At 67.5% G+C, this 115,343-nt stretch carries 103 protein-coding genes, 2 tRNA genes and 1 riboswitch (2 of these 106 running past the window's edge); of the genes, 54 read left to right on the forward strand and 51 right to left on the reverse strand.

What is annotated here, in order from left to right; all coding sequences use genetic code 11:
• Both RIE32_06685 and RIE32_06690 read right to left on the reverse strand, forming a co-directional pair.
• On the reverse strand, nt 1-66 hold the beginning of the coding sequence (locus RIE32_06685) for a hypothetical protein (GenBank protein ID MEQ9095934.1). It extends 450 nt beyond the left edge of the window; 66 of the gene's 516 nt are visible here — the first part of the coding sequence; the start codon lies at nt 64-66; the stop codon falls past the left edge of the window.
• Between the two features lie 18 nt (nt 67-84).
• Nucleotides 85-157 (reverse strand) — tRNA-Ala (locus tag RIE32_06690).
• A 253-nt stretch (nt 158-410) separates the two neighbouring features.
• Between RIE32_06690 and RIE32_06695 the strand changes: the two genes are divergently transcribed.
• Nucleotides 411-644 (forward strand): hypothetical protein, encoded by a 234-nt coding sequence (locus tag RIE32_06695; protein ID MEQ9095935.1) that lies wholly within the window; start codon nt 411-413, stop codon nt 642-644.
• A gap of 18 nt (nt 645-662) precedes the next feature.
• Here the strand turns inward: RIE32_06695 and RIE32_06700 are convergent, their stop codons facing one another.
• On the reverse strand, nt 663-1,895 hold the full coding sequence (locus tag RIE32_06700) for a hypothetical protein (GenBank protein ID MEQ9095936.1): 1,233 nt from the start codon (nt 1,893-1,895) through the stop codon (nt 663-665).
• A gap of 94 nt (nt 1,896-1,989) precedes the next feature.
• On the opposite strand from RIE32_06700, the gene RIE32_06705 reads away from it, so the two are divergent.
• Nucleotides 1,990-3,810: a gamma-glutamyltransferase family protein gene (locus RIE32_06705; protein ID MEQ9095937.1), complete on the forward strand. Its 1,821-nt coding sequence runs from the start codon at nt 1,990-1,992 to the stop codon at nt 3,808-3,810.
• On the opposite strand, the gene RIE32_06710 is transcribed toward RIE32_06705, so the two are convergent.
• Entirely contained in the window at nt 3,807-4,535 is a 729-nt protein-coding gene (locus tag RIE32_06710) for a hypothetical protein (GenBank protein ID MEQ9095938.1), read from the reverse strand. The two genes, RIE32_06705 and RIE32_06710, sit on opposite strands and share 4 nt — an antisense overlap.
• Nucleotides 4,536-4,574: 39 nt before the next feature.
• Nucleotides 4,575-6,053 carry a sulfotransferase gene (locus tag RIE32_06715; GenBank protein ID MEQ9095939.1) on the reverse strand — a complete coding sequence of 493 codons (1,479 nt, stop codon included), beginning with the start codon at nt 6,051-6,053 and terminating at the stop codon, nt 4,575-4,577.
• Between the two features lie 102 nt (nt 6,054-6,155).
• Here RIE32_06715 and RIE32_06720 point away from each other — a divergent pair, with 102 nt between their 5' ends.
• The 4 genes from RIE32_06720 to RIE32_06735 all read left to right on the forward strand — a co-directional run bounded on the left by RIE32_06720 (nt 6,156) and on the right by RIE32_06735 (nt 9,467).
• Nucleotides 6,156-7,187, forward strand: a complete 1,032-nt coding sequence (locus tag RIE32_06720; protein ID MEQ9095940.1) for a polyprenyl synthetase family protein — start codon at nt 6,156-6,158, stop codon at nt 7,185-7,187.
• 96 nt (nt 7,188-7,283) lie between these two features.
• Nucleotides 7,284-7,368, forward strand: a tRNA-Cys gene (locus RIE32_06725).
• A 62-nt stretch (nt 7,369-7,430) separates the two neighbouring features.
• Entirely contained in the window at nt 7,431-8,600 is a 1,170-nt protein-coding gene (locus RIE32_06730; protein MEQ9095941.1) for a citrate/2-methylcitrate synthase, read from the forward strand.
• Nucleotides 8,601-8,609: 9 nt separating this feature from the next.
• A complete protein-coding gene (locus RIE32_06735) occupies nt 8,610-9,467 on the forward strand; it encodes a tryptophan 2,3-dioxygenase family protein (GenBank protein ID MEQ9095942.1) in 858 nt (285 codons plus the stop codon).
• A gap of 6 nt (nt 9,468-9,473) precedes the next feature.
• Here the strand turns inward: RIE32_06735 and RIE32_06740 are convergent, their stop codons facing one another.
• The 6 genes from RIE32_06740 to RIE32_06765 all read right to left on the reverse strand — a co-directional run bounded on the left by RIE32_06740 (nt 9,474) and on the right by RIE32_06765 (nt 15,301).
• Nucleotides 9,474-10,325 (reverse strand): ATP-binding protein, encoded by an 852-nt coding sequence (locus RIE32_06740; protein ID MEQ9095943.1) that lies wholly within the window; start codon nt 10,323-10,325, stop codon nt 9,474-9,476.
• A 33-nt stretch (nt 10,326-10,358) separates the two neighbouring features.
• A complete protein-coding gene (locus RIE32_06745) occupies nt 10,359-10,643 on the reverse strand; it encodes a cold shock domain-containing protein (GenBank protein MEQ9095944.1) in 285 nt (94 codons plus the stop codon).
• Between the two features lie 301 nt (nt 10,644-10,944).
• Nucleotides 10,945-13,299, reverse strand: coding sequence for a polyribonucleotide nucleotidyltransferase (gene pnp / locus RIE32_06750; protein MEQ9095945.1), 2,355 nt, complete (start codon nt 13,297-13,299; stop codon nt 10,945-10,947).
• Nucleotides 13,300-13,665: 366 nt separating this feature from the next.
• The gene (gene rpsO / locus RIE32_06755; GenBank protein ID MEQ9095946.1) at nt 13,666-13,935 is read right to left on the reverse strand and encodes a 30S ribosomal protein S15; all 270 of its coding nucleotides are present in this window, start codon (nt 13,933-13,935) and stop codon (nt 13,666-13,668) included.
• Between the two features lie 117 nt (nt 13,936-14,052).
• Nucleotides 14,053-14,631: a hypothetical protein gene (locus RIE32_06760; protein MEQ9095947.1), complete on the reverse strand. Its 579-nt coding sequence runs from the start codon at nt 14,629-14,631 to the stop codon at nt 14,053-14,055.
• Nucleotides 14,624-15,301 (reverse strand): DinB family protein, encoded by a 678-nt coding sequence (locus tag RIE32_06765; GenBank protein MEQ9095948.1) that lies wholly within the window; start codon nt 15,299-15,301, stop codon nt 14,624-14,626. Before RIE32_06765 ends, RIE32_06760 begins: the two co-directional genes overlap by 8 nt.
• Nucleotides 15,302-15,429: 128 nt before the next feature.
• Here RIE32_06765 and RIE32_06770 point away from each other — a divergent pair, with 128 nt between their 5' ends.
• The 3 genes from RIE32_06770 to RIE32_06780 are packed head-to-tail and all read left to right on the forward strand — an operon-like array spanning nt 15,430 to nt 17,950.
• Entirely contained in the window at nt 15,430-15,810 is a 381-nt protein-coding gene (locus RIE32_06770; GenBank protein MEQ9095949.1) for a hotdog domain-containing protein, read from the forward strand.
• 35 nt (nt 15,811-15,845) lie between these two features.
• Complete coding sequence (locus RIE32_06775) at nt 15,846-16,445, forward strand: phosphoribosylglycinamide formyltransferase (GenBank protein ID MEQ9095950.1); 600 nt, start codon at nt 15,846-15,848, stop codon at nt 16,443-16,445.
• On the forward strand, nt 16,442-17,950 hold the full coding sequence (locus RIE32_06780) for a PDZ domain-containing protein (protein MEQ9095951.1): 1,509 nt from the start codon (nt 16,442-16,444) through the stop codon (nt 17,948-17,950). Before RIE32_06775 ends, RIE32_06780 begins: the two co-directional genes overlap by 4 nt.
• 3 nt (nt 17,951-17,953) lie before the next feature.
• On the opposite strand, the gene RIE32_06785 is transcribed toward RIE32_06780, so the two are convergent.
• Both RIE32_06785 and RIE32_06790 read right to left on the reverse strand, forming a co-directional pair.
• Nucleotides 17,954-18,430 carry a hypothetical protein gene (locus RIE32_06785; protein ID MEQ9095952.1) on the reverse strand — a complete coding sequence of 159 codons (477 nt, stop codon included), beginning with the start codon at nt 18,428-18,430 and terminating at the stop codon, nt 17,954-17,956.
• Between the two features lie 44 nt (nt 18,431-18,474).
• Complete coding sequence (locus RIE32_06790) at nt 18,475-18,780, reverse strand: DUF2007 domain-containing protein (protein MEQ9095953.1); 306 nt, start codon at nt 18,778-18,780, stop codon at nt 18,475-18,477.
• A 141-nt stretch (nt 18,781-18,921) separates the two neighbouring features.
• Between RIE32_06790 and RIE32_06795 the strand changes: the two genes are divergently transcribed.
• Nucleotides 18,922-19,494 carry a GAF domain-containing protein gene (locus tag RIE32_06795; protein MEQ9095954.1) on the forward strand — a complete coding sequence of 191 codons (573 nt, stop codon included), beginning with the start codon at nt 18,922-18,924 and terminating at the stop codon, nt 19,492-19,494.
• Between the two features lie 12 nt (nt 19,495-19,506).
• Here the strand turns inward: RIE32_06795 and RIE32_06800 are convergent, their stop codons facing one another.
• From RIE32_06800 to sucC, 3 genes are read right to left on the reverse strand one after another with little or no spacing between them, the layout of a single operon-like run.
• Nucleotides 19,507-20,178, reverse strand: coding sequence for an FUN14 domain-containing protein (locus tag RIE32_06800; GenBank protein MEQ9095955.1), 672 nt, complete (start codon nt 20,176-20,178; stop codon nt 19,507-19,509).
• A 27-nt stretch (nt 20,179-20,205) separates the two neighbouring features.
• Nucleotides 20,206-21,078, reverse strand: coding sequence for an inositol monophosphatase family protein (locus tag RIE32_06805; GenBank protein MEQ9095956.1), 873 nt, complete (start codon nt 21,076-21,078; stop codon nt 20,206-20,208).
• Nucleotides 21,079-22,293 carry an ADP-forming succinate--CoA ligase subunit beta gene (gene sucC, locus RIE32_06810; protein MEQ9095957.1) on the reverse strand — a complete coding sequence of 405 codons (1,215 nt, stop codon included), beginning with the start codon at nt 22,291-22,293 and terminating at the stop codon, nt 21,079-21,081.
• A 129-nt stretch (nt 22,294-22,422) separates the two neighbouring features.
• Between sucC and RIE32_06815 the strand changes: the two genes are divergently transcribed.
• The 4 genes from RIE32_06815 (at nt 22,423) to RIE32_06830 (ending at nt 25,329) form a co-directional block, all read left to right on the forward strand.
• A complete protein-coding gene (locus RIE32_06815; GenBank protein ID MEQ9095958.1) occupies nt 22,423-22,935 on the forward strand; it encodes a hypothetical protein in 513 nt (170 codons plus the stop codon).
• A 735-nt stretch (nt 22,936-23,670) separates the two neighbouring features.
• Nucleotides 23,671-24,342 carry a hypothetical protein gene (locus RIE32_06820; protein MEQ9095959.1) on the forward strand — a complete coding sequence of 224 codons (672 nt, stop codon included), beginning with the start codon at nt 23,671-23,673 and terminating at the stop codon, nt 24,340-24,342.
• A gap of 153 nt (nt 24,343-24,495) precedes the next feature.
• Entirely contained in the window at nt 24,496-24,984 is a 489-nt protein-coding gene (locus RIE32_06825; protein MEQ9095960.1) for a hypothetical protein, read from the forward strand.
• A 78-nt stretch (nt 24,985-25,062) separates the two neighbouring features.
• On the forward strand, nt 25,063-25,329 hold the full coding sequence (locus RIE32_06830) for a Rho termination factor N-terminal domain-containing protein (protein MEQ9095961.1): 267 nt from the start codon (nt 25,063-25,065) through the stop codon (nt 25,327-25,329).
• Nucleotides 25,330-25,335: 6 nt separating this feature from the next.
• On the opposite strand, the gene RIE32_06835 is transcribed toward RIE32_06830, so the two are convergent.
• Together RIE32_06835 and RIE32_06840 are read right to left on the reverse strand one after the other, a co-directional pair.
• Nucleotides 25,336-25,974 (reverse strand): flavin reductase family protein, encoded by a 639-nt coding sequence (locus RIE32_06835; GenBank protein ID MEQ9095962.1) that lies wholly within the window; start codon nt 25,972-25,974, stop codon nt 25,336-25,338.
• Between the two features lie 40 nt (nt 25,975-26,014).
• Nucleotides 26,015-27,313: a transglutaminase-like domain-containing protein gene (locus tag RIE32_06840; protein MEQ9095963.1), complete on the reverse strand. Its 1,299-nt coding sequence runs from the start codon at nt 27,311-27,313 to the stop codon at nt 26,015-26,017.
• Nucleotides 27,314-27,498: 185 nt separating this feature from the next.
• Between RIE32_06840 and RIE32_06845 the strand changes: the two genes are divergently transcribed.
• The 6 genes from RIE32_06845 to RIE32_06870 are packed head-to-tail and all read left to right on the forward strand — an operon-like array spanning nt 27,499 to nt 33,541.
• Nucleotides 27,499-28,965: a class II fumarate hydratase gene (locus tag RIE32_06845; GenBank protein ID MEQ9095964.1), complete on the forward strand. Its 1,467-nt coding sequence runs from the start codon at nt 27,499-27,501 to the stop codon at nt 28,963-28,965.
• Nucleotides 28,966-29,016: 51 nt separating this feature from the next.
• Nucleotides 29,017-29,814 (forward strand): hypothetical protein, encoded by a 798-nt coding sequence (locus RIE32_06850; GenBank protein MEQ9095965.1) that lies wholly within the window; start codon nt 29,017-29,019, stop codon nt 29,812-29,814.
• A 45-nt stretch (nt 29,815-29,859) separates the two neighbouring features.
• Nucleotides 29,860-31,305: a hypothetical protein gene (locus RIE32_06855; protein ID MEQ9095966.1), complete on the forward strand. Its 1,446-nt coding sequence runs from the start codon at nt 29,860-29,862 to the stop codon at nt 31,303-31,305.
• Between the two features lie 38 nt (nt 31,306-31,343).
• Nucleotides 31,344-31,772: a YcfL family protein gene (locus RIE32_06860; GenBank protein MEQ9095967.1), complete on the forward strand. Its 429-nt coding sequence runs from the start codon at nt 31,344-31,346 to the stop codon at nt 31,770-31,772.
• A gap of 29 nt (nt 31,773-31,801) precedes the next feature.
• A complete protein-coding gene (locus RIE32_06865; protein MEQ9095968.1) occupies nt 31,802-32,350 on the forward strand; it encodes a hypothetical protein in 549 nt (182 codons plus the stop codon).
• A gap of 30 nt (nt 32,351-32,380) precedes the next feature.
• Nucleotides 32,381-33,541 (forward strand): serine hydrolase domain-containing protein, encoded by a 1,161-nt coding sequence (locus RIE32_06870; GenBank protein ID MEQ9095969.1) that lies wholly within the window; start codon nt 32,381-32,383, stop codon nt 33,539-33,541.
• Here RIE32_06870 and RIE32_06875 read toward each other — a convergent pair.
• Nucleotides 33,514-36,147, reverse strand: coding sequence for a M14 family metallopeptidase (locus RIE32_06875; GenBank protein MEQ9095970.1), 2,634 nt, complete (start codon nt 36,145-36,147; stop codon nt 33,514-33,516). The genes RIE32_06870 and RIE32_06875 overlap by 28 nt on opposite strands.
• Nucleotides 36,148-36,177: 30 nt before the next feature.
• Complete coding sequence (locus RIE32_06880; GenBank protein ID MEQ9095971.1) at nt 36,178-37,056, reverse strand: queuosine precursor transporter; 879 nt, start codon at nt 37,054-37,056, stop codon at nt 36,178-36,180.
• Between the two features lie 86 nt (nt 37,057-37,142).
• On the opposite strand from RIE32_06880, the gene scpB reads away from it, so the two are divergent.
• The 8 genes from scpB to thiC all read left to right on the forward strand — a co-directional run bounded on the left by scpB (nt 37,143) and on the right by thiC (nt 46,980).
• The gene (scpB, locus tag RIE32_06885) at nt 37,143-37,763 is read left to right on the forward strand and encodes an SMC-Scp complex subunit ScpB (GenBank protein ID MEQ9095972.1); all 621 of its coding nucleotides are present in this window, start codon (nt 37,143-37,145) and stop codon (nt 37,761-37,763) included.
• A gap of 46 nt (nt 37,764-37,809) precedes the next feature.
• Nucleotides 37,810-38,253: a carboxypeptidase-like regulatory domain-containing protein gene (locus tag RIE32_06890; protein ID MEQ9095973.1), complete on the forward strand. Its 444-nt coding sequence runs from the start codon at nt 37,810-37,812 to the stop codon at nt 38,251-38,253.
• 59 nt (nt 38,254-38,312) lie between these two features.
• Complete coding sequence (locus RIE32_06895; GenBank protein MEQ9095974.1) at nt 38,313-39,389, forward strand: DUF58 domain-containing protein; 1,077 nt, start codon at nt 38,313-38,315, stop codon at nt 39,387-39,389.
• 9 nt (nt 39,390-39,398) lie between these two features.
• Entirely contained in the window at nt 39,399-41,594 is a 2,196-nt protein-coding gene (locus RIE32_06900) for a DUF3488 and transglutaminase-like domain-containing protein (protein ID MEQ9095975.1), read from the forward strand.
• Between the two features lie 67 nt (nt 41,595-41,661).
• Nucleotides 41,662-42,513: a flagellar brake protein gene (locus RIE32_06905; GenBank protein MEQ9095976.1), complete on the forward strand. Its 852-nt coding sequence runs from the start codon at nt 41,662-41,664 to the stop codon at nt 42,511-42,513.
• Between the two features lie 336 nt (nt 42,514-42,849).
• Complete coding sequence (gene rny, locus RIE32_06910) at nt 42,850-44,412, forward strand: ribonuclease Y (protein MEQ9095977.1); 1,563 nt, start codon at nt 42,850-42,852, stop codon at nt 44,410-44,412.
• Nucleotides 44,412-44,927, forward strand: coding sequence for a DinB family protein (locus tag RIE32_06915; GenBank protein ID MEQ9095978.1), 516 nt, complete (start codon nt 44,412-44,414; stop codon nt 44,925-44,927). The genes rny and RIE32_06915 overlap by 1 nt, the downstream gene beginning before the upstream one ends.
• A 34-nt stretch (nt 44,928-44,961) precedes the next feature.
• Nucleotides 44,962-45,077: riboswitch (TPP riboswitch) on the forward strand.
• A complete protein-coding gene (thiC, locus tag RIE32_06920) occupies nt 45,067-46,980 on the forward strand; it encodes a phosphomethylpyrimidine synthase ThiC (GenBank protein MEQ9095979.1) in 1,914 nt (637 codons plus the stop codon). It overlaps the preceding riboswitch by 11 nt.
• On the opposite strand, the gene RIE32_06925 is transcribed toward thiC, so the two are convergent.
• Nucleotides 46,977-48,497 (reverse strand): glycosyltransferase family 4 protein, encoded by a 1,521-nt coding sequence (locus tag RIE32_06925; protein MEQ9095980.1) that lies wholly within the window; start codon nt 48,495-48,497, stop codon nt 46,977-46,979. The genes thiC and RIE32_06925 overlap by 4 nt on opposite strands.
• 72 nt (nt 48,498-48,569) lie before the next feature.
• Between RIE32_06925 and RIE32_06930 the strand changes: the two genes are divergently transcribed.
• Together RIE32_06930 and rsmA are read left to right on the forward strand one after the other, a co-directional pair.
• Nucleotides 48,570-49,466 carry an HAD hydrolase family protein gene (locus RIE32_06930; protein MEQ9095981.1) on the forward strand — a complete coding sequence of 299 codons (897 nt, stop codon included), beginning with the start codon at nt 48,570-48,572 and terminating at the stop codon, nt 49,464-49,466.
• 4 nt (nt 49,467-49,470) lie between these two features.
• Nucleotides 49,471-50,331 carry a 16S rRNA (adenine(1518)-N(6)/adenine(1519)-N(6))-dimethyltransferase RsmA gene (gene rsmA, locus RIE32_06935; protein MEQ9095982.1) on the forward strand — a complete coding sequence of 287 codons (861 nt, stop codon included), beginning with the start codon at nt 49,471-49,473 and terminating at the stop codon, nt 50,329-50,331.
• Here rsmA and RIE32_06940 read toward each other — a convergent pair.
• The 5 genes from RIE32_06940 to RIE32_06960 form a co-directional block, all read right to left on the reverse strand.
• The gene (locus RIE32_06940; protein MEQ9095983.1) at nt 50,284-50,709 is read right to left on the reverse strand and encodes a hypothetical protein; all 426 of its coding nucleotides are present in this window, start codon (nt 50,707-50,709) and stop codon (nt 50,284-50,286) included. The two genes, rsmA and RIE32_06940, sit on opposite strands and share 48 nt — an antisense overlap.
• 26 nt (nt 50,710-50,735) lie before the next feature.
• Entirely contained in the window at nt 50,736-51,497 is a 762-nt protein-coding gene (locus RIE32_06945; protein MEQ9095984.1) for a GC-type dockerin domain-anchored protein, read from the reverse strand.
• A 120-nt stretch (nt 51,498-51,617) separates the two neighbouring features.
• Nucleotides 51,618-51,995 carry a hypothetical protein gene (locus tag RIE32_06950; protein ID MEQ9095985.1) on the reverse strand — a complete coding sequence of 126 codons (378 nt, stop codon included), beginning with the start codon at nt 51,993-51,995 and terminating at the stop codon, nt 51,618-51,620.
• Nucleotides 51,992-52,279 carry a hypothetical protein gene (locus RIE32_06955; protein MEQ9095986.1) on the reverse strand — a complete coding sequence of 96 codons (288 nt, stop codon included), beginning with the start codon at nt 52,277-52,279 and terminating at the stop codon, nt 51,992-51,994. The genes RIE32_06950 and RIE32_06955 overlap by 4 nt, the downstream gene beginning before the upstream one ends.
• Nucleotides 52,280-52,281: 2 nt before the next feature.
• On the reverse strand, nt 52,282-53,406 hold the full coding sequence (locus tag RIE32_06960; GenBank protein ID MEQ9095987.1) for an ATP-binding protein: 1,125 nt from the start codon (nt 53,404-53,406) through the stop codon (nt 52,282-52,284).
• Nucleotides 53,407-53,657: 251 nt separating this feature from the next.
• Between RIE32_06960 and RIE32_06965 the strand changes: the two genes are divergently transcribed.
• Nucleotides 53,658-54,017: an RNA-binding protein gene (locus RIE32_06965; protein ID MEQ9095988.1), complete on the forward strand. Its 360-nt coding sequence runs from the start codon at nt 53,658-53,660 to the stop codon at nt 54,015-54,017.
• Nucleotides 54,018-54,053: 36 nt separating this feature from the next.
• Entirely contained in the window at nt 54,054-55,034 is a 981-nt protein-coding gene (locus tag RIE32_06970; GenBank protein MEQ9095989.1) for a fatty acid desaturase, read from the forward strand.
• Between the two features lie 51 nt (nt 55,035-55,085).
• Here the strand turns inward: RIE32_06970 and RIE32_06975 are convergent, their stop codons facing one another.
• From RIE32_06975 to RIE32_07010, 8 genes are all read right to left on the reverse strand, one after another.
• Nucleotides 55,086-56,150, reverse strand: coding sequence for a hypothetical protein (locus RIE32_06975; GenBank protein MEQ9095990.1), 1,065 nt, complete (start codon nt 56,148-56,150; stop codon nt 55,086-55,088).
• Nucleotides 56,151-56,153: 3 nt separating this feature from the next.
• Nucleotides 56,154-57,443, reverse strand: a complete 1,290-nt coding sequence (locus tag RIE32_06980) for a hypothetical protein (GenBank protein MEQ9095991.1) — start codon at nt 57,441-57,443, stop codon at nt 56,154-56,156.
• Between the two features lie 789 nt (nt 57,444-58,232).
• The gene (locus RIE32_06985; GenBank protein MEQ9095992.1) at nt 58,233-58,928 is read right to left on the reverse strand and encodes a hypothetical protein; all 696 of its coding nucleotides are present in this window, start codon (nt 58,926-58,928) and stop codon (nt 58,233-58,235) included.
• 36 nt (nt 58,929-58,964) lie between these two features.
• Nucleotides 58,965-59,900, reverse strand: a complete 936-nt coding sequence (locus RIE32_06990; protein MEQ9095993.1) for a hypothetical protein — start codon at nt 59,898-59,900, stop codon at nt 58,965-58,967.
• Between the two features lie 9 nt (nt 59,901-59,909).
• Nucleotides 59,910-60,887: a hypothetical protein gene (locus tag RIE32_06995; GenBank protein ID MEQ9095994.1), complete on the reverse strand. Its 978-nt coding sequence runs from the start codon at nt 60,885-60,887 to the stop codon at nt 59,910-59,912.
• Nucleotides 60,888-60,920: 33 nt separating this feature from the next.
• On the reverse strand, nt 60,921-61,643 hold the full coding sequence (locus tag RIE32_07000; protein ID MEQ9095995.1) for a hypothetical protein: 723 nt from the start codon (nt 61,641-61,643) through the stop codon (nt 60,921-60,923).
• 39 nt (nt 61,644-61,682) lie between these two features.
• Nucleotides 61,683-62,840, reverse strand: coding sequence for an L-dopachrome tautomerase-related protein (locus RIE32_07005; protein ID MEQ9095996.1), 1,158 nt, complete (start codon nt 62,838-62,840; stop codon nt 61,683-61,685).
• Between the two features lie 30 nt (nt 62,841-62,870).
• Entirely contained in the window at nt 62,871-64,352 is a 1,482-nt protein-coding gene (locus RIE32_07010; GenBank protein MEQ9095997.1) for a radical SAM protein, read from the reverse strand.
• 174 nt (nt 64,353-64,526) lie between these two features.
• Between RIE32_07010 and sucD the strand changes: the two genes are divergently transcribed.
• The 3 genes from sucD to RIE32_07025 all read left to right on the forward strand — a co-directional run bounded on the left by sucD (nt 64,527) and on the right by RIE32_07025 (nt 68,060).
• Complete coding sequence (gene sucD, locus RIE32_07015; GenBank protein MEQ9095998.1) at nt 64,527-65,534, forward strand: succinate--CoA ligase subunit alpha; 1,008 nt, start codon at nt 64,527-64,529, stop codon at nt 65,532-65,534.
• 71 nt (nt 65,535-65,605) lie between these two features.
• A complete protein-coding gene (locus RIE32_07020; GenBank protein ID MEQ9095999.1) occupies nt 65,606-66,280 on the forward strand; it encodes a helix-turn-helix domain-containing protein in 675 nt (224 codons plus the stop codon).
• 169 nt (nt 66,281-66,449) lie between these two features.
• Entirely contained in the window at nt 66,450-68,060 is a 1,611-nt protein-coding gene (locus RIE32_07025) for an FG-GAP-like repeat-containing protein (protein MEQ9096000.1), read from the forward strand.
• Between the two features lie 103 nt (nt 68,061-68,163).
• Here the strand turns inward: RIE32_07025 and RIE32_07030 are convergent, their stop codons facing one another.
• Nucleotides 68,164-70,368 carry a GC-type dockerin domain-anchored protein gene (locus RIE32_07030; protein MEQ9096001.1) on the reverse strand — a complete coding sequence of 735 codons (2,205 nt, stop codon included), beginning with the start codon at nt 70,366-70,368 and terminating at the stop codon, nt 68,164-68,166.
• 209 nt (nt 70,369-70,577) lie between these two features.
• Here RIE32_07030 and RIE32_07035 point away from each other — a divergent pair, with 209 nt between their 5' ends.
• From RIE32_07035 to RIE32_07050, 4 genes are all read left to right on the forward strand, one after another.
• Nucleotides 70,578-71,069: a hypothetical protein gene (locus RIE32_07035; GenBank protein MEQ9096002.1), complete on the forward strand. Its 492-nt coding sequence runs from the start codon at nt 70,578-70,580 to the stop codon at nt 71,067-71,069.
• A gap of 199 nt (nt 71,070-71,268) precedes the next feature.
• A complete protein-coding gene (locus RIE32_07040) occupies nt 71,269-73,110 on the forward strand; it encodes an integrin alpha (GenBank protein MEQ9096003.1) in 1,842 nt (613 codons plus the stop codon).
• Nucleotides 73,111-73,254: 144 nt separating this feature from the next.
• Nucleotides 73,255-73,698, forward strand: coding sequence for an ester cyclase (locus RIE32_07045; protein MEQ9096004.1), 444 nt, complete (start codon nt 73,255-73,257; stop codon nt 73,696-73,698).
• Between the two features lie 126 nt (nt 73,699-73,824).
• Nucleotides 73,825-75,555: a GC-type dockerin domain-anchored protein gene (locus tag RIE32_07050; GenBank protein MEQ9096005.1), complete on the forward strand. Its 1,731-nt coding sequence runs from the start codon at nt 73,825-73,827 to the stop codon at nt 75,553-75,555.
• Between the two features lie 175 nt (nt 75,556-75,730).
• Here the strand turns inward: RIE32_07050 and RIE32_07055 are convergent, their stop codons facing one another.
• Together RIE32_07055 and RIE32_07060 are read right to left on the reverse strand one after the other, a co-directional pair.
• Nucleotides 75,731-76,762: a hypothetical protein gene (locus RIE32_07055; protein ID MEQ9096006.1), complete on the reverse strand. Its 1,032-nt coding sequence runs from the start codon at nt 76,760-76,762 to the stop codon at nt 75,731-75,733.
• A 646-nt stretch (nt 76,763-77,408) separates the two neighbouring features.
• Nucleotides 77,409-78,920, reverse strand: coding sequence for a hypothetical protein (locus RIE32_07060; protein MEQ9096007.1), 1,512 nt, complete (start codon nt 78,918-78,920; stop codon nt 77,409-77,411).
• Between the two features lie 258 nt (nt 78,921-79,178).
• On the opposite strand from RIE32_07060, the gene RIE32_07065 reads away from it, so the two are divergent.
• Nucleotides 79,179-79,862, forward strand: coding sequence for a hypothetical protein (locus RIE32_07065; protein ID MEQ9096008.1), 684 nt, complete (start codon nt 79,179-79,181; stop codon nt 79,860-79,862).
• Nucleotides 79,863-80,075: 213 nt separating this feature from the next.
• Here RIE32_07065 and RIE32_07070 read toward each other — a convergent pair whose 3' ends face one another.
• Nucleotides 80,076-80,768: a GC-type dockerin domain-anchored protein gene (locus RIE32_07070; GenBank protein MEQ9096009.1), complete on the reverse strand. Its 693-nt coding sequence runs from the start codon at nt 80,766-80,768 to the stop codon at nt 80,076-80,078.
• Nucleotides 80,769-80,950: 182 nt separating this feature from the next.
• Here RIE32_07070 and RIE32_07075 point away from each other — a divergent pair, with 182 nt between their 5' ends.
• Together RIE32_07075 and RIE32_07080 are read left to right on the forward strand one after the other, a co-directional pair.
• Nucleotides 80,951-84,151: a hypothetical protein gene (locus tag RIE32_07075; protein MEQ9096010.1), complete on the forward strand. Its 3,201-nt coding sequence runs from the start codon at nt 80,951-80,953 to the stop codon at nt 84,149-84,151.
• A 39-nt stretch (nt 84,152-84,190) separates the two neighbouring features.
• Nucleotides 84,191-84,784, forward strand: coding sequence for a hypothetical protein (locus RIE32_07080; protein MEQ9096011.1), 594 nt, complete (start codon nt 84,191-84,193; stop codon nt 84,782-84,784).
• On the opposite strand, the gene RIE32_07085 is transcribed toward RIE32_07080, so the two are convergent.
• The 6 genes from RIE32_07085 to RIE32_07110 all read right to left on the reverse strand — a co-directional run bounded on the left by RIE32_07085 (nt 84,779) and on the right by RIE32_07110 (nt 93,475).
• On the reverse strand, nt 84,779-85,468 hold the full coding sequence (locus tag RIE32_07085) for a DUF2071 domain-containing protein (protein MEQ9096012.1): 690 nt from the start codon (nt 85,466-85,468) through the stop codon (nt 84,779-84,781). The two genes, RIE32_07080 and RIE32_07085, sit on opposite strands and share 6 nt — an antisense overlap.
• 66 nt (nt 85,469-85,534) lie before the next feature.
• Complete coding sequence (locus RIE32_07090) at nt 85,535-86,329, reverse strand: hypothetical protein (protein MEQ9096013.1); 795 nt, start codon at nt 86,327-86,329, stop codon at nt 85,535-85,537.
• A 70-nt stretch (nt 86,330-86,399) separates the two neighbouring features.
• Nucleotides 86,400-87,365, reverse strand: coding sequence for a hypothetical protein (locus tag RIE32_07095; protein MEQ9096014.1), 966 nt, complete (start codon nt 87,363-87,365; stop codon nt 86,400-86,402).
• A 61-nt stretch (nt 87,366-87,426) separates the two neighbouring features.
• Nucleotides 87,427-89,763, reverse strand: a complete 2,337-nt coding sequence (locus RIE32_07100) for a protein kinase (protein MEQ9096015.1) — start codon at nt 89,761-89,763, stop codon at nt 87,427-87,429.
• A gap of 84 nt (nt 89,764-89,847) precedes the next feature.
• On the reverse strand, nt 89,848-91,572 hold the full coding sequence (locus RIE32_07105) for a vitamin B12 dependent-methionine synthase activation domain-containing protein (protein MEQ9096016.1): 1,725 nt from the start codon (nt 91,570-91,572) through the stop codon (nt 89,848-89,850).
• On the reverse strand, nt 91,565-93,475 hold the full coding sequence (locus RIE32_07110) for a homocysteine S-methyltransferase family protein (protein MEQ9096017.1): 1,911 nt from the start codon (nt 93,473-93,475) through the stop codon (nt 91,565-91,567). Before RIE32_07110 ends, RIE32_07105 begins: the two co-directional genes overlap by 8 nt.
• A 157-nt stretch (nt 93,476-93,632) precedes the next feature.
• On the opposite strand from RIE32_07110, the gene RIE32_07115 reads away from it, so the two are divergent.
• A complete protein-coding gene (locus RIE32_07115; protein ID MEQ9096018.1) occupies nt 93,633-93,860 on the forward strand; it encodes a DUF2945 domain-containing protein in 228 nt (75 codons plus the stop codon).
• 78 nt (nt 93,861-93,938) lie between these two features.
• Here RIE32_07115 and RIE32_07120 read toward each other — a convergent pair whose 3' ends face one another.
• Nucleotides 93,939-94,142 (reverse strand): CsbD family protein, encoded by a 204-nt coding sequence (locus RIE32_07120; GenBank protein MEQ9096019.1) that lies wholly within the window; start codon nt 94,140-94,142, stop codon nt 93,939-93,941.
• Nucleotides 94,143-94,205: 63 nt separating this feature from the next.
• Nucleotides 94,206-94,784, reverse strand: coding sequence for a type 1 glutamine amidotransferase domain-containing protein (locus tag RIE32_07125; GenBank protein ID MEQ9096020.1), 579 nt, complete (start codon nt 94,782-94,784; stop codon nt 94,206-94,208).
• Between the two features lie 186 nt (nt 94,785-94,970).
• Between RIE32_07125 and RIE32_07130 the strand changes: the two genes are divergently transcribed.
• Nucleotides 94,971-96,425 carry an NAD-dependent succinate-semialdehyde dehydrogenase gene (locus RIE32_07130; protein ID MEQ9096021.1) on the forward strand — a complete coding sequence of 485 codons (1,455 nt, stop codon included), beginning with the start codon at nt 94,971-94,973 and terminating at the stop codon, nt 96,423-96,425.
• 4 nt (nt 96,426-96,429) lie between these two features.
• On the opposite strand, the gene RIE32_07135 is transcribed toward RIE32_07130, so the two are convergent.
• Entirely contained in the window at nt 96,430-96,855 is a 426-nt protein-coding gene (locus RIE32_07135; GenBank protein MEQ9096022.1) for a hypothetical protein, read from the reverse strand.
• 203 nt (nt 96,856-97,058) lie between these two features.
• Here RIE32_07135 and RIE32_07140 point away from each other — a divergent pair, with 203 nt between their 5' ends.
• The 7 genes from RIE32_07140 (at nt 97,059) to RIE32_07170 (ending at nt 107,958) form a co-directional block, all read left to right on the forward strand.
• Nucleotides 97,059-98,390 carry an aspartate aminotransferase family protein gene (locus RIE32_07140; protein MEQ9096023.1) on the forward strand — a complete coding sequence of 444 codons (1,332 nt, stop codon included), beginning with the start codon at nt 97,059-97,061 and terminating at the stop codon, nt 98,388-98,390.
• A 27-nt stretch (nt 98,391-98,417) separates the two neighbouring features.
• Nucleotides 98,418-99,392, forward strand: a complete 975-nt coding sequence (locus RIE32_07145) for a carbon-nitrogen hydrolase family protein (protein MEQ9096024.1) — start codon at nt 98,418-98,420, stop codon at nt 99,390-99,392.
• Nucleotides 99,389-102,109, forward strand: a complete 2,721-nt coding sequence (locus RIE32_07150; GenBank protein ID MEQ9096025.1) for an aminotransferase class I/II-fold pyridoxal phosphate-dependent enzyme — start codon at nt 99,389-99,391, stop codon at nt 102,107-102,109. Before RIE32_07145 ends, RIE32_07150 begins: the two co-directional genes overlap by 4 nt.
• Before the next feature lie 39 nt (nt 102,110-102,148).
• Entirely contained in the window at nt 102,149-103,693 is a 1,545-nt protein-coding gene (locus RIE32_07155) for a biotin carboxylase (GenBank protein ID MEQ9096026.1), read from the forward strand.
• A 41-nt stretch (nt 103,694-103,734) separates the two neighbouring features.
• Nucleotides 103,735-104,697, forward strand: coding sequence for a C45 family peptidase (locus tag RIE32_07160; protein MEQ9096027.1), 963 nt, complete (start codon nt 103,735-103,737; stop codon nt 104,695-104,697).
• Nucleotides 104,698-104,775: 78 nt separating this feature from the next.
• Nucleotides 104,776-107,373, forward strand: coding sequence for a carboxypeptidase-like regulatory domain-containing protein (locus RIE32_07165; GenBank protein ID MEQ9096028.1), 2,598 nt, complete (start codon nt 104,776-104,778; stop codon nt 107,371-107,373).
• 90 nt (nt 107,374-107,463) lie between these two features.
• Nucleotides 107,464-107,958, forward strand: a complete 495-nt coding sequence (locus RIE32_07170) for a transcriptional repressor (GenBank protein MEQ9096029.1) — start codon at nt 107,464-107,466, stop codon at nt 107,956-107,958.
• On the opposite strand, the gene RIE32_07175 is transcribed toward RIE32_07170, so the two are convergent.
• The 3 genes from RIE32_07175 to RIE32_07185 all read right to left on the reverse strand — a co-directional run bounded on the left by RIE32_07175 (nt 107,955) and on the right by RIE32_07185 (nt 111,460).
• Nucleotides 107,955-109,580, reverse strand: coding sequence for a PQQ-dependent sugar dehydrogenase (locus RIE32_07175; GenBank protein MEQ9096030.1), 1,626 nt, complete (start codon nt 109,578-109,580; stop codon nt 107,955-107,957). The two genes, RIE32_07170 and RIE32_07175, sit on opposite strands and share 4 nt — an antisense overlap.
• A gap of 68 nt (nt 109,581-109,648) precedes the next feature.
• On the reverse strand, nt 109,649-110,764 hold the full coding sequence (locus tag RIE32_07180) for an FAD-dependent oxidoreductase (protein MEQ9096031.1): 1,116 nt from the start codon (nt 110,762-110,764) through the stop codon (nt 109,649-109,651).
• A 273-nt stretch (nt 110,765-111,037) separates the two neighbouring features.
• Nucleotides 111,038-111,460 carry a hypothetical protein gene (locus RIE32_07185; protein MEQ9096032.1) on the reverse strand — a complete coding sequence of 141 codons (423 nt, stop codon included), beginning with the start codon at nt 111,458-111,460 and terminating at the stop codon, nt 111,038-111,040.
• A gap of 169 nt (nt 111,461-111,629) precedes the next feature.
• Here RIE32_07185 and RIE32_07190 point away from each other — a divergent pair, with 169 nt between their 5' ends.
• The 3 genes from RIE32_07190 (at nt 111,630) to RIE32_07200 (ending at nt 114,355) form a co-directional block, all read left to right on the forward strand.
• Nucleotides 111,630-112,337 (forward strand): hypothetical protein, encoded by a 708-nt coding sequence (locus tag RIE32_07190; protein ID MEQ9096033.1) that lies wholly within the window; start codon nt 111,630-111,632, stop codon nt 112,335-112,337.
• A gap of 123 nt (nt 112,338-112,460) precedes the next feature.
• On the forward strand, nt 112,461-112,664 hold the full coding sequence (locus RIE32_07195) for a helix-turn-helix domain-containing protein (protein MEQ9096034.1): 204 nt from the start codon (nt 112,461-112,463) through the stop codon (nt 112,662-112,664).
• Nucleotides 112,661-114,355 carry an AAA family ATPase gene (locus tag RIE32_07200; GenBank protein MEQ9096035.1) on the forward strand — a complete coding sequence of 565 codons (1,695 nt, stop codon included), beginning with the start codon at nt 112,661-112,663 and terminating at the stop codon, nt 114,353-114,355. The genes RIE32_07195 and RIE32_07200 overlap by 4 nt, the downstream gene beginning before the upstream one ends.
• Nucleotides 114,356-115,234: 879 nt before the next feature.
• On the opposite strand, the gene RIE32_07205 is transcribed toward RIE32_07200, so the two are convergent.
• A protein-coding gene (locus RIE32_07205) for a hypothetical protein (GenBank protein ID MEQ9096036.1) crosses the window boundary here: on the reverse strand, nt 115,235-115,343 show its 3' portion. 53 nt of this gene lie beyond the right edge of the window; 109 of the gene's 162 nt are visible here — the last part of the coding sequence; its start codon lies off the right edge, out of view — the gene reads right to left on this strand; it ends in the stop codon at nt 115,235-115,237.

Raw genomic sequence — 115,343 nt, forward strand, 5'->3', positions numbered from 1 at the left:
GAGTTCGTGCGCGATGGCCGCTCGCGGCTGGATGGCCCACCGCAGCGTGGAAGCCGTGCGGCTCATTCGAGCGTGATTGGGAAGTGGAGCGGAAGAGATTCGAACTCTCGACCTCATCATTGCGAACGATGCGCTCTACCAACTGAGCTACCGCCCCGTATGCCTGCCCCAGCGGGCCGAGCGGCGGGAGTATAGGACGCCCGCTGGAGAGCGTCTGGAAGACAAGTTCACGTCCTATAACTATAAAACCCCGCTGGCAGGCAGGTTTTCTGGCGCAGCGGGCGGCGATGTCCGTTATATTGGCTAGTGCTAACTAATGGCTTGGCTTCACGATCCGGGGAGGGGCGGATCGTGAAGCCCGCCGCCATCCGAGGCGACGGACAACGCGGGTCGATCGTGGAGGAAACCGGATGAACGAGAACTCGACACGCTCGGAGCGGCTTCGCTGCCGGGCCTTGGTGCTGGGCATGATCGTCCTGACGGCGCTGGCGGGCTGCTCATCGCACGGCCACTACGGCTACGGCTACCACGCCGGTTACGGTCACCACGCCGGCTACTCACAGTGTACCGGCGGCGCCGAAGACGCGATCCTGGTGCTGCTGATCTACGGCGTAGCCAGCATGCTGCACTGGTGCTTCAGTTAAGGCGGGCTCGCAGCACGCTCAATTGATGTAGAACAGAGATCGGAACAGATCGTCGCCGAACGTGTCCTGCATGTCGGCCCAGAGTTCGTCGCGCGTCACGGGTCGATCTTCCACGGGCACCAGATAGGGCTTGGCGGCCGATCCCTGCACCCAGTAGAGCACGTTGAACGCTCGCGGCTCTTCGAAGAACGCCCGCACGTCGATGCCCTGCGATCCATCGCCGCGCCAGAACCGCAGGAGCTTCTCGCCCTTCAGCAGCGCCTCGGCCTCGTCGAGCAGATCGAGCCACATGCGTACCTGCGGCTCGCCCAGTTCCACGCCGCGCATGGCCGGCGACTGATGCGGCGCGGGCAGCCACTCTCGATCGTCGTCGGTCTCGGCTCGGGCGCTCTTCCACATGTCGCGGCTGTGGCCGATGGCGTTCAGCAGGTGCTGGCGGGCGCGGGACATCCGCTCGGCCCCATCGTCGGCAAGCGGAAATTCGAGGCTTCCGACGAACGCGAGCACGTCGGAAACATCGATTTCCATGCCCGTCGGGTCGAACGGGCGACGCTGCTGCAGGAACGGATAGGGCGTTTGAGCCCTGGGGAAGAACAGGTGGGCGCAGCGGTTGAAGATCTCGCGATTGTCGTAGGCAAGCATGATCTCGCCCAGGGCCATCAGCACGTCGTTATATGCCCGAAGCCAGTGCAGATCGGTCGCATCAAGCCCGAGCACGAAGGAACGCTGATCGTCGGGCAGGTTCACGCCGTCGCGAAACACGATCGCGAATGCACGCGCGGCTTCTTCCTGCCGCGTGGCTTGGCCATCGCCGTTGAAGTCGATCTGGATCTCGGCCATGTCGAGGCGGAGCTTCCAGTCGCCATCGGCCGGGACCGCGGCCAGCAGTTCGTCCGCGTCGTGCAGATCTGCAAGCCAATCGCGCATGATGCGGCGCACGTCTTCCGGCGTGATCTCCTTCGGATCCTCGTTGCGGCCGGCCTGCATCATGCCACGGAACATCATGATGCTGCCAGCGCGCACTGGCTGACCGGCGCCGTACTCGTACAACTGCTGCACGCCACGCTCGCCGCTTCGGAAGAACACGGCGAGCGCGTGAGCGAACCGCGTGCGGGCGTCGGCATCGCCGCGCTCGACCTGCGCGCCAAGGAACTCCACCGCCTTGCTGAGCGTTGCATCGGGAGCGGTAAATGCGTCGGTCACCGGATCGGCCGCAGCGCCCGTGGCGAACGTGGCCCCGAACAAACTCATGAGAAGTGCGTCTCGGCAGCGCATCGCAAGTTCCCCCATGCAAGAGACCCAACTCCCGCGACGCCGCGCGCCATGGGCGGGTATGGTTCATGCTATGGCACACCCACCAAGCGAGCGGCCCGACGACGCCGGCGGCCTGACCCGTCGGGAATTCATGCGAACGACCTCGGCCGGCCTGGCCGCTGCCGCAGGCGGGGGTTACCTCGCCTCCCACGCGTCGGCCGCCTCCCGGCGGAATGATGCCGTCGTGGAAGAACTCGACGCATTGCCGCAGGACCGCTCGTGGGGCGAAGGCCCCTTCGGGTATGACCTTCCCTACACGAGCCAGCGCATGCCCGTGCTTGCTCGCAACTGCGTCGCCACCAGCCAGCCGCTCGCCGCGCAGGCCGGGCTCGAGATGCTCCGCCTTGGGGGCAATGCAGCCGACGCCGCGGTCGCGACGGCCGCCGCACTCACGGTCGTCGAACCGACGGCCAACGGAATCGGCGGCGACAACTTCGCGTTGCTCTGGATGAAGGACGATGCCGGCAATGCGAAGTTGCATGGCCTGAATGCCTCGGGCCGCTCGCCCAAGGGCCTGAAGCGCGAGGACTATGAAGGACTGGACCGCATGCCGCTGTACGACTGGCGCGCGGTCACCACGCCGGGTGCCGTGTCCGGATGGGTTGCCGTCAACGAAAAGTTCGGCGCGCTCCCGCTCGAGAAGGTGCTCGAACCCGCCATTCGGTATGCGCGGGACGGCTATCTGGTGAGCCCCGGGGTGTCATCGGGATGGACGGCCTCTTCGCGACGGTACCGCGGAGCCGATCGCTTCGAGGGATGGCAACAGACGTTTGCACCCAATGGTCGCGCGCCGGAGCCGGGCGAACTCTTTCAGAGCGAGGGGCATGCGCGCACGATCGAGGCAATTGCGCGGACCAAGGGACGCGCGTTCTACGAGGGCGAGATCGCTGCGGCCATCGAGGCCGAGAGCATCAAGTACGGCGGTTCGCTTCGAAGGGCGGATCTCGCGGCGCACGAGGCTCGCTGGGTCGAGCCGATTTCCATCGATTACCGCGGCTGGCGGCTGCACGAGATTCCGCCGAACGGACAGGGCATTACCGCCCTCATCGCGCTTGGAATCCTGCGGCACATCGACCTCGCCGCCAAGGACATCGACTCGGCCGCCTGGATGCATCCACAGATCGAAGCGATGAAGCTGGCATTCGCCGATGCGCATCAGCACGTTGCCGACCCCGAGCACATGCGTGTGTCGGTCGATGAATTGCTCGACGATGGCTACCTGGAGTCTCGCGCCAAGCTCATCGATCCGAGCAAGGCCGGCAACTTCGAATACGGCGATCCGAAGGAGGGCGGCACCGTGCTGCTGACTGCCGCCGACGCCCAGGGCAACATGGTCAGCTTCATCCAGAGCAACTACACGGGCTTCGGCTCGGGCATGGTCGTGCCGGGGTATGGCGTCGCGATGCACAACCGCGGCGGCAACTTCTCGCTCGAGCCCGGCCATGCCAACGAGATCGCAGCGGGCAAGCTGCCCTACCACACGATCATCCCCGCGTTCGTCACGCGCGACGGCCGGCCCGCCATGGCCTACGGCGTGATGGGCGGGTTCATGCAACCCCAGGGCCATGCCCAGGTGCTCGTACGCATGGCCGACCACGGGCAGAACCCCCAGGCATGCCTGGACGCCCCCCGCTGGCAGATCGAGCGCGACGGCCGCGTCATGATCGAGCCAGGCTTCGAGACGATGGCCGGCCAAGCGGTCTACGACGAGCTCGAGAAGATGGGCCACCCGATGCGCCGCTATCGCACGCGGAATGCGACGTTCGGCCGCGGGCAGATCATCTACAAACTCGAGAACGGATACATCGCCGCCAGCGATCTCCGGGCCGACGGGCAGGCGGTGGGGTTCTAGAACGAACTGGCCTTCTTGTCGGCGGCTTCGATCCACGCCTGCGCCTGCTGGGCCCACATGGTGCCGGGCACGGCGCCGATGACGCGGTTGAACCAATCACGCGCCTTGGTTGCCTCGCCCAACTTGTCATAGGCTTCGGCGACACCCAGCATGAGCTGCCCCTTCACTTCGACCGGCTGCTTGTCCCAGTTAGCCTGCAGCTTCGCTAACGCAACCTGAGCATCCTCGATGCCCTGCCTGGCGTAGCCGTTCGCCATGTTCTCGATCGGGTGGTGCTTTGCCAGGCTCAACAGCATGTTTGCCGCGACCATGCGCACGCCGGGGTTCTCGGGCTCGAGTTCGCGAGCCCGATTGAGATCGGCGAGCGAAGCGTTCGTGTGGTTCATCGCAGCGCGGAAGTCGCCGCTCGACGAGGCTTTGCCCGCCTCGAACATTCGGGCGGCGCCGCGCCAGGCGATGGCCTCGGCGTGTTCTGCATCGGCCTCGAGCGCGCGCTCGCACTCAGCGATCAGGCGCTGCCGGGCTTCCTCATCGCCCTGTGCCGCCTTAACGAAGTCGGCAAACACCTGTCGCTCGAACGCCCTGTAGCCGGTGTCACCGGGCTCGATCTGGATGAACTCGAACGCTCGCTCGTTCTCGACCGGGGCGCCCGACTCGGCGGACTGGCAAAGCGCGACGCTCGCAGCGGCGAGCAGCGCAACGACGGCGGGGCCAAGATGTTTCATTTGATATCTCCCTGGCACGGTGGCTTGCACCAACTTGTTCTAGGAATCCAAGCCATTCGCTTTCAATGCCGCGTGGAGCGGAGCAACCAGCTCGCCGTATTTTGCCGCCCGGCCCTTGGCAGACTTGTAGATGGGCCGGCGCACTTGCGTCACGCTCAGCGTGCGGTCGGCCCGATTGGCCTCGTGCGGTCGCAGGCAGCGGTCATCCCATGGCAGGCCGACGAACTCGATGACTTTCCGGGCAGCCTTCGGCAGGTCGTTGACCAGGTCCTCGTATCGCACCGTGAGGAAGTCGTTCCCGCACGCCTGCTGCCAATGGGCCGCCAGACGCTCGTTCTCGGCGTACACGGCGGCAAGATCATCAAAGTCATCGGCATAGGGGATGGACGAAGGACGCAACCGCTCGAAGTAGCAGGACAGGCAATTGTCGGCCGGATCGCGACGCGTATGGATGAACTTGGCGCCCGGCAGGATGCGATCGGCGAAGCCCAGCCGGCGCATGTTGGCCAGATCCTTGTTGGAGATGACCTTGACGGTCGGCGCCTTGGCGCGCATCGCTCGCTCGTATTCACTCGCACACGCGTCCATCTGCTCAACGGTCATCTCGCGGACAAACTCCGGCCATTGCGTGGGCTCGAAGTTCGTCTGAGCACCGCGGAGGATGAGTTGGAGCGTGAAGTCTTCGTCGGCGCCGAAGGCGTCTGGATGCGCGTGGATGATGCGCTCGGTCAGCGTTGACCCGCTGCGGGGCATGCCCACGATGAACACCGCCCACGAGCCATCGCGGGTAGCACGGGGACCAGAGCGCATCCAGTCCTGGCTGAACGTCTCGATAATCCGATCATTCTCGGCCCGGTAGTCATCGATGCTGAAGGGCATGCCCAGTATGGCATTTCCTCGCCGGGCGGCCTCGAGCGCTTCGGCAAACTGCTTGTTGCGTTCGTACACGCGGGCCATGGTGAGCAGCGTGCTGCGAAGCTGCGGCTCTTCGGGCAGATCGGCGGCCATCACGCGCTCGCCCAGCGCGATCGCATCGTCCAGCCGCTTTAGCTCCATGAGCACACGCACGCCGACCGCCGACAGCGAAGGATTCGTCGGATTGCTTGCCACGGCGGGCTCGAGCGTCTTCCACGCCCGCTTGAAGTTGCCCTGCATCTCGTACACTTCGGCTCGCCCGGCAATCGCGGGCGGAAAGCCCGGGTCGATCTTCAAAGCGTTGGTGTAGTGGGCCAGCGCGTCCCCGAGTCGGCCGGCATGTACGTAGGCCTCCGCAAGCTGAACCTCACGAAGCGGGGAGGGCGGCGCGTTGTCGACGACGAACTTGCGATGCTCGATGGCCTGGTCGATGTAGCCCGTTGCAAGGCAGACGTCGCCCATCAGCAGCCGGACCTCGGGGTCGCGCGGCAGGCTTTGAAGCAGGGTGAGCCCGAGGGCGTAGGCCTGCGGAAAGTCGCCCCGCGCGTTGGCCTCGCGGGCCATGTGGATCAGTTCTCGTGCTCGTTCGGGACTCAGGCTCATGGCCCATCATAAACCCGGATGCGGCCGCGTCTCGGGAACGCCCCAACGGGCCATGGCCTATCGTCGACGGCTTGGGGGACTCGTGCGGGAGGGAGGTCCTGCGTGCACAACCTGCTTGATCTCGACGCTTCGCTCGAACCCATCCAGGCGGAACTTGCCTCGTACCTGGGCCGAGTCGTCGACCGCTTTGACGCCGCCCTGCACAGCGACATCCTCGCCGTCCAGCGGCTGACCCAGCACGTGGAACGCTACCGGGGCAAGATGCTCAGGCCCGCACTGGTCGCGTTGTCGGCCGGCGCCGCGCACGGCGATCTGGCCGAGGTTCTCCAAGGCCCCGGCGGCCCTGCCCTTGAGGTCATCGGCGCGGTGTGCGAGATGGTGCACATGGCCACCCTCGTTCACGACGATGTGCTGGACGAGGCCGACACCCGACGCCGGGGCCGAACGGTCAACGCCATGAGCGGCAACGAGACGGCCGTGATTCTGGGCGATTACCTCATCGCCGGGGCGTACCACCTGTGTTCAACGCTCGACGAGCAGGCCACAGCGCTTCGGATCGCGCGGGCCAGCATGGTGGTCTGCAGCGGAGAGCTGCTCCAACTCGATCGGCGCGACGATTTGAGCCTCGACCACGCAACCTACTTCGAGATCATCGACCGAAAGACCGCCGAACTCATCGCCGCCGCCTGCGAGCTCGGCGCCACCAAGGGCGGAGGGACCCCTGAGGCCGTATCGGGTCTGGAGGCCTTCGGTCGGCAGATCGGCGCCGCCTTCCAGGTGCGCGATGATCTGCTGGACCTCACCGGCCGCGAAGAGGTCGTCGGCAAGAGCGTGGGACGCGATGCGCGCAAGGGCAAGCTCACCCTGCCGGTCATCCACCACCTGTCCGAAGCTGAGCCGGCCGAGAGGGCGCACAGCCTGGCCCTGGCGCTCCGGGCGGCCCGAGACGAGGACGACGACGCCCCCGCGCAGCTCCGCCAGCGGCTGGAGACCACCCATTCGATCCAGCACGCCCAGGAGACCGCCGAAACGATCGTCGCCCGGGCGCGGGAGCAGTTGGAGCTGCTGGCGGACTCGCCGGCACGACGGGCCCTGCTGGCGATGGCCGAGGCCGTAGTGAGCCGGGCATTCTGACCACCGGTTGCCCGGAATCGTGGGCGGCCGGACGGGCCTTGGGCCGGTGACGGCGCAATAATCAGGTTCCGGTGGCCCCAGGCCATCGGCAGCCCCGGGCGTGTGCCAGAGTGGACTAATGGGGCGGATTGCAAATCCGTTTGGCGAAAGCCGTTCGTGGGTTCGAATCCCACCGCGCCCTCTTCTTTGCTCCCGCGACGAATTCGTCGCGCGAACCCGAATACTTCCCGATCGGAGGCTCTGATGACCACCGCCGCTCCCGCTCAGAAGGCCGGCCTCGAAGGCGTCGTCGCCGGCGACACCGCGATCTGCAACGTCGAGCAAGACGCCCTGATCTATCGCGGCTACGAGATCCACGACCTGGCCGAGAACGCCAGCTTCGAGGAGGTCGCCTACCTGCTGCTCGAGGGCGAAAAGCCCACCGCCGAGCAGTTGCAGTTCTTCAAGGACGAACTGATCGCCAACCGGGCCCTGCCCACCCAGGTCATCGACTACCTCAAGACGGTCAAGCCCATGGTCATCGCCGGCAGCGCGGTGCCCATGGACATCCTCCGCACGGCCGTCAGCCTGCTGGCCAACCTGGACAAGGAGTGCCAGGACATCAGCCCGGAGGCCAACCTCCGCAAGGCCAAGCGGTTGACCGCCAAGATCCCCACCATCATCGGCCACATGCAGAACGTCATCGACGGCCGCGAGATCGTCGCGCCCGACACCGGCGGGGACGCCAACCTGAGCCACGCAGCCAACATGCTCTACCTGATGAGCGGCCAGCGCCCCGACGCCGAAGCCGAGAAGGTCGTCGACGTCTCGCTGACCCTCTACGCCGAGCATGACTACAACGCCAGCACGTTCACCAGCCGCGTCATCGCCGGCACCCTCAGTGACATGCACGGCGCGGTCACTGGGGCCATCGCCGCCCTGAAGGGCCCGCTGCACGGCGGCGCCAACGAGGCCGCGATGGACATGCTCCGCGAGATCATGAAGGACCTGGACGGCAAGATCGAGCCGCAGGCCGTGCAGCAGTGGATGCACAAGGCCTTCGAAGAGAAGCGCAAACTCATGGGCTTCGGCCACCGCGTGTACAAGAACGGCGATCATCGCGCCCCGATCCTGCACAAGCTGGGCCGCGCGGCCGCCGAAAAGCGCGGGGCCGAGTACGTCAAGTGGTTCGACCTGGGCGAGATCGTGCAGAAGATCATGCTCGACGAGAAGAACATCCATCCCAACGTCGACTTCCCCTGCGGCATGACGTATTACGCGCTTGGCATCCCCGTGCCCCAGTACACGCCCATCTTTGTGGCCGCCCGCATCACCGGCTGGGCCGCCCACATCATGGAGCAGCACGCCAACAACCGCCTCATCCGCCCGAGGGCGAACTACGTCGGTCCCGACCTGCGCAAGTGGAACGGCTGATCGGCAACGATGTCCCAACGCGAGTTCGAGTCGACACTGCACACCGATCTGGCCGACCGTATGACCTACGGCGGCTATCTGCATCTCGAGAAGGTCCTCACGGCTCAACAGCCACTGAGTTCGCCCGCGCATCACGACGAGATGCTGTTCATCATCCAGCACCAGACCACCGAACTGTGGCTGAAGCTGATGATCCACGAGCTGCGCGCCGCGATCGTGGCGGTGCAGAACGACGACCTCGAGCCCAGCTTCAAGATCCTCGCCCGCGTCAAGCACATCCTCCAGCAGTTGCTCAACCAGTGGAGCGTGCTGGCGACGCTCACGCCGACCGAGTACGCCCAGTTCCGCGGCGTGCTCAGCAACGCCAGCGGCTTCCAGAGCTTCCAGTACCGGCTCGTCGAATTCCTGCTGGGCAACAAGGACCGCCGCATGCTCAAGGTGCACGAGCTTGACGCCGCAAACCACGCCGTGCTCAAGGAAGCCTTGGAATCGCCGAGCATCTACGACGCGTTTCTCGCTTGCATGAAGCGGCAGGGACTGCCCATCCCCGGCGACGCCGTAGAACGAGACTTCAGCCAGCCCCGCGAGATGGATGAGCGTGTGATTGACGTGCTCAAGACCGTTTACGAGAACCCGCACGAGCACTGGGCCAGCTACGAGATGGCCGAGAAGTTGGTAGACGTCGACGACCAGTTTGGCCAGTGGCGTTACCGTCACCTGCGCACGGTGCACCGCATCATCGGCATGAAGCGCGGCACCGGCGGCAGCAGCGGCGTGCCCTTCCTCCGCCAGATGATCGACCACCAGTTCTTTCCCGAACTCTGGGAGGTCAGGACACGGATCGAGGAACTACCGGCACCGAAGTAGACGGGCTCATTCCGTCCCCGGCAGCGCAATCACGAAGTCCGTCCCCCGCCCTACTTCGCTCGTGAACGTCATCTCGCCCCCGCTGGCCTGCACGATGCGCCGGCTCGTCGGCAAGCCAAGCCCCGTGCCGCCCTGCTTGGTGGTGAAGTAGGGGTGGAAGATCCGCTCGGCCGTATCTTCGGCCATGCCGGGACCGGTATCGGTCACGTGGATCTCGATCATGCCGTCGCGCGGCCGATGGCGGACACGCAGCATCAGTTCCTTTGGCGTCGCGCCGTCTGCGTCGGCCATCGCCTGCGTGGCATTGAGCATGAGATTCAGCACGGCCTGCTTCAGCCGGGGCGCGTCGACCTGCACTAATGCCGGCTCCTGCGCAAGCTCGACCCGGATGCGCACGCCGCGGCTCTCGGCCTGGGGCAGGAAGAAGTCGGCCAGCTCTTCAACCAGCCTGTTCAAGTCCACCCGCGTAGGGCTCAGCCGAAGCTCGCCGGCAAAGTCGAGGAAGTCGCTGAGGATGTCGCCCAGCCGCTCGACCTCGCGCTTCAACGTGCCCGCCCGCCGCACCAGCCGCCCCCGCTGCTGCTCGTCGACCGCCGAGATGTCGTTCACCGCCTCGGCCAATAGCTGCGCGTTCATGCCGATGGTCGATAGGGGGTTCTTGATCTCGTGCGCAAGTCCGCCGGTCATTGAACCGATCTCGGCAAGGTGCTCGGCCGCCCGGGCCCGGCCCTCGGCCTGCCTGGCACGCCGCATGAGCACGCGCGTGGCCCACCAGCCTGCGGCGGCCGCGACCAGGAGGCCGCCGCCGAAACCCGCCAGCGCGTTGGTCAATGGTGTGCCCCACGGTTCGAGCGACATATATGGAGCATAGTGGCCTGACCGGGTGCGAAACTACCGGCGCGGCGTCCGCTTGGCCTCCGGAGCATCGGACCTGGTCTCAACGGCGCCCGGACGCTCGACCCGCGTGGCCTTCCACCCCCGCGCGGTCTTCTCGGCGTCATACTCGACCATTGATCCGTCGCGCAAGGAGCGATACCCCGGCCCCTTGATGGCCGAGTAGTGCACCATGACGTCCTGACCCTGCGGGCCGATGATGAAGCCGTAGCCCTTGCGGGCGTCGAACCACTTCACCTCTCCCTCGAGACCCACCAGCACATCCGTCGGCTTGTCGGACATGGGCTCAGCTCCGCCATTCAAGCCCGCGAACAGCCCCACGTCGCGGGAAGAGTGAACGGCCATCAGTCCGGTCGGCACGGGCCAACCTTCGCCGGGCTTACCCAGTTTACCAATTGCGTCAGCCGAGCGTGACATGAAATTGCGCTTCAACGAGGAAGTTCGCGGAATCTTGATCGACGCCTCGCCCTACGCGCATGAAATGACGCTCACGCCTCCCCTGTCTGAGGGATGCTCCAACGACGCCGGGCAACGAAAAAACCCCGCATACAGCGGGGCTTATGCGTCAGTCAGTCACGAGGGTTCAGTCGACGGCGGCGGGTCGACGGCCACCGCGACGCTTCGAGCGACGTCCATCGCGGCCACCTTCACGGTTACCGTCCCGGCCGCCGTCACGGTCACGATCGCCATCGCGATCCCGGCCGCGACCTCTGGAACCGCGATCACCGCGGCCGCCACGGCCCTCGCGCTCGCCGCCGCGTTCTTCGTCATCGCCGCCGCCGCGTTCCTCGGGCGGCAGGGCCTGCTTGCGGCTGAGCTTGATGCGGCCCTGGTCGTCGACCAGGATGACCTTCACCGTCACCTCGTCGCCCACGTTGACCACGTCGGTGACCTTCTCGACGTAGCCGTCCTTGAGCTCGCTGATGTGGCACATGCCGTCGGTGCCCGCGGCGATCTCGATGAAGGCGCCGAAGTCGCGGACGCTCACGACCTTGCCGGTGTAGATCGAGCCGACCTTGATCTCTTCACCCAGCGCTTCGATTTCCTGCTTGGCGCCCGCGAGGCTGTCGCCGTCGGTCGAGGCGACCGACACGGTGCCGTCCTCGGCCACGTCGACCTGCACGCCCCACCGCTCCTGGATGCCGCGGATGGTCTTGCCGCCCGGGCCGATGAGCTTGCCGATCTTCTCGGGATTGATCTTGATGGTCTCGATGCGGGGCGCGTAACGAGAGATGTCCTCGCGGGGTGCTTCGATCACCTGCTCCATGATGTCGATGATCTCCAGCCGACCCTCGCGAGCCTGGTCGAAGATCAGCTCGATCTGGTCCATCTCAAGGCCGCGGGCCTTAAGGTCCAGCTGGATGCCCGTGATGCCGTCACGCGTGCCGGCGATCTTGAAGTCCATGTCGCCGAAGAAGTCTTCCTCGCCGATGATGTCGGTGATGTAGACCTCGTTCTGACCGTTCTCGTCGGTCACGCGACCGACCGAGATGCCAGCGCACGTCGCGCGGATCGGCACGCCGGCATCCATGAGCGCCAGGCACCCACCGCAGATCGACGCCATCGACGACGAACCGTTGCTCTCGGTGATGTCGCTCACCAGGCGAATGGTGTAGGGGAACTCGTCCGGCCCGGGCAGGATGCCCAGCAGGCTGCGCTCGGCCAGGGCGCCGTGGCCGATCTCACGTCGGCCCGGGCCCATGATGCGGCCGGCCTCGCCCACGCAGAAGGGCGGGAAGTTGTAGTGCAGCGTGAACTTTTTGCTGTACTCGGGCATCAAGCCGTCGACGATCTGCGCGTCCTTGCCCGTTCCAAGCGTGCAGCTCACCAGGCTCTGCGTCTCGCCGCGCTGGAAGATCGCCGAGCCGTGCGTCCGCTCGAAGTAGCCGACCTGGCCGTAGATAGGTCGCAGCTCCTTGGCCTTGCGGCCATCGGCGCGAAGGCCCTTTTCGACCAGCAACTGACGCGTGACCTTCTTCTCCAGCGTGCGGAAGGCTTCCTTGGCCATCGCGCGCTGCTTCGTGCTCTCGAGGTGTTCGCCGGGCGTGCCGTCTTCGATGATCGGGAAGTGCTCATCGAGCACCTCGTTGCGGATCTCGCCCACCGCCTGGCTGCGATCGTGCTTGCCGGGAATCTGCCGGGCCTTCATGAGCCTGGCCTTGGCGGCCTTGGCCACCGTCTCCACGATGTCGTCGGCGGGCAGGTTGATGTTGTCGCCCAGCCGCTTCTCCTGGCCGGCCTCGGCCGCCAGATCCTCGATCAATTCGAGGATTTCGCCGATGACTTCCTGGCCGAACTCGATGGCGTCCAGCACGTCGTCGTCGGGCACCTCGGCGGCGCCGACCTCGATCATGTTGATGCCATCGGCGTGGCCGCTGAGCACCATGTCCAGATCGCTGTAGTCCATCTGGCTGGCCGTCGGGTTGGCCACCAGCGTCGGGCCATCATCGGTGTGCACGCGGCCAACGCGGACCGTGGCGATGGGTCCCTCGAAGGGTGCGTCGCTGAGCGTCAGGGCGGCCGAGGCGGCCACCGACGCAAGCACGTCGGTGTCGTTCTCGCCGTCGTGGCTCATGACCCAGCACTGGATCTGCACTTCATCGATGAAGCCATCGGGGAAGAGCGGGCGGATGGGCCGGTCGATCATCCGCATGGTGAGGATTTCCTTCTCGTTGGGAGCGCCCTCACGCTTGCGGAACCCGCCGGGGAACTTGCCCGCCGCCGGCAGCTTCTCGCGGTAATCGACCTGCATCGGGAAGAAGTCCAACCCAGGACGCGGGTCGGCCCGCACCACCGTGGCCAGCACGGCGCTTCCGCCATACCGCAGGATGACCGCCGAGGAGGCCAGGCGTGCCACCACGCCGGTCTCGATCGACATCATGCGGCCCGCGATCTCGCGCTCGACCTTGATCTGCTCGGAAATCAGAACGTCTGCCATCTGTAAGACCTCTATGGGTAGGAGCCGAGCGATCAGGCCGCTGACTCAACAATCGCCAAACACCGGCGTCCACGTGGTGACGCCGGCCGCGAGGGATAGAGGGACGAGGAGGTGGAAGGGGCAGAGGACGTAAAGCAGTGCTATTGCGAAACTTCGCCAATCCACTGCGTCGCGCCGACTGCTCCTTCGGCCTTCCGGAACCCTCGCACGAATCGGGCTTGCCGAGGGCCCACGCGGGCCCGGGCTCCGTGCCCGGCTGTCAGAACGGGACGGCCTCTTTCCCCGACGCCCATGCGCCAGGCCCGCCCCGGAAATGCCTCAAAACAACAAAGCCCCCAGATGGGGCTTTCTACCTACAAGATCAGATTACTTGCGCAGGCCCAGCTTCTGGATCAGCGCCTTGTAGCTGTCGTGGTTGGTCCTGCTCAGGTAGCGGAGCAGGCGGTTGCGCTTGCCCACCATCAGGATCAGCCCACGACGGCTGTGGAAGTCGTGGCGATGCTCACGCAGGTGGCCCGAGAGTTCCTTGATGCGGCTGGTCAGGATGGCGATCTGCACCTCCGGAGAGCCCGTGTCGCCCTCATGCCGTGCGTGTTCGCCGATGACCTCTTGCTTGACCGCCGGTTCGATTGCCATAAACCCAGGCCTCTCCGATTCTCTGTAGGAACTCGATACAACCACCCGGCCGCCGGCCACCCCGGCGATCCGCCACAGCCAGAATGATAGCCCGAAAGCCAGGCCGGGGTCCAGCCCCTACCCGAACCACCGCAGACGCCAGTTCCCGCCCTCGTAGATCATGTCCATGAAGCTCCAGCTCAGCCCGTCCCGGGCCAGGCCGGTGACCTGCAGGCGGATCACGTTGTTCCCAAGCGACTTCATGATCACCTGGGGTGAATTCTCGGCCAGCGGCCCTATGCGGTTAAACAGCAGCAGCACGTCGTCGCGACGCCGCAGCAGCGTCTCGTAGGCCCGCTCGGGCGGTAGGCCGCGGGCCTCGTACTCGGCCCGGGTAGCGTCGCTGAGCAGGTGTTCCAGGAACAACTCCCGCTCCAGCGGCTCGTCGTCGTGGATCAGGGCATGCTGGATGTGGGCCATGAGATCCCGACCGGTCCGGGATCGCAGCACGATCTCGCCGTCGGGCATTTCCTGGCGAATCGGCGGCAGATCCGCCGGATCCGCCCCGCCGGGCCTGACGCTGTCGGACCGATCCCGTGGCGCACCACCGAGGCGGCCGAACAGGTCGTTCTTGGGCCGTTCGTCGAGCACGACCTCCTGGCAGCCCGACGCGAGCGCGACGAGCAGGCACAGCATCGCCAGAGCGCCCCTAGGCATCGCCCCCACCAGAAGCCCTGGACGCACACCCACAGCCAGGGCCGCACCCGCCTTCGGGCATCGCTTGCGGCTGGGGCATGGGCCCTGCGAGCAGCTCGATCTTGGCATTGAGGAATTTCGTGTGGTGCTCGAGGTGCCAGGTGGCGACCGCCAGCATGTCGCGAACGCTCATGCTTCCCCGTTCGGGGTGCATCGCCGTGCGGTTCTGCGAAGCCTCGTCCAGATCGAACAGCCAATCGATCGCCCAGCGACGAAGGGTGTGGACGATCGCCACCGAGCCGGCCACGGGCGGGGCGCTGGTCACGCCGCTGCGGGTTCCGCGGCCGTACAGCGGCCCATCAAAAAACGCCTGCTCGTCGAACACGCCCAGCACCGGGGTTTCCTCCGAGATCGCCCGCCGCATGCGGTGCAGGTACACGAGCTCGCAGTCCGCCAAGTGGGTCACCAGGGCCCGAATGGGCAACTGGCCGGCCCCCGAATCGGGCTTGAAGGGCGTATCGAGCTCGCCCTCGGGCAGGTGGAACAGCCGCGGATCGAACCACTCCACCCCCACGGCATACCGCCGGACGAGGTCGGGCCAATCCATGGCGGCCAGGGCCTCGATGGGGGCCACCTCCAGTTGGGTGCTCATCGGGCCGCAGGCCTTGGCGTCGGTCGGGGCTTGTGTCATGCCCGATGGTATGGGCCCCGTGGCTTCCTAACCTGTGCCCGGTGACCAACCCTGAACCCCAACCCAACGCCGACAAAAGCGTGCCCACGTCCTGCCAGACAGACGGCTGGGCCTGCAGCCTCCGCGTCATGACCATGCCGCGGGACACCAACCAGTACGGCACCATCTTCGGCGGGGTCATCCTCAGCGCCATCGACCAGGCCGCCTTCGTCGAGGCCCGGCGGCACGGCGTGCACCGCTGGGTGACCGCAAGCGTCGATCGCGTCGAGTTCAGCCAGCCCGTGCACGTGGGCGATCTGGTCACCTGCCTGACCAGGACGACTCGAAAGGGCACCAGCAGCGTCTCCGTCGAGGTCTGCGTCCAGGCCGAGCGGTATGAGGGCGGCCAGACCGTCCGCGTGACGCAGGCGCAGCTCACCATGGTCGCTATCGGGCCCGACGGGCGGCCCGTGCCCATGACCAGCCCGCCCACGGCCCACCTGCCGCTGATCACCACCTCAACCGATTGACGCCCCGGCCCGTACAAGATCCAGGAGTGACGCCCATGGGCGACCAACCCGAGGCACCCCGGCTGCTGGCGCTGCTGAGCGGGGGCGGCCGGACTCTCATGAACCTGCTCGGCGAGATCGAGGCGGGCCGGTTGCGCGCCACCGTGTCCGGCGTCATCGCTTCAAGACCCTGCCCGGGCGTCGAGCGCGCACAGGCCCGCGGGCTTCCAACACGCATCATCCGAGGCGTCATTCCCGCGCGCGAACTGGAGGCGCTGGTGAGCGAGCACGATGCCTCGTGGGTCGTGCTGTGCGGCTACCTCCAGCGGCTGGAGATTCCCGCTTCGCTCGAAGGCCGGGTCGTCAACATCCACCCAGCATTGCTGCCCAAGTTTGGCGGGCCCGGCATGTACGGCGATCGCGTCCACCGGGCCGTGCTCGAAGCCGGCGAGGCCGAGAGTGGTTGCACCGTGCACCTGTGCGACGCCGAGTACGACAGCGGGCCCATCGTGCTCCAGGCGCGCTGCCCCGTGCTGCCCGACGACACCGTCGAGACCCTGGCGGCCCGCGTCTTCGAGGTCGAGTGCAAGGCATATCCCAAGGCGCTCGCGATGCTGCTGTCCGGCAATCATGCCGCCAAGGAGGCCACGCGATGACGGCGATGAAGAAGGCTCTGTTCCTGGTTGCAATGCTGGCCGCGTGCATGGCGGCCTGGGCACAGGACGCGCCGGTCGTCCCGATGTCCGATGCGCAGCTCGAGACCGAGGCGTATGCGCTGGCGACCGAGGGCGACTACGCCGCCGCCCTGCCACTCTTCGAGGAGATGGCGCGTCGCGATCCGGAGTCGTTCGTCCCGCCGTACAACATCGCCAGCGCACTGGCGCAGCTCGGCCGCGTCGAAGAATCCCTGGACGCGCTCGACCACGCCATCGAGCTTGGCTTCGACGACCTGGCCCACCTGCAAAACGACCCGGACCTGGAACCACTTCGCGGATCGGAACGATTCGCCGAAATTCTGGATGCATGGCCAGCACGGATGGAGGCGCTCGCCCAGGCCCGGTTCGATGCGCTCATCCAACGCTTCGGGGGTGGGTACGCGACCGAAGAAGACGCCTTCCTGCGTTTGCGCTTTGCCGTTGGCTTGCCGCCCGAGAGCTTCGCGATGGCCCGGCAGGAACTCGATCTCGTCAGCCGGTGGGCGGTCGCGCACCTGTTCGACAACCTCTCCGAAGCCGACGACGCCTCAGTGCCGTGGGTCAACGTGGTCATTCCCACCGACGGCGACTTTGCGCGATGGGCCGCCCAGAGGCACGGCGCCTCGGCCCGCGGCGCCACCCGGCAGATCGCCGGCACCTACGACCACGACCGCAAGGAACTGGTCTGTAAGGACCTGGGCGCCACGCTCCGCCACGAGGTCTTCCATGCCCTGCATTACCGCAGCCAGAGCCTGCTGGGCCAGCGACACGCCTCGTGGATCATGGAAGGCCTTGCCTCGCTTGTCGAAGACGTCGACCCCAACCCCGATGGCACGCCATCGTTCACACCTTCATGGCGCAGTAATCTCGTCCGAAAGGCCCACCGGGGCAACGGGCTGAAGACGCTCGAACAACTGGCCCAAACCCCCGACCACCTGTTCGTCGGGACGTCCCAGTTGCTGCACTACGGCCACGCGCGGACCGTCATGCTCTACCTCGTGGCCGCCGGCAAGCTCGAGGCCTTCTACGACAATTACGTCGACACGTGGGAACGCGATCGCACCGGCATCCAGGCCCTCGAACGCACCTTCGAGGCCAAGATCGATCAGATAGAACTGAGCTTCCGGCGGTGGATCGAACGCCTGCCCGTGGCGCCCGAGCAGCACCATCCACCCACCGCCACGCTGGGCATCGACGTAGACGGCGAGCGGGGCGAGGGCCTTGCGGTGCTGCGCATCGCCCGCGGCTCGCCCGGGCGAAAGGCGGGGCTGCGCCCGCGCGACGTGCTGGTTGCCATCAACGGCCAGGGCACGCGCGACATCAACGAGCTCTATCGCGTCGTCGGACGCTACCTCCCAGGAGACACGGTGATCCTGAGCGTTCGTCGCGGGCGGCGGATGCTCGAACTGCCGGCAGAGCTTGCCAGCCGACGCGAGTTCGACACCGTCCGTATCCCCGGCGGCTGACTGCTACCTGGGATCGGCTTGGGCTGGTTCAGGCTCGCTTGGCGCTGGCTCTTGTGGCTGCTGTTGTGCGGGGGATTCTTTGGCAGGAGTTTGGCCGGCTTCGCGCGTTGCTTTTTCTTCGGCAGTTTCGACGAGGGCATCCTCTTCGTCGCCGCTGACCTTGAGGAACGGGATCGTGCTATCGATGCTGTTGAGCGTCTTTCGCAGCGAGGCGAGGTGCGCATCGATGCTCGAAAGCGACGCATTGGTCGTTTCGAGCGCCGTGAGCTTCATGTCGAGGTCGGCGAGCACCGTGTTGGTGCGCTCAAGCTTTTGCAACCCGCTGTTGACGCCATCGAGCTTGATCTTGATGTCTTCCAGCGACGCGTTGGCCTGCCGGAGCTCGTTGCGAACCTCGTACGCCAGGCAGCCGGGAAGGGCGCTGGCCAGCGCGGCCAGGAGCATCGCCGCGGCGGCGCGCTGCGGGGTGGACTTTGTCATCGGCGGGCTCCCTTTCTCGTCTATGTCACCCCGGACCGTCTTGCTTAGTCGTCCTCGGCGTCGGGCGCTTTCTCTGCGTTGAAGTCTTCCAGCATTTCCTGCGCCCGGGCCGCGTCGCGCTGGGAAACCAGCAGACGCACGTACCCGGGGCTCTCGGCCTTGAAGCCCGAACTGGCGCCGCCCAGCAGTTCGCAGCGGATGCCCGCCTCGCGCAGCATGTTGGCGGCGAACGTGGCCTGGATCTCGGTGGCGTACTGGGCCACGGTGACCGGCTCTGGGTGATCGCCGCCGCCCGCTCCATCGGGCTCTGGTGCGGGTCGCTGCGAATCGTTGATCGCGTCGTCGGCCATCGGCGTCCTCCGGTGCTGGTGGCAACCATAGGGCCACGCCGCCATCGCCACGGCAATAGGGAAAGACCGGTGCCGTTTGGCCGAACGCGGTGTTACCATATCACGCACGCACGCTTCACGACCCTTTCAGGCAGGCTTCACATGGGCATCGCACGGCCGTCGGATAACCCTTTCGAACACCTCGATCAGGTCCACGGGCGGTTGTTCGCCCTCATGAATCGGCAGAAGAACCTGGCCGAGTTCGGGCGCGCCGCGCTGGAGACCGACGACCTGGACGAGGTGCTCGACGCCGCGGCGCGCTACGCCGCCGACGGCCTGCAGTGCGACCGAGCCAAGATCCTCCAGTTCGATCGCAAGAAGGGCGACTTCCTCCTCCGCGCGGGCGTGGGCTGGCGCGAGGGCGTCGTCGGCAACGCACGCTTGGGCGCCGATCTGGCATCCCCGGCCGGCTACGCCTTCAAGACCGATCGCCCCGTGCTGAGCAACAACCTGGCCACGGAGCGCAACTTCCGCATGCCCGACCTGCTCGAAGAGCACGGCATCCGCTCGGCCATCAACGTCATCATCCGCACGCGCACCGATCGCTGGGGCGTGCTCGAGGCCGACAGCCCGGAAATCGACGCCTTCGACGAGGACGACGCCCACTTCCTGCACGGCTTTGCACACCTGGTCGGGCTCGGGCTGTGCCGGACGGCCGTCAAGTCGCTCGCCTAGCCGCGGGCCGGCCTACTTGCGCATGAAGCCCAGGCCCAGGCCCGCCACCGCCGCGCCGGCCGAGGGCAGCGCGCCGGTGATGAAGGCCGTAAAGCCCTCGAACTGCGCGCCCAGCCAGTCCTTGACGCTGTCGTAGCGGTCGGCCATGGCGCCCCACTGCACCTCGATCAGCCCGGCGTATTGCAGGCCGAAGAGCAAGAGGAAGAACACGCCCAGCGACACGACGGCGAACTTGGCGAACGCGCGGAACGCGTAGGCGATCGCAAAGCCCACGAAGAACCCAAAGCCCATGCGGAAGATCGCCGGCGACCACGGATCGGCCTGGGCCTGCTCCGCCTGTTCGGGCTGCTCGCCCGCGGTTGGCTCTCCGGGCGCACCCTCGGGTGTGGGCGTGCTGCCGGGCAGGCCGGGCACGGGGAAGGGCATGGTCACGTCGCCCGTGCCGCCGACGAACCCCGACGCGGGGGCCCCGTCGCCACGGGCCGCCTCGGCCTGGCGCGCCTGCTGCTGTTCCGCCTGGACGGCGTCGCCCGAGAACGTACCGGTGATGCCCAGCGCCACGCCGGCGAACATCACCAGCACCGAGACGATCAGCAGGGCGATCTGCCAGCCGGCCAGCTTCGCGCGGCGCTCCAGCTCGGCCTGGCCGTCTTCCGCCCGGGCTTGGTCCTTGTCGGGGGCCATGGCATGATCCTATGAGCCAGCCAGCCGCTAGAGCGGGGCGTCGCGATCGGTCCGCAAGACCGAGCCGCGGACCAGCTCGAGCAGTTCGCCGTGCACGCGGCCGTTGCTGGCCAGGGCGTGGCCGCTGATCAGGTCGTGCTCGCCGTGCCAGTCGCTGACCACGCCGCCAAGCTCGCCCAGGATGGCCGGCAGCGGGGCCACGTCCCAGATCTTGATCGTCGGCTCGACGACCGCCTCGCAGCGGCCGGTGGCCAGCAGCACGTGGGCGTAGCAGTCGCTCCAGCCGCGGATGCGCGCGCACCGCTCGCTAAGCCTGCCGAACACCTCCTCGGTGCCCATCTGCACGAAATACTCCAGCCCGGTGGTCAGCACCATGGCCTCGTCCAAACGGTCGATGGTGCTCAGGCGGCCGGGCCGGGCGTCCTGGCCGGGGCCGGGGATCCACCACGCGCCGCCGTCGAGGGCGGCATAGACCGTCTCGCTGAGCGCGGGGATGTGGATGACCCCCGCCACGGGCGACTGGCCCTGGAAGATGCCGATCAGGACGCCGTACAGGGGCACGCCGTGCACGAAGCTGACCGTGCCGTCGATGGGGTCGAGCACCCAGCGGAAGGCGTCGGTCCCTTCCCCGGCGCCCCCGCCGCGCCCCTGCGTCTCGCCGAACTCTTCGCCCACGATGGCGTCGTCGGGGAAGGCTTCCTCGATCGCCGCCCGCAGGGTCTGCTCGGCCTCGGTGTCGGCCCGGGTCACCGGGCTGCCGTCGTCCTTGCGCCGGGTGCCCAGGTCGCCGCTCTGGAAGGAGCGCAGCGTCACGCCCCCGGCCGCGCGGGCGGCCTCCAGGGCCAGCTCCAGGCGCGTGCGGATCTCCGGGGCGACGCCGTCCTTGAGCTCCACGGCCATTCAGGCCACCGCCGCCCCGACCGCCGCACTAACCTTCTTGGCCGCGTCGCCCAGGTCGGTCGCGGCCTGCAGCGTGCTCAGCTTGCCGCTGGCGTCTTCGAGGATCTTGCGGCCCGCCTGCACGTTGGTGCCCTCCAGACGCACGACCAGGGGCACCTCGAAGCCGATCTCCGTCGCCGCGTTGACGATGCCTTGCGCAATCACGGCGCAGTCCATGATGCCGCCGAAGATGTTGACCAGGACGCCCTTGACGGCCTTGTCGTCCAGGATGATCCGGAACGCCTCGGTCACGGCCTCCTCGCTGGCGCTGCCGCCCACGTCCAGGAAGTTCGCCGGCGTGCCGCCCTCGAGCGCGATCGTGTCCATCGTCGCCATCGCCAGGCCGGCGCCGTTGACCAGGCAGCCGATGTTGCCGTCCAGGGCGATGTAGCTGAGGCCGGCCTCCTGGGCCCGCAGCTCGCTCTTGTTCTCCTCGCTGGGGTCGAACATCTCCTGGAGGTCCTTGTGGCGGAACAGGGCGTTGTCGTCGAAGTTGAACTTGGCGTCGATGGCCAGGAGCTCGCCATCGGGGTGCTCGTCGCTGGGCGGAGTGACGATCAAGGGGTTAATCTCGGCGATCGAGCAGTCCTTCTCGAGGAAGGTCTTGGCCAGGGCCATCATCGCCTTGACGGCCTGGTTCACCAGCTTGCCCTTGAAGCCAAGCGCAAACGCCACCTTGCGGGCCTGGTAGGGCTGCAGGCCGATCAGCGGGTGCAGGCGCTCCCGCACGATCGCGCCCGGGTTCTCCTCGGCGACCTTCTCGATCTCGACGCCGCCCTCGCTGCTGGCGATGAGCACGTGCTGGCGGGTCTTGCGGTCGGTGGTGATGGCCAGGTAGTACTCATGCGCAATGTCCACGCCCGCGGCCATCAAGAGCTTGGTCACCTCGAGCCCCTCGGGGCCCGTCTGGACGCTGACCATCTTGTTGCTGAGCATGAACTCGGCCGCCTCGGTGGCCTCCTGGGCGGTCTTGACGAGCTTGACGAACCCGGCCTTGCCGCGCCCGCCGGCGTGCACCTGGGCCTTGACGACGGCGAGCTTGTCGCCGGCCATGTCCTTGGTCACCTCGTCGAACACGGCCGCCGCCCGCCCCGCGTCCTCGATCACGACCGCCGGGGGCACGGGCACGCCCGCCTTGCTGAGGATGTCGCGGGCCTGGTACTCGTGGATCTTCATCTGGGTCACTCCGTGACGGGGTATCGGGGGCAAGGCGCCGTCGGGAGCGGCAGGGTAGGGCGGGGGGCGGCAATCGGCATCCGGCAGTCGGCGATCGGCCGCGTCCGCGGACAACCCCTACCCTCCCCCGTGTACCACCTGGCCGAAGAGTTCGCCATCTGGGTCTTCTCGCTGAGCGTCGACGAGGCGGCGTGGGTCCGCCGCGCTGAGGGCTTGTACCTCGTTCTCCTCCTTCCGTTCTTCGCCGCGGCGTGCTGCACCTGCTTCTACTGGGGCAGCTTGCGGCGTGACACCGACGCCTTCAGCCGCTTCATCATCCGGATGCACGCCACGCGGCGGCGCGCCCTTGCGTTCTCGCTCGCGTTCCTGGTGTGCAGCCTGCCTAGTGCGGGAGCCGTCCTCGCCGAGCACGCCGCGCACTATTCGCCCCGCGTCCAGCCCCATTACGAGCAGGCCGCCGTAGAGGGCCGCCTGCCCAAGGACACCGCCCGCACCTCGTCAGGCTCCAGGTACGCCGACCGCGGCGACTACTTGCGCATCTTTCAATGGGGCATGCCGTTCATCGCGCCGCCCTGCGCGATCCTCGGCCAGGTGTTCTGGTGGTGGGGCCACGGGCGGCTGCGACGGCTCCAGAACGAGTAGCGCCCGCACGCCGCCGCCATCGGCCATGGCGCGGGGGCCATGGCCGATCTCCACGCGGAGCGTGCCGCTCGCCCCCCGGACAGATCGACCGTCCCCCCGGCCGTCGCCGATCGCCCCGCAGCAACCGCCGATCGCCCCCCGGCAACCGAAGCTCTCCCCCCGGCAACCTCCGATCTCCTCGCGGCAACCGACGTTCTTCCCCCGGCAACCTCCGATCTTCTCGCGGCAACCATCGATCTCCCCCCGGCAACCGGCGATCTCCGCCCGGCAACCGTCGATTGCCCCGCGGACATCGACGGTTGCTGTTGGGGTGTCGATGCCGTAGGCCCGGCCTCATTGGCCGTGCGGGCCGATTCCGGGCCCCGACACCCGAACAAGCCCGCCCCCGCACCGGCCCCGGACGCCCGCACCGCAGCGTCCGAGAACCACCGAAGTTTTTCTGTCGGTTTTCCGGACTTGGACTGAAGTGCCTTCTCGGACGGCTCGATGACCCTCGTGGATCGGGGGTTTTCGGCCGGGCCGCGTTGGCCCGGCGGCCCACGCGATCCTGACCCCACCGGCTCGGGACGGACCCCGGCCGGCCGACGTGGAGCGAATCCCGATGGATTGGCAGACACACGAACGAGCGTCCTTCGCCGCCCGCACCCAGGCACAGGGCCCCGCCCGGCGCACGCCGGCCGCCGCCCGCCGCCGCATCGCGTCCGCCCCGCGGACCACCACGAACGGAGGTGCCCAATGAGCACCGTGCCCAAGAGTTACCCCGACGCCATCGACTGGACCACCGACCACCTGGCCAACTGGCCGGCCGACCCCACCGAGATCGGCCTGGACGCGGCCCGCATCCTGGAGCTGACCCAGCGCAAGGACCTGGCCGCCGCGGCCCTGGCCAACGCGCGCCAGCTCGACGCGGACAAGAAGGCCGCCTACGAGGACTACCACGCCAAGGCCAAGGCCATGCGCGACTACGCCAGCCAGAGCGTGGGCATCGTCCGCAGCTTCGCCCAGGGCAGCGACAACCCCCAGGCGGTCTACACCCTGGCCCAGATCCCCGCGCCCGCCGACCCGGCGCCCGCGCCGCCCCCCGGCGTGCCCTACAAGTTTGAGACCCGCCTGATCCAGGGCGGGGCCCTCGAGGTCTCCTTCGAGTGCGACAACGAGGGGACCAACGCGGTGAGCTACGAGGTCCGCCGCCGCGACGGCAGCGGCCAGGGCGCACCGTTTAACTTCATCATGAACGCCGGCGAACGCAGGTTCGTCGACGACACGATCCCCAACGGCACCGGCACGGTGACCTACCGGATCGTGGGCTTTCGCACCATCAACCGGGGCGAGCCGGCGTACTTCGTGGTGGCCTTCGGCGCGGGCAACTCCGCCGAGGTCATCATGACCGGCGAGGACGCCGCCTGAGGGGCGCTTCGCTCGAGGTTCGCCAACGTACCGCCCGCCCCCGGCGTGGACGCCCGTCCGCCCCGGGGGCGTGCGCGTGCGCCCGGAGCGGGCCGGCCCCGACCCGGCTCGATCGGGGCCCTACCGTGCGCCGAACCCAGGGGGAATCTCATCATGCACGCACGCACCCGACCCGTTGCCGCCGCGCTCGCGGCCGTCCTGCCGCTCTCGCTCCTTACCGCCTGCGCCACCACCGCCGACCCCGACGCCCGCGCCGAGCCGGCCGCGCGAGTGCACTACCTGGAGATCGTCACGCCCGACGTCGCCGAGACCTGCGCCCTGCTGGGCCAGACCCAGGGCCTGCGCTTTGGCGAGCCCGTCGCCGAGCTTGGCCTGGCCCGAACCGCCCCGCTCGCCGGGGGTGGCCGCGTGGGCGTGCGCCCCATCATGGCCCCGGGCGAGGGCCCGGTGGTGCGGCCCTACGTGCTGGTCGACGACCTGGACGCCGCCGTGCAAGCCGCCCGCGATGCGGGGGCCCAGATCGCCATCGACCGCATGGCCATCCCCGGCCAGGGCGTCATCGCGATCTACATCCTGGGGGGCATCGAGCACGGGCTGTGGATGCTCGAGGGGGACGATGAGGACGGGGACGAGGGCGGCTGACCGGCGATTCATGCGCGGCTCATCGCCGGTTCATGGGGCCGGGCGAAGCTTCGGGAAGAACCCCGGAGGACCCGCGCCATGCCCTATCCCAAGAACAAGACCGAAGACCACGGACCGAGCGTCAAGGACGATGAGAAGTACGAGGCCCTCCGCCGCGAGGGGATGAGCAAGGAAAAGGCCGCCCGCATCGCCAACGCCGACAACCCCGGCGAAAAGGGCGGCAAGCACCCGCCCTACGAGGATTGGACCAAGGACGAGCTCTACGAGCGCGCCCAGGAGGTCGGCATCGAGGGCCGCAGCGACATGACCAAGGACGAGCTGATCGACGCCCTGCGGAATCACTGACGCAGGCTACTCGAGGGCCTTGCGGCCCCACGGCAGGTCGAAGCGGTCCCTGGTCGTGCAGTAGCTGGGCCCGCCCATGCGGCCGAAGGCGGCGAGCTTCGCCGGGTCGGTGTGGCGCCGCTCGTTGACCAGGCCCTCGGCGGCGTGCACGCGGACGACCTCGCCCAGGACGAGGTTTCCGCTGGAGGCAACGCCGGGGTTGGTGCGGATGACCTGCCGGGTGACGCACTCGAAGGCCGCCGGGCACTCGGCGACCCTGGGCGGCTTGACGACGCTGCTGGCGATGGGCGTGAGGCCGCTGAGGTCGAACTCGCTCTGGCCGTGCGGCAAGGGCTCGGCGCACGCGGCGACCTGCCTTGCGATGGCCTCGGTCACGACGTTGACGACGAACTCGCCCGTGCCGCCGTCTTCCTCGAGCCTGGCGTTGCGCAGGGTGTCCTTGTCCTCGCCGGCCGCGTCGCTGGCCGGGCAGAAGGCGAGCATCATGGGCTCGCTGCCCACGCCGCAGAAGAAGCTGAAGGGCGCCAGGTTCGTGCGGCCGTCGGCGGAGATGGTCGAGACGAAGGCGATGGGCCTGGGCACGATCATCCCGATGAGCAGCTTGTAGCGGTCGCTGGCGGGCAGGTCTTGGGGCGTCAGTTCCATGCCGCGAGCGTACGGGCCAACGCGGGCGGACGGGCCCGGCTCAGCGCCGGCGGCGACGCGGGGCGTCCTCTCCGCCGCCCTGGCCGGGGCTCTCTCGGCGCGATTCGGCCGTCTTGGGCGTGCTCGTCACGTCGAAGAGGATCATCTGCTCGGCCCGGCTGGGCTCGGCCGGCTCGGCGAAGATGCCCCAGAAGCCCGGCGAGTTGTACGCCTTGACCGTCAGCGGCGGATGCACGTGGTGGGCGAAGGGCGCCCAGTAGCGCGTGTCGTCGATGGTGCCAAAGCGGTCCCACGGCTTGCGGAGCACCTCGAGGTCGGAGATGTCCGGCGCCCGGCTGGACGAGGTCATCATGCCGTTGAGGTCGATGGGGATCCACGTCGTCCGGCCGTTCTCGACCAGGGCGAACTCGACCCAGGCGATCATCTCGCCCTCGCGGTTGTTGCGCTGGGTCAGCACCTCCTCGTCGTCGGCCCTCGCGTCGGCGATGATGCCGATGACCATGCGCGCGGGCAGGCCCGCCCGCCGCATCGCGTACACGAGCAGCGCGCACGTGTCGAACTGGTTGCCGCGACGGCGCACGAACGTCGTCGGCACGCCGTGGATCTCGATGCCCTCGATCTCGCCCGTGCGCGCCGTGTTCAGGCCGTCGCCCGAACGCGAGCGGATGTGGCCCCAGACGGCGCCGGTGAGGTACTTTGCCAGGAGGTAGGGCGGCACGTCCTTGGGACTCGCGCCCAATCGTTGGATGACGTTATCCATGGAGCGCGCGACGCGGTCGAGACCCTCGTAGGGCTCGCCGTCCAGGCCCAGCTCGATGCCCACCTGCGGGTCGAGCGCGCTCAGGGCGTCCTCGGGCCAGTCGCCCGCGGGCCACTCGACGGCCATGGCGCGCTGGTCGTCGACGGTGACGTCGTAGGAGGTCATGGCCATGGTGGACACGACCTCGATGTCGCGGGCCGTGCCCTTGGCGATGGCCCAGCCCAGGTAGCGCGAGCCGGCGTGCTTGTTGTTCAGCCGAACGTACGGGTCGGTGCGCGCGGGGGTGGCGTCGCGATCGTTGACGCGGACGGCCATCTCGATGGTGTTCTCGTGCACGCGGTGGATGCTGGTGCGCTCGAGCATCGGCACGACGACGGTGGCCTGCTCGAACTCCCACGTGTCGTAGGAGGCGCCCCGGTTCTGGCCCTGGTTGCCCGCATCCTGCCAGGCGCGGATGTTGGCGCGGAAGCGGACGGTCCAGTCGCGGCTCTCGCCCTGGCGCAGCACGCTCTGGGCAAGGACGCCGCTGGCCAGCGCCAGGCCGGCCGCGGCGGCGGCCAGGTGTGTCATTCGGATCATGGAAAGGCCCCCTGTGGGTCTGGGCGTTGCGGCGGCGCGGCGGGGCCGCGGCGCATCTGCCAGACTGTACGGGCCGGCCGGTGGCGGGTTGCGTGGGACCCGACCGGGCCGCCGGGCGTCCATACGATGCCGGGCAACCCCTTTCCCTGGCCGATCACCCCCCGAGCACGCCCGCAGGAGCTTCCATGACCGCATCGAGCACGATGACCGCCAGCAAGACCCGCACCGAGAAGGACTCCATGGGCACGATGGAGGTGCCCGCAGATGTGCTCTACGGCGCCAGCACGCAGCGGGCCGTGCTGAACTTCCCCATCAGCGGCCGGCCGGTGCCCATGGCGATCGTGCGGGCCTACGGGGTGCTCAAGGCGGCCTGTGCGCGCTCCAACGCGGAACTGGGGCTGGTCGACCAGGACCGCGCCGCCGCCATCGAGCGCGCCTGCGAGGCCATCACGAGCGGCTTGAAGGACCACGGCGGGCTGGAGCGCCACTTCCCGGTGGACATCTTCCAGACCGGCAGCGGCACCAGCACCAACATGAACGCCAACGAGGTGATCGCCAACCTGGTGTGCCTGGAGCGCGGCGCGCCCATCGGCAGCTCGAAGGACCAGGCCTACCTCGACGCCGGCGGCGTGCACCCCAACGACCACGCCAACTACGGGCAGTCGTCCAACGACACCTTCCCCACCGCCATGCACGTGGCCGCCGCGGTGGCGATCAAGAACGACCTGCTGCCTGCGCTCGACCGATTGGCGAGTGCGCTCGAGAAGAAGGCCAAGGCCTGGGACAACGTGGTCAAGATCGGCCGCACGCACCTGCAGGACGCCACGCCAATCCGCCTGGGCCAGGAATTCAGCGGCTATGCCCGCCAGGTGCGCCAGGGCATCACGCGCCTGGAGCGCGCGCTCGAGACGCTCGCCGAGCTTCCCCTGGGCGGCACGGCCGTGGGCACGGGCATCAACACCCACACGCGCTTCGGCTCGCTCGTGGCGAAGGAGCTGAGCAAGGCCACCGGCTGCCCCTTCCGCGAGGCCGAGAACCACTTCGAGGCCCAGCACGCCAAGGACGCGCTCGTCGAGACCAGCGGCCACTTGCGCACGATCGCGGTCAGCATGAGCAAGATCGCCAACGACGTGCGCTGGTTGGGCAGCGGGCCGCGCTGCGGCATCGGCGAGCTGAAGCTGCCGGCCGTGCAGCCGGGATCGAGCATCATGCCCGGCAAGGTGAACCCGGTGATCTGCGAGGCCGTGGTGATGGTCTGCTGCCAGGTCATCGGCAACGACGCGGCCGTCGCGACCGGCGGGCTCGGCGGCGTGGGGAGCCTGCTGGACCTCAATGTTGCGATGCCGATGATGGCCGCCAACGTGCTCGAGTCGATCGAGTTGCTGGCCAACAGCAGCGACGCATTCCGCGAGAAGCTGGTCGAGGGCCTCGAGCCCGACGAGGAACGGTGCGCGGCGCTGATCGAGGGCAGCCTGGCCATGTGCACCAGCCTGGCCCCCGTCATCGGCTACGACCAGGCCGCCGCCATCGCCAAGGAGGCCTTTGCCAGCGGCAAGACCGTGCGTGAGATCGCCACCGAAAAGAACGTGCTGCCCAAGGCCGAACTCGACAAGCTGCTGGACGCGCGGAGCATGACCGAGCCGGAGGGCTGAGGCATCGAGCGACCCGCCCCGTCGACGCTGGCCCGGCTGGAGTACGCGTGCGTGCCATCGGCGGTGTATGCGGCGGGCATGGCGGCCGGCACAGTGGCGATGTCGGGCGTGGCGGTCGCGTACGAGCAATTCCTGGCCATCGGGCTGATCACGTCGATCGCGTGGATGGCGCACCTGCTGGACCGAGCGAAGCCGCTGCTGCGATGGCACGACCCGGCCGACCGCATGGCCGACGCGGCGCGCGACGCGTGGGTCGTGCGACATCGGCTCGGGCTCAACCTCGCGGCGATCGAGGCGGGCATCATGGCGAGCGTGCTGGCGCTGATCATCGAGCCGTGGCTTGTGCTGCTCGTGCCCGTGGGCGCCGCATCGGTGCTTGCCTATGGCGCCCGGGCGAGCGACAGCCGTCGCCTGCGCCCCAAGGACGTGCTTGTCATCAAGAACGCGCTGACGGGGCTTGCATACGCCACGCTCATTGGCTGCGTGCTGTGGGCGGCGCTGCCATCGCACGAGGAGCTTTGGATCGCACTGGCCGTGGTTGCGCTGCTGGTGACGGCCGACGCGATGCTCAGCGACATCGACGACACGCCCGCGGACGCGACCTTCGGCACGCGCACGGTGTCGGTGTGGGCCGGCCGGCGCTGGGCCCGCACCGTCGGCCTGGGCGTCCACGGCATGGCCGTCGTCCTCTGGCTGGTTCTCGGAACCGGGACGGGCGGGCTTTTTGCATACGGGCTACCACTTACTGCGATCATTCTGACGCTCTCGCCAGCCCTTCGCACCGCGATCGATCTGCGTGCGGGACTGCTGGGGGCGATGGCGTTGCTCTGGCTGGCGACCCACTCGTAAACTCGACGCTTCGATTCCGAGTATAGTGATTACTAGCAAATACCCATGCGCGCCCTTCGACGGACCATCCCAAGTCTCCTGTGCGCCAGCCTGGCCTGGATGCTGGGTGGGTGCGCCAGCGAGCTTCGGCCGATCCAGCAGACGTTTCGGCAGGGCAACTTCGACGCGGCGGTCGAGGAAATTCGCGCATATGCCCGGCGGCACGACGGCGGCACACCCCAGACGGTGATCGCCCACATCGAGCACGGCTCGATGGCGCGGATGGTCGGGCGTTTCGCCGAGAGCGATCGGGCCTTCGCGATGGCCGAGGCGAAGATGGCCGAACTGGATGAGGACCCGGGCATCAGCGCGAGCGAGCGGATCTCCGCGATGGCGCGCACGCCGGACCGCATTGCGTACGAGGGTTTCTTCTATGACCGCCAGTTCGTGGCGGCGTATCGAGCATTGAACTCGCTGGCGATGGGCGAGATCGAAGACGCCCGGCAGCACTTCGTGCGGGCCGACCGCTGGCAGACGTACGCCATCGTCGAGAGCCGCAACCGAGCCGAACGCGTACGCGAGGAACAGGCCGCGGCACGACGTCGCGTGGGTTCGTTCGATCGCATTGCCGGCGATCCCCGCTTCGAGGAGGTCACACGGGAGAAGTACGGCGATCTTTCACAATACGAGGCCTACGCCGAGTTCGCGAATCCGTACGTCGACATGCTGCGTGCGGTGTACCTCATGGGCGTGGCCGAGAGCGCGGCCGACTACGACGTCGCCCGGAACCTGCTCCGCCGCGTGGCGGGCATGGCGCCCGACAATCCGTACGTCCTGCAGGACCTGGACCTTGCCGATCGCCTGGCGCAGGGCGAGGCCGAGCGTCCGGAGCTTGTGTACGTGTTCTTCGAGACGGGGCTGGCGCCATTCCGCGAGCAGACGCGGATCTCGATCCCGATCTTCGTGGTGACGGACGTCGCGCAGATCGTCCCGATCGCGGCGCCCTACATCGTATTCGACGGCACGTACGTTCCGACCCTGCTGGCCAGCACGCCCGAGGGCACGCACCAGTCGTCGCAGTTGGCGAACGTCGACCGGATCGTCGCGGCGGAGTTCTACGAGCAGTTGCCGGGCTTGCAGACTCGGATGATCGCGGCGGCGGCGTTCAAGGTGGGCGTGCAGGCGGGGCTGTACGCGGCGACACGGCGCTCCGACCCGATCATCCGCATCCTGACCATGATCGGCGGCGCGATCTGGGCGGCATCGACCAACGAGGCCGACCTGCGGACGTGGGCGACCCTGCCCAAGCACGTGGAGTACGTCCGGCTCGATGCGCCAAGTGATGGCCGCGTTTCGCTCGACGTGGGCGGGCGACGCTACTCGGTTGCGGTCGAACCCGAGGGCATCACCCTCATCACGGTGCGCTCGGTGCGTCCGGGCGCGCCCGTGCTCATCACAACCACCAACCTGGAGCCCGAACCATGGACGTTCGAGCCGACGCAATCACCGTAAGAATCTGGAAGGGAGCATCTGGCATGACGTGCAAGAGAATGAGAAACAGAGCCCTGCTGGCCGCGTGCGTGGCGGGCGCCGTGCTGGCCGCGGGCTGCTCGCGATGGCAGCCGCGCGTGAACACCACGCAGGAAGCCGAACGTGAAGGCAAGCCGCAGCAGATCGAGGACGCCCGGCTGATCTGGGACAAGGACCTTGCCAGGGCCGTGCAACTGATCGGCCTGATCGAGGGCACGGCGCCCAACGGCTTCAAGAAGGTCGAGGCCGAATTGTTCAATGCCACGCGGCAGCGGATGGCCATTCGCTATCGCTTCGAGTGGTTCGACGCGGAGGGCTTCGCGGTCGATTCTGCCATGGACGGCTTCCGCGACCGGGCGCTGCTGTCGGGCGAGCGTGCGCGCATCAGCGCGGTGGCGCCCAACGAGCGCGCGGTCGACTTCGAGCTGGAAATCATCGGCGCCCCCTGAGACACACCCAAGAACACGAGGACATACTCATGCACATCAAGACACTCTTCGCGCTGGCGGGCGTTGCCGCCGTTTCCGCACTGCCCGCCTGCCGCAGCGACGCCTATGGCCCGCGTGAGCAGGCCCGGGGTACCGAGATCACCACGCACGGCCTGAACGTGCAGGACATCGAGCGTGTGGCCACCGAGCTGAGCGAGAGCCTGATCCAGTCGAATTACATCACCGACGAGGGTGAGCCGGCGGCCATTGCCGTCAACCGCTTCGTGAACAACTCGAGCCAGATCAACATCGACCGCGACCGCGTGACCAACCGCATCATGCAGGTCTTCGTGAATAGCGGGCAGGCCGTTGGCTATACGCCCAGCGACTTCGAGACGCTCGTGACCCGCGGCACGCTTCCCGAGCGCTCGTACATCCTCAACGCGAAGATCTACGAGGACGTTGCCGAGTTGGGGCGGGACTTGCAAGTCTCGTACATCTTCCAGATGCAGCTGCTGCGCTACACCGGCGACGGCGTGAACCCGCAGATCTGGATCGAGGAGCAACGCATCACGACCGAGAGCCGCCGGCCGCGGTAGGCTTGCTCGGACACACCGGGGGACTGAACCATGCGTCGTACGCTCGCTGCAATCGCCATCGCCTCGTGCGTGGGCCTGCTTTCGCCGGCCGTCCTCGCGCAGGATCGGCCCGCCACCATCGCCGAGGCTCCACCGTGGCAGGCCGCGGTCGACCAGGCCGTGCGCGAGGAGATGGAGCGACAGGAACTCGTCGGCGTGGCCATCGGCGTGATCCGCGAGGGACGCATCGTCTACACGGCGGGCTACGGGCTGGCCGATCGCGAGAACGAGGTGGCTGTCACGGACGACACGATGTTCCGCTGGGCATCGATCTCAAAGCCCGTGACGGCCGTCGCGGCGATGCAATTGGTGGAGGCCGGCGAACTGGATCTTGAGGCCGACGTGCGGGCGTACGTACCCGAGTTTCCCGACAAGGGCGCCCCTATCTCGACCGAGCAGTTGCTGAGCCACCTGAGCGGCATCGTGCACTATCGCAACGGGCCGGTGGAGCGACAGCCACGCGACTACGAAACCGACCATCCCTTCGAGAGCGTCATCCTGGCGCTTGACACGTTCGCCCCGTCGCCGCTGGTGAGCCAGCCGGGCGAGCGGTATAGCTACAGCACGCACGCGTACATCCTGGCCAGCGCAGTCGTGGAGCGCGCGGGCAGGGGCACGTTCTGGGCGCAGGTGCAGGAGCGCATCTGCGAGCCTCTGGGGCTGACCACGCTGCAACCCGATTACCAGTGGTTGGACATACCGAACAGGGCCGTGGGGTATCGCAAGATCGGCGAGCACGTATTCAAGACGACCAACACCGACGTGAGCTGGAAGCTGGGCGGCGGCGGGTTCATCTCGAACGTGCACGACCTTGCACGCTTCGCCGCGGCGCTCATGAATCATGAACTGGTGAGCGACGCAACGAGCCTGGACATGTGGACGCCCCGGGTCGATCGTCAAGGCGAGGCGACCGGATACGGGCTGGGGCTGAGCGTCTCGCGCCCCAACGACACCCTGCGCATCGCCCACAACGGCTCGCAGGAGAAGGCTCGCACGCGAATGGTCTTCTACCCCGAGCAGCGCCACGGCGTGGTGGTGATGACCAATACCGAGCATGCGAACCCGGGCGCCATCACCACCGCCATTTATCGGGCGATCAATCGCTCGGCAAGCGAGGAAGCCGTTCAGAACCTGGACAGCGTCGGCCCGTAGACGATCGCGTTCATCAGCATCCGCATGCCCGCGTGGTGGAAGCCGCGGATCGTGACGTCGTCGGCGAAGACGATGACCGATCCGCCCCCCATGCGGTGGTGAATGATGAAGGGCTGGCCGGCCATGCGATCCTGGTTCTGCTCGCTGACGGGGCCGGAGATGATGGGCTGGTCCTGGTCGAACCGAGCGACCACGTAGGCGTCGTCTCGCATGGGCAGATTGCTCATGCCGCGGACGAGCACGCCCATCCAGTCCTGGTGCTCGTGCAGGCCGGCGGTGAGGGGGTGGCTGGTGTCCAGCCGGGTGAGCGCCATAGCGCCGGCGACGCGGCGCGCGACCGAGTCGTCTTCCCGCTCGGCCCAGGTCTTGGTGTGGGCCTTGGGCTCTCCATCGGAACCTCGCCCGTCGCGGTCGGGCTCGGCGCCGGCCAGTTCTCGCAGGGCCCAGCCCGCGGCGCCGTCGCTTGCCACCACGGCCCCGCCTCGCCGCAGCCAGCCGTTGATGTTCTCGGCGGCGCTGCCCGACAGCCCGCCCATCGAGGGAAGCACGATGACGCTGTAATCGCTGAGATCGATGCGGCCCAGATCACCCGCGTCGACGCGCGTGTATGGGAAGGGGAACGCAATGTCGAGCATGTGCCAGTGCTGGCCTGCGCTCAGGCTGTTCACGCTGGGACCGGTGGCCAGCAGCACCTTGGGCAGCCGCATGATGGGGTTGGCGTTGTTGCCCAGCATCGGGCCGCTCTGCGTGAAGCCCTCGCTGGCACGGTGCACGCTGACGCCGCTGGCCAGCACGTCGCGCACGAACGCCTCCAGGTCGCGGTCCGGGTTGCGGATGAGGTGCACCAGCAGGCTGCCCTTGGCGAAGGACTTGCCGTCGACCTCGACGGCGTCGCCAAGCACGCGGCAGAAGATGTCGTGCTCGACGGCGTGGCCCACGGCGACGGGAAAGTTGTGGTGGCTCGAATCGATGAGCAGCGCGACCCCTCCGCTGCCGGTGAGCCTCGCCGTGGGCGGCGCGTACCGCGTGAGCGGCTCGGTGCTGGCATCGAGGTACGCGTCGCTCCACCATGCGTTGACGCCGAAGCTGATGGGCAGGCTCCAGGCGGTGATGTCGTACGTGTCGGGATTCTCAACGTCGGTCACGCGCTCGAACATGGTGCGCACGAGCGCGGACATCGGCTGGCGGGCATCAATGATCCAAGATCCTTCGGGCAACTCAAGCCCGTCGATGGTCTCGCCGGTGTCGTAGGTCGCAAACGAACTGGTGGTCGCGGATTCGGTGAGTTGCTGCACCTCGATGCCGTGCATCAGGCAGAAGTCCCAGACCTTCTTCAGCACCGCCGGGTCGTTGCTGGTCGAGATCGCAAATGACTTGGGGCCGGGGCCAGCGCCCTGGCTTGCCTCTTCCCAGAACCTGGCAAAGCGCTCGAGCTGGGCCTTGCGATTGGCGGCGGTGGTCTCCGCGTAGTTCATCGCCGTGACGAAGTGGTCACGGACGCGCTCGGCGAGGGTCAAGACGTACTGGTCGCTCACGCGGATGCTCAGCCCGGCGCGCCCGTGGCCGGCCTTCTCGAGCAGCAGGCCGATGGCGCCGTGATACACCGGCAGCACCTTGCCGTAGCCGGGGTAGAGGTAGTCAAAGCGCTCGCGCGTGGCGTACACGATGCCGCGCTCGTCGTATGCCTTCGCGTTCGCCCGACCGTACAGGGCGATCCAGTCCTTGGTTTCCTGGGGAATGTTCTGGTTGTAGGGCGTATCGCCCTCGCCGAAGAAGTAGGGGCTGGTGTGTCCCTGCTCGTGGTAGTCAAGGTGGAGCTGGGGAAGGTAGCGGCGCATGGCGGCCAGCCGGGCACGGCTCTCGGGATGCACGCCCCACACCAGGTCTCGATTGAGGTCGAACAGGTAATGGTTGCTCCGGCCGCTGGGCCAGGGCTCGTCGTGCTCGAACGCGTCGGGGTTGGGATCGGGCGCGATGCCCATGGCGTTCTCGTACCACGCGACGTAGCGGCTCTGGCCGTCGGGGTTGACCTGCGGATCAACGACGATGACGCACGTGTCGAGAATGTCGGCAACTTCGTCGTTGGTTGCCGCGGCCAGGGTGTAGGCGAACTGCATCGAGATCTCGCCGCAGCTTGCCTCGTTGCCGTGCACGCCGAAGCTGTACCAGATGACGGCTGGGTTGTTCTCGATGATCTCGTCGCGTCGCGCGGCGCTCAGGTTCTCCGCATCGCGCAGCTCAGCGTTGGCGGCGAGGATCTGGTCGAGCCGCTCCAGGTTCGACGGGCTCGAAATCGTCAGCATGACCAGCGGCCGATCCTGATGGGTGCGGCCGTATTCGGCAAAGCGGACGCGGTCGCTGGCGTTGGCCAGTGTTCGGCAATATTCCACGCGGTCGTGGTGCCGCGTGAATCGCTCGCCCACCTTGTAGCCCAGCGTGCCCTCGGGGGTGGGGACGGCTGGATCGAAACGCAACCCGTCGAAGTAGTCGTAGAGCAGTTCTTCGTTGGGCGAAACGTCACGGGCTTGGAGCATTCCCTGGGCGATGGCCCGTGGGGCCGTCACGCAGATTGTCAGACCCAGCACACAAGCGGCGATTGCACGCATCCGTATCTCCTCAGGCCAGCGATTCGAGCCTCAGCCGACCCCGGCTTCCACCGCGGCCGCCGGTGGCGGGGAGGGTGGACCATGGGGTGGTGGCAGGCGCAGGTACCGCGCGAGCCACCTGGAACCAATATAGAACGGCACGGTATCCAGTAACGCGGCGGCGAACTTGAATGCGTATCCAGTACCGATAAACAGCAACAACTGGGGCGCGATGGGATCGGTCTCGTCGACGGGCAGCCCGCCGGCAATGTAGTACGTAATCAGGATGACCGCCACGGTGTCGACCAATTGGCTCACCAGTGTGCTGCCGTTGTTTCGCAGCCACAGGTGCCGGCCGTTGGTCAATCGCTTCCAGAAGTGGAAGACCTGGACGTCCACGAGCTGAGCTACCAAGTAGGCCACCATGGAGGCCAGCACGGCCGCGAAGGCCAGCGAGCGGATCTCGAAGAAGACCGGGACACGCCCCGCGGCGTCGGCAATCAGTTCTCCGGTCTGCGGATCGACCGGTTCGAAGCCCGGCAACACTCCGCCGAACCACAGCACGAAGACGACCCACGCGTTGACGACCAGCCCCATCCACACCACCGCGTTGGCGCGCCGGCGGCCATAGAGCTCGCTGATAAAGTCGGTGCACAGGAAGGTGATGGGGTAGGGCAAGACGCCCACCGCCACGGCGAAGGTAAGGGTGAGGGCGTCCGGGCCGCTGCCCACCGTCGCCTCGCCCAGCTTAATGAACCGGCTGATGCCCAGGATGTTTAGCATGGCCAGCGAGGCCAGGAACAGCCCGGCCAGCACCAGGAACACGCCTTCACGCCGCCGGTACAGCGTGGCCTCGTCGAGCCTTGAAAGCCCGTCGTAGCCATGTTGGCGGCTGGGCAGCGTGGCGAGGGCTTCGTTTGGGGTCCCCATGATCGGGACGATAGCGATTGATGGCCTGTAGCGACGCGTGGTAGCCTGGAGGGCAGGAACAAACCGCATCCGCCTAGCATCGTCCCGTGAGCACCGCCGCCGACCAGACCGAAGCCGCCGCCGACGCACGGGAGAATCAGCCGACCCCTGACGGGCTGGCGGCAGGCCTGGAGGCCATCCTGCTGGCGGCCGGCCGGGCCGTTCCGGCCGAGGCGCTGTGGGAGGCCCTGTCGCTGCTCGATGGCGCGGCCGAGTTTGCCGGTAAGCGCACGCCCAAGGACACGATCGAAGCGCTTGCCGCACGGCTCAACGAAGACCTGGAAGCCGCGGGCCGCCCCGCCCGGGCCGAGCGCCTGGCCGGCGGATACCGACTCATGGTCTCGCCCGAGTTTGGCTCGGTGGTCGCCGCGTTCGATCGGAATCGCCAGAGCACGAAGCTCAGCCGGGCCAGCATCGAGACGCTCTCGATCATCGCCTATCGCCAGCCGATGACGCGAGCCCAGGTTGAAGCGATCCGCGGCGTGGCCTGCGGCGAGGTGCTTCGCAGCCTGCTGGAACGCAAGCTCATCGCCATCAAGGGAAGAGCCGAGGAAGTCGGCCGCCCGATCCTGTATGGCACGACGCCGCAGTTCCTTGAGTTGTTCGGCCTTGCGAGCCTGAAGGACCTTCCCGGTGCTGGCGGCGTCTCCCGGCACGCTGAATCGTGAACTTCGCACGGACGCGACCCACCCACCTCCACGAAGGAGACCAATCATGACAATGCGAGCCCGCGTGCTGCTGCTGAGCCTTCTGGCATTGACCGCCATCGTGCTGCCTGGATGCCAGACCCCCCGGCTGGAGGGCGTGGTGATTCCCGGGCCCTTGGGCGTGGTGGCCGTCATCGACCGCGACGACACGCGGCTGGACCAGGTTGGCATTCCCGATGCCCACGTACGCGTCAGCCTGACGGGCAACGGACGGACGCTGGTGGACACCACCACCGACGAGGAGGGACGCTTCAGCGTGCCCACCAGCGGTGACCAGATGGCGCGCGGCACCGTCCGGGTGATCGTCGAGGCCGACGGCTACGCCCGCATCGATAAGACCGTGCCGCTGCGCAGCTTCTATCGCTCGCTGTACATCACGATGGTCCAGCGTTCGGACGCGACGCGCTCGGACACGGCGTCGCCCGATGCCGACTCGGAGACGTCCGGCTGAGCAGCACGCGCGCCAAGCCAGCCCGCCCCACGCGGCGTTACCACCTGCACCTGCCGGGCGTGGCCTACGTCATCGTGACGGCGTTCGTGCTGCTGGGGGCGATCAACAGCCAGAACAATCTTCTGTTCTGGGCGCTGGGGCTGGCGATCGGGGGCTTGCTCGCCTCGGGCTTCGTCAGCGGCGCCTCGCTGATGGGCGTGGCCATCGAGCGTGAGCCGGTGCCCGAAGCACAGGTCGGCCGGCCGTTCCAACTTCGATACCGCGTGCGCAACCGCAATCGATTGATGCCCGCCTACGCGCTGCTGGTAGAAGAGCTTCCTCCCAAGGGTGTCTCTCGCAGCGACGGCGTGCTGGTGGGCCGACCCGTGGCCAGCATCGGGCGGGTGCCGCCGCGGCGCACGGTTCGCTGCGAGACGAGCGCGCTCGTGGAGCGACGCGGACCGTTCGAACTGTCACGCGTGCGGGTCAGCACCACCTTTCCCTTCGGCGTGGCGCGAAAGAGCGTGACGTTTGACCTGACCCAGCCCGCCCTGGCCACGCCGGCGGTGCATCGCCTGCGCAGCGACGTGGTCGAGACGATCCTGGAACCGGCCCACGACGGCACCGAAGCGATCGCCAGCCCGGGGGCGGGCGAGGACTTCTTCGGCGTGCGCGAGTACCGCGTGGGCGACCGCGTGCGCGACGTGAGTTGGCGGCTTTCGGCCCGCAGCGACACGCTGGTCGTGATGCAGCGATCGGCGCGGGCGCCGCGGCGACTCGTGCTACACCTGGACCTGGAGCCCGAACTGGCCAAGCGGCGGGATCCGCGCGCGGAACAACTGCTGAGCCTGGCCGCTTCGCTCATCGTCGAGGCGGGCCGGCGGGCGATCGCGGTCCGGCTGAGCATCCCCAGCGTGGGGATGTCCAGCGGCTCGGTCACCACGCCCGCGGGTCGGGCCGGGCTGCTGCGGCGACTGGGTTCCTACGGGTTTTCGGCCAGCGAGCCGCGCGGCGGGGCGAAGCCGACGGCCCGCTTTGGGTCGGTGGTGCTTACGCTGACGCGGGGTCCGGCCGGCGGGGGCGTGCACACGCTGAGCGGCGAAGACCTGCCCCGCTTGCGGGCCGAACCGGACAAGGAACCCAACCGAACAGGCTGACCGAGTCCCATGACCCTCGAGCGTTCCCTGCGACTGGCGTTGATCTGGACGGCCCTGCTGGCCATCGGGATCTATGCCATCGCGGCCGAATCTTTGATGGTCGCGATCTTGGGCATGCCCAGCGCCTGGCTGTGCTGGTGGGCGGCGCACCAGCCATGGGCGTCGAGCGTGCCACGGTTGATGATCAACGCGGTTCTGCTGATCGTCGTTGCGTTGGGCCTGGGGCTGGCGTCGCTGGACGGGCAGTTCAACGTGGAGCGCATTGCGGAGATGCTCGCATCGCTGCTGGTGATCAAGCTGTTCGACCGGCGAACGGCCCGCGACGCGGCCGAGGTACTGGCGCTCTCGGTCTTTCTGGTGTTCGGGGCGATCCTGACCAGCCTGAAGCTGAGCGTGGGCGTGACGCTGCTGGTGTTCTGCCCGTTGCTGGTGTGGGCCGCGCTGGTGCAGCAGGTCGTCGCCACCGAGGAACGCGTCGAGTCGTACCAGGAGTCGATCGGCGTGAGCCGGCGGCGTGCGCGCACGGGCGGCGCGATGGCCCGGGGCCTGCGGCGCATGACCGGTGTCCTGACTATTTCGGCATCGCTCATCGCGGCGGCGGTATTCGTGCTGGTTCCCCGTGGCCTGGCGCCCAGCTTCCTGGGCGACCTGGGCGGCGAGCGCGGCTCGGTCACGGGGTATACCGAGACGGTGGAACTCGGCCGGGCCGGGCTGATCTCCGAAAGCCAGGAGAAGGTCCTGGACATGCGGGTTACCGATCGCAGCGGCGGCAACATGGGTGGCGCCGGGCGAGTGTACTACCTGCGTGGCGCGGTGCTTGATCGGTACGACGACGGCCGCTGGACCCGGGCCCGCCGCCAGCGCGACGGCTACCAGCGGATGGAGACCGGCCCGGAACTGTCGCTTCCGACCGGTGCGGTCCAGTCTCGTGCGGTGATCCGCCAGGAGATCTCGCTGCGCGAGCCACCGGGCCGCGGATCGGTGCTGTTTGCGATCCAGGAACCGTTCCTCTGGGAGTTCGCCGAGCCGCTTGAGTTCGTGCTGCACCGTGAGCACGGCACGCTTCGCCTGGAGGACACGGCCAAGTCGCAGAGCTACACGGTGCTGTCGGGCCTGCCCGGGTCGCGGTCGTTGGGCGGCGCCCCGCCGGCGGCGATGGACGCCGAGCGATTGGTGGACTTCGACTCCGCCCGCGTGCGCGAGTTGACCCAGCGCATCCTCGTTGAAGCGGGTCAGGTTGGCGATCGCATGCCTCGCAGCCCGACCGAGATTGCCAGTGCGACGCGCGCAATCCGCGACTACTTGTCGACGTTCACGTACACGCTGGACATCCTGCGTGCCCAGGGCGATCCGATCGAGTGGTTCTTGTTCGACAGGCAGGAGGGCCACTGTGAGTACTTCGCCTCGGCGATGGTGGCGATGTGCCGCAGCGTGGGCATCAACGCCCGCATGGTCACTGGCTACGTGGCTGTGGAGTACAACGAGGCGACGGCGCAGTACACGGTTCGCGAAAGCAACGCCCACGCCTGGGTGGAGGTCGAGCACGCACCCGGGCAGTGGCGCCGGCACGATCCCACGCCGCCGGCCGATCTGGAGCGCGTGCACGCACCCGACACGAGCCTGGCGTCGATGGCGCGGCGCTGGGTCGACGCGCTGGAGTTCTTCTGGGTCGATTCGGTCGTGAGCTTCGATCGCGGCTCGCAGCGACGCGTGCTCGGAGCCGAGGAATCGGAGAAGGAGCCGCAGATCGCGGTGCTGGAGTCCATCGCTAGCTTCCTGGAGCGTGCCCGGGCCTCGGGCACGGTGGGCATCATCCAGGCCGTTCTGGCCGGCATGCTGGCCTTTACCGGCGTGCTGGTGATCACCATTTTGGCTCAGTCGTTCTTCCGGAGCTTGGGCATCGGGGGCGGGCGGGGGCCGAGGGTCCGCATCCTCGGCGGCACGCGCGACGTGGGCGAGTACCTGCTTCGAACGCTGGAGAAGGCGGGCCATCCCAAGCCGGGGTGGAAGCCGCTGCTGGCCCATGTTCAAGGAATGCCCGTTGGCGCCGAGGGCGCAGGCTTTTCGGACGTGGTGCAGCGGCTGTACGAGGCGCGGTTTGGTGGTCGTCCGCTGAGCCCCCAGGAGGCCCAGAACCTGAAGCGGGACATCGCCGAGGCCAGCCAGGCACTGGCCGAGCGATCTCGAGCGTCCGGCTCGGGCTGAAGTCGGCAGCGGAACGGCTCGATATGGGTCTTAGCGGCCGGCGATGGCCGCAGCCGGAGACCCAAGCATGAACACGAACCGATCCCGCACCGAGCGTTGGCGCGAGTGCCTGAGCCAGATCCGCGATCGCGGTGGATCGCTCGAGGTCAGCGTGGACGTGGGCGACGCGTCCGCGGTGGGCATGGCCAACCTCGTCTGGCGTGTCCGGCTGCTGGGCATCGACGACGAGCGGCTCGTGCTCGAGCAGCCGGTGGCCCTGGGGCAGACCATGCGCCTGGAGCCCGGCCTGAACATCATCGTGGCCATGTCGATCGGGCAGAACCGGTGGATGTTCCGCACGCGATCGATCGAACCTTCGGCGGGCGATATGCGCGGCCTGCTGCACGTGGCGGCGCCGACACTGGTCGAGCGATGCCAGCGTCGAGACTTCTTCCGGGCCACGACCGCGGGCTTCAACCTGCCGCTGGTCCAGGGCTGGCGTCTGGTCGATCCCGAGACGGCGGTGGCGGCCGAGGTGGCCAGCCGCATTCCCTTCGAAGACGGCACCGCTGCCGGGTCGGGCCGGCGCGGGCTGGAGGCGCCGGTGTCGCTCATGCCCGAGGTGGCCGGCGCCTTCCAGGGCCAACTCGTGAACGTGGGCGGTGGCGGCGCCGGGCTGATGGTGCCGCCTGCCTCGCGACCGAGCTTCGACTCGAGTGGCCGGTACTGGTTGAGGCTCGATCTTGGGAGCGACATGCCCGGGCCGCTGGCCGTCACGGCACGCTGCGTGCACCAGCACCTGGACAGCTCGCAGAACCTGCACCTGGGCTTCGCGTTCGATTTCTCGCTGCACGCCGAGCATCGCGACTTCATCGTTCGGCAGATTACCGGGTACGTCGAGCGTGCCACGGGCATGCAGCGGTCTCGCCAGGCGGGCTGAGCGACCGTTTCTTTAGAATCATTCTGGATGTCAGCGCGGCGCTGAGACCGGATGAAGACTGCAACCGCGCGGTCAGGGTTCTGCTATACTCGTTCGGCTGGGGGGGAACACCCGGCTGACGCTCGATCGACGCGGCTCGAACATCACCCTGATTTCTCGCATTGGGCGACGATGATCGCCCGACGCGTTCAAGGCCACCACGCAATCGGGTGGCGGCAACCAGGCCAGTGGACGCGACGCCGACACCCCGGCGGTTGCGTCGTAGGGCGATTGTTCGCGAGAATCCGTGTCGGCTCGGGCGTGCGATGCACGCTTCATTCGATTTGAGCCGCCGCGATGCCCGAACTCATCTCCATCCTGATCGGCCTTGGCGGCCTGATACTCGGCGTCCTGGTCGGGCTCTTTGCGCACGGTCGGTTGATTTCCCGAACGCTTTCTCAGGCGCGAGACGAGGCTGCCTCGATCACCGAACGGGCCCAGACCGAAGCCGAGGCCATCCAGAGCAAGGCCGAGGCCGACGCCGAAAAGCGCGTCCACCAGCGGCTGCGCGAAGTCGAGGACGAACTCGACGAGGAACGCAAGCGTCTGCGCCAGGAAGACAAGGCGCTGTCCAAGCGTGAGTCGACGCTGGACAAGGCCGAGTCTCGCCTGCAGGACCGCGAAAAGCAGGCCGACAAGCGCGACCGGGAGTTGCACGAGCAAGCCTCGACCCTCGACGAGCGGGCCGCCGAGCTCGAGGGCCTGATCGAGCGGCAGACCCGTGCGCTCGCCGACGTCGCGGGCATGAGCGTTGAGGAGGCCCGTGAGGCCTACATCGAGCGTGTCTCGGAGGACTCGCGCCACGAAGCCGCCGCCGTGGCTCGAAAGATCACCGAAGAGGCCGAGAGCCAGGCCCGCGAACGCTCCACGGAGATTCTGCTCCAGGCTGCCCAGCGATACGCCGGCGAGTTTGCCACCGAGCACCTGGTACGGTCGGTTGCCATTCCTAACGACCAGATGAAGGGCCGCATCATCGGTCGCGAGGGTCGCAACATCCGGGCCATCGAGAAGATGACCGGCGTGGACATCATCGTGGACGACACGCCCGGCGTGATCACGGTATCGTGCTTCGACAAGGTGCGCCAGGCGGTGGCGGTCGAAGCGCTCGAGCGACTGATTTCCGACGGGCGCATGCACCCCACCCGCATCGAGGAGACCGTCGAAAAGGTCAAGAGCGAGTTCGAGGAGCGCATCCGCAAGCACGGCAAGGATGCGCAGATGGAGGTCAAGATCGGCGGGCTGCACGCCAAGGTCATCGAGGCCATGGGCAAGCTGCACTACCGCACGAGCTATGGGCAGAACGTGCTGGCCCACTCCATCGAGGTGGCGACCTTCAGCCAGATCATCGCCGACCAGCTCGGGCTGAACGGCAAGCTCGCGCGGCGTTGCGGCTTCCTGCACGACATCGGCAAGGCCATGGACCACGAGATGGAGGGCGGGCACCCGAAGATCGGCATGGACTTCGCCAAGCGATATGGCGAGAAGGAGCCCGTGCTGAACGCCATCGGCGGGCACCACGGCGACATTCCGTCGACCAGTTTCTACACGCCCATCGTGATGGCGGCCGACGCACTCAGCGGCGCCCGGCCCGGTGCGCGACGTGAGTCGATGGAGCTGTACATCCAGCGGCTGAACGATCTTCAAGACATTGCACTGGCGCACAAGGGCGTGACCGAGGCGTATGCCGTGCAGGCGGGCCGCGAGGTTCGCGTCATGGTGGACGCCAAGAAGGTGAGCGACGACGAGGCGCACTACGTGGCGACACAAATCGCCAAGCGGGTGGCCGACGAGATGACCTTCCCGGGCGAGATCCGGGTAACGGTATTGCGAGAGACTCGGGCGGTGGAGATCGCGAGGTAATGGCGACGATCAACCCCGCGAACCTATCCGGGGACGTCGCGGCCATCTTGCTGGCGCACGGTCGCTCTGCCGACGAGGAACTGCTCGCGACGTGCCGGCCCTTGAGCGATGCGCAGCTCGACCAGCACTTCGAGATGGGGCCGGGCTCTTTGCGCAAGGTGCTGATGCACAACCTTGGGGCCGTGCGCATCTGGGCGGACATCTATCGCGGCGAGGGCATGCGGCCGTGGCTGCCCGAGGAGGGCGACATGGATGTTCCCGCGATGGAAAGCACGGCGAGGGCGCTCCATGACGAGTGGACTGATCTTGCCGGACGGTTCGACCTCGGCGAAATGATCGAGCGGACCGTGAACGGCTCAATCCGTCGGCACACGCGGGCCCACATCATCGCCCACGTGACCACCCACAGCGTGCACCACCGGGCCCAGGCCATCAACATGCTGCGGAAGCTGGGCGTGGAGCAGCGCCCGACGGGCAGCGTACTTTCGTGGGTGTATGAGCACCTGAAGCCGTAAGCCATCGGTTGGCCGCCCGGCCCTGCTAGCATCATTTGAACGCTCGGGGCGCCTCCGCCTTCCTGAATGGGACGGCTGGCGGGGGCTGAGACGCACCCGCACCACCTGATCCGGGTCATGCCGGCGGAGGGAACGCGCCATGTCGACCACCAGAACGAACCAATCTCATGTCCGCAGCCTGGCGGCCAACCCGCAGGCGGACTGCCCCACCGCTCGCTTCGCCGTGCCCACGCGCGGGGCGGGCAACCCCGGGGACGAGGGTGTCACCACGCCGGGCAGCTTCGCAAACAAGGCAGAGATCGGCAAGCCGCTGACGTTCAGTTCGCCCGATACGCCCAACATGCCCCAGGCCAGCCCGTACACGGCGTGGGACTTCCTGCCTGACGGCTGGACGTTCGAGGCGGCGGAGGATCACGCGAGCGGGTGTGCGGGGCATAACCAGGACGAGATTGGCAAGTTCATCCGTTGCGTTGCGCCCGACGGTTTCGAGCCCATCACGCAACTCGAGAGCGCCCGGCTGGGCATCGTGACCGAGCAGATGCGGCGCGTGGCCGAGCGTGAGGGGCACCTGACTGCCGAGCAGGTTCGCGACGAGGTGGCGGCGGGTCGCATGGTCATCCCCGCGAACATCACGCACCTGAAGTACAACCTCGACCCCATGGCCATCGGCCGTGCGAGCAAGACGAAGGTGAACGCCAACATGGGTGCGTCACCGGTTTCGAGCGGCACCGACGAAGAGGTCGAGAAGCTCAAGTGGGCCGAGAAGTGGGGCGCCGACACGGTGATGGACCTGTCCACCGGGGGCGACCTGGACGAGTGCCGCGAGGCGATCTTGCGGAACTCGACCGTGCCCATCGGCACCGTGCCGATCTACAGCATGATCATCGGGCGCAAGCTGACGGACCTGGACGAGCAGATCGTGCTGGAGACGCTGGAGCACCAGGCCCGGCAGGGCGTGGACTACTTCACCATCCACGCGGGCGTGCGCAAGAAGGATCTGAAGTACGTCAAGAACCGGCTCATCGGCATCGTGTCGCGTGGTGGAAGCCTGCTTGCAAAGTGGATGCTCGAGAAGAACCGCGACAACCTGATGTACACGATGTGGGACGATATTTGCGAATTGATGCGCCGGCACGACGTGACGTTCAGCATCGGCGACGGCATGCGCCCCGGCGGGCTGGCCGACGCGACCGATGATGCGCAGCTCGCCGAGTTGGAGTGCATCGGCGAGCTGACCGAGCGGGCCTGGCGGCATGGCGTGCAGGTGATGGTCGAGGGGCCCGGGCACGTGCCGCTGGACCAGATCGAGTACAACATGAAGCTGCAACGGCGGCTGTGCCACGGCGCGCCGTTCTACGTGCTCGGGCCGCTGGTGACCGACGTCTTCCCGGGATACGACCATATCACGAGTTGCATCGGCGCGACCAACGCGGCGTACCACGGCGCGAGCATGCTGTGCTACGTGACGCCCAAGGAGCACCTGGGCCTGCCCAAGAAGGGCGACGTGAAGGAAGGGTGCGTGGCGTACAAGATCGCCGCGCACGCCGCCGACGTGGCCCTGGGCATCCCCGGCACGCGCCATTGGGACGACGAGCTGACCCGAGCCCGCGCCGCGCTGAACTGGGAGAAGCACTTCGAGTTGGCCTTCGACACCGACACCGCCCGCGCGTACCACGACGAGGACCTGGACGTCGACACCGACTTCTGCGCCATGTGCGGCCACGACTGGTGCAGCGTGCGCATCAGCAAAGAGATCCAGGAGTTTGCCAGTGGCAAGGCCGAGGGTTGTGATCGCGGCAAGCCGGTGAAGAGTGATGCGCTTACCGAGGAACAGCAGAAGATCCTCGAGCAGCGCGGGTACCTGAAGCCCGAGGAAATCCACAAGCTGGCGAGCAAGGTGAAGGGCAAGCTGCCCGCCACCGATGATGGCAAGGCCGCGTGCCACAGCGACTACGTGGACGACGAGGACGCGAAGAAGATCCAGGAAGAGACGCTGGTGCAGGTAGATGTGCGGCCGGCGCTGGGGATTGGGAAGGAAGATCGGGTGTTTTAGTAGAGCACTATTGGGCGCAAGCCCGCATCTCTGGATCGCTCGGCCATGACTTGGCTGTGCAAGTATGAAGAGATCAAGACCGCCGAGCCCTTCGGCGGTTTTTCAATACCCACGACAGGCCACCCCCACAGCGTTGTGCCATGGTTCTTCGGGTCGTCATCGATGACGCACACCACGTCGACACTCGCAAGCACCTCGGCGATGGCCTGGGTGTGGCGGCCGGCGCCGTAGATGGCGATGGGGCCCTCGATGTTGGCAAGGGCCCTAGCGGCGCGCTCGGCGGCGTCGGGCGGGGCGCTGCCGCCGGATGTCCGTGCGTGCGCGGACGTGAGGGTGCAGGGGCGATCGAGCGGCCACCAGCGTGGTTCGGCGGCGAGGGCTCGTTGAAACAACTGCTCGCAAGCCTGGCCGTGGACATCAATGCTGTATCTCTGGGTCGCGCGTTCGTAAGCCGCGGTGCGCATGCCATCGAGCGTGTCGCGGTCGGCGGCGAGCGACTCGATGGCGCCTGCCATGCGATGGGCGATCGCGTGCTCGCCCTCGTGGTAGCCAGCTTCGATCAGCATTCCTGAAACGCCGTGTTCGATGGCCTCGGCGGCGCCCGACTCGACACGGGTGACGATGGGCGCAACGCCGCTGGCCATCGCCTCGAGCATCGCGACACTGAGCCCCTCGTAGCGCGAGGCCAGTAGCAGCGCGTCGGCGGCCGCTATCTTCGGTCGCAGCTCGCTTTGGGGCAGGCCGTCGATCCGCCGCGCGTTCGGCAGGCCTTCGAGCCGCCCGTCGACCTCGGCGGCGGCGGGACCATCGCCAGCGAGCGTGAGTTGGTGCGGCACGGCGCGCTCGTGCAGGATTCGAGCAACCTCGCACAGCACGCCGATGCGCTTTTGCTCGTGCTCCATGCGGCCGGGATAGATGAGCTCGATGGAGGGCTGCTCGCGAGGCCGCGGTCGTTCGCCGAGTTCGACGCCGTAGGGGATACGGTGGATGTCGGCCGACCGCCACGGCAGTCGCTCGCGCAGCTTGGTGGTGATGTGCTCGCTGACGCAGGCGATGGCCGACAGGATGGGCTCGTAGTTCTGGAGCATCGAGGCATCGAACGGGTTGTCGCTGTGCTGCCAGCCGATGACGCGGACTCGGTCGGCGTGGGTCGACGCGAGCGCGGCCGTGGCGGCGTAGCAGTTGGCCTCGAGGCTGGGCAGCACGATGACCGGCTGGTCCCTTGACCAGCCGAGCGATTCGAGGGCGGCGCGGTAGGCCTCGACGACCGGGGCGAGCGGCTCGCCGGGCGCATCGATGGGCGGCAAATGCCGCAAGTCGACCAGTTCGACCCCGTCGCGCAGGGCATGGTCGACGCGGACATGGCCCGGGGACTCTCGATGGGCCGCGACGATGACACGCCAGCCGCGGTCGGCCATGGCCCCGGCCAGGCGGAGCCCCCAGCTCACCACGCCGTTGACGCCCAGGCCCTGTGGCATGGCGATGAGCAGCGCGGGAGCATTGGCACCGTTGGGCACACCCCACCATCGGTCACATCGGGGCTTCCAGCGCACTTGCGCGGCTCGGCGATCACGCGCCAACGATTCGAGATGCCTTCGCGCTACGACCTCATCGCCATCGACCTGGACGGCACCCTCGTGGGCCGCACGGGCATGATCTCGGACGAGAATCTCGCCGCCGTCCGGCGGGCGCGGCAGGCGGGCCTGGGCGTGACGATCTGCACGGGCCGGGTGCTGAGCGAGTGCCACGCGATGCTCGACCTGCTCGGGCAGCTCGACCCGGTGGTGGTTTCCGGAGGAGCGCAGATCGCTTGCGGCCGCGAACGGCGAACGCTGGACGGGCTGAGCCTGGACAGCGGACTGATCGACCGCGTAACTGAACTGGCCAGTGGGCTCGACCTGGCCATGATGATCCAGAAGGAACGCGATCACGCGGGGTATGACTACGTGATCCTGCCGGCGGGCAACGATCCCGACGCCGAGTTGCACCCGGTGCTCAAGCTCTGGAAGGTTGACAAGAACCGCAACGAGGCGATGGGCATCGAGTATCGCATCGGGCGCGAGGGACCCATGCACCACATCCCCAGCGTGCGGGCGGTGGCCTCGGGCTCGGCCGACGAGATCGCCAAACTGAGCGCGGCGCTGGCCGACGAATTATCGGGAATGGCGATGTTCCACGCGTTTCCGCTGAGCACGCACGTGCCCGAGGGGGCCGACCCGCCGCACGTGCTTGAGGTGTTCCCCAACAGCGCCGACAAGTGGAGCGCCCTGAAGAAGCTGGCCGACCGCGTGGGCGTCTCGCACGACCGCATCGCGGCCATCGGCGATCAGGCCAACGACGTGCACATGCTCGAGGGCGCGGCCCTGGGCGTGGCGATGGGTGAAGCGCCCGACTTCGTGAAAGCCAAGGCCGACCGCATCGCCGAGCCGTGCGCCGAGCACGGCGTGGCGCTGACCATCGACCGCATCCTCAGCGGCGAGTGGTGATCGCGTGCAGACGCTCGCCGAGATCAAGGCACTACTCGACTCTCGCGGCCTTCGCCCGAAGCGCTCGCTGGGACAGAACTTTCTGACCGATCAGAACCTGATCCTGAAGCTCGTCAATGCGTGTGCGGTTGGTCTCGACGACCGCGTACTGGAGGTCGGCCCCGGCACCGGCACGCTGACCGAAGCACTGCTGGACACCGGCGCGCAGGTACTGTCGTGCGAGTTGGACGACGCGCTGGCCGAGTTACTCCGTGAAGGGCTGGGCGCCCGGAATAACTGGGCATTGGTGCATGGCGACTGCCTGGATGGAAAGCGGGCGTTGCATCCGGACATCGTCGCGTGGCTCGGCGATGGGCCGTTCAAGCTCGTTGCGAATCTACCATACGGCTGCGCGACGCCGCTGATGTCCACGCTCTTGCTGCACTACCCCGCCTGCGGCGTGCTGGGCGTGACGATCCAGAAGGAACTGGGCGACAGGTTGCTCGCCGGGCCCGGCTCGCGTGACTACGGCCCGCTCTCGGTCATCGCGCAGGCAACCTGCGAGGTCGAAAAGATCGCGCACCTGCCGCCGGCGTGCTTCTGGCCCAGGCCGGGGGTGGACAGCTCGATGCTCGTGCTACGCCGGCGGGCCCAGCCGATGGGCGATCCGCACACGCTCAGCATGGTGTGTGCCGCGCTGTTTCAGCAGCGCCGCAAGCGGATCGCCAAGCCGTTGCGCGATTTGCTTGGCGATCGTGAGCCGCCCAAGGGCGTCTCGCCCGACATGCGGGCCGAAGAGGTCTCGTTGGACGCGTTTTGCCGGCTGGCGGACGCCGTGTCAGCGATTGACCATGAACAGGGCCGTCTGGGTGAAGAACACGCGTAGCTCGCGGTAGAGGTCAGGCTCCAAGCCCATGTCATCCAGCGAAGCGAACATGAGCTCGAGCCATCGCTCGGCGGCGGCGTGGTCGATGGCGAACGGCATATGCCGCATACGCAGGCGCGGGTGGCCGTGCTGATCGCTGTAGGTGGTGGGCCCGCCGAAGCGTTGGATGAGGAAGTCGCGCAGGCGGACGCGGGCCTCTTCCATGTATGGGGCGACGGCATCGTCGTCGTTCGCGCGAACACCATGCAACTGCGCAAGGTGCTGGCGATACATTGGGGCGAGGATGTCGTCGCCCGGCACGGCGTCGTAGAAGCCACGGGTAAGGCGATCGAAGCCTTCGTGGCCCAGGCGTTGATAGGGGGTTTGAGGCTCAGTCACGCGAGATCGTTGGCGCGCCGAGCGTATCAGTCGCAGCCGTTCTGGAAGGCGTTGGAGAACGCGAGGAAATCGAAGATGGTGAAGGCGCCGTCGCCATCGAGATCGGCGAGCGCGTCACCTGCGTCAAACGCACTCTGGAAAGCGAGAAAATCAGCGACGTCGAGAATGCCGGAACCGTCAAAGTCGGCCAGACAAAGAATCTCCAGCGTGACGTCAAACTGGCCACGACCGGAGTTCCTGCAGCCAAAGCCGGTCCAGTCCGTGCACGCGTGGGATGCTCCGACGCGAGCCGACATGCTGTAGGTGCCCGGCTGAAGAACCAGGGTCGCATTGAACTGTGCGGCCGGATCTGAAGAGATGGAGAAGACCGTTTCGGAAGTGGGCGCCAGCTGCCGCAGATTCGCCACAGTTTGCACGCCGTCTCCATCCTCGCTCACGCTTGCGGTGATGCGGACTCGCTCCGGGGCATCGATGGAAAACTGGATCTGCTGATTGCAGTTCACCGTGCCGCTTGCCCGGCCACCATATGCGCCGCCGGTATCGCTGACGGTCGCGCCTGCTTCGAGATCGCAGTAGAAGAGCAAGGATCGTTCAGTGGGAATCGAACGCACCCGGGCCAGGTAGCCCGCGCTGGCGGGAAAGGAACTGGCATAGTTGTCGTACTCGGCATCCCAGAAGGCGAACACATCGCGCGGGTACGGCCGCTCCGTCCCGCTGATGAAGTCTCCGCCCGTCCCTTCGGCTCCGAGCGAGTAGCCAAGCGATCTGTCCTCGGACTCCAGGGTCATCTGGGCCCTCGCTGGCACGCCCATCGTCGCCACCGCGAGGAGAACCATGGCCGGTCGCGCAGTCCTCATCACCAGTCTCCTTTCAGTACAGGATAATGGACGTGACGTAGCCGTCCAAGGCTATTTCTGATCACCCCGCCCAATGAGCAAACCGCATTCTGGGCATTTGTCACCACTCAGCTTGCTGAGGTCGTAGCCGCAGCCGGGGCACTTGGGCCTGGGGACCTCCACGATCATTGCAAGGCCAAACTGTGCCACCAGTGCAAGCACGAACGCGACGGCGAGGATCGCGATGGGGATGGCGAACCACTCGAAGTCGAGCGGGTGGGGCGAGCGTGCGAAGCCGGAACCGGCCATCTGCCTGACCTCGAGGAATGCTCGCAAACGCAGGGCGATCCATGCGAGCGAGATGATCGTGAGCGTCAGGGTGGCAAGGCGGAGCAGGATCCGCACGCGCCAGCGCATCGCAATGACCTCGCTGGCCGATGGGCCGATCATCGGACGTCTCCGCTGCCCAGCCGGCCGCCGGTGAGCCATCGCGCGAACGCCGGCTCGAAGAGCAGGAGCAGGCCGCCCAGCACGAGGTATCGCAGCACCATGAGGCCGTAGTACCAATCCTGATCGATGGGCATGCCCGCGGCCATGTACTCGACGCGGTAGAGGGCCCAGCTCAGGAGCCAGAAGGCAGCCAGGACCATGCTCGCGGCACCAGCGAGCCGCACGATCATGGTTGCGGCGACGGCGGGCGTCCAGGGCTGCGGGTTGGCGCGTGGCTCGCTCATGGCTAGTGCCCGAACAGGTTCGTCTGCGCGAACATGCCCGACTCCTCGAAGTGGGTGACGGCTTCCTCGACGGTCGTAAAAATGCGCGTGGCGGTCTCGGTAATGAACGGGCTGGGGGCCTTGCTCGGCCGCCAGACGACGTAGACCTCCTTGGTGTGCTCCCAGGCGTGCTGGAGTTCGCGCTCAACGCCGCTGCTGAGCCCGGGGATGCCCCCGGGCAGCTCGGGGATGTAGCTGACGATCATGTCGCTCTGGTCGATGAGCTTGAAGTCGCGCATGTAGATCTGGCCGTCGATGTCGCCGGCAATGTCAAGGACTTCTCTCGTTCGCACACGCAGGGGCTTGGCGCTCGCCTTGCCGCCGCCAAAGCTGTGGGGCGCGTGGTCGAAGAACTCCTGGCCCTGGCGGGCGGCCTCCAGGGCCCGGTCGAGCAGGAGCTTCTCGTCCACGTCGCCGGGGTCGAAGGTGATGAACTGCTCGGCCAGCTTGGCCCGGAAGGCGTCGATCTCGGCCAGCACGTCGGGCATGTCGACCACGTGGCTCATGGGGAAGCTGGGGTAGACCTTGCGCATCTCGGGCCGGCAGACCAGGCGGAACATGGTGCGGACGGTGCTGGCGTGGCGGCCCCGGCTGACGATGTAGAAGTCGCTGCCGGGGACGGCCTGGCTCATGAGCTCGGTGGCCAGAAGCTCTTCCTCTCGCCAGACCATGCAGTCCTTCATGGTGGCGTCGATCTCGTGGTCGCGGTGCAGGCGTTCGTGGACGGTCTCGATGTTGTCCACCAGGCAGATGAACAGGTCGGGCTTGAGCTTGTTGATCTGGTCGAAGTCGAAGGCGCTGAACAGGCCATGCCGCCAGCGGAACGTGGCGTGGGTGTTCACGAGCACGTTGGAGTGATCGCGGCTCTCGCTGATGACGTCCTTGAAGGCCGCTCGGCGGAGCGAGTGCAGCCGGCTCAGGGGCAGGTCGAGGATGCGCCCGGGGCGCACGTCGGGCGCCTCGGCGTACATCATGTCGCCCACGTTGAGCAGTTCGATGTGCTCGCCCTGCTGGCCCGCGAAGGCGGCGACCTCATCGAGGTACTTCTTCTTATCCAGCCCGATCTGCCCGGTGACGATCGCCCGCATGCCGCCCTCCAACGCTGTGAGGTGGGTGATTCGATGGTCTCTCGAGCACCACACGGGGTAACCCGAAGGCCAAGTCTATTCGCCGCCCGTCGCTGGGCCGGAGCGAACTGGATCACTCCTGAGGGCGTAGCTACGCTTGGAACTGGACTGTGGCGCGGCGAACCAGGGGGTATCGCCGGCCGCACTCTTCCGACGCGACTTGCCCTGAAGGTCTCTCTCGGATGCATTCTCTCAGGGCAGGAGTCGGAAACGTGAAGATTTATGTTGGAAACCTCCCGTATGACACCTCCGAGGGCGCCCTTCAGGAGCTCTTTGGCGAGTTCGGCGAGGTCGATAGCGTCTCGCTGATCATGGATCGCGAGACCGGACGCCCCCGCGGCTTCGGCTTCGTCGAGATGAACGACGATGCCGCGGCTCGAAACGCGCTCGAAGGCCTGAACGGCAAGGACTTCGGCGGCCGTCCCCTGACCGTCAACGAAGCCAAGCCCCGTGAGGGTGGCGGCGGCGGTCGCGGCGGCTTCGGTGGTGGTCGTGGCGGCGGCGGTGGCGGCGGCTACGGCGGTGGCCGTGGCGGCGGTGGCGGGGGTGGCGGCGGCTGGGGCCGTCGTTAAAGACTTCCAGACCCTCGACCCCGATAAAAGGATCCTATGACAACCATTCCATCTCCGACCCCTGCGGTCGTCCGTCGAGACGCCGCGGCCCAGGCTACGGCCCGCGCCGCGGTTCGTGAAAAAGAGGATTACGGTCCGCTGCCCCTGGGGCAGCGCATCGCGAATCTGATCTTCATCCTCGTGCCCTTGTGCGCGCTCGTTTGGGCGATTGTCTATGCCTGGGGCGTCGGAGTGGGATGGACCGAACTTGGCCTGATGACCGGGTTCTACCTGGTCACCGGCTTCGGCGTGACGATCGGTTACCACCGGTTGTTCACGCATAAGTCCTTCCGCACCGGCCCGATCATGACCACCATCCTGGGGGTCCTCGGATCGATGGCCAGCGAAGGCCCGATCATCACCTGGGTGGCCCACCACCGGTGCCACCACCAGCACAGCGACGCCGAGCACGACCCCCACTCGCCCCATGGCCACGGCTCGGGATTCAAGGGACTGGTCAAGGGCTTCTTCATGAGCCACGTTGGCTGGATGATCGTGGGCGGCCGCCGCGACCTGAAGAAGTACGTGCCCGACCTCGAGGCCGACCCGTTGATCAGCAAGCTCAGCAGCATGTTCCTGGTGTGGATGGCCCTCAGCCTGCTGCTGCCGGCCGTCATCGGCGGGCTCATCACGATGAGCTGGTGGGGCGCGTTCCTGGGCTTCGTGTGGGGCGGGCTCATCCGCATCGCCGTGGTCCACCACATCACCTGGAGCGTCAACAGCGTCTGCCACATCTGGGGCAGCCGACCCTTCGACAGCCACGACGAGAGCCGCAACAACGCCATTGTGGGCGTGCTCGCGCTCGGCGAGGGCTGGCACAACAACCACCACGCCTTCCCCACCAGCGCCCGCCACGGACTCAAGTGGTGGCAGTTCGACAGCAGCTACCTCATCATCAAGGCGATGGAGAAGCTGGGCCTGGCCTGGGACGTCAAGGTGCCCACCGCCGAGCGGATGGCCAAGAAGGCCGTGGCCTGATCCGAAACTGAACCTGAACTTCACGAACCCGCCGCACGCCGGCGGGTTTTTCTATTTGGTCTGTTGCTGGCGGCTGAACTCGGCGAGACGGTCCTCGAATTCCTCGTCGAGCGCGCGTCGGGCCGCGCGGCTCTCGTAGATCGTCTCGTTGGCCTTGCCCGACGCGTCCCAGTCCTCGGCGGCCATGGCGTGGAGGTGGGCGTCCAGCGCGGCGGCCCAGTCGCGATTGATGGGCGCGGCCCGTTCTTCGTAGTCGGCCGCGATTGCTTCCAGGCGTTCGCAGTCCTTGTCGGTGAGCGTGCGGTTCAGGCGCAGGGCGCCGATGATCTTCTGCGGGCCGCTGCGTTCGTAGGGCTCGGGCCAGAACGCCTCGCGCACGGCCCGGTCCCAGCGATCGTGATGTTCTTCGGACAGGGCCTGCTTGATCCGGCGGGCGAACTGGATGTTGGTCTTCTTGGCGCGGAGCCCGAGTGACTGCACGTCCTCGGCGGGCTTTGCGTCCTGCAACGCCGCGAAATCCATCGGCAGCATGCCGACCTCCACGCGCCGGATCGGATCGATCGCCAGCTCGTACTCCAGCAGGATCCCGGCGATCGGCTCGCGCTGGTCGTGGCCCAGGCGGCGGGCCAGGTCGACCACGTCGGCTGAATCGCCGAAGGGGCTCTGGGCTGCCGAGACACGATCCCGGCGCCAGGCACGCTCCACGCGCTCGACGCCCTCGCGCTGCTGGGGCGTGGTGGCCAGGGCGAGGAGGTCGTCGATCAGTTCCTGCTCGATTCGCAGCGGCCTGGCGAACAGTTCGAGCGTGCCTTCCGCGTCGGCCGTCGCGCGCAGGAACGACCGGAAGTATGCGCCGGCGAGCCCGTTCTCGCGCAGGTCCTCGGCGCTATCGGCCGCCTGGTCCATGGCCATTTCGCGGATGGCGCTGGCCGCGTCGCGCATCTCGGCGCGGTACGCCCGGTAGCGCTCGATCGCCTGGGCCTCCTGCTCGTCGGTGAGCGCGAGCAACTCGGCGTAGTGGCGCACGTCGCCGGCGTCGATGGCGGCCGCGTCTTGGGCGGCGGCGGTCGCGACGCACGCAAGGGCGGCAACGGTTCCATTCACCACGGCCCGCATCGCTCACCCCCCGCCCATCTGCCGGATCACCTCGTCGGCGTCGACCGCGCCGCCGGTGGTGGTGGGCATGGCGTCGCGCTGCTCGGGCGTCAGGATGGCCAGCACGCGCTGGGCGAAGCGCTCGTCGAGCGCGGCCCGGTCGGCCCGGGCCTGCTGCACGGCTTCCTGCATGGCCTGGTAGGCCTGCCACTTCTCCTGGTTCCATTCGCCGCTCATGTCGCGGCTGGCGGCCTCCTGCTCGGCGATGGCGTCGATCCACTTCCTGTTGGCCGGCTCGGCCTCGCGCACGTACTGGTTCATGGCCGCCTCGATGCCTTCGCGCTGCTCGCCGGAGAGGCCCTCGAGCGCGAGCGCCGCGTCGTGCGTGCGGTGGAAGTCGCTTGGCGCATAGACCTGCGGCCAGCGGGCTTTTTTGTAGGCAAGGTCCCAGGCGTCGCGCATCGACGCGGGCATGGCGTTGTGGATGCGCCGCGCGGAGCGCTCGTTCACGGCGGAGATCCGCTCGATCATCGCCTCCATCTCCTGCTCCATGCGGTCCTCGCCATCCCACGCCTGGTCGCCCTCGCTCATGGCCTGCGCCATCTCGCGGAAGGCCGCCAGGACGCGATCGACGAAGGGCGCGCACAGCTCGCCCAGCTCGCGCTCGTACTCGTAGAGCGCCTGCTGCGCGGGGCCGGCGTCGCCCATCGCGCCATCCTCGGGCAGCACGGGCGGGTCCATCGAGCGGGCGATGGCCACCAGGTCGACCAGCCCCGCGCTCGTGCCGCCGTTCATGGTGCTCATGGCCACGGCCATCTCGCGGGCCCGCGTGCGCACGACGCGCTCGTGGGCGGCCCGCTGGTCCTCGCTGGCCGCCAGGGCGCCCAGGTCCTGCACGTACTGCTCGCCCAGGGTGACAACACGCTCCATGAAGCCCATGGCGACCTTCATCATGTCGGCCATCATGGCCTGGGCCTGCTCCCAGTCGGCGTCTTCGCCGGACATCTTCTCCTCGAGCGTGCGCATGACGTCGCGCATCTTGACCGCCGCGTCGCGGTACTGGCCCAGGTACGCGCGGTGCATCTCCAGGGCGACCTCGCGCTGCAGCTCGTCCAGGTCCATCAGGTCGGCGTAGAAGGCCGCCGACTCGCGCGGGATGCTCAGGACCATCATCTCCTGGAGCATCTCGTCGTCTTCGTCGGCCTGGGCTTGCTCGGCGCCCTCGACCTGCCGGGCCCACGCCGGCGCGACGCCGACCCCGCCCAGGGCGATGCCCAGCCCGACCACCCCCGCCACCATCCACCTCGCGTCCATCGCTGGCCCCTTCCCGCCGGATTCGCCCGGCCCGCAGGTTATAGGGATATCGCGCGGGCGGGTTGCGGGCCCGATGGGGGCGTGGCCCGTTGCCTCCGGGCCGCGATCGTGGCCGAACGCGGGCGGAGCGCCGTGATTCTCGGACCGCGCGGCGGGGATCCGGCGGGGGGCGGGCCGCCGCGGGCCCGGTGCGGCGACGCCCAGATGCCGGGCGGCGCGGCCCGGGTCCTGCGTCGCGCGGCCCGGCTTCCGGGTCGCGCTGCTCGGTTCTTGGGTCGCGTTGCTCGGTTCTCGGGTCGCGCTGCTGAGGGCCCGGGTCGCGTGGCCCGGCGGCGGGGCCTCGTCGCCCCATGGCCGAACCCGCCACGCCCGGGCCGGTTTCCCCCGGGAAACGGGCGGACCTTGGCGATTCTCGGACGCGATGGCGAGAAACCGGCAAGGAATGGGCGTTTTTCGGCCCGCGAAGGCGACGAGCGGCCGGCGTGTAACTTCGTCACGAAAATGTACGTCGTCGTACCAAAAAGATTCGTCGTCGTACAGAAAAGGTATGACGACGTACAAAAGGGGTATGACGACGTACAAAAGAGGTACGACGGCGTAGCGAAACGATGCGACGACGCACCAGAACGGTATGACGATGCGCCGAAGAGGTACGGCGTCGTACGGACCGGGCGCGTCGAAGCGCAGGAGCCGCCCGGCGTCGTTCGGCACCGGCATGGCATCGCGGCGCCACCGTGCCGACCCGCGCCGCCGGCCGATGGCCCGGCGCCGATGGGGAACGCGCGTGGGTCACGGGCGGATCGGGACGCTCGCGGCCCGGTCGCCCTCCTGCTTCACGTCCAGCGCCTCGACGATTGCGGCAATGTGATGGGGCTCCAGCCGGCCCTTTCCATGACCGTCGAAGAGGAGGAAGACCTCGCCCGCATGGATCTCGATTGCCGAAAGTCCGCGGCCATAGCCGATTGCGAATGCCCCGCGGAGCGACAGTTCGGCGGCGTCGTGGAGCCCGACGCGTGCATCGGCCATGCGGTCGTGCCACACATTGATGGGTTCGTGTCGCCGACCTTCCGATCGCAGCGTGGCGACCTTCCGAAGCCCGCGACGGCCCTGCATCATCGGGCCGGTCGTTGCAAGGGCGTTGCCCTGAGCCAGATCGTCGGCGACGAGGACGCCCGGGCATCGCACGAACGCAACGACGCGATCGTGCTGCCAGAGGCAGGCGATCTCGATGCTGCCGTCAAGAAGATCGTCCAGCACGGCGCATGGGGCGCTGTGGGTTCCACCGAGCTCGCGCCGCAACGTGCGGAGTCCGCCGAGCCACGGGGGCGCGAGATCTCTGGCGCGCGGCCCTTGCGACGCCGCGCATAATCGCGGGAAGTAATGCGCCGCGAAGCCGAATCGGCCCCGCTCGACGCGCCTGGCCCACCAGACCATGCCGATCAGGAAGGCGAGTGCGGCGGCAGTGAAGAGCCACGCGGGGATCATCGCCGCATCATTGGCGTAATGAGGCCGACGCGGCGATCACGTCCGAGCCGCGCCCGCCCCCGCCCCGCACTCCGGGCACGCCGCGCCGGCGTCGAGCCCGCCCCGGTCGTACCCGCACCCAACACACCGCCCACGCCGCCGGCGCACCGCGCGACGCAGCACGCCCGGCAATCGCCACGCGATGAACAGCAGCAGGGCGTAAAGAAGCGTGTTTAGAAGAAAGCCGGGCCAGATCGGGAGCAGGGGGAGGGCGAAGCGGTCGGTGACGGCATACCGGGTGGGAGAGCCGCCCGAAGCAACGGGCGATGGGCGCGGCGCGGCCCACAACTCGATGCCGCTGGAAATCGCGACAACCGGAGGCGCGGCGAACTCCTCGACGCGCTTGAAGCCGAGCCCCACCGGGGCAACCTCCACCAATTCGGCGTAGTGCGCCCCGATTTCCATAGACGGCATCGGCCACCCCGTGCGGACGAGGATGAGCACGTCGTGGACGCTGCCATCATCGGTGGCGAAGGCGTCGTTCAATATGCCTGCTTCGCTGCCTAGCACCCGCCAGTGGGCGCGTGAGGAATCGGTCTCGAACAGCATGAACGGGAACGGGTAGCCGGGGGTGGGGGAGATATCTTCATTGACGCGGCGGTGCCGCCGCCACGCGGCGTCGGCGTTGATGTCGTTGGCGGTCGCCCACGCGTACTCGCCGACGAGGTTTGGCCGAAGCTGCCCCGCCCAGCGTCCGCTGTTCACGTCGATGCCGATCTCTCCAGAAGCGATGTCCGGGTCGATCTCCACCCGGCGCGCCAGATCGGGATCCAAGGGCCACCAGATGTACGGTACAAACACGATGGGGGGATAGGCGCTCGAGCGCAGCCGCCAGAACTGCACCGCGTGGATCGACCACGACGTAAGAACCGTCGCCACCGCCCCCAGGCAGACGAACACGAGCAGCGCGGCGATGGCCCGGCGGGGTCGCATGCTTGAACCCTACGCCCGGCGGGTGGGACGCCCCCTCCGACCCATTGCCTCTTGCCCATTGCCCATTGCCGCGCCTTCTCCGCACTCGGGGCACGCGGCGCCGGGATCGAGCCCGCCCCGGTCGTAGCCGCACGCGGCGCACCGCCCACGCCGCCGCCGCACCGCGCGACGCAGCACGCCCGGCAATCGCCACGCGATGAACAGCAGCAGGGCGTAGAAGCCCGTGTTGATGGCAAAGCCGGGCCAGATCGGGAGGAGGGGAAGGGCGAAGCGGTCGGCGGGCCCGAACTCGATGGGCACGAGGCCCCATCCGGGGTTGTGCGGGGAACCTCGCCAGAGCTCGAGCCCGGACGCCAGGGACGCCCTTGGCGGCGAGGCGGTGACGTGCACGCTGTCGTAGTGGTCGAAGAGCCACGGCCGCGAGCCGCGATCGATGAGCTGGACCCAATGGGCCTCGTGCTGCATCGACGGGGCCGGCCAGCCCGCCCGGGAGACGTTCATCGTCTCGCCGGTCATCATCCGCTTGCCGTTGACGGTTTCCTCCATGAAGTACACGACGCTGGTGAGCACGCCCCAGCCTCCGCCGCGCGGGCGGACCTCGAAGAACGCGTACGGGAAGGGATATGGGGGAAGCGGCGGCAACGACGGCGAGCGATGGCGTCGCCACAGCCGATCGCCGTCGATCGGCGACGTCGGGCCGTGCTGCGCCATCCAATCCTCGTCGAGGAAGTCCTGGGCGCGTGACCTCGCGTCCGGACGGATGCGGGCCTCGCCGGGCGCGGGGTTGGTGTTGATGCCGCCCCATGCCTCGGCGACCTCGGGATCGTGCGGCCAGGGGAAGGCCGGCGGCACGGGATACGGGGCGGACGCGGCGCTGCGCAATCTCCAGAACTGCACCGCATGGATCGCCCATGACGTAAGAACCGTCGCCACCGCCCCCAGCAGGACGAAGACGAGCAGCGTGCGGATGGCCCGGAAAGAGCGCACGGCGTGAGGGTACCGGGTGCCAAGCGGCGGGGCTCACGCCCGGGGCGCGCGGCCGCACTCGGGGCAGGGTGTGCTTGGCGCGAGGCCTTCCAGGTAGTATCCGCAGGCGGGGCAGCGGCCGCGGAAGGTCCGCACGAGCCGCCGCACGGGGCGGTGGCCGTGCACCAGCAGCGCCATGAGCGCCGCGGCCAGCAGCGTGTTGACGGCGAACCCCGGCCAGATGGGGCGCAGGGGCAGGGCGTGGCGGGCCAGGGCCGTCGAGCCCGGGCTGGCGGCCTGGTGGAGCGTGAGGCCGTAGCGGTAGCTCACCGGCGGAACCGGGCCGGGCTGGGGCGCCCGCGAAGGGGGCCCGGACAGCATCGCGTGGTCGGCGTAGCGCATGGCGAGCATCGGCCAGCCGGCGCTGAACTCGGCCAGCATGTCAAGGGTGTACGCGTGCCGCCCGGCGTGCTCGCGGCTGGCACGCGCGAAGCTGGCCCGGGCGCGCCAGCCAAGCAGCCGCGTGCCGCCCTGGCGGATGGGGTGGATCGTCGTGCGCCCGGGCGCCACGAGCTCGTGCGGCGCCCGGCGCAGCTCGGCCCACTCCTGGTCGGTGAAGCGGCCGGCCATGGGCGAGCCGGCGAGCTCGAGCATGACGCCCGCCCCGGCCAGGCGCGACTGGTGCACCTGGTGGATGGCCCAGGCGCTGGCGACGGTGATGGCCGACGCCAGGGCGAGGTAGATGGCTGCGGCGAGGATGAGGCGGATCGCCCGCATGGGTGGGTGGTACGGGCCGGGGTCCGGCGGGGTTGCGGCCTACTCCGGCCGCGGCGCCCGCCACAGGCCGTAGGGCTCGCCGGGCATCAGGCCGTCGAAGCTGAAGCGCTTGGTCTCATGGATGCGGCTGGTTGTGATGAAGACGCCCTCGGGCGTGATGGCCAGGCTGTCGGGCCAGGCCAGGCGCGGGTCCTTCACGAGCGTGCGGTAGTCGCCGTCGGGGGTTCGATAGATGATGGCGTCCTCCTCCAGCGCCGTGAAGTAGACGTTGCCCGCCGCGTCGGCGTCCATGCCATCGGTCATGACGCTGGGGCCGACTTCCTCGACGGCGCTCGCGATCTCGAACTCGCGCGCCTGGAAGTCGGCGAGCACGGCCGCGGGGATGCGGTAGAGCGTGCGGGCGGTCAGGGCCTGGTAGTAGACGTGGTCGTCGGCCGGGTTGTAGGCGATGCCGTCGGCGTGGATCTGCGGGACCGGGCCATCGGGCGTCTGCCCCACGCGCAGCTCGCGGCCGCCGATCACCGGGACCACGCCCCGCTCGGCCCGGGTGCTCGTGTGGTTCGCCAGCACGCGGCGGGACTGGTTGGTCTCCAGGTCGACCACCACCAGGGCGCCGAGCCCCGAGTCGGTGATGAACGCGACGTTGCGCTCGACGTCGATGCGCACGTCGTTGAGGTAGCTCTGCTCTGGGGCGATGGATTCGTCGAATCGGATGACGCGCACGACCTGGTCGGTGTTGAGGTCGATCTCCACCAGCTTGGCCGCGCCGGGCACCACGCCCTCGAAGCGTGGCGAGGCGGGGTCGAGGATCCACAGGCGGCCCCGTGCGTCCACGTGCACGCTCTGCACGCACACGAAGCGGTAGGCGGGGTCGGGGTCCAGGTCGGTCTGGGCCGGCGGCCAGCGGTTCCACTGCCCGTCGGGGTACGGCCGCTGCACGCCATCGACGAGCTCGACCACGGCGTAGCGAGAGGGGCCGTCCCAACGCGGGAAGCTGACGAACACGCGGCCGTCGTCGGTCGCGGCCACGCCCGTCCACTGGAAGCCCACGATCTGCTGCACGGACGCGAGGGTGGCCGCATCGCCGTCGGCCGGCCCGGAGATTCTGGGCTCGACCGCTGGGGCCGAGCCCGGCGGGGCGTGCTGGCAGCCGCCGAGCAGGGCGAAGATCGACGCGAGCAGAACGATGCGCAGCATGGCGGGCTCCCTGGCGTTGGCAGCGGGACGCTAGCGCTCCAGCACGGGGAGCGAGATCGCCTCGCCCTGCCGCCGGCCCGGCGTGAGCCTGCGGCGCCCCAGCACGCCCAGCCCGGTCTCGATGATGGGCCTGGTGACATTGAGCCGCTTGGCGCGGATGGCGATGTCCCACGCCGGGCCCAGCTTCCGCCACGCGGCGCTATAGCCAAGGTGCTTGGCGCGCGACAGCGCCCGCTCGTGGTTGCGCGAGGCCCGCGCGATGTTGGCCCAGCTATAAAACTCGTCGTACGCCCGCCAGTAGCCGGCCTCGAGCTGGGCGGGCGTCATGTGCATGGGCCGAAAGACGGCGTGCCGCGTGTCGTACAGCCGCCAGTCTCGGTGCAGGATGCGGCCCTGGCCGGCGATCTCGTCCCAGTAGGCCGTACCGGGATACGGCGTGGCGACGTGGAAGGTGGCGGTGGTGATGCCGCGATCGACCGCCCATTGCACGGTGCGATCGAACACGTCGGGCCCGTCGCCGTCCAGGCCGAAGACGAACGAGCCGTTGACCATGACGCCCAGGGAATCGAGGCGCTTGATCGCGGCATCCGCGTCGCTCTTGAGGTTCTGGGTCTTCTTGCTCTGCACGAGGCTCGCCTCGTTGACGCTCTCGAAGCCGATGAAGATGCTGCGCAGGCCCGCGTCGACGGCTCGCTCCACGAGATCGCCGCGCAGGATCGAGTCGATCGTCGCGGCGCCCTGGAAGACGCGGCCCATTCCCTTCATGCCGTCGAACAGCGCCCGCGCGAAGTGCGGGTCGCCCAGCAGGTGGTCGTCCAGGAAGTACAAGTGTTTGCCGGGCAATCGATCGATCTCGACCAGCGCGTCGTCGACGGCCTGGGTGTAGAACCGCCGCCCGCCCTTGTAGAACCCGCTGTTATAGCAGAACGTGCAGCGGTGCGGGCAGCCGCGGCTGACCACGATGGAGTTGGGCACGAGGTACAGCCGGCGGTCGATGAGGTCTCGCCGAGTGGGCGGGAGGCGTTCGAGCGTGCGGGCGAAGTCCTTGGAGTCGTACCTGGGCTTGGGCTCGCCGTTTCGCAGGTCTTCGAGGAACGCCGGCCACGTCGCGTCGCCCACGCCGATGAAGAGGTGGTCGCACAAGCCATCGGCCTCTTCGGGCAGGCTGGTGACGTGCAGGCCACCCAGGCACACGCGCACGCCCATCGCCTTGTAGTATCGCGCGATGGCGTAGGCCCGGTGCGCGTTGGTGATGTAGACCTGGATGACGACCAGGTCGGGCCGCTCGGCGATGGTGCCGCGCCATCGCTTGTTCAAGACGCCAGGCCCATCCTCATACGCCGTCAGCACGGCGGGCATGACGTGCTCGTCGATGATCATGGCCTGGTCGTCGGACGACAGGAACGCGGCGAGTTGGGCCATGCCCAGGGGCGGGAACAGGGCGTACTTGATGGGCCGAAAGAACGGCCCGGTGGCCTCGGTCAACGCCGGCAGGACGAACAGCACGCGCATGGATACCCCCAACCGGCCCGCGGCCGGCACACGACGCCTCGCGTTTCGTTGGATTGCCCCGGCAACGGGGTCGCTCGACCTCTGCTACGGGCTTTGGGGGCCTGGGTTCGTCCCCGATGTCGACCCCTCGGGCCTACGCTGTCCTTTCGCCTCCAAGTCCCTCGGAGACCGCCCATGGCCGTACTCGTCGACGCTGAAACTAAGGTCATCTGCCAGGGCATCACCGGCAGCTTCGGGGCCGTCCACACCAAGGGCTGCCTGCACTATGGCACCAAGCTGGTGGGCGGGGTGACCCCCGGCAAGGGCGGCACGAAGGACGCCAACGGCCTGCCCATCTTCGACACCGTCAAGCAGGCGGCCGATGCCACCGGGGCGAGCGCAACGATGATCTTCGTGCCCCCGCCCTTCGCGGGCGATGCGATCATGGAAGCCGCCGACGCGGGGCTCCGGCTCATCTGCTGCATCACCGAGGGCGTGCCCGTGCACGACATGGTCCGCGTCCGCGCGGCGCTCGATGCCATGAACATGGCCGCCCGCGGCGCCGACGTGCACCCCACGCAGGACCTGTTCACGCTCATCGGCCCCAACTGCCCCGGCGTGATTACTCCGGGCCCCAAGACCGGCAGCGGCGACAGCGCGAAGGACCCCTACACAAACGCCGGCTGCAAGATCGGCATCATGCCCGGCTACATCAACACGCACATCAGCGAAGAAAAGTGCACCACCGGCAAGGCCGTGGGCATCGTCAGCCGCTCGGGCACGCTCACCTACGAGGCCGTCTGGCAGTGCAGCCAGCTCGGCATCGCCCAGAGCACCTGCATCGGCATCGGCGGCGATCCGGTCCGCGGGCTGAGCCACGTCGACTGCCTGCGGCTGTTCGAGAACGACCCCGACACGCACGGCATCCTGATGATCGGCGAGATCGGCGGCAGCGACGAAGAGGACGCCGCCCGCTACGTGCGCGAGCACGTGACCAAGCCGGTCGCCGGCTTCATCGCCGGCCAGACCGCTCCCCCCGGCAAGCGCATGGGCCACGCCGGGGCCATCATCAGCGGCGGCGAGGGCACGGCGGCGGCCAAGATCGCCGCCATGGAAGACGCCGGCATCACCGTCGCCAAGAGCCCCGCCGAGATGGGCCAGGCGATGGCCAAGGCGATGGGGCTGGAACTGGCGGCGGTGTAGGCCCGAATGGGCAGGTCATGGACGGCGCCGCGGTCCGATCTGGGCCGTTGGCGGCGGGCGGGGGAGACGATGTGCCAAGAAAACCCGCGTCTGACGGACCGCTCCTGACGCCGCTTGCGGCGCCCGCCGGCGTCGCGCCGCCGTTGCAAAAGCGCAGCCGAGAGACCTACGAGAAGATCCTCGACGCCGCCGACCGCCTGCTGGCCGAACAGAGCTTCGACGCCCTGAGGATCGAGGACCTGCTGGCCGCCGCGAAGGTCAGCGCGGGCTCGTTCTACGCGCGGTTCGAGGGCAAGGCCGCGCTGCTGGCGGCGCTGTACCACCGCTACCAGGCCGAACTGGTCGAGTCGCTGGACAAGCCGCCGCCGGCGGTGCCCGAAGGCGCCACGCTGGAGGACCGCGTGCGCGCCTTCGTGCGCGCCCGCATCCGCCGCTACCGTGCGCGCAAGGGCACGCTGCGTGCCGTCGTGCTCGACCTTCGCCTGCACCCCGAGCGTTTCCACCCGCAGATGCGCGAGCTCAACGCGCTGGCCACCAGGCACATGGTTGAGGTGCTGCGCCCCAGCCTACCCGAGATTCCCGGCGGCGAGGACCGGCTGATCAGCCTGGCGTACTTCGTCTCGGCCATCTGCCGCGACCGCATCCTGTTCGCCACCTGGCCGCACGCCTCGGCCGTGGGCGGCTCGATGGCCCGGCTCGAGGCCGACTTGGTGCGGCTGGGCGTGGGCTTCCTGCGGGGGGAGTAGGACCCCTGCACATCACAGAGTTTCGTTGCATCGCAGCAGACTTCGTGGTAGGCTCGTACGAGGGAGGCGTGTTGCCCGCGCCCCGGCGAGGAGATAGTGCATGTCAACGACTCGAGTTAAGCCACGCTCTCACCATGCCTTACGCCTATGCGCTCCCGCGTGCGCGGGTTTGGCGGTCTCGCTAGTCGCCTCGGCCGCCAATGCGCAGGGACCGCTGAGCGAGCCATTCCCGCCCGTGCTCGACGCGGCAGACCTCCACGCCGGGCTGGGCGTGCGGCTGCCCGGGCCTGTCGCGGGCGAGCGTCTGGGTATTGCGGTGGGCGGCGCCGTGGACCTGAACGGCGACGGCCTGGACGATCTGCTCATCGGCGCCGACTTTGCGAGTCCTTCGGGCCGTGACCTCGCCGGAAGCACGTATGTTGTTTTCGGTGATCCCGGCTTGCCGGCGGTCTTCGACGTTGCATCGCTGGACGGCTCGAATGGCGTCCGGATTGATGGCGCCGACACGTTCGATCAATCCGGTTCGGCGGTCGCGGGCGCGGGCGACGTCAACGGTGATGGATTCGGTGATATCGTCGTGGGCGCACCATGGGCGTATGCGCGAGGAGCGCCTTACGGCGGCGAGGCAGCCATCGTTTTCGGGCGCGACGGTGGCTTCGATCCCACCTTCGACATTGGCTCGATCGATGGCGTCAACGGCTTCGTCGTGCGCGGCTGGGACTTCTATGAGCGCACTGGGCGCGCCGTGTCGGGCGCGGGCGACTTCAACGGCGATGGCCTTGACGACGTTGCCGTGGGCTCGCCGGACGTGTACTACTTCAGCGGCACACGCGACGGCGGTGAGGCCTATGTCGTCTTCGGACGCGACGGGGCCTTCCCGTCCGCCAATCCGCTCCGCGGCCTGGGCACGCAGGGCCTGCGCCTCAACGGCCAGATCGATCGCGGCAAGTGCGGCGACGGGCTCGCGGGGGTGGGCGATGTCAACGGCGACGGCATCGACGACGTGCTCGTTGGCTCGAGCGGCACCAGCCGGGCATACCTCCTGTTCGGGCGAGACGATGGCGGGCTGCCGTTCTCGCTGAACGCCGACGACCTGGACGGTTCCAACGGCGTCACGCTTGTCGGCGCTCGAAGCCACGTCTCCGGCGCCGACGACTTCGATGGCGACGGCGTCAACGACTTCCTGGTCGCGCGCGGCGGTGGCCCGGCCTGGATCGTCTTTGGATCCCGGGATGGCTTCCCTGCCCAGATCAACCTCGATGGCCCGACCGCCGGGGTGGCCACGCGGCTCGAGGGCTCGCCGGTCACCAGTGTGGCGGGCGTGGGCGACGTCAATGGCGATGGCGCCCCCGACGTAGCCATCACCGGCTCGGCCGATACCGCCTATGTGGTGTATGGGACAACTTCGAGCGGCACGCGGCCCGAATCGATTGCGCTGCCCGATCTGGACGGCGTCGAAGGCTTCGTGATTCGCGGCGGCGGCGATGCCGTCGCCGCGGCAGGCGACGTCAATGGCGATGGCGCCGCAGACATCGTGCTGGGCAACGGCGAGGCCTCGCCCGATGGGCGTAACCGAGCGGGCTCGGCAGTGGTTATCTACGGGCGGCGATCGTGCCGGGCCGACTTCGATGGCGATGGCGAGCTGACGCTGTTCGACTTCCTCGCCTTCCAGAACGCATTCGACGCCGGCGAAGACCGCGCCGACTTCGACGGCGACGGCGAACTGACGCTGTTCGATTTCCTCGCCTTCCAGAACGCGTTCGACGCCGGGTGCCGCTGACGCGCATCACCAGGGCATGATCGTGGCATTATGACAGCGCCCCCGCCGCCCGCTCGAATCGGGCGGCAGGGGCGCTGCGTCGTGGAGGCACGCTCGGCCGGGCTCAGCAGCCCGCGACGAAGGCGTTCTGGAACGCCAGGAAGTCGAAGATCGTGAAGCGCCCGTCGCCGTCGAAGTCGGCCCGGGGGTCACGCGCATCGAAGAGGTTCTGGAACAACAGGAAGTCGAAGATCGTCAGCTCGCCGTCGCCATCCAGGTCGGCCCGGCAGGCGAACGGATCGATCGCCTGGAAGCCGGTGAAGCGGATGACCTCGGTGCCGCCCGCGCTGGCCGAGACGGCGTAGCTCTCCAGCGCGTCGATGGGAGCGCTGGGCGCCGTCGCCAGCACGCGGATTTCGTCGAAGTCCACCGGCGGGCCGCCCGTGGGCACGCCCGTGAAGATGTCATCGAGCGGCAGCCAGAAGCACGGCGGATCGGGCGGGAGCTTGCCGCAGCCGCCCAGGACCGGCGGCACGGCCATCGCCAACAGCTCGCCATCGGGCAGGTCGCCCCGGAAGACCACGTCCCCGCCGCGCAGGAGGACGAGCGTGGCCTGGTCCGAGCCCAGCGCGCTGAAGTCGCTGGTCAGCACGCCGTTGTTGATCGAGACGCGGCCCAGGGCCTGGCCGGCCACGCCGCCCAGGATGCCCCCCGACTCGACGGTGATGTCGGTGAAGATGCCGTTGTCGATCAAGGTGTCCAGCAGCACGCCCTGGTCGGCGCGGATGAAGTGGGTCAGCTCGACGGTTTCGAGCCCGCCGCGCACGCCCTGGGGCACCTCGACGTCCAGCGCGCCCTCGCCGGCCAGCAGGGCCACGTCGCCCACGGCCTGGTGCAGGACGCCAAACTTGCCGATCTGCTCGCCCAGGATCAGGAACTGGCCCAACCCGGCGCCCAGCAGGTCCATGCGGCTCAGGTCGCCCACGGGCGTGCCGGCGTCGCGCATGATGACCATCACCGTGTCGCCCTGCACGGGCGGCCCGCCGACCACTTCGATCAGCCCGGGAATCCCAAACTCCAGGATGAGCCAGCACTCGGGGTCCATCCGCCAGTAGGGGTCGGTCTTCTTCACCGGCTGGCTGGAGCGCACCAGGGGCGTCGAGCCGCCGCCGGCGACGTCCAACGGTCCCTCGAACACCACGTCGTCGCCATTCAGCACGCGCAGCGTCGCCGAGCCGGGATCGATCCGCGACAGGTCGGCCGAGATCAGGTTCACGTCGCCCTGGTCGGTCGCGCGCACGCTGAGGATCTGGCTGTCGGGCGCGCCGCCCAGCTCGCCGTAGGCGATGGCTTCGAGGTAGGCCCCATCGGGCAGCAGTGGCGGTGCGGGCAGCTCGAGCTCGGTGACGTGGCTCTCCACGCGCCCGAGGTCGATCCGCACGCCGTCCTGCCCGCTCGAGCCGATGTTCGAGACGCGCAGCCGTCCGCCCGCTTCAGGAATCAGCTCGGCCTCGCCACGCGGGTCGTGCTGGAGGCCGAAGTAGCGCCCGCCCGGACCGGGGCCCAAGTCGATCAGCCCCATGCCCTGGGGGCTGCGGTCGGCGGCGCGCACGTTGGTCACCGCGCCGGTTGCCGGGTCGATGTCGAAGAGCTGGCCGGCGTTGTTCGAGCCGATGAGCGTGCCGCTGGAATCGAACAGCAGCGACTGGGGCACGGCGCTGATGGGCATGCTCAGCGGAATGGTCGTGGCCGTGCCGGTGCTCGTGCTGATGCGCAGCAGGTCGGGCACGGCGCCCGGCCCGCTGGTGTGGATGCCGTAGAGGAAGCCATCGGCGCGGTTGAAGTCCAGCCCGAAGAGGCGCGGCAGGGCCGGCCCGCCAAGGCTCGTCATCGCGCCGGTGGCCGGGTCGATGGTCGCCAGGCGGCCCGAGCCGTCCAGGCTCCACAGCCGGCCGGCGCCCCAGGCCAGCGACTGGTCGATCGAGGGCGCCCCCACGTACACGCCCGTGCCGGTGGCCGGATCGACGCGGCAGAGCCCGTTGATCGCCGCCGGCGAGTTGTTGTTGATGAAGATCAGCCCGTCGGCCGGGCGCACGGCCATGGCCACCGGCGTGGTGGCCGCCGCGCCGCCGATGGTGATGGGCCCGATGACGCTCACGACCGAGCCCGTGTCGGTGTCCAGGATGTACAGCTCGTCGCTGCCCGAGTCGCAGGCGTAGACCTCGTCGGCCATTGCCGCGGGCGCCAGCGCGCCGCCGGCGGCCAGCGTCAGAACAGCGGCGATCGCCACGCCGCGCCGCGCGCCCGTGGTTGCTCTCCAAGTACGCATCGTTCGTCCTTCCTGGCCGCGCGACGCAGCGCGCCACCGCGGCGCACCCGCGCGCGGCCGGGTTGGCTCAGCGTGAACCGCCGCCCCCACTCACGCCCACCCGCGGCGCGCCGCCCAAGTCGCGTCACGAACTACGCGCCACGAACTAGGCGGCACGAAGCACGCAGCGACGGCGAACCCGCGCCCACCCGCGCGACTACAACCCCCCGATGCCCCCCGACACCGACGCCAACCCCGACCCCCACCACGACCCCCATCACGACCAGACCGCCGCCCCCCTCATCGCGTTCCTGCGCGACCACGCGGCCCCCTGCCCGGCCTGCGGCTACGACCTCAAGGGACTCACCACGCCGGTGTGCCCCGAGTGCCGCCACGACCTGGTGCTCACCGTCGGCCTGGCCCGCCCGCGCTTCGGGTGGCTGCTGGTGGCGATGGCCCCGGGCATGTTCAGCGGCGTCGCCGGCCTGCTGGTGTGCGGCCTGATCGCCATGGTGCTGGTGACCGAGGGCGACCTGGCCCCCTGGCCGGTGTTCCTGCTGGCGGCCTTTGGCCTTGCGAGCGGGGCCGCCGCCATCGCCATGGGCGCCCGCCGCCACCGCCTGATGGCCCTGGGCCACCACGCCCAATTCAAGCTGGCCGCCATCGCCTGGAGCGTGCACGTGCTGGCCTTCCTGGTGGCGGTGATCTGGGCGAGCTGGTAGGCCCAGGCGCATCGCACGATCTTACGTTGCCTGCGTAGACCCCTCGGACGCGCAGCGGAGCGGCGCCGATGCGCGGTGCGTCGTCCGGAAACTCCCAAGAACACGGGGTATTGGGGATGGGTTCCGCCTTGACCCCACAACCACAATCCGTTAGCTTCGCAGCATGCCGCGGCATGCCCGGGGCTCGTGGGAGGTCACGATGCAAGACGTTCGAATTCGTGGGCGCCGCGATGCGGTGCTGGTGATCACTGCGGGCCTGCCCATGGCGGCGCCGATGCTGCCAGCAGCCCTGGCCCAGAGCGATCCGCTGGAGCAACCGTTCCCGGCCACGCTCGATCTGGCCGACCTGAACGGCGAGATCGGCTTCCGGCTCGACGGCGTGAGCGACGGGAACTTCAGCGGCGAATCGGTGGCCTCGGTCGGCGACATCAACGGCGACGGCATCGACGACCTCATCATCGGCGCGCCGGACGAGTCCAGCGGGGGCGTTGCCGCGGCCGGCATGACCTTCGTCGTCTTTGGCAGCGACAGCGGGTTCCCGGCCGAGTTCCAGTTGCGAGATCTCGACGGCCAGAACGGCTTTCGCATCGACGGCGTCGAGCGCCCCGGATTCAGCGGGGGCTCGGTGGCCCCGGCCGGCGACGTCAACGGCGACGGCATCGACGACCTCATCATCGGCGCGCCGCTGTCCGAGCCGCTGCGTCGCCTCCAGGCGGGGTCGAGCTACGTCGTCTTCGGGCGCGACGTGCCCGGCGGCGATCGCTTCCCCGCGCTGCTCACCCTCGACGAGCTGGACGGCGAGATCGGCTTCCGCATGGACGGCGCCGAGGGAGACACGAGCGGCATCAGCGTCGCCTCGGCGGGGGACCTCAACGGCGACGGCGTCGACGACGTGCTGGTGGGCGCGTTCGGCAACGACTTCGGCGGCCAGGCCGACGCGGGCGTGGCCTACGTCGTGTACGGCGTCGACACCGGCGCGGGCGGCCGCTTCCCGCCGGCCATCGATCTCACGCGCCTGGACGCCGCGACCGGCGTCGTGCTCGGCGGGGTGGGCGAGAGCGACCGCACCGGCGCGCGCGTCGCGGAGGCGGGCGACGTCAACGGCGACGGTATCGACGACGTCATCATCGGCGCCTCCAACGCCCGGCCCGACCGTCGCACGAGGATGGGCTCCGCGTACGTCGTGTTCGGTCGGCGTGGCGGACTGGGCGCTGTCGTGTCCCTGGACGCACTGGACGGCCGCAACGGCTTTCGCATCGACGGCGACGTTGAGGGCGACGCCCTGGGCAGCTCGGTCGCCGGGGCGGGCGACGTGGACGGCGACGGGGTGGGCGACGTCGTTGTTGGCGTGCCAGGACGCGATCCGGGCGGGCGCTCCGACGCCGGCGCTGGCGCGGTGGTCTTTGGCCGCGACTTCGACGAAGGCGAAGCCTTTCCGCCGGCGATCGCATGGAGCGACATCGACGGGCAGTCGGGCTTCCGCTTCCCCGGGGTGGAGACGTTCGGTCAGGCCGGCAGGTCCATCGCCTCTGCGGGCGACCTCAACGGCGACGGCATCGCCGACGTGATCATCGGCGCCCCCATCGTCGACTTCGGTGGGCTGGACAGCGTGGGCAAGGCGTACGTCGTCTTCGGTCGCGGCGGCGGGGCCGGCGGCTTCCCGGCGGTGCTGCCCCTGGCCAGCCTCGATGGTTCGAATGGCTTCCGGCTCGACGGCGTGAACGGATTCGACTTTGCCGCTTCTTCGGTTGCCTCCGCGGGCGACGTGAACGCCGACGGCCGGGGCGACGTGATCATCGGCGCCCCCTTCGCCGATCCCGGCGGCCTTCAGGGCGCCGGATCGAGCTACGTCGTCTACGGGCGCACGCCCATCGACTGCCCGGCCGACCTCAACGGCGACGGCGTGCTGAACATCTTCGACTTCCTCGAGTTCCAGAACCTGTTCGCCATGGGCGACCCCATCGCCGACTTCGACGGCGACGGCAGCCTGACGATCTTCGACTTCCTGGCCTTCCAGAACGCGTTCGTCGCGGGCTGCTGAGTGGGATCCGCCCCGCCGGCCCCGGGCCCGCCACCGCGTGACGCCGATCGACGCCCGCGCGTACCGTCCCGCGGCGCTGGGGGTCCAGGGGTCGCGCGTGCGGGCCTTGGGGCGTCCCGAGGCGTCCTTTCAAGGGAGCCCATCATGGCAACGACCCCCACCACCAGCACGGCCGCATCGATGACCGACACCGCCCGCAAGCTCTTCGACGCCTGCGAATCGGGCAAGGGCTGGGCCGCGTGCAAGCAGTACTGCCACCCCGACGCCACCTTCAGCGCCCAGGCCGACGCGCTGGCTGACGTGAAGACGCTCGAGCAGTACACCGAGTGGATGGCCGGCATGTACGCCATCGCGCCCGACGCCAGCTACGAGGTGCACGCCTTCGCCGCCGACCAGGACGCGGGCACGGTCATGGGCTTTGGCACCTTCCGCGCCACCCACACGGGCGAGGGCGGGCCCGTGCCGCCCACGGGCAAGAAGGTCGAGGCCCAGTACGTCTACGCCATGGCCTTCGACGGCGATCGCGTGCGGCACATGACCAAGGTGTGGAACGACGGCCACAGCCTCAGGCAGATCGGCTGGGCGTAGGCCGCTCGCGGTCCATCCCAGGAATCTCCAGCAACCGCTGCCGGATCCGGCGGCGGTTGTCGCGTTCCGGGTGGAGCGGCCTGCGACGCCGCCGCATCGCCATCACCTTCGACCCGGAGCACCACCATGGGACCCCTCCAGAACCGCACCACCGCCCTCGTCCTGGCCGCCCTGGCCGCCACCAACGCGCTGGCCCAGGGGCCCGTCTACGTGTCGGACCGCTTCGGCGACGACGCCAACCCCGGCACGCAAGACCAGCCCGTGCAGACGCTGGGCGCCGCGCGGGCGTTGCGGTCGGGCGCAGCCCCGGTCATGTACCTGGACATCGGCGACTACCAGGACGTGACGCTCGTGCGCGGCGACCGGGTGCTGGGCGGCTTCGATGCCGACGCCGGCTGGACGCGCGTCGAGACCGACCACACCCGCCTGCTGCTCGAGGCGCCGCTCTCCTCCTTTGACCTGGTCTTCGATCGCGTGACCTTCACGACGACCCTGCCCGCAGACCCCAGCGGCTACGGCCTGTTCGTCGATCGCAGCGGCAGCCTGTTCTTCAGCCGCTGCACGTTCGCCGCGCCCAAGGGCGCCGATGGCGCCAACGGCACGCGCGGCGCCGACGGCCCACGGGGCCAGGACGGCGGCCTGGGCGGCGCGGGCGTCGAGGACGACCCCGGCCTGTTCTGCTCCTCGGGCGTCGTTCGCCCGGGTGGGGGTGCCGGAGGATGGGGCCCGGGCTGGCGGGGGGGCGACGGCGGCCGGCCCGGACGCGGCGCCGCCCTGGGCGAAAACGGCGAGCCCGGCGGCGGCCCCAACGGCGGCGCGGCGGGGTTTGGCACCTTCTTCGGCCAGGGCAACTGGTGCCCGTTCGCGATCATCCCCGGCCAGGACCCCGTGGGCGGGCACGGGGGCGATGGCGCCACCGGCCGGCACGGCGACGGCGGACGCGAGGGCGGCATCGACCAGGACGGCTACGCCGGGGGCGATGGGCGCGATGGCTTCCGGGGCCACCTGGGCGGCGGCGGTGGCGGTGGCGGCGGCGGCGGCGGCGGCACCAGTTCGTGCGATAGCTGGGGCGGCGGCGGGGCCGGCGGCGGCGCCGGCGGCGACGGCGGGCAGGGCGGCACCGGCGGGGCCGGCGGCGGGGCCTCCATCGGCCTGGTCGTCTTCGAGAGCGGCGACGTCATCGTGTCCGACGGCGTGTTCATCACCCAGGGCGGCGGGGCCGGCGGCGACGGCGGGGCCGGCGGCGCGGGCGGAGAGGGCGGCCGGGGCGGCGTCTGGGTGCGATTCTGCACCGCGGGCAACCCATACGGCGGCAGCAGCGAGCAGGACGACGGCTCCAACGGCGCTCGTGGCGGCAACGGCGGACGCGGCGGCGACGGCGGCAGCGGCGGCGGCGGCGCCGGCGGGCCCTCCATCGGCCTCTGGGAGGCGAACTTCTCGTTCGGCGGCCCGATCGACCTCACCGGGGCCCGCTTCACGCTCGGCCCGGCCGGCGCGGGCGGCCGGGGCGGCCCGGGGGGCAACGCCGGCGCCGACGGCGCGGCCGCCGAGACGCGCGGCGACACCGTCCCGACCGGCGCCGTGCCGGCGGACTGCAACGCCAACGGCATCCACGACCTGGTGGACATCGCCGACGGCACGAGCCTGGACCTCAACCTGGACAACATCCCCGACGAGTGCCAGACGCCCCCGTGCCCGGCCGACCTGGACGGCGACGGCGAGCTGACGCTCTTCGATTTCCTGGAATTCCAGAACCTCTTCGACATGGGCGACCCCGCCGCCGACTTCGACGGCGATGGCAGCCTGACCCTATTCGACTTCCTGGCCTTCCAGAACGCCTTCGACGCGGGCTGCTGACGGCGGGCCCGTGCCCGCGCAGCTCCTGCGCGTCCGGATATGGGAACGGGGCTCAGGGGCTGTGAGGGCGGGTGGAGACGCTTCCCCAATCCCGGCGCTCGTCATGAGCACTGGGATCGGGAACAGGTTCAGCGTTTTGAGGTCGGATCGACGTGGTCCGATGCCTCGCTCGCGATCAGCCGCCGCAGGCCGACGCGTCCATGGCGAGGGTGAAGTTCACGCAGTTCTCGAACTCGACGCCGCCCGAATCATCGAGCACGTCTCCGACAACTCCCGGACACGTCGACAGATCGAGGCACTTGTAGCCCAGGGCCAACGCGACCAGCAGGCCGATTCCGATGCAGACGAACAAGAAGCCCGCGGCGAGCGTGAGGGGCAGAATGAGCAGACAGATGAGTGCCATGCACACGATGATGACCACGCCGGTGCTGGTGAGCGTGATTGGCTCGATGATGCCAAGAGGAGCTTGGGGCGAGTTTCCCAGGTGTTGCTTCAGAACTTTGGCAAGCTCGTCGGACGACTTATCAGCGAATTCCTTGAACATGGTCGCCGCGGGCCCGAAGACTTGGAAGCTGACCTTCGCATGCCCGCTCTCCATACGCTTCTTGAGCTCGCGGAACAGCTTTTCGGGGTCGTTGGCGTAGACGTTCGTGTCTCCGATCCGTGCAATGGGATCGCCCGAGAACACGCTGACGATCCCGTCGACCACCGCCATCGAAAAGTTGTTGGCTTCGCCGACGAGACGGACGAGCGGGTTGTCGTCGGCCGACGAATCGTCCTCCGAATCGCCCCGCTCGGCTCTACGGCCTTCTCCGCGTCCGTCGCGTCCCCGCGATGCCGCCGGCGCCCAGGGCAAGACCATCGGCACCGGTGCGCTGCTGATGAAGGGCACGATGTCCTGCGTCTTGGCCCCCTCGCTCACCCGGGCCTTCATGACCAGGATGTCGCCCAGGTCGTAGTTCGACTCGGTCACGGTGCCGGGGAATCCGGACTCCCACGGCAGGAGCTGCCGCTCGGTCTTGATCTTCTTCTGCCAGTCGATGGACTGCCCCGAGAAGTTGCCATCATCGTCGGTGACGCCCGAGAAGATGAGCTGGTCCTTGATCTTTCCGTTGACCTGGTCCATGTCGAAGATCTTGACGTCGACGTTCCTGGCCGGCTGGCCGTTGGCATAGATGACGCGGCCCTGGATGTTCAGCGTTGGCATGCCTGCTCCTTCTTCGTTTCCCTCCTCGCAACGCTGCGTGTGTTGGCTCAATATACCAACAAACGCGGCCGCCCCGCCCGCATTTTCGTCGGCGACGACGCGTGCCCGATGGCCGCCCGAAGGGTCTCAACCCCAAAGCCATGGACTGACAACTGGTTACGGAAGCATGGCGCGCCCCGCCCCTATGGAAAATCCCATCCGTCGCTTGTACGCAACCCCGAGCGTGCCACAGGAAGCGCCTCGCCAGAGAGTCGATGCGCAATTCTTGCGCTTCGCGATGTAAGATCGGGGCTCAGGGGCTCTGAGGGCGGTTCAAGACCGTTCCGGGGATGCCGGGGAACGCTTTGGGGATGCCGGACGAGGCTCCGGGGATGCCGGACGAGGCTCCGGGGATGCCGGGGAGCGTTCCGGGGAGGTCGGACGAGGCGTCGGGGATGCCGGGAAAGGTCCCGGGAATGCCGGCCGGGGCGTCGGGGATGTCGGGGAGCGTCTCGGGGAGGTCGGGCAGCGCTCCGGGGATGTCGGACGAGGCTTTGGGAGCATCGAGGCGTCGCCGGGATCTCAGGCTGGGCTCCGGAAAGGCTGGGAGCATGAACGGGGAATTGCAGTCAGCGCCAGGGAAGGTCAACTGACAGTGCCTCGGCATCTACTCAAACTGACAGATAGCCTTATAAAGCTGATTGGGCTTCGGCATCGTGAATACATCCAAACCTTGCTCTTTTCGGCTGTGAATGCTCGAAGACTGAGGACGACTAGCACCCGTCTTTTCTTTGACCACTGTATCGTAATCGGGATTTTTTCTCATGTCCCGAAACACAGGCCATGCCCAGAACGACTCCTTGGGAAACCACGACGTGAATGAGACGTCCGACAGAGCGCTCACAAACAAACTATAATCACCTTGCAATGCATAAGCACACACCGCGAAGTTCTGATGCAGGGCAGCCCATTCATACCGACCTAATGCCTCCAAAGCCTCATCGCGTTTCCCATCCCAGAGATACGCCTGCGCCAAATTAATGGTAGATGACATGTTGAGACGCTCGATGTGTTCAAATACCTTGAACTTCGTCACATACTCGTAGATAAGTTGCGAGGCTCTATACTGGCCGAGCTCAATACACTTAAAACCAGCACGAAAGAGCAAATGATCCCACGGACTGGCTTGGCCGCGTACCGGCCCATGTGACTTGCCTGCCATACGTCGACAAACACGATCAGCAAGTATCCAACCCAGGGCATATGTCACGCACCATGCGTGCCGCAGGTACGCATGGTCAGGCGTCAAATCCTGTCCGAGAGAAACCGGAAAGTGGTTATTTGGAAGCGAAAGCCTCGCTCGCTTCTGGAGGTACTCTGGTACTGCAATGCCGCCAGCATGAACTACGGCGTGCCGGCGAAGTACCACTTCTTTAAACTCAGGAATAAAACTAGCGAATTTCTCGACTTCTACATTTGCTGCATTTCTTAGAAGGGCCAGCTGATCTTTAGTGCTGTCGCGCATGTGCTCATCAACGTACTTCAAGATCGCGAATTCAATGGCCTGATCGTAATTCTTCAGGCCAGCCAGATCCTTGAGCGGAATCCGGTAGTCTCGTGGAAGCGCGTCGGGCTCCTGCGCGATCGCGGCAACAATGATATCGGCAACCATGCGTTCGAAAGCGTTGACCTGGTTCTGCAGTACTCCAGTATGCAGTATTTCAAGTGGGTCGGTGGTGCCGCCAACACGCTCCGCCAGATCACTCGCTTCCTGCGCGGTCTGAATCAATCGAATACGCTTATTGAGAACGTTGCCTTTGTTGCTCTTCATCTGCACATTAATATAGGTATTTATTGGTTTGTCACTAGACTCTGTGTCTTGATCCGCCTGCGTTCTCAAGGCCTCGAGAAGCGACTTCGTTAACTGAACGTCTAGAGCAATCGACGCCTGGCGCCCGACGGACGCAGCGTACTTCCACAGCGAGGCCATTCTCCTATCAAAGTCGATAACGTGGCCAAGTGCCGCCGAGGCCGCGCTGTGGTGCGTCGAAGTTTGCTGACCATCAGTTGTGGCGGATGCTTCGGTGATGCCTTCGCTCGCGCCGTCAAATGACAACTCAAGCCAAGCCAACTTCCAGCGTTCTGTCTGACTGCCCTCATCTGAGAGGTTGGTTGACACGCCAGATCTCCATTCGGGCTTACCAAGAGGCCTTGTCCGCTGATACACAGACTAGGCGAGGCGGACGGCGATGGGGAAAGTCCCCAGTCTTGAATTTCTGTTTCAGGCTAAAGCCGCCCCTCAAAGGTCCCGAAACTGGTTCTGGCCGGCGGGTTTCGACCGGGCACTTCGCCCGGGGCTCGGCGGCCAGGACAACGGCCCATGGGGCGCCCAAGACGGGCTCCACCCCGGAAGGCCAGCAGATTCGGAGTATGCACCATGCGTACGCATCGCTATCCGTCGCGACAGGCGGAACTCGTTGATTGGTCTCGCACCCATGCAGATATCTGGAAGGGTGGCCAGGCCGGCGTTCCCGACATCGGGATTTCTCAGTTGATGGCCGACAATTTCGACCTCGCCGTTTCCGACGTCGAGGCGAAGCTGGCGGCCCAGGGGGCGGCGCTCAGCGCCGCTCGGGCGGCGACCGAAGACAAGGACGCCGCCCTGGACGAGATGCTGCGACAGCTCGGCAGCATCATGACCACCATCGACGGCTACGGCCGCAACACCGACGACCCGGGCGTGTGGGTGCGGGCCCAGATTCCCGCGCCCAAGACCGGCGGCGAGCGGCCCGCGCCGCCCACGCCCGTGGTGCTGCCCACGCAGATCACCACCGACGGGTCGGTCGTCTTCAGCTTCGACGTCACCAGCGGCGGCGGAGCGCTCTACGAAGTCCAGCGGCAGACGCTGGCCCTGGACGGCACCGAGGGGCCGTGGACGATCGTGGCGCTGATTAACGAGAAGCGCTTCGTCGACCCGGCCGTGCCCGTTGGCCTGCGCGCGGTGGACTACCGCGTGCGGGTGCGCATCAGCAACGGCCAGGCCAGCCCCTTCAGCACCAGCGCCCGGGCGAACTTCGGCAGCGCCGGGAGCCAGGGCGGGCCGCTGGCGCGGGTGGCGTGAAGAGTTTCGCTTCGCGGCGGCTGAGCCGGCGCGAAGCGAGATAGAAGCTCTGGAAGGAGCTGTAGGTTGAAGTATCTGAAGGGGAGGTAGGCCGGAGGGCCCGCCTCCCGTTTTCGTGCGCCGCAAGCCGGCATGCGGGCTCTCGTGCAACCGAACCCAACGCGTCGGGCGCAGCCCGCGCACGGCCCCGCCGGCGAGGCGACAAGACGAACTTCAACACCCCGCGTCGAACGCGTTCTGGTAGGCAAGGAAGTCGAACAGCGTGAGTTCGCCGTCGCCGTCGAAGTCGGCCTCGGCGCTCCCGGCGTCGAAGAGGTTCTGGTAGGCGAGGAAGTCGAAGAGGGTCAGCTCGCCGTCACCGTCGATGTCCGGGCGGCAGGGCTCGCTCCCGCCCGACACCCCCACCACGCCGTACATGATGTCGTCGTCCAGGTCGAAGGTGCTGTTGTTGAAGAGCGCCAGCTCGACCTCGCCCGTGCCGGCGAGCTCCCGGCGGTAGATCGAATAGGTCCACGTGTCGTCGTCGGTGTCGAGGGTCAGGTCCTCGCCGGTGTCCTGGTAGTCGGTGGCGATCCAGCCGGGCAGGCCGGCGGCGTCGGCGTGCAGGACGTAGACCGTGGCCGGGGCCCGGACCGTCAGGCGCAGGCTGGTGTCGGCGTCGTCCTTGTCGTCCGCGTCGGTGCGCAGGAGGTCGCCGCCTGCGAGGAAGTCCGGGACGTCGCGGTAGCGGCCGTCCTCGGTGTCGAATGCGAAGGCGCCCTCGGCCATGGCGCCATCATCGATGAAGTAATCGCCCCCCTCGAGCACGCGGACGGCCAACAGCGGGTCGGCGTGGGCGGTCGTCGCGAGGGCAGCGAGGGTCAGGGTGGCGGCGGTGAGCGGGCGATGGGTCATGCGACGCATCATGGCGTGATCCTCCTGTTGGGGTCTGGCGACTCCACCATACCGGCGCGATCGTGGCGATCCGGCAGGGCGCGCGCCGCAGGGGAGAACCTTGGCGAACACGTCCCGGCTCTGAGGGGGTTCTCATGCGCCGGGCACGCGTGCTTCACGGGGGCGGGCCGGTGGAGCGCGGCTAGACTCGGCCGATGCCCGCGCGCGCCCCGACCGAACGTACCCGCTGGACCGTCTCGCTCGGCCTGGCGTGCGCCGTGGCGCTGGGCCACCCCGCCGCGCAGGGCCAGCCGGTGGACGACCAGACCCGGGGCGTCCAGCTGGATGGGCTCCAGATCGACCCCCTGGCCATCACCGGCGAGGGCTTCGGGCCCGTACGGCTCCCCGTGGGCGGCGGCCAGGGGGCGGCGGTGCGGGCCATCGAGCTGGCCGGGCGGCGGGCGTGGACCTGGAGCGATGCGCCGCTGACGCCCGGCGTGACGCCCACGCGGCGGGTGCTGCTCGAGGGCGACGTGCGCGTGACCATCGGCACGCTCGAGCTGCGGGCCGACCGGCTGCACGGCTGGGTGCAATCGCTGGATGGCGCCGGCGGCGAGCAGTTCTACTTCCTGCTCGAAGAGGCCATCATGCCCACGAGCGCGCCCGGCGCTGGCATCGCCGGACCGCTGGTGCCCATCGAGGGCCGCCTGGCGCCCGGGGGCACGCTCGCGCTGTCGGCGATCGTGTCTCGCGAGGGAGCGCCCGGGGCCGAGGGACTGGATGCCGAAGCCCGCCGCGTGCCGCCCGCCCTGGTGCGCCGGCAGGCCCGCGCGGTGGCGGTGGCCGAGGCGGTCTTCGCCGACCGGCTGCGCGACGCGGTGGGCCTGGCGCTGCCCCGGGTGAGCGGCGAGCAATTGGCCGCCGAGGACCGGGCCCTGCGCGACGTGCTGCAGCTGGCCCGCCAGCGGCTGGGCGGCGGCCCGGTGCGCCCGCCGATCCTGCCGGGGCGCGGGCGGGTGAGCTTCTCGGCGGCGGGCATCGAGCAGGTGCGGCTGCACGAGGGAGACGGCGCCGACGGCCGCCCGCCCTACGCCGTGGTGATGCGCGGGCCGGTGACGATCCTGTTCGACGACGCGGTGGGCGGCCAGCGGGCGCAGCTGACCGCCCAGGACGCGGTGCTCTTCCACAAGGCCGACCTGGTGGGCGCGCCCCGACTGGACGCGGCCGACGTGATGGGCCTGTACCTGGAAGGCGCCGTGGTGGCCGATATCGAGCGCGTGCGCGGCGACGGCGGGCGGCAGGACGTCGACCGCTACCGCGTGCGCTCGCCGAGGGTGTACTACGACCTGGCGGGCGACCGCGCGTTGCTGCTGGACGCGGTCTTCCGGGCCGAGCCGGCCGGCACGCCCACGCCCATCTACCTGCGGGCGGTGGAGATCCGCCAGCGCTCGCTGGGCGAGATCGTGGCCGACGACGCGCGGATCACCACGACGGGATTCTTCCGCCCGCACCTGGCCCTGGGCGCCAGCACGCTGACGCTGCGCATCGAGGATCGCCCGGGCGGCGAGGCGGCCGGCACGCGGATGATCGCCGATGCGCGGCACATCACGGCGCGGGCCATGGGCGTGCCGTTCCTCTACTGGCCCATCTACGTGGGCGATCCGTCGCGCATCCCGCTGCGCGACGTGGGGGTGGAGACCAGCGACCGCCACGGCGAGGTGCTGCGGACCACCTGGGACGCCTTCGCGCTGGCGGGGGTCGAAGCGCCCGCGGGCGTGGACCTGGACCTGCTGATCGACGCGTACTTCCGGCGCGGGGCGGCGCTGGGCGGCGAGTTGCGATGGCAGGACCGCGCCGGCGGCAGCGGGAGCCTGTTCGTGTACAACCTCTTCAACGACACGGGGCGTGACCTGCTGCCCACCGGCGCGCGCATCGACCGCGATGGCGAGAACCGGACCGTGGCGCTGCTTGAGCACCTGGGCCGGCTGGACGACAACTGGACCCTGCGGGCCGAGGGCTCGTGGTTCAGCGACGAAAACGTCGTGGCGACGTTCTTTCCGGAGATGACCTGGAGCCGGCGCGAGCCGGCCACCGGCGCCTCGCTGCAGCGCATCGACGAGCGCAGCATGCTGCTGCTGGGCATCAACGCGCAGACCAACGACTTCGTGGTGACCGACTACCAGCTGCGCGCCCGCGGCTATACGACCGAGCGCCTGCCCGAGCTGCGCTACGCCCGGCCGGGCGACGACCTGCTGCCCGACGCGGCCCCGGGGCTCTTGACCTATCGCAGCGACAGCCGCGTGGGCCAGCTGCGGCTGAGCTTCACCGAGCCCACGGCGGCCGAGCTTGGATTCCCATCGGTCTCGCGGGCCCAGGCGGCCCTGGGCATCAATCCCGGCCAGAGCCCGGGCGACCGGCTGCGGGCCCAGGGGCTGGACGAATCGGCCATCTTCCGCTTCGACACTTTGCACGAGCTGAGCGGCCAGATCGAGGCCGGCGTGCTGCGCATCCAGCCGTTCGCGACGGGGCGATTGACCGGCTACGACACCGACTTTGACGACTACGCGGCGGTGACGGGCGAGGATGCCGATGCGCTGGTCGCCCGCGGCGCCGTGGGGACGCGTCTGTCGACCCAGCTCACGCGCGTGTACAACGGCGTGGCGTCCGACGCGCTCGACCTGCACCGCCTGCGGCACGTCATCGAGCCCAACGCGACGTTCTGGTACGGAGACTCGACCGTGGCCCAGGGGGCCATCCCCGTGTACGACGAGGACGTGGAGACCTTTGCGCAGGGGCCGGCGGTGCGCTTCGGCGTGGACCAGACCATCCAGACCATGCGCGGGTCGCTGGGCAGCTACGAGTCTGTCGACGTGCTGCGGCTGGGTACGCACCTGACCTTCGCCGGCGAGGACCGCGTCAACGAGGATCGCACGCCGCGGTTCTTCGACGCCTATCCCGAGCGCAGCCAGTTTGGCGATGCGCTGGACGTGCAGGCCGTGTGGCGGCCGACCGACGCGCTGGGCGTGACCGGGCAGTGGATCTATGACCTGGAGCAGGACCGCACTGCCGAGGGCGTGGCGGGTTTTTCCATCGAGCAGTGGCCCGACATGCGGCTGTTCGCCGAGCTTCGGCACCTGGGCTATAGCGACGACACGTACGTCAACGTCGGGAGCGACTACAAGCTGGGCGACCGCTACACCATCGGCGCGGTGGGCACGTACAACGAGAAGGCCGGGCAGTTCCAGAGCGCGACCTTCCGCGTGGGTCGGGAGATGCCCCACCTGAACCTGACGGCCCGGCTGACCTATAACGACATCACGGGCGATACGTCCATCGGCTTCGGGCTCGAGCCCACCGGCGTCAATCCGTCGCGCGAGCGCGTCGATCGGCTGGGCGCCGCCATGCTGGGGTATTAAGTCGCCCGTTCGCGCCCCGCTCGGGCAGGAGGACCCGCGATGACGAATCGGCTTGCACGAACGGCGGGACTGGTCCTGGTCGCGGCGATGCTCACGATCCTGGTTGGATGTTCGAGCAAGCCAAAGGTGCTGCCCCAGCAGACCTTCTGGGACAGCCTGACGCAGTTGTGCGGCAAGGCCTACCCCGGCCGCGTGATCGAGGACACCACCCAGAGCGCGACCTTCCGCGACCGCACGCTGACGCTGCACGTGGCCGAGTGCGAAGAAGACTCGGTCTCGATGCCGCTGCTGATCGATGGCCGCCAGTGGGCCACGCTGGTCGTTCGGCGCGACGAAGACACCCTGAGCCTCGAGCACGTGCACACGTCGAGCCCCGACGGACCCCCGAGTGGATACGGCGGCTCGACGCGCGGGACGGGCACGGAGCACGCACAGGACTTCTACGCCAGCGAGTACACGATTGCGCTGCAGGAAGAGGCCGAGCACAGCGTGTGGACCATCGAAATTCGATCGGGCGCAGTTCTGCAGTATGCGCTCCGCCGCGAAGGATCGGATCGCCGGTTCCGCGCGGTGTTCGACTTGACACGCGGTCGCGCGGCACCCACGGTCCCGTCTACGCGCCCAGGGTTATAGAACACGGTGCGGCAGCCACGCCCGGACGGCCACGGGCTCTGCCAGATGCAGCAGGGCCGCTTCGGCCGGCGTCTGGATGCCTAGCGGCGAAGCCATGGTGTTCTCGGTGACTTCGCAATACGCCGGCGCGAGCAGCCAGGGATCGTGATCGATCTCGCCGACCCACAAGCGCCTGGGCAACCCGGGTGGCAGGTCGCTCGCGTACAGGCGGTATCGATCGGTGAGAAAGGACTCGAGCGAGCCGGGCTTGCTTCGCGCGGGGGATCCATCTGCACGGTACCGGCACGACAGCCTCGCGGGCTTCCCCCGGCGGTCCGTTCGCACGCTGTCGTAGGCGATGCCGTCTTCACGGACGTCCAGTGACATGCGGGCGTGGAAGTAGGCCAGGTGGAACGACGCGCGGGCTGCCTCGACGGCCAGGCGGCTGGCGGCGTCGAGGCTGAAGAACCACACGCCGGGCTTGCCCTGGTGCGTGACGTACGTCCGGACGTTGAGTTCGTGGAACGCGCCCGGCCCGGGCAGGGCGGGCGTGAAGCGAGCCCGCACGCCCGACATGGTGAAGGGCACCACCCCCAGCCAGGCCGCTCCGTTGAAGGTATCGATCTCGAGCATCGGAGGCACATGCGGACGGAGTTCGTCGACCGGCACGGGCCAGTGCATGAACAGCAGGCGCGACCACCGCATGGCCATGATCCAGGGAGAACCTGGCGGGGGATAGGGGCGGTGATCGGGAGGCATGGCGTTTGAGACTTAGCGAGGCTCGTCGGCGAAGGCGGCCTTCCAGCCGGCTTCGAGCGCTCGCAGCGCATCGTTCATGTGTTGCTGCTGCTGGCCATTCGGGGCGGCATGGTGGCGACGCTCGCCCTCGCTCGTGATGCATGTCCGTTCGTGCTCGCGCAACTGTACCGGCTGGCCCCGGTTGGCCTCCCAGTCGACGGCGGCCGAGTCACCCTCGAGCAGACCAACCAACGTGCGTGTCCGGCGGCCGTCCTGCTCGGGCGTGCTGAGGACCAGCAGCCGGGTCCCTTCGGCACCAGCGACCATGGCGTGGGTGATGACCATCGGCCAGCGGGGAAAGAAGCTCACCGGTGTATCGTGCTGCCCACCGCCGTCGCCCGAAGCGCCCGTCCGTCCGCGGCTGAGTGATTCACGCACGGTCGGATGATCGGCCCCGGCGGCGGGCAAGAGCTCCACCATTGCCACACCGGAGCGCAGGTTGATTCCCTCGAAGCGGCCCGAGGCAGCCTGGGCAACGAAGACGTCGTACGCCAGCGTTGGCGCATCGCCGCCCTCCTGGTTCTTCTGAGGGCCGGCGGGCATCAGGATCATTCGGATGGGTCGGGCCGAGTCTTCCTTGGTCGGGTGCAGGGCCACGCCGCGGACGACGACGCCCTCGATCCTCCGTTCGGGCTCGTCGTCGCCACGCACCGTCCAGACCAGGGGCGTGATCGTCAGGCCATAGGTGTTGAGTGCCTGAGCGGCTTGTCCGGGCGCTTGGCGCGTCTGGCCTTGCACGCCGGCATGCGATGCCAGCAGCATGCCCACGGCCGCCCCCCATGCCAGTGACCTGCCGAGAAAACGTTTTCGTCGCGCCGCCATCAATCCCCCTTCCGCCCTAGCGGGCATTGTTCCCGGCTTCGGACTGAGAATCTTCGTTGGACGAGGGGCACTGGCCCTGGCCGAATACCTGCATCCAACCCTGGCAGAGCACCTGATGGGCCCACGACAGGATGGGCGGATCGGTGTTGATCGGCTGGCCGGGGTCGATCTGGATTGGGTTGCCCGGCGTTTGCGTGATGCTGATGCGCAAATGGTCCCCGGCATTGAGCGCTGGGAAGGTGCCGTTGGCAGAGGTCAATCGAAAATTACTTCCACCAAGGAACTTGCTGAAGCACGTGAACTCGTCTTGGGTGCCGTTCTCGTCGGGCAGAGCCAGGACCAGGGCATCGGTCCCCTCGGCGCCAGCCGTAATGCTGCGCGTGATGATCATGGGCCAGAAGCTCAGGAAGGCGGCGTAGATCTCCTGATCTTCCGCCCGGCGGATGACGTCCTGGGCGGAGAGTGCCGTGTCAGCATCCTGCTTGTTCTTGACAAAGCGTTCGACCGCATCCTGGAAGCTCTCGGCGAGTTGAGGCACGGGAAGTTTGGGGACAGGGCCGTCTCGATCCACCGCGGCCAGTGCGGCCCGACGCATCTCGGAAACCATCGCGGTCTTCCGGGTCTGCGACGCCGGTTCGAGTTCAACCATGGCCGCACCAAACTCGATATCGATGACCTGGTGCGTGCCGCTGGCTGGCGTCTGGCGGCCGATGGTAAATTCAAGCCGAGCATCCGCGTGGTTCGGCTGGGCGGTCCAACCAACGGGCATCAAGAGTACCCGCACCGCCCGCGGGCCCTCGGCGTTTGTTTCATCCAGCGAAATGCCCTCGGCCGCGATGCCATGGATGGTGTGGACCTGCTGACCGTCGTTAAACTGCCATGACACCGCGCGCAATCTCGTGCGCGTCTCGTTGGCCTGTGCCGCTGGGCATGCCTCCGCCGACACAAACACGAGACTCAGGGCAAGGATGTATACCAGCACCCCCGGACATGATCGCGATTTCCTCATGGTGCGTGCCTCCCTTAAGAAAGCCACCGTTGCATCATTGCACAACCACCGACGAGGCAGACTGCGAGCGTGACTGCAGTCGCCTTGGACGCTTGGGCAGGATCCACTCGATCATGACCGCGGCAGCAATGCATGACAGCAGCGCGGCCAGCAACCAGAACACCGGCAGGGTAATGAGCGACCAGGCGGCATAGAACGCCAGCAATCCGATCGATACCACGACGAGCAGCATCGCCAGCAGCGCAAGCCTTGCAGCATGCATCGCCACTGCAATCAATCCCGAGTTTTTACCCGGCCGCACGCACGCCCCGATGATTGCCCCGATCGCCGCGACGGGAAGGCACAGAAGGATGACCATCCAATCAGGCATCCATCGCGATGTTCGCTCGGCAAGCAGCGACTGCACCGCGCCGGCGAGAACCTCGCCGCCCAGCAAGTTTCGCGACAAGCCGAGTTCGAGCTTCTTGTCGTTGATGGGATCGACCACGATCAGGACGCGCCCGCCGACCCGCTCGGCCCGTGCTTCGGGTGACGCCCGCATCAGCTCGGCATAATTCAGTGTTGCCGCATCGAGCGTCTCGACGCCAAAGACTGCTCGCTGCGTGTAGGCCATGGTCCAGTCTTCCTGTCGTCCCTGGAGGAACCACTCGGGCACTTCGCCAGCCGACTGTTGCTTGAAAACGGGCAATCGGGCATCGACCCCGGTACGCAGGCGACGCGTCGATCCGGGAACGGGATTCCAGAACTGCACGCGCACGCCACCTTCGTGGGCCCACGCCGAAAAGCGGGCCTGCGGCTGCACCGCCGCGGCGTGCGTTGCGAGCACGAATCCCGGAAGGCCTTCGTCTTGCGGGGGCTGGGCCACGAGCGGGATGAGCGGCAACGGGCCGGACAGGTCCAGCAGCAATGACCCCCACCGCGCACCGGCGCGATCGTAGACCTCGGGCATCGCGGGACGACCGGCATTATCGACAACCCATCCCTGCGCGCCGAGCACGACCGGTGTTCCGCGGCTCGTGCTGCGCTCGATGGCCTCGGCAAACGGCGCGTCCAGCTCGGGCCATGCCTGCGGAAAGTACAGGTCAAAGGCAATGACCCGCGCACCGGCCTGCGACATGGCCTCGACAAACGCCCCGTGCATCGGTCGCCATGTGCGCGCGGGCGAGCTACTCACGCCCTCGACGCCCAGCTCTGCGCCCAGGACGGCCATCTCCAGCGGCGGCGGCATGTGCACGATGCGAACGTCCTCTAGCTGGCCGACGTGTGCGGCATCGAGCATGGGCAGGCGCGCGAGGTACCAGTCCTCGAGCGGCCGGACCCATCGCAGCGGATACGACAGCACGAACGCGAGTACTACACCGATGATTAGTCCAACGAAAACGGCGGCGGCACGCGGCCGACGGCGGGCATGGACCGAGACCGCCGTTCGAATTCGGCCCACCGGGCTCTTGGTCTCGGCGCGTGCGCGAGCCAGCGCGCGAGCGAAGTCGATCGCCGTCTCGTGCCGGCGCTCACGCTGGGGCGCCAGCGCCTTCTTCAGGATTGCCGTGACCGAGGCGGGCGTCTCTGGAGGCAGCAACGAGAAGAGCGGCTCCTGCTCTGTCTTCAGGCGATGGGCCTGCTCGCGGCTGCAATTAGGCGGTAGCGGGACCGGTACGCCTCCATCGGTCAACACGGAAAAGAGCGTGGCGCCCAGGGCATATACGTCGCTGCGAGCATCGAGTTCGCTGGTGGGGCGATCACATTGCTCGGGGCTCTGGAACGCACGCGTTCCGCCGCTGGGCGAGTGTCCCGCCTCGATACGCATGCGCGCCAGACCAAAATCGGCCACGTGCGCCGAGCCGAAGCGATCGACCAGGATATTGGCCGGCTTGAGGTCGTGGTGCAGCACGCCCAGTTCGTGCGCATAGGCCACGCCGCGCGAGGCCTCTTCGATCAACCTCAACCGGTCGTCGATCGTGGGCCGATGTTCGCGCACCCACGCTTCCAGCGAGGCGTTGGGCCCGAAGAGCTCCATGACGATGAACGGGCGCTCTCGGCCTTCCCGGTCCGTCAGCGTGCCGAAGTCTTCGACGGCGACCACGTGGGGATGATCGAAAGCCTCTTGAAGGAGCCCCTCACCGCCACCGTCGCTCGGGCGAAGCACCTTGATCGCCCGCTCTCGCTGTCTCCCGGAGCGCCGGGCGCGGTACACCACCCCCATCGCGCCGCCGCCGATGCGTTCGATGAGTTCGTACTGCCCGGCATACAGGCCGCGCAGGTCTTCGGTGTCTTGGGCCGGAGCGTCCGCCGGCCAGGGCAGCGACCCATCCGCGACCGCAGGCCGTGCGTCTGCACGGTCCGATCCGGAATGCTCGGGCTGCTGCGTCATGGCTACCCCACGGCCGCGTGCCCCGAGTAAGGCTGCCCGCGGTCCGGCCAATGCTAGCAGCGGCCCCGAACGGAGCGGCGGGGGTTAGACGTTGAAGTACTTGGCCTCTGGGTGGTGCACGACGAAGGCGCTGGTGCTCTGCTCGGGGTCGATCTGCCAGTTCTCGGTGAGCTTGCAGCCGATGCGCTCGGGATCGAGCAGTCGCCAGATGATCTCCTGGTCGCTCATGTCAGGGCAGGCCGGGTAGCCCGGGCTGTATCGGCTGCCGCGGTACTTCTGGCGGAAGAGGTCGGGAATCTTGGGCGAGTCGTCGCCGCCGATGCCCATCTCGGCGCGGATGCGCTTGTGCCAGAGTTCGGCCAGGGCCTCAGCGCTCTCAACGCTCATGCCGTGGGTGTAGAGGTACTCGGTAAAGTCATTGTTGTCGAAGAGCTTCTTGGCCAGCTTGCTGACCTCTTCGCCCATGGTGACGCAGGTGAGGGCCAGCACGTCCTTCTGGCCGCTGTCCTTGCTCTTGAAGAAATCGGCGATGCAGAGGTTCTTCTTTCCGTCCTGGCGAGGGAAACGGAAGCGCTCGATCTCCTTTTCGTGGTCGTCGGAATCGAACACGATCAGGTCGTCGCCCTCGCTCTGCACGGGCCAGTAGCCATAGACCAGCTTGGGATGCAGCACGTCATTATCGCGCAGCTCGGCCTTGAGGCGCTCGAAGACGGGGTGCACCTTGTCTTCGAGGAACTGTTCGTACTCTTCGGGGCTCATCGAGCCCTTCTTGAACTGCCACTGGCCGCGGAAGAGTGCGGTGGTGTTGATGAAGGGGTAGATTTCGTCGAGCTTCAGGCCTTCGACGATGCGCGAGCCCCAGAAGGGCGCCTCGGGAACCTGCACGTCGGTGGCCACGTCGCTGCGCACGGCCGTGGCGGTACCGCCATCGCCCTTGGATGAAGCGAATTCATCCTGCTTTTCGGCCTTCTTGGCACGGGCTTCGGCAACGACCTTCTGTGCTTCGCTGCGCTTGCCCAGGCGCTCGGCGATCTCCTCATCGAGCACGCCGGTCTTCCCTGCCTTGAGCATGTCCATGGTGCGCAGGCCCTCGAAGGCGTCCTTGCCGTAGAAGACCTTTCCGGCGTACAGGTCGCGCAGGTGGCTTTCGCAATAATGACGCGTCAAGGCAGCACCGCCGAGGATGACCGGCACGTCGATGTTCTGCTCGGTCATCTCCTTGAGGTTCTCTTCCATGACGGTTACGGACTTCACGAGCAGGCCGCTGAGACCGATGGCGTCGGCCTTGGTTTCCTTCCAGGCTTCGAGGATCTGAGGCAGGGTCTGCTTGATGCCGATGTTGTGGACGGTGTAGCCATTGTTGCTCAGGATGATGTCGACCAGGTTCTTGCCGATATCGTGCACGTCGCCCTTCACGGTCGCGAGCACGATCGACCCCTTGCCCTCGCCCTCGATCTTCTCCATGTGCGGCTCGAGGTGGGCGACCGCCATCTTCATGACCTCGGCACTCTGTAGCACGAAGGGAAGCTGCATCTGGCCGGAACCGAACAGCTCGCCCACGGTCTTCATGCCGTCGAGCAGGTGGTCGTTAACGATCTCCAGGGGCTTGTACTTCTCCATCGCCTCGTCGAGGCAGTCGTGCAGGCCTTCCTTCTCGCCATCGATGATGTGCGCGCGAAGGCGTTCTTCGAGGGTGAGGTCCTTCTTCTCCTCGGCCGAGCCGCCGACGCTGTCGACGTCCTTGAACAGCTCGATAAAGGCCTGGAGTGGGTCGTAGCTCTTGTCGTAGGTGTGCGGTGAATCAGGCAAGGGCCACCTCCTCCTGGATCTGCTCGTCGGGCGAGGGAAGGCCCGTGCCGCCGACGCTCGTGTCTCGCTTGTCGTAGACCAGGTGCATGGCCACCCGCTTCTGGTCGTCTTCGATCTTGGCCAGCGGCAGGATCTTGCTGGCGTGCACGATGGCGCTGGTCATGCCGGCCTTGACCAATTCGTCCAGGAACACACTGTTGAGCACCTGCCTGGCAGCGGGCTTGAGCCCGAAGCTCACGTTGCTCAGGCCGCAGGTGATCTGCACGTTGGGGAACGCCTCGGCGATGCGCCTGGTGCCCTCGATGAGCGCGAGGGCGCTGCGGCGGTCGTCGTCCATTCCGGTCGAGATGGGCAGCACCAGCGGATCGATGAAGATGTCGGTCTCGTCGAGGCCGTGCACCTGGGTTGCCCGTTCGATGGATCGCTTGGCGATCTCGAACTTGCGGTCGGCGGTGCGGGCCATGGCGGCCTCGGGGTCTTCATCGATGGTGCCGATGACCAGCCCTGCGCCGTAGGTCTTGGCGAGCTTGCAGATGGCGTCGAACTTCTCTTCGCCGTCCTCAAAGTTGGCGCTGTTGATGATGCACTTGCCGCCGGCACACTGCAGGCCGGCCTCGATCGTGGCGACCTGGGTGCTGTCGATCATGAGCGGGGCATCGACCTGGCGGACCAGCCGTTGCACGACCTCGCGCATGTCGGCGGCGTTGTCGCGGCCGGCGTAGTCGACGTTCACGTCCAGCACGTGGCTGCCCTCGCGCACCTGCTGCTTGGCAAGGCCCACGATGCCGTCCCAGTCTTCTTCTTCGAGCAACCGCTTGAACTTGCGGCTGCCCGAGGCGTTGCAGCGCTCGCCAACGATCAGGAACGAGTTATCCTGGCGGTATTCGACCGGCTGGTAGAGGCTCGTGCAACTGGGGGCCATCGTCGAACGCTCGGTGCGCTTGGCCTCGCGGCCGCCCACCATGTCGGCGAGCTGGCGGATGTGCTCGGGCGTGGTGCCGCAGCAGCCGCCGACCAGGCCCACCCCGCTCTGTTCGATGAACCGCTGCTGGGCCTCGGCGAAGGGGCCGGGCTTGAGCGGGTATTCCGTCCGGCCCTCGACCAGAACCGGCAGGCCGGCATTGGGGGCCACCGAGACGTGGCGGTCCCAGTACTTGCCCAGCCATTGGATGTACTCGGCCATCTCTGTCGGACCCGTAGCGCAGTTGAGGCCAAGGCTCAGGATCGGGTACCGGCGCAGGGCGTGGGCTGCGGCCTCGATGCTTGTGCCCATGAGCATGGTGCCGGTCTGCTCGATGGTGACCGACACGCAGATGGGGATGTCGGCGATGGACTTGCCCTTCTGCTCCAGGGCCCGAAGGCAGGCGTTGACGGCGCACTTGACCTGCAGGAGGTCCTGGCACGTCTCGATGAGGAACGCGTCGACGCCACCCTCGATCAGGCCCAGGGCCTGGTTCGTGTAGCTGTCGAGCATGGCCGGCCAGGTGGTGTTGCCCAGCGTGATGAGCTTCGTGCCCGGGCCCATGGAGCCCATGACGAAGCGGGGCTTGTCCTTGGTTGAGTAAGCGTCGGCTGCCGACCGGGCGATCTCGGCCGAGCGGCGGCTGAATTCGGTGGCCTTCTCGGCCAGGTCGAACTCGCCCAGAACCAGGGTGTTGGCACCGAAGCTGTTGGTCTCGATGCAGTCGGCCCCGACCTCGAGAAACTCTTTGTGGATGTCCTCGACCACGTCGGGCCGGCTGTCGACAAGGATATCGGTGCAGTTCTCGCAGCCGCAATAGTCGCCCTCGACCGTCAGGTCTCGGCTGTACAGGCTCGTGCCCATGGCGCCGTCGAGCACCAGGACGCGGCTGGCCAGTGCCCGGGCGAATGGGCTCGCGAAGATGGGATCAGTTGCAGTCATGGTTCAGTGTATGCGTTCATCCGGATGAATGAATGGAAGCAGGATGGGGGTTCCCCCTGATCGCCGCCCGTTGTCCCGTCTGGAGCGGCCTTTGGCGCCCATCGCCACCGTTTCGCCAGTACCTTGCCTTCGAGACCCCGCAATAGGATGCAATGCCATGAGTACGAGCTACGGGAAGGGCGACAACGTCAAGTGGAAGTGGGGCGAGGGCTACGGCCGCGGCAAGGTCATCGAGCGCCACACCGAGACGGTCGAACGGACCATCGATGGTTCATCGATCAAGCGCAAGGGCGACACGGACGACGCCGCGCTGGTGATCGAGCAGGACGACGGCCAGACGGTTCTCAAGCTCGAGAGCGAGGTCTCCAAGGACACGTCGGCTTGATGGAAAAAAATGTGCCAGAACGTGTGTTCCTTGGTGGAACGCACGTTCTGGCTTCGTCGCGGAATGGACGCCGACGGATCAGCAGTTACAGGACCGCTTGAACTCGTCGATCTCCTTCTCCGCCTCCTGCTTGGTCTTGCCGTACTTTTCCTGGATCTTTCCGGCGAGCTGATCACGCTTGCCCTCGACCTGGTCGAGTTCGTCGTCGGTCAGCTTGCCCCAGCGCTCCTTGGCCTTGCCTTTGAGCTGCTTCCAGTTTCCCTGCATCGTATCGGTGTTCATTTGAAACTCCTATCCCTCGTCTCAGGGGTTGATTGATGTGCGGCTGATTCGAGGAACATGCACTCACGCGGTCTTCTGGCCGGCGTGCTTGCCCTCGCGGATCTCCTCGATTGTCTTGTCGATGAACGCGGGCAGATCGTCGGGCGTCCGGCTGGTCGTCAGTGCCTGATCGCACACGACCTCCTGGTCGACCCAGCGCGCCCCGGCGTTCTTCAGATCGTTCTTGATCGATGGGAAGCTCGTCATCTCGCGACCTTCGATCACGCCGCAATCGATGAGGATCTGCGGTCCGTGGCAGATGGCGCTGACGGGCTTGCCGGCCTTGAAGAACTCGCGAACAAACGTGGTCGCGTCTTCACGCATGCGGAGCTTGTCGGGGTTCATCACCCCGCCGGGCAGCACCAAGCCGTCGTAGCTGTCGGCCTTGACGTCTGCCAGTGAGCGATCGGCCTTCACCGTGTCGCCCCAGTTGCCGTTGTCCCACCCCTTGATGTCGCTGCCGTCCGGAGTAACGACGTGCACTTCGGCGCCAGCTTCCTTGAGCGCTTCCAGAGGGCGAACCAGTTCGCTCTGCTCGAAGCCATCGGTCGAAAGAATGGCGATGGTCTTGCCATCGAGCTTCTTGTTGTTCGTAGTGCTCATATTGGGTGCTCCCTTCGTTGGGTTTCGTGGTACATTGCAATGATCGGGGCGTGCGGTGACCGCCCGGTGAAGGCGCCGTGAATCGGGACTCATTCTCACGGGGCCTCGCAACGCTCCGCACCGCGTTGGCCCATACAGTGCGGTACGCGCCAGCGCACTCCGCGCTCGATACCGAGGGATACCACCGTGAGCTTGCAGAACAACCCCAAGAGCGAAAATCTCATCAACGGCTCGTGGGTCGGCGCCGACAGCGGCAAGACCATCGACGTGCTCGACCCGGCGACTGACGAGAAGCTCGCGTCCATTCCCGACGCCGGCGGCGCCGAGGCCACGCGAGCCATCGACGCGGCCCATGAGGCCTTCGGTCCGTGGTCGAAGCGCACCGCCGCCGACCGAGGCAAACTGGTGGGGCGCCTGGCCGAATTGATGCACCGCGATGCCGACCGGCTGGCGGCCCTGATGACCGCCGAGCAGGGCAAGCCACTGAGCGAGGCAAAAGGCGAGATCAACTACGCCGCGTCGTTCCTGGAGTGGGCGGCGGGCGAAGCGCCGCGGATGTACGGCGAGATGGTGCCCGCTAGCAGCAACGACAAGCGCATCCTGGTCATGCGCCAGCCCGTGGGCGTGTGCGGCATCATCACGCCCTGGAACTTTCCGGCAGCGATGATCACCCGCAAGATCGGCCCCGCGCTCGCGGCGGGGTGCACGGTGGTCATCAAGCCCGCCGAGCTGACGCCCTTGAGCGCCATCGCCATCGGCGAGTTGGCCATCGAGGCGGGGCTGCCCGCGGGCACGGTGAACATCGTGACGGGCAACAGCAAGGCCGTCGCCAAGCCCATGTTCGAAGACGGCCGCGTGCGCAAGTTGAGCTTCACCGGCTCGACGCCCGTGGGCCAGATCCTCATGAAGCAGGCCAGCGAGAACCTGCTGCGGCTCTCGATGGAGCTGGGCGGGCACGCTCCGTTTATCGTGTTCGACGATGCCGACCTGGAGCGGTCGGTCAACGCCGCGGTGGCCTGCAAGTTCCGCAATGCGGGGCAGACGTGCATCTGCGCCAATCGCTTCTACGTGCAAAGCGGGATCTACGACGCGTTCATGGACCGCTTCGCCAAGGCCGTCGAGAAGCTCAAGGTCGGGCGAGGCACGCAGGATGGCGTGGACATCGGCCCGCTGATCAACGACAAGGCCATCGAGAAGGTGCAAGAGCACGTGGACGACGCCAGGAGCAAGGGCGCCACGATCAAGGTCGGCGGCGAGATGGTCAAGCTCGACGGCCTGGCCAATCGCTTCTATGCCCCCACCCTCATCGACGGCATGACGCCCGACATGAAGTGCGCAAGCGAAGAGACCTTCGGCCCCGTCGCCCCAGTCGCGAAGTTCGAGAATGACCAGGAGGCCATCGACGCGGCCAACAACACGCCGTATGGCCTGGCCAGCTACTTCTTCACCAGCGACGCGACCCGTCTGATGCGCACCGCCGAGGCACTGGAGTACGGCATCGTGGGCGCCAACGACGCGGCACCGTCGACCGCTCAGGCGCCGTTCGGGGGCGTGAAGCACTCGGGCTTCGGCCGTGAGGGCGGCAAGTACGTGATGGAGGAGTACACCAACCTCAAGTACGTCTCGTGGGGGTTGGTCTAGGGCCTTACCTTTCCGGCATGCGAAGCTGCGGATACGCCGCCAGCACGTCGGACTCGGTAATGTCCTGGCCCGTCTTCGCGCTCAGTTCGGTCGCCAGGCGTTCGGCCGTGAGTTCTTCCGTGGGAATCTGGAGATCGGGCGCTCGCGATGAACTATCGGTGTCGATCAACCCTTCTTCATCGGGCGGCAGGTAGATCGCCCCGGTGCTGAAGTCGATGGCATAGGCGATGATGCCGGGAATCAGGAAGAAGAGCAGGCCCACGCCGTCGAGCAGGACCACGCCGATGTCCAGGTCGCCCCGGGCGTCCTGACCGCGACGCTCGGGATAGAGGATGGTGCCGCAGGATGCCTGCAGGGCCAACGAGGCAAGCAGGGGCACGGTGGCGATGGTGGCGCGTTGGGAACGGGTAAGGCTGCGGGTGGCACGCATCTGGATCTCCTTGTTGTTGGTTGCCGCCACCGATCCTGACGGTCGGTCGTGAAGCGATCACCCTTGGGGGAATGAACTCACGATCATCTTGCAACCCTATCGAAGCACGTAAGTGCTCGTACGCAACGTGATGCACGTAACGCGGCCATTCGTATACACTCCCTCTGTCCGGCCTCCGTCCTTTCCCTTATAGGAGCGTTCCAGTGCCAGCAGCCGCCTCGCAGACCGCCTCGCAAGACCTCGTCGCCCGCCGCCAGAAGGTGGTGTGCTCGGGCGTCGGCATGCTCAGCCCGATGACCGCCGCCAGCGCGTCGGGCGCCATCATCACCGATGCCGACGGGCGGGAGTTCATCGATTTTGCCAGCGGCATCGGCGTCATGAGCGTGGGCCACGGCGACCCGGCGGTCGTCCGGGCCGTCAGCGAGCAGGTCGCCACGCTCCAGCACGCGTGCATCCACGTGGCGACCTACGAGCCTTACATTGCGTTGTGCGAGAAGCTCGTGGAACTCTTCCCCCACCACGAGCGCGACGATGACAGCACCAAGGCCATGCTGATCAGCACCGGGGCCGAAGCGGTGGAGAACGCCATCAAGATCGCCCGCCAGGCCACCGGGCGAGCGGGCGTGATCTGTTTCACGGGCGCCTTCCACGGCCGAACGCTGCTGGCCGGAACGCTGACGAGCAAGGTGCACCTGAAGCAAGGCTGCGGCCCCTACGCGCCAGAGGTCTATCGCCTGCCATTCCCCAGGCCCCTGCCGGGCGAATCCATCAGCGAGGCTGACCTGGTTTCGCGTGAGCTTGGCCGGCTCGAGCGTGCCTTCCATGACACCGTGGCGGCCTCGCAGGTCGCCGCCATCATCATCGAGGTCGTCCAGGGCGAGGGCGGCTTCAGCGTGGCGCCAAAGGCGTACTTGCAGGGCCTGCGCCGAATCTGCGACGAGCACGGCATCGTCCTGATCTTCGATGAGGTGCAGTCGGGTTTCTGCCGAACCGGGAAGTGGGCGGCGTACGAGCACTTCGGCGTCAAGCCCGACCTGAGCCCCTGGGCAAAGGCGATGGGTGGCGGATTGCCGATGGCCTGCGTCATCGGCAAGGCCAGCGTCATGGATCGCGTGAATCCCGGAACGCTCGGCGGCACCTACGGCGGCAACCCGGTTGCCTGCGCCGCATCGCTGGCCGCCATCGATCGCATGGAAGAGCTCAAGCTCAACGCACGAGCCGAGCGCATCGGCGGCATCCTTGGCAAGCGATTCACCGAGTTGCAGCAGCGCGTCAAGCACATTACCGACGTGCGCGGCTTGGGGGCCATGATGGCCATCGAACTGAGCGAGGGCGGGGATCCGACGCGGCCCGCCGGAGCGCTGGTGAAGGCCGTCATCGACGACTGCCGAAGCAAGGGATTGCTGATCATCGCGGCGGGCGTGTCGGGCAACTGCATCCGCGTGCTGACGCCACTGGTGATCACCGAAGAGCAGTTGAATAAGGGCCTGGACATCCTTTGCCAGAGCATCGAGCAGCACGCCGCCCAACACTGACCCCGATCCGACACGAGGAAACTCTCCATGCGTCCATATGCCATCGCCGGCCTGCAGCTCAAGGTCTCCGGGCGGCGTTCGAATCTCGAGCACGTGACCGATCGCGTCGAGATGCTCATGCACTTGTATCCCTGGGTGCAGATGGTCGTCGTCAGTGAGCTCGCGACCTTCGGCGGCTGGACCGGCCACGCCATGCCCCTGCCCGGCGACGTCGAGCAGCACTACCAGCGGCTCGCGGCGCGACACGGCATCTGGCTGCTCCCAGGGTCGCTCTACGAGAAGACCGACCAGGGCATCTTCAACACCACGCCCGTCATCGATCCCAGCGGCGCCGTCATCGCGCGATATCGGAAGATGTTTCCCTTCATGCCGTATGAGACCGGCGTGGAGTGGGGAACCGAGTTTTGCGTGTTCGACGTGCCCGAGGTTGGCCGCTTCGGCGTGAGCATCTGCTACGACATGTGGTTTCCCGAGACCAGCCGAACCCTGGCGGCCATGGGCGCCGAGGTCTTGCTGCACCCCACCCTCACGCCCACCATGGACCGCGACGTGGAGCTTTCCATCGCACGCGCCACCGCGGCAATGAACCAGATGTTCGTCGTCGACATCAACGGCATTGGTGACGGCGGCAACGGCCGCTCGCTCTTCGTGGCTCCGTCCGGAGACGTGCTGTACCAGGCAGGGAGCAACGAAGAACTGCTGCCAATCGAGATCGATCTCGATCGCGTTCGCCGCTCGCGCGAGGTCGGGCTCAAGGGCCTGGGTCAGCCGCTCAAGAGCTTCCGCGATCGACGCGTGGACTTCGACGTGTACAACCGCAAATCGCCGGTGACCGAGTACCTCAACACGCTTGGCTCGCTCGAGAAGATGGCCCGCGGCAGCCGGGCCGGCATTGGCTTCGGCGAGCATGCGCCCTTCACCGAAACCCCGCCGGTCGCGCCGCCCCCGGCTCCGGCCCCGGCCCCCGCGGCGCCACCTTCGGCCCCAGGAACCTCCACATGACCCAGGCACACTCCCAGCGTGAATCCACACCGCCAGACTCGCGGCCGCAACGCCAGCGCGGCCGGCAGTACAGCGCCTTCCAGCTTCGGATGGACACCTGGAACGAATTGCAGGTGCGTACGACCTGGCTTCGAGAGATGAGTCGGGCGGGCCAGGACGCCGCCGAGCCGCGGGCGCTGGTCGGCCAGAGCCTCGAAGTCCTCGCCAGCCTGGAACCCTACTGGGCCTTCCCCGGCCCGGCACGCATGGACGAACTGACACGCCTGCACCAGAACGGCGCCACGGGAGAACTCGCCGACCGTGTGGCGGCCATCAGTCGGCTGCTCATCGGAGACGCCTATCGCGACCGCGGCGGCGCGGCATTCGACGAGCCAGGCCGCGACCAGCGCAATGGGGGACAGGATGCCGAAGCACGCTCGCGGGCCCGTGGCCGCCCGTACTTCGAGGTCTTGTTCGTCGATGGCGCCGATGCCTATGACCACGACTCGCTGCGTGACGGCCTGGCCGCATGCCGACGCGAGGCCGACGAGTTCGTCTACGACGTCTTGACGGTGCCAAGTGCGCAAGACGCGGTGATCGCCGTTCTCTTCAACCCGACGATCCAGGCCGTCTTCCTTCGCTACAACTTCGGCTTCTTCACCAACAACAACCATCCGGCCCTGCGGCGATACCTCGACGCCCTTTCGGCCGAGAAGATGCCCAACAGCTATGGCCTGGACCGCAGCCTGCACCTGGCCTCGGTGCTCAAGAAGCTCCGGCCCGAGCTCGACCTGTACCTGGTCACCGATACGCCGCTGGACTCGGTGGCCGGCAACGTCGGCAGCGCCTTCCGCCGCACGTTCTACCGGCTCGAGCAGTACATGGAACAGCACCTGAGCATCCTGCGCGGCGTGCGTGAGCGCTACGAGACGCCGTTCTTCGATGCCCTGCGCCGCTATGCCGCCAAGCCCACGGGCGTGTTCCACGCGTTGCCCATCGCCCGGGGCAAGAGCATGACCACCAGCCACTGGGCCAAGGACTTCCACGAGTTCTATGGTTCGAACCTGTTCCTGGCCGAAACGAGCGCGACCAGCGGCGGGCTCGACTCACTGCTCCAGCCGCGTGGCCCCATCCGCAAGGCACAGGAAGCCGCCGCCCGGGCTTTCGGGGCTCGCCAGACGTTCTTCGTCACCAACGGCACCTCAACGGCCAACAAGATCGTTCAGCAGGCACTGGTCCAGCCGGGCGACATCGTGCTGGTCGACCGCGACTGCCACAAGAGCCACCACTACGCGTTCGTGCTGGCCGGGGCGCATCCGGTGTATCTTGATTCGTACCCGCTCCAGAAGTACACGATGTACGGCGCGGTGCCGCTTGAGGAGATCGAGAGGCAACTGCTGGCCCTCCAGGACGCGGGCAAGCTCGATCGCGTGCGGATGCTGGTCTTGACCAACTGCACGTTCGACGGATTGACGTACGACCCGGCCGCCGTCATGCAGCGCATCCTGGCGATCAAGCCCGACATGATCTTTCTGTGGGACGAGGCCTGGTTCGGCTATGCCCGGTTCAGCCCCACGCTTCGGCGGCGCACGGCGATGGATGCCGCCAGCCGATTGCGGAGGATGTATCGCAGCGACGAATATCGCAACGCCTACGCCAACAGGTCCGACGCCGACGGGGCCATGGCCGACCCCGATCAGGTCCGTGTGCGCGTGTACGCCACGCAATCGACGCACAAGACGCTCACGAGCCTTCGCCAGGGGTCGATGATCCACGTGTACGACGAGGACTTCGAGCAGCGAGCCAGCACGGCCCTGCTCGAGGCGCTCATGACGCATACGTCGACCTCGCCAAACTACCAGATCATCGCCTCGCTCGATGCGGGCCGGCGACAGGTGGAGTTGGAAGGGTACGAATTGGTCGAGAAGACCATCGATCTGGCGATGACGCTGCGCAAGCGGGTCAACGAGCATCCGGATATCTCCAGGTTCTTCCGCGTCCTGCGGCCGGCCGACATGATCCCAAGCGAGCTTCGCCCGAGTGGCCTGGAGTTCTACTACGACCCCGAGCAGGGCTGGGGCAAGATGGATGCGGCCTGGCGGGAGGACGAGTTCACGCTCGATCCCACGCGAGTGACGCTGGAGATGAGCGCTACGGGCATCGACGGCGACACGCTGCGGCACATGTTGATGGATCGCTACGACATCCAGATCAACAAGACCTCTCGCAACACCATGCTCTTCATGCCCAACATCGGCACCACGCGTGGCGACGTGGCGTATCTCATCGAGACGCTTGCCGACATCTCGCGACGCGTGGAAGACCAGCTCAGCACCGAGAGCAGCGCCGGGCTCAGCCTGCACACCCAGAAGGTGGACTCACTGCTGGAAGGTCCGCCACTGCCGAACTTCAGCCGCTTTCACGATGCCTTCCGCGACACCAGCGCCGACACGCCCGAGGGCGATCTGCGCCGCGCGTTCTTCCTGGCATACGACCAGGACAACACCGCCTGGGTCAAGCTCGATCGCGATTTGCTGCGACAGATCAAGGACGGCCGGGAGTTCGTCTCGGCCGCATTCGTCACGCCGTATCCACCGGGGTTTCCCATTCTCGTCCCCGGGCAGGTCCTCAGCGCGGAGATCATCGCGTACCTGCTGGCACTGGACGTCAAGGAGATCCACGGCTATCACACTACGTACGGCCTGCGCGTGTTCGAAGACCACGTGCTCGGGTCGTAGAGCGTCTCGTTCGAACAATATTCGTCGTCAGGGGGCTCCATGACCACCGTCAACGCTCAGCCGTCCAGCCATCAACCGAACCTGGTCAAGGCCAAGCCGCTGACGAGCAACGTCGGCAAACGCAAGAAGAAGGGCACGTTGCGCGGCATCTCCGAGATTCGCCGCTTCTTCTACCGCAACACCGAGCCCATCTACTTCATCAGCGCTACGAACTTCAATCTGCTCGGCATCGACGAGTGGGTCCGCAACTTCACCTACATCAACTATATCGACTGCTTCGATGGCCAGCACCCAAACGTGTTCGTGCCCAGTGAGCGACCGCACGAGCCCTTCGAGAGCATCGAAGACATCAACAACTATCTGCTGCGCCATCCCGACGTGCGGGCGATGATCAAGAATCGCGGCAAGGACCACAAGACCAACGGCAAGGCCGTGTTCCTGATGTTCGACGAGACCACCGAGAAGCTCTGCAAGGAGCTTGATCTGGAGGTCTGCTTCCCGCCCGCCGCGCTCCGCGAGCAGGTGGACGACAAGATGGAGACCACCCGAATCGGCAACCGGGCCCGCGTGCACAGCGTGCCCAACAAGCTGGTGAGCGTCAAGAGCTATGAAGACCTGCGCAAGAAGACCAGCAAGCTGGGCGACGACGTGGTCATCCAGACTGCCTACGGCGACTCGGGCCACACGACCTTCTTCGTCAAGGACGAGGAGGACTTCAAGAAGCACGAGGCCGACATCACCAGCGCGCCGGAAGTCAAGGTGATGAAGCGGATCCGCTGCCGAGGCAGTGCACTTGAGGCGTGCGTCACCCGCCACGGCACCATCGTGGGACCGCTCATGACCGAACTGGTCGGGTTCAAGGAACTCACGCCCTACCGCGGCGGCTGGTGCGGCAACGAGGTATTCGCCGGCGCCTTCGACAAGCGCATCCGCAAGAACGCACGCCGGGCGGCGATGGCCTTCGGCGACGAGCTTCGAGAGATGGGCTATCGCGGCTACTTCGAGATCGACTATCTCACCGACCTGGACACGGGCAAGGTCTATCTGGGCGAGTGTAACCCGCGCATCACGGGCGCCAGCAGCATGACCAACCTGGCTGCGTTCGCGCACGCCGATGCGCCGCTGTTCCTGTTCCACCTGCTCGAGTGGATGGGCATCGATTACGAGCTGGACGTCGACGAGTTGAACGACCGCTGGGCCGACCCGCAGAACATCGACAGCTGGAGCCAGCTGGTCATCAAGCATACCGAAGACTCGGTCGACCGCATCACCCACGCCCCGCCCACGGGCATCTACGAGCTCGACTCCAAGGGCCAGATGCACTACGTGCGCATGCAGACGCACCGGCGAACCGTGCAGTTCGAGAATCGCGCCTTCTTCCTGCGCATCAGCAAGCCGGGGGATTATCGCTACGAGGGCGCCGACCTGGGCATCCTCGTGAGCCCGGGCCGGTTCATGGACGAGGACTTCCAGCTCACGCGCCGGGCCAAGCAATGGATCAAGGGCGTCCGTTCGTTCTACCGCGGTGATTCTGACTTTGGCGGCGAGGCAGCGCCCGAACTCACGGGCTTCAAGCTGCTGTGAGCCCACCCGCGACCACATCGCGCACGATGTCGTTTCGCGCCATGCGCGATGGCCCGGAATTAGAGCGCGCGTTCGAGGCGTACTGGCCCGCGTACCAGAAGTGGATGTCCCGGGCCAAGCCAAAGATAAGCTCGAAGACCGCGCGCGAAAAGCTGGGCGAGCACATGCCCGAACTGGTGCCGGCGTACGCGGCACTCCTGGCACAACTCGGCGACGACGCCGACGTGGCCCGCTTCCTCACGCTGTATCGCCCACCGCCGCTGGTGCGGGGTTGCACGCAGGCCATCTGGCAGGGCAAGGGGGGCCCCGCGATGGTGCGCAACTACGACCACGCGCCCCATTTGGCCGACGGCATCGTGCTTCGCGCCGATTGGGATGGCGTCTCGACGCTGTGCATGACCGACTGCATCTTCGGCGCCCTCGACGGCGTTAATGAGCACGGGCTCTGCGTCGCGCTCGCGTTCGGCGGACGCCAGGTCTCCGGCGACGGTTTTGCCGCCCCGCTGCTCGTGCGATACGCGCTGCAAACGTGCAGGACCGCGAGCGAAGCCGCCGAGGCCATCGCTCGAGTGCCGTGCTACATGACCTATACATTCGTCTGCCTGGACGCCTCGGGCGAGCACGCGACGGTGTACGCCGCCCCCGATCGGCCAAGCCGCATCGACCACGCCCGGGCCAGCACGAATCACCAGGGCAAGGTCGAGTGGCCGCAGTACGCCGCCTCGTGCAAGACGGTCGAGCGCCTCCACACCGCCCACGATCTGCTGGACGCCAAGGGACAATCCCTCGAATCGCTGGCCGAAGGTTTTCTCAAGGCTCCGATCTATCGCACGGGCTATTCCAAGGGCTCGGGCACGCTCTACACGAGCGTGTACACCCCCCAAGATCGTGGGCTCGATCTTCGTTGGCCCCAGGCCCGAATGCATCAGTCGCTCGACCGCTTCGAGCCGGGCGCAATCGAGGCCGAACTCGGAGGTGCACAGGTCGAACAAGAGCCGACGTGAACCCGCGGGCCGTGCATCCTGTATGAAGGAGCAAGACTTTCAGGGGGAACGACGATGTGGGGATGTCGCGTACGAAGTATGATTGGGTCGCTGACGCTCTCGGCTGCATCGCTGGCCGATCCGGCTCCGCTATCAGGCGTGGTGACGAGCGAGGCCGGCGGGGCCATCGAGGGCGCCCGCGTCGTGATCTGGACGGGCAACACGATCAACGACGTACCGCTGCTCTGCCCGAGTTGCTACGCCGACTGCGGCCGGGCCGAGACGACCGAAGGCGATGGCTCGTTCACGTTTGAGGATGTCAACGACCAGGTCGCCTTCCGCATGGTCATCGTGGCCGAGGGCCACCACCCGCTGCAGACCCAGTACGTGACACCCGGGCAGAACCCGCGGACATTCACGCTGCAACCTCGCGAAGCGGTGGAAGGGCCGTCGCGGCTGATCCGTGGCCGGGTGGTCGACGCCCAGGGCGGGCCCGTTGCCGACGCGATGATCAACCCCCGCATGTGGTGGTTCGACGCGGGACGCCGGGGCGACAGCCATCTGGACGGCTCGGACCCCTTCGCGTTCACGGGCGACGACGGCCGCTTCGAGCTTGCCGCGGGCTCGCCCGTGCACGGGGCCTCGCTGCACGTGGAGGGGCCAGTGCTTTCGCCGCGATACGTCAATCTGGTCCGCTCCGGGCTGCCGCTCGATGACCAGCCCGACATCACGCTGCACACCGGCGTAAGCGTGAACGGCCGCCTCGTGGGCGCCGATGGCCAGCCCCTGCCCGGCGTGACGCTGAACCTGCAATCGGTCGATCGGCGCGGAGATCGGTTCTTCGGACCGGTCACCTATGGCACCGATGATCGCGGGCGGTTCAGCTTCCAGAACATCCCAGCCAATACGCCCATCGAGATCATCGGCGGCATGGTCGAGCTGCGCGGCCACGGCGTGCCCGAGGCAAAGCGGCTGACCACCGGCGACAACGACACCACCATTGACGTGGGCGACATCCACCTGGAACCGGGCTACACGATCCGGGGCCGCGTGGTGCTCAGCGATGGCGAGCCCCTGCCCAAGAACGGTCGCAAGGTTGAGTTCGTCGCGCGTGGAGCCCACCAGCGAGCGGAGATCGACGACGACGGCTCGTTCGTGCTGGAGAACGTGCCAACGGGTGAGGTCAGCATGGCCGTGCAGATGCCCGGCTACCACATCAGCCGGTGGAATCCGAACCGCGATCAGTACAACCGCGGCATCATCAGCACCGTGTCGGGCGACATCGCCGACTACGTCGTGCTGCTGGAACCGGGCCGCGAGCCTCGCCAGCCCTTCTCGCACGCGTTCCGCAACGGAGACCACGTGCCCGAACTGCGTGGCATCGACGAGCCGCTTCCCGAGTTGGTCGGCGGCCGCCCGCGGGCGGTGTCGATCGAGCCGGGGGCCGACAATGCCGATGGCTGGAAGACCTACCCGTGGTTCGCGACGGTGACGCTGCCCGAGGACACCACCGCCGACAACCCGCGGACGATCGAGGTGACCGCCAGCGACCCGACGCGGCCCTACCTGCCGGCGGAACAATGGACAATCGAGGCCGACCTCGAGCAGGCCTCGCTGCGATGGCCCGACGCGCTGGCAGATGCGCGTGTGCTGCGGTTCGAGCTGCGGACTGGTGATCTGCACACGTCCGAGCTGGTAGACGTAGGCTCGACCAGCATGGGCCGCTTCGTGCTGCACCCGCCGCAGCAGGCGGGTGAGGCCAACGTGTCGCTCGGGCGTGTGGTCGACGCCCAGGGCCGGCCTATCGCCGGCGCCCGCGTGGTTCCTAAGGCGTTCTGGTTGCAGAACACCGGCCGCACACCCTGGCCAGGTGGCACGCGGCTGACGGAAACCGACGAGCTTGGCAACTTCGCCATCAGCGCCACCGACGCGTACGACCGCGTGCAGGTGCGCGTGCTGGCGCCCGGGCACGCCGATCAGGTGTTCGACCTCGCGCCCGATCAGCCGCGGCGGGATCTGGCGTTGCCGAGGCCTTCGATGATCTCGCTCACGGCCCACGACGCCCAGGGCCGTCCCGCACGCCACGCGGTGGCCACGCTGTGGCGGCACGATGGGATGCAGTCGTGGACCATTGCCGGCCTGGCATCCGCCAACGACGCGGGCAAGCTGACCTTCGAGCACGCGCCTGGGGGCGAGCCGCTGCGCGTGATTATCGAGGACGCCGCCGAGGGGACCGCCACCGCCTGGCCGGCGATCAGCATCGATTCCATCGAGGGCGGCCACCACGACGCGGGCGTGGCCGCCGCCAGCGAGACGGCCACCATTACCGGCCAGCTCGTCGCCACCGATCTTCGCACGCTCGACCAGCGGCCCGCCCTGGTGCTGCACCGCATGGCTACCGGCGACCGCGTCACCGTGCGCCCCGGCGACGATGGCGCCTTCGCCTTCCCGCCCGTGCCCGCGGGTGAGGCGTACGCCGTCACCTACCACGGCCCGGGCTACCTGCACCCGGCGCACAGGGCGACCATCCAGGGCTTCGTGCCCGGCGCGACGGCCGTGGGCGGCACGGTGCGCGGCGACCTGCACCTGCGGCTGTTTATCCAGCCTACCTGGGACGGCGGGCCCTCACCGCAGTTCGTCGGGCAGGACCAATCCCGCCCGCTGACGGGCATCGGTGATCGCGCCCGGGTTCGATAGGCCTCGTTCGTATTCGTTTCGTTTACGCCCACTTCCACATTGGGGCGGTGATCGAGTACGAAACGCCGGGAGGAACCTACCATCACCCGCATGGCAGATTTATCCCCGAATCGCACGCGGAGCTCCGAACCACCCGCGATCCGTATCACCGAGCCGTTGTGCGCGGTGTTCCGGCGTCAGCTCAAGGCCGAGGGGCAAAAGTACACGCCCGAGCGGGCCCAGGTGCTGGACGCCATCATCCAACTCGATCGCATCTTCGAGGCCGAGCAGGTCATTGACGAGTTGCGTCGACGCGGGCACCGCGTGAGCAAGGCCACGGTATACCGCACCATCCACCTCTTGCAGGAAGCGGGCATCCTGCAACGCGTGCTGACCGAGGGTGATCAGGCTCAGTTCCAACTTGCCTACGGCGAAAGCCCCAACGACACGCTCGTGAGGCTGGACACGCGCGAGGTCATCTCGATCGACGTGCCCGAACTGGCCGAGATTCGCGATCGCATCTGCAAAGAACTCGGATTAACGCCCCAGGGGCACCGGCTCCAGATCTTCGCCGTGGCGCCGGGGAGCGAAGCCGAGGCAGACTAGCACCCGTCGTCGAACGCGTTCTGGAAGCACAGGAAGTCGAACAGATCGATGCTGCCATTCCCGTCGCAGTCGGCTCTGGCGTCACCCATGTCGAAGGCGTTCTGGAAGCACAGGAAGTCGAACACGTCCAGCGCGCCGCTCTCGTCGCAGTCGGCGTAGCAGGCTTCCGCCTGGTCGATCACCAGATCGGCCACCCAGATCGTGTCGATCACCCGGCTGACCACGAACACGCGTCCGGCCTCGTCGCGACCAAACCTCGGATCGGCCCGGCTGACACCGAGGATGTCGACGAATGCCCCGGGTGCGCTGCCATCGACGCTGACGTTCATGACGTACACGTCGGCCTGCGTACCAGACGCATCGGCGCTCAGCAACGCGTCGACGCTTGCATGAAAGAACGCGCCACGTGCCAGATCGCTGAAGAGCACCTGCTCGCCGAACGACGCATCGTCCGGATCGACGACCGGAAATCCGCCGACGATCGCCGTGTTCTCGCTGGTGGGCGGTGCGCCCGGCGTGTTTGGGATCTCGTGGTCGTACACCGCCGCCGGGAAGGTCAGCGTCGCGCCGGGCGGAAGACGCAGCACGGTGTCCAGGTTGCCATCGCCCGGCCCGTCGTAGCGCGTCCAGCCGTGGTTGTCGCCGTTGTCGACGATGTTGATCTCTTCGAAGTCCTCGTTGCCGATATCAAAGACCACGAGCCGGCCCTGGCCGTTGCCGCCGCGGACGAACGACAGGTTCTGCGGGTTGCGCATGCCCCAGGCGTAGATCTCTTCGGTGTTGCCGTCGTCGTCCAGCAGCGGTCCGCCGTCGGCGTAGAAGTTGCTCGCCGGCACGCGATACGCATCGGCACCGTTCTGCAGCGGGTCGAGGCGAAGGATCTTGCCAAAGGGGTTGTCGCGATCCTGCACGTGCTGCCAGCCGGGGTTGCCCGAGCCGCTGTTCATGTCGCCCAAGCCAAGGTGCAACAGGCCGTACGCCTCGTCCCCCGGCCGAGCGTAAGGATCGAACATCATCTGCCCGACGCAGTGCGAATCGGTCACGCGACCGGCAAACTGGAAGCGGATCACGTCTCGCTGCGTGCTCGTGTCGATGCGGTTGGGATCGCTCGCGTCAACGGTCCATTCATTGATGACGTACGTTGCCGGAACGTCGCCGGGCCTACTTGGCAGCGACGCGCCGCTGTAATCGGGCGCGCGGGCGCCCGGCGTTTCGCTCATCGACATGGTGTAGAGTTTGCCCTCCCCCGGCGCACCGGGAACGGCATAGTCGGGATGGAACGCGCTGTACGACAGTCCGTTGGTCGAAACGCGGAAGACGTCGCGAAAGTCGCTGAGCACGCCGGGCTCGTTGAGGTCGAGGAACACGCCCAACGGATCGCCGTCCTGGTTGAAGATGAAAATCTTGCCCTCGTTGGTGCTTACGAAGACACGGCCCGAGCCGTCCCCGCAGTGGTCCAGGTCGATGGCGCCCGAGCGATCAATGGTCGAGATCGTCGCGAACGTGGTCAGTTCCAGCACCGTGGTCGATGGCAGCGGATCGGGCGCCTGGGCCATCGCCCCCGAGACTGCTATGCCCGAAATACCCACCAACACCCCAACACTCATCCGGCTCCCGCGCATCGCCCGCCCTCCTTTCCCACAATGTACCAGAAGGGGCCGAAAACGCCAAGGCAATATTGAACCGCGCCTCAGCGCCGCACGCATTCCAACAGCCGCTCGCCCGCCGCCAGCCCGCTCAGGTAGGCGCCCTCGACACGTCCACCGTGGCACCAGTCTCCCGCAACTGCAAGCCGCGTTGTCGGGTCCAACAAGCAGCCACCCTCGACCTGTGAATGCGTGAGGGCGTACCGCCAGCGGTGTGCGGCGGCGTGCACGGGCGAAGGCACTTGGATCCTCAATGCCTGCTCGAGCGCACGCAGCAAGGTCGTCACCACGTCTGCACGCTCGCGCTCGATGTTCGCTTGGCTCCACTGCGGCCCAGCATGCAGCACCCACCGCTCACCCCTCGGCCTTCCGGGCTTGCTCGAATCCCGCGCGATCCAGGCCAACGGCTGGTTCTCGATGTTTACGAACACGCCGTCGGCCTCGATCGGCAGCCGATGCTCGAACGCCGCCATCACCGCCCAGCACGGCTGCATCTCACAAGCCCTCGCCCGCTCGACAATGTCGGACACATCCCGTAGGAGGCTCGCCACCTGTGGCGCCGGCGTCGCGATCACCAACGCATCGAACTGCCTCGCCTGGCCGTCCGATGCGTGCACGACCCAGGCATCCGCAGATCGTTCGATGGATTCGACCGTACAGGAGAATCGCACGGGCACGTCCCGCGCCATCGCCGACACGATTGCGCTCATGCGCGGCGTCCCAACGTATCTGATCGGTCCACCCTCCTTGGGTGTGACGCTGCCGGGCTCATCCACCGATGCAATCGTTCCCTGCCAGGGCCGGCAAGCCCCCGCAGCCATCCACTGCCGCACGCGCTCTTGGAATCGCTCGTCTCGGGCCGTGAAGTACTGAGCGCCATGATCGAAGGTGATGTCGCCCCCGCCGTGCCCTACCCGCCGCGTCGACGAGCGCCCACCCGCGCCCCGACCCTTATCCATGGCGTCAACCGTGCATCCCGCCTCCAAGAGACGATGGCCGGCAGCAAGGCCCGCCAATCCAGCTCCGATGACGCCCACCCGAGCCGTTCCACCTGATATCGCTTCAGCCATGCGGCACTGTTGGCCGCTCGATGCGGCGATTGGTCTCGCTAGCGACAATCCCGAAGGCCGCCGCGAACGAAACGAACCGAGCAGAGGCATGCCGACAAATAGGCGGGCGGGGACTCGAACCCCCCCACGATTCCCCGAGAAAAACGCACGATCGGCAGCAGGGTGGCGCACAATCCGACGCAATCACCCCCGCCATGGCCGCCGTAGTGGGCTGGCTGGTGAGCATGCCCGAGGGCGTGGGTCGGGACTGAGGGCGGGCGCATCGCCCCTGACCCCGCGCGGGCACACGGCCCCCTACCCCCTGGCGACACCACGGGCCTGTTCACTATTGTATATGCATTGTTCGCCAAAGTGTAGCCACGGCTACGGATTGAGCCCGCGCCCGAGGGCCGCCAAGATCAGCATGAGCCCGAAGCCGATCAGGAACACGAGCACGCTCGACAGGATGATGCCGATGGCCACGGCCCACACCACCTTGCGATAGAGGGCGTCGAAATAAGCACTCTTGCGTTCGGTGAGCGCCCGCCGAATCTCGGCAATCTCGAAGGCGATGGCCCTAGACAACTTGCTATTGACCTCGATGGCATCCTCAATGCGTCGGAGCCGATCATCGAGGGCCGCGTCGGCACCGGGCTGGCGCTTGTCGTCCACGGGCTCGACAGCCTCGACCGCCACGCCCATTCCATTGGCCACAGCCTGTGCCTCGTCCCGATCGGTCGCCTCGATGCGGTGCTCGACCTGGCGACCCGTCAGCTTATCCACGCCCCGCACGATGAAGTCTGCCATGACGGATGATAACCAGCAAAACCGCAAAGGTCGGCAACGGGGGTAGACCTGCTGACATTGGGGGTACACTTCGGCGAGGGCTGGCGGATTCTTCCGTCACGAAGCCGGCAACCGCTGTCAGGCATGCAGCATCGCCCTGTCGGCCGCCCCAATCACAAGGAAGTGGTTGTTGCACATTTCGACTAACCCCGATCAGAGCACCCGCGTTCTGTCTGACGCCCTGCGCACCATATCCGTCAGCCTGAACCCGTTCGTACTCGTCCAGCTCAACAAGTATCAGACAGGCAAGGCGGCACCACGCACACCGGAGGATCGGCGTGCGCACCACCTCATGCATGAGCTTGCCGCCTTGCCGCTACGAGAAGCACACGACAGCGTAGCTGTCGCTCTCCGCACCTGTTCCGGGATCGCAGCATCTTGCTTGGACGTAGAGGATCGGGAGATATTGTCGGAGTTTTTCAGCAAAGCGTTCCGGTTGCTCTCGGACACCATCGTGCTAGTTGACACGACAAGCGATGCCTTAGACGTTCAACAGATCTCAACACTTGGCCAGCGCGCCGGCGTGCTCGACTTTCATCTACGTCTGAAGTATGGGCTGCAATCCCAAGGATCGTGTCCACCCGTGGAGGCTCCGATCGACACCATCTCCCGGCGGGACGCCACGTGGTTCAGGAACGCCACCGGCGACGACCACTTTCCGAGTAAGCTTCGGGTGGCGATTAGCCGGGGACACCTTCGCGACAGCAGGAAGATCGGCGGCTGCACGACTTGGCAACACTCGATCTCCGAAGTATGCCAACGATTTTCCGAGTACGAGGATGCCATCGAGGCCGCGCTTGAGGCCGACCGAAAGCGGCACACGATGCGCACGGCGTAACGTCGCGCAACGTGGCGTAACACCGCGCAACAGACCTCAGTGACGGCGCTTGCTCTTACCTGTTGACACGCAAGACTGCTCCGAGCCGGGCCGCAATGCCGCGTCCCGCAATGGAGCACGACCTTGCACACGACGACGCCGACAACCTCATCCTCGAAGCTGACCACCCGCGAACTCGGACAGGAATGGCGACTCTCGGAACGCACGATCTTCGACCTGCGCACCAACCACGGACTCCCATTCGTGCGGATCGCCGGGAGCATCCGCTTCGACCGCGCCGCCGTCGAGGCTTGGGCCGCCGACCGCGCGGAAGGCGGTGCGGCATGAGATCAAAGAGGGAAAGCCGCCCCACGGCCGCCAAGCACACGGGGCAACATCGGACGCCGAATACTAGCGACCTACCCCCGCCTATCTCCCCCCCCCAAGGCGTTCCGCTGGCATCTTGGCTTGCCATCGGTGCAGAACAACACGGCAACGAATGGCGCACGCCCGAGCGCGACGCCACGGGCACCATCATCGGCACGCAACGCCGACTCCCCACGGGCCGCAAGGTCATGGTGGAGGGCAGCAGGCGCGGGCTCGTGTACGCCGATCCCCTGGCCGATGGCTACGGCGACATGCCCGACCTCCCGATATTCGTGGTCGAGGGCGCGACCGATACCGCTGCGGCCCATTCCTTGGCTCTGGTGGCCGTTGGGCGACCTTCGGCGACTGGCGGGGCCGATCACCTGGCCAATCTGCTGGCGGGCCGCTACGTGGCCGTGCTGGGCGAGAATGACAGGGGCGTAGGCCAGACCGCGCCGTACACCATCGCCGACCGCCTGGCCGGGACTTGCGCCGGCGTGTGCGTGGTGTTTCCGCCGAAGGAACACAAAGACCTGCGGGCGTGGGTGAGCGCTGGCGCGACGGCCGACGACGTGCTGGGCATCCTGCGACACGTCGAGCCCGTTCCCACGCCCGAACCCCACGACACCGGCCGCGCCCGCCCCGTTGTGCTCAACATGGCCGACGTGGAGGCAACGCCAATCTCGTGGCTTTGGACGGGCCGCGTGGCGGTTGGCCGGATCACCATAATGGCCGGGCACCCCGGATGCGGCAAGAGCATGGTGACCGCCGATATGGCCGCCCGCGTCAGCACGGGCACCGCCTGGCCGGATGGCATGCCATGCCCGCGTGGCCGCGTGCTGCTACTGAGCGCCGAGGATGATCCCTCCGACACCATCAAGCCCCGGCTCGTGGCCGCTGGTGCCGACTGCGCCCGCGTGGACGTGCTGACCGCCTCGACCTTCCGAGACAAGGAACGGGTAGTCACCTTGGCCGACGTGGACATTATCGAGGCCGCGCTCCGCCAGCACGACGACTACCGCTTGCTCGTGGTCGATCCGATCGGGTCATACATGGGCGCTGGCGTCGATTCGCACAAGGACAACGAAACGCGGGCGGTGCTGGCACCCATTGCCGCCATCGCCAGACCATTGGGGGTGGCGGTGCTCGTGGTGGCGCACACCCGCAAGGGCCGATCGGACCGCGCCGACGATGCGGTGCTCGGCTCTCGTGCGTTTACTGGGCTGGCGCGGTGCGTACTCCACCTGGCCGAAGACCCCTACGACAAGGCCCGCAAGTTGCTGCTGCCGGGCAAGAACAACCTGGCCAAGCCGCCCGCCGGGCTGGCGTTCACTATCGAGGGCGACCCGCCCGCGTGCTCGTGGAGCCCCGAGCCCGTGCACATGACCGCCGATGACCTACTCGACCTGAGCAACAACGCGGGCGCGTCGAGCGCCCACGACGAGGCGGAGGCATGGCTAATCGATGTGCTGAGCGCGGGGCCCACTTCCGCCAAGAACGTGCAGGAACGGGCCAAGGCCGATGGCATTGCAATGCGCACACTCCACCGGGCAAAGCGAACGCTCAACGTCCAGAGCACCCGGCTCGGCTACAACGAAGGCGCTGCATGGGTTTGGACATTGCCAAGCGCAGAACTAGGCAACCTTGGCAACCTTCGACCTGAGAGCGACTGACGGCCGCCCAACATCGCCACCACCGACCAAGGTTGCCAACATTGCCAACCGGCGCGCTTGGCAACCTTCACCTCAAGAACACGACACGATGCGCCCGATCATGGCGTATCGTCAATTGGAGACTTGACCATGGCATCAATCACCACCGACAAGCGCGGCAACCGCCGACTCCAATTCGTGGACGGCAACGGCATCCGCCAGACCGTCCGGCTCGGCAAGCTCGACGCCAAGGCGGCCCAGACCATCCGCACCCACGCCGAAGCGCTATTGAGCGCCAAGCTGAGCGGTTCATCCCCAGCCCGTGCGTCGGCTCTGTGGGCGTCCGAGTTGGGCGAGAAGCTGCACGACCGCCTGGCCCGTGTCGGGCTCGTGGAGCCACGCACGCCCCCGGAATCGAACACCCTGCACGAGTTGGTCGAGCGGTTCATCGACTCCACCACCGTCGCGCCCACCACGACGATGGCGTACCGCCAGACCGCCAATAGCCTCATCGAATACTTCGGCGACGACCACGGCGTGCGCACGATCACCGCCGAGGATGCATCGTTGTGGCGACGGGCGCTCGCCGAGGCCGGATACGCCAAGGCCACGCAAGCGAAGCGGGTGTACGTTGCCAAGCTGATCTTCAAGCGGGCGCTCTCGTGGGGGCTCGTGGACGCCAACCCGTTCGCCGACCTCAAGCCCGGCTCGCAATCCAACCCCGATCGCACGTACTACGTCACCGTCGAGGATGTCGACAAGATCATCGACGCTTGCCCCGATGCCCGATGGCGTGCCATCGTCGGGCTCTGCCGGTTCGCCGGGCTCCGATGCCCCTCCGAGTTGGTCGGGCTTACGTGGGCCGACGTAGACCTCGTGGAGCGTCGGCTCGTGGTGCGTTCACCGAAGACCGCCCACCACGAGGGCCATGCTGTCCGGCTCGTGCCCATCGCGCCCAGGCTGGCCCCGTTGCTCGAAGACCTGTACGAACTCGCCCACGCCGACGAGC

Source organism: Phycisphaerales bacterium (genome assembly GCA_040221175.1).
Lineage (GTDB): Bacteria > Planctomycetota > Phycisphaerae > Phycisphaerales > UBA1924 > JAHCJI01.

Coding starts and splice junctions, on each gene's coding strand:
- RIE32_06705 (MEQ9095937.1), top strand. CDS start 1,990: ATGGCACACCCACCAAGCGAGCGGCCCGACGACGCCGGCGGCCTGACC.
- RIE32_07070 (MEQ9096009.1), bottom strand. CDS start 80,768: ATGATGCGTCGCATGACCCATCGCCCGCTCACCGCCGCCACCCTGACC.
- RIE32_06745 (MEQ9095944.1), bottom strand. CDS start 10,643: ATGTCCGACAAGCCGACGGATGTGCTGGTGGGTCTCGAGGGAGAGGTG.
- sucC (MEQ9095957.1), bottom strand. CDS start 22,293: ATGAAGATCCACGAGTACCAGGCCCGCGACATCCTCAGCAAGGCGGGC.
- RIE32_07045 (MEQ9096004.1), top strand. CDS start 73,255: ATGGCAACGACCCCCACCACCAGCACGGCCGCATCGATGACCGACACC.
- RIE32_07065 (MEQ9096008.1), top strand. CDS start 79,179: ATGCGTACGCATCGCTATCCGTCGCGACAGGCGGAACTCGTTGATTGG.
- RIE32_07080 (MEQ9096011.1), top strand. CDS start 84,191: ATGACGAATCGGCTTGCACGAACGGCGGGACTGGTCCTGGTCGCGGCG.
- RIE32_06820 (MEQ9095959.1), top strand. CDS start 23,671: ATGAGCACCGTGCCCAAGAGTTACCCCGACGCCATCGACTGGACCACC.
- RIE32_06825 (MEQ9095960.1), top strand. CDS start 24,496: ATGCACGCACGCACCCGACCCGTTGCCGCCGCGCTCGCGGCCGTCCTG.
- RIE32_06730 (MEQ9095941.1), top strand. CDS start 7,431: ATGACCACCGCCGCTCCCGCTCAGAAGGCCGGCCTCGAAGGCGTCGTC.
- RIE32_06735 (MEQ9095942.1), top strand. CDS start 8,610: ATGTCCCAACGCGAGTTCGAGTCGACACTGCACACCGATCTGGCCGAC.
- rny (MEQ9095977.1), top strand. CDS start 42,850: ATGCCCGAACTCATCTCCATCCTGATCGGCCTTGGCGGCCTGATACTC.
- RIE32_06835 (MEQ9095962.1), bottom strand. CDS start 25,974: ATGGAACTGACGCCCCAAGACCTGCCCGCCAGCGACCGCTACAAGCTG.
- RIE32_06765 (MEQ9095948.1), bottom strand. CDS start 15,301: ATGACACAAGCCCCGACCGACGCCAAGGCCTGCGGCCCGATGAGCACC.
- sucD (MEQ9095998.1), top strand. CDS start 64,527: ATGGCCGTACTCGTCGACGCTGAAACTAAGGTCATCTGCCAGGGCATC.
- RIE32_06805 (MEQ9095956.1), bottom strand. CDS start 21,078: ATGGCCGTGGAGCTCAAGGACGGCGTCGCCCCGGAGATCCGCACGCGC.
- RIE32_06770 (MEQ9095949.1), top strand. CDS start 15,430: ATGACCATGCCGCGGGACACCAACCAGTACGGCACCATCTTCGGCGGG.
- RIE32_07050 (MEQ9096005.1), top strand. CDS start 73,825: ATGGGACCCCTCCAGAACCGCACCACCGCCCTCGTCCTGGCCGCCCTG.
- pnp (MEQ9095945.1), bottom strand. CDS start 13,299: ATGGCAGACGTTCTGATTTCCGAGCAGATCAAGGTCGAGCGCGAGATC.
- RIE32_07075 (MEQ9096010.1), top strand. CDS start 80,951: ATGCCCGCGCGCGCCCCGACCGAACGTACCCGCTGGACCGTCTCGCTC.
- RIE32_07040 (MEQ9096003.1), top strand. CDS start 71,269: ATGCAAGACGTTCGAATTCGTGGGCGCCGCGATGCGGTGCTGGTGATC.
- RIE32_06845 (MEQ9095964.1), top strand. CDS start 27,499: ATGACCGCATCGAGCACGATGACCGCCAGCAAGACCCGCACCGAGAAG.
- RIE32_06700 (MEQ9095936.1), bottom strand. CDS start 1,895: ATGAGTTTGTTCGGGGCCACGTTCGCCACGGGCGCTGCGGCCGATCCG.
- rpsO (MEQ9095946.1), bottom strand. CDS start 13,935: ATGGCAATCGAACCGGCGGTCAAGCAAGAGGTCATCGGCGAACACGCA.
- RIE32_06960 (MEQ9095987.1), bottom strand. CDS start 53,406: ATGCGGGCGATCGTCACCGGGCAGATCGGGCTGGATAAGAAGAAGTAC.
- RIE32_07085 (MEQ9096012.1), bottom strand. CDS start 85,468: ATGCGGTGGTCGCGCCTGCTGTTCATGCACTGGCCCGTGCCGGTCGAC.
- RIE32_06950 (MEQ9095985.1), bottom strand. CDS start 51,995: ATGATCGGCCCATCGGCCAGCGAGGTCATTGCGATGCGCTGGCGCGTG.
- RIE32_07155 (MEQ9096026.1), top strand. CDS start 102,149: ATGACCACCGTCAACGCTCAGCCGTCCAGCCATCAACCGAACCTGGTC.
- RIE32_07150 (MEQ9096025.1), top strand. CDS start 99,389: ATGACCCAGGCACACTCCCAGCGTGAATCCACACCGCCAGACTCGCGG.
- RIE32_07010 (MEQ9095997.1), bottom strand. CDS start 64,352: ATGCGCGTGCTGTTCGTCCTGCCGGCGTTGACCGAGGCCACCGGGCCG.
- RIE32_07110 (MEQ9096017.1), bottom strand. CDS start 93,475: ATGACTGCAACTGATCCCATCTTCGCGAGCCCATTCGCCCGGGCACTG.
- RIE32_07100 (MEQ9096015.1), bottom strand. CDS start 89,763: ATGACGCAGCAGCCCGAGCATTCCGGATCGGACCGTGCAGACGCACGG.
- RIE32_06740 (MEQ9095943.1), bottom strand. CDS start 10,325: ATGTCGCTCGAACCGTGGGGCACACCATTGACCAACGCGCTGGCGGGT.
- RIE32_06780 (MEQ9095951.1), top strand. CDS start 16,442: ATGACGGCGATGAAGAAGGCTCTGTTCCTGGTTGCAATGCTGGCCGCG.
- RIE32_06775 (MEQ9095950.1), top strand. CDS start 15,846: ATGGGCGACCAACCCGAGGCACCCCGGCTGCTGGCGCTGCTGAGCGGG.
- RIE32_07185 (MEQ9096032.1), bottom strand. CDS start 111,460: ATGGCAGACTTCATCGTGCGGGGCGTGGATAAGCTGACGGGTCGCCAG.
- RIE32_06905 (MEQ9095976.1), top strand. CDS start 41,662: ATGAACACGAACCGATCCCGCACCGAGCGTTGGCGCGAGTGCCTGAGC.
- RIE32_07030 (MEQ9096001.1), bottom strand. CDS start 70,368: ATGCGTACTTGGAGAGCAACCACGGGCGCGCGGCGCGGCGTGGCGATC.
- RIE32_06985 (MEQ9095992.1), bottom strand. CDS start 58,928: ATGATCCCCGCGTGGCTCTTCACTGCCGCCGCACTCGCCTTCCTGATC.
- RIE32_06915 (MEQ9095978.1), top strand. CDS start 44,412: ATGGCGACGATCAACCCCGCGAACCTATCCGGGGACGTCGCGGCCATC.
- RIE32_07000 (MEQ9095995.1), bottom strand. CDS start 61,643: ATGCGGGCGATCCGCCTCATCCTCGCCGCAGCCATCTACCTCGCCCTG.
- RIE32_06900 (MEQ9095975.1), top strand. CDS start 39,399: ATGACCCTCGAGCGTTCCCTGCGACTGGCGTTGATCTGGACGGCCCTG.
- RIE32_07175 (MEQ9096030.1), bottom strand. CDS start 109,580: ATGCGCGGGAGCCGGATGAGTGTTGGGGTGTTGGTGGGTATTTCGGGC.
- RIE32_06710 (MEQ9095938.1), bottom strand. CDS start 4,535: ATGAAACATCTTGGCCCCGCCGTCGTTGCGCTGCTCGCCGCTGCGAGC.
- RIE32_06860 (MEQ9095967.1), top strand. CDS start 31,344: ATGAGAAACAGAGCCCTGCTGGCCGCGTGCGTGGCGGGCGCCGTGCTG.
- RIE32_06870 (MEQ9095969.1), top strand. CDS start 32,381: ATGCGTCGTACGCTCGCTGCAATCGCCATCGCCTCGTGCGTGGGCCTG.
- RIE32_07170 (MEQ9096029.1), top strand. CDS start 107,464: ATGGCAGATTTATCCCCGAATCGCACGCGGAGCTCCGAACCACCCGCG.
- RIE32_07120 (MEQ9096019.1), bottom strand. CDS start 94,142: ATGAACACCGATACGATGCAGGGAAACTGGAAGCAGCTCAAAGGCAAG.
- RIE32_06865 (MEQ9095968.1), top strand. CDS start 31,802: ATGCACATCAAGACACTCTTCGCGCTGGCGGGCGTTGCCGCCGTTTCC.
- RIE32_07165 (MEQ9096028.1), top strand. CDS start 104,776: ATGATTGGGTCGCTGACGCTCTCGGCTGCATCGCTGGCCGATCCGGCT.
- RIE32_07115 (MEQ9096018.1), top strand. CDS start 93,633: ATGAGTACGAGCTACGGGAAGGGCGACAACGTCAAGTGGAAGTGGGGC.
- RIE32_07035 (MEQ9096002.1), top strand. CDS start 70,578: ATGCCCCCCGACACCGACGCCAACCCCGACCCCCACCACGACCCCCAT.
- RIE32_06880 (MEQ9095971.1), bottom strand. CDS start 37,056: ATGGGGACCCCAAACGAAGCCCTCGCCACGCTGCCCAGCCGCCAACAT.
- RIE32_07125 (MEQ9096020.1), bottom strand. CDS start 94,784: ATGAGCACTACGAACAACAAGAAGCTCGATGGCAAGACCATCGCCATT.
- RIE32_06980 (MEQ9095991.1), bottom strand. CDS start 57,443: ATGGACGCGAGGTGGATGGTGGCGGGGGTGGTCGGGCTGGGCATCGCC.
- RIE32_06695 (MEQ9095935.1), top strand. CDS start 411: ATGAACGAGAACTCGACACGCTCGGAGCGGCTTCGCTGCCGGGCCTTG.
- RIE32_07055 (MEQ9096006.1), bottom strand. CDS start 76,762: ATGCCAACGCTGAACATCCAGGGCCGCGTCATCTATGCCAACGGCCAG.
- RIE32_06795 (MEQ9095954.1), top strand. CDS start 18,922: ATGGGCATCGCACGGCCGTCGGATAACCCTTTCGAACACCTCGATCAG.
- thiC (MEQ9095979.1), top strand. CDS start 45,067: ATGTCGACCACCAGAACGAACCAATCTCATGTCCGCAGCCTGGCGGCC.
- RIE32_06945 (MEQ9095984.1), bottom strand. CDS start 51,497: ATGACCCTGGAGTCCGAGGACAGATCGCTTGGCTACTCGCTCGGAGCC.
- RIE32_06855 (MEQ9095966.1), top strand. CDS start 29,860: ATGCGCGCCCTTCGACGGACCATCCCAAGTCTCCTGTGCGCCAGCCTG.
- RIE32_07145 (MEQ9096024.1), top strand. CDS start 98,418: ATGCGTCCATATGCCATCGCCGGCCTGCAGCTCAAGGTCTCCGGGCGG.
- RIE32_06975 (MEQ9095990.1), bottom strand. CDS start 56,150: ATGCGGGCCGTGGTGAATGGAACCGTTGCCGCCCTTGCGTGCGTCGCG.
- RIE32_06830 (MEQ9095961.1), top strand. CDS start 25,063: ATGCCCTATCCCAAGAACAAGACCGAAGACCACGGACCGAGCGTCAAG.
- RIE32_06790 (MEQ9095953.1), bottom strand. CDS start 18,780: ATGGCCGACGACGCGATCAACGATTCGCAGCGACCCGCACCAGAGCCC.
- RIE32_06760 (MEQ9095947.1), bottom strand. CDS start 14,631: ATGCCTAGGGGCGCTCTGGCGATGCTGTGCCTGCTCGTCGCGCTCGCG.
- RIE32_06970 (MEQ9095989.1), top strand. CDS start 54,054: ATGACAACCATTCCATCTCCGACCCCTGCGGTCGTCCGTCGAGACGCC.
- RIE32_06890 (MEQ9095973.1), top strand. CDS start 37,810: ATGACAATGCGAGCCCGCGTGCTGCTGCTGAGCCTTCTGGCATTGACC.
- RIE32_06930 (MEQ9095981.1), top strand. CDS start 48,570: ATGCCTTCGCGCTACGACCTCATCGCCATCGACCTGGACGGCACCCTC.
- RIE32_07005 (MEQ9095996.1), bottom strand. CDS start 62,840: ATGCTGCGCATCGTTCTGCTCGCGTCGATCTTCGCCCTGCTCGGCGGC.
- RIE32_06800 (MEQ9095955.1), bottom strand. CDS start 20,178: ATGGCCCCCGACAAGGACCAAGCCCGGGCGGAAGACGGCCAGGCCGAG.
- RIE32_07160 (MEQ9096027.1), top strand. CDS start 103,735: ATGCGCGATGGCCCGGAATTAGAGCGCGCGTTCGAGGCGTACTGGCCC.
- RIE32_07200 (MEQ9096035.1), top strand. CDS start 112,661: ATGAGATCAAAGAGGGAAAGCCGCCCCACGGCCGCCAAGCACACGGGG.
- RIE32_06955 (MEQ9095986.1), bottom strand. CDS start 52,279: ATGAGCGAGCCACGCGCCAACCCGCAGCCCTGGACGCCCGCCGTCGCC.
- RIE32_06785 (MEQ9095952.1), bottom strand. CDS start 18,430: ATGACAAAGTCCACCCCGCAGCGCGCCGCCGCGGCGATGCTCCTGGCC.
- RIE32_06990 (MEQ9095993.1), bottom strand. CDS start 59,900: ATGCGACCCCGCCGGGCCATCGCCGCGCTGCTCGTGTTCGTCTGCCTG.
- RIE32_07180 (MEQ9096031.1), bottom strand. CDS start 110,764: ATGCCTCTGCTCGGTTCGTTTCGTTCGCGGCGGCCTTCGGGATTGTCG.
- RIE32_06840 (MEQ9095963.1), bottom strand. CDS start 27,313: ATGATCCGAATGACACACCTGGCCGCCGCCGCGGCCGGCCTGGCGCTG.
- RIE32_06875 (MEQ9095970.1), bottom strand. CDS start 36,147: ATGCGTGCAATCGCCGCTTGTGTGCTGGGTCTGACAATCTGCGTGACG.
- RIE32_07135 (MEQ9096022.1), bottom strand. CDS start 96,855: ATGCGTGCCACCCGCAGCCTTACCCGTTCCCAACGCGCCACCATCGCC.
- RIE32_06715 (MEQ9095939.1), bottom strand. CDS start 6,053: ATGAGCCTGAGTCCCGAACGAGCACGAGAACTGATCCACATGGCCCGC.